Origin of the sequence: Pseudomonas koreensis (assembly GCF_036668835.1) — a bacterium.
GTDB lineage: Bacteria > Pseudomonadota > Gammaproteobacteria > Pseudomonadales > Pseudomonadaceae > Aquipseudomonas > Aquipseudomonas koreensis_I.
This window is the reverse complement of record NZ_JAZEVW010000007.1, coordinates 57,015-172,357: the sequence shown is the minus strand read 5'-3', so window position 1 is coordinate 172,357 and position 115,343 is coordinate 57,015. Positions and strand designations below refer to the sequence as shown.

General features: G+C 60.1%; 101 protein-coding genes and 1 pseudogene (1 of these 102 only partly in view). 30 read left to right on the top strand and 72 right to left on the bottom strand.

The annotated features are described in order from the left end of the window. The first annotated feature begins 383 nt into the window (after nt 1–383). Nucleotides 384–635: an outer membrane lipoprotei OprI gene (oprI, locus tag V6F91_RS20240; protein WP_003183784.1), complete on the top strand. Its 252-nt coding sequence runs from the start codon at nt 384–386 to the stop codon at nt 633–635. 125 nt (nt 636–760) lie between these two features. On the opposite strand, the gene V6F91_RS20235 is transcribed toward oprI, so the two are convergent. From V6F91_RS20235 to V6F91_RS20225, 3 genes are all read right to left on the bottom strand, one after another. Continuing rightward, nucleotides 761–1,732 (bottom strand): L,D-transpeptidase family protein, encoded by a 972-nt coding sequence (locus V6F91_RS20235; RefSeq protein ID WP_332767516.1) that lies wholly within the window; start codon nt 1,730–1,732, stop codon nt 761–763. A 199-nt stretch (nt 1,733–1,931) separates the two neighbouring features. After that, entirely contained in the window at nt 1,932–2,225 is a 294-nt protein-coding gene (locus V6F91_RS20230) for a hypothetical protein (RefSeq protein WP_065257112.1), read from the bottom strand. A 57-nt stretch (nt 2,226–2,282) separates the two neighbouring features. Then, nucleotides 2,283–2,888: an arylesterase gene (locus tag V6F91_RS20225; RefSeq protein ID WP_332767512.1), complete on the bottom strand. Its 606-nt coding sequence runs from the start codon at nt 2,886–2,888 to the stop codon at nt 2,283–2,285. Between the two features lie 10 nt (nt 2,889–2,898). On the opposite strand from V6F91_RS20225, the gene V6F91_RS20220 reads away from it, so the two are divergent. From V6F91_RS20220 to greB, 3 genes are read left to right on the top strand one after another with little or no spacing between them, the layout of a single operon-like run. Next, a complete protein-coding gene (locus V6F91_RS20220) occupies nt 2,899–3,582 on the top strand; it encodes an ABC transporter ATP-binding protein (protein ID WP_332767510.1) in 684 nt (227 codons plus the stop codon). Then, nucleotides 3,582–6,086, top strand: a complete 2,505-nt coding sequence (locus V6F91_RS20215) for an ABC transporter permease (protein ID WP_332767508.1) — start codon at nt 3,582–3,584, stop codon at nt 6,084–6,086. The genes V6F91_RS20220 and V6F91_RS20215 overlap by 1 nt, the downstream gene beginning before the upstream one ends. A 34-nt stretch (nt 6,087–6,120) precedes the next feature. Beyond that, nucleotides 6,121–6,618 (top strand): transcription elongation factor GreB, encoded by a 498-nt coding sequence (gene greB / locus V6F91_RS20210; RefSeq protein WP_332767506.1) that lies wholly within the window; start codon nt 6,121–6,123, stop codon nt 6,616–6,618. A 6-nt stretch (nt 6,619–6,624) separates the two neighbouring features. Here the strand turns inward: greB and V6F91_RS20205 are convergent, their stop codons facing one another. From V6F91_RS20205 to V6F91_RS20195, 3 genes are all read right to left on the bottom strand, one after another. Continuing rightward, nucleotides 6,625–6,933, bottom strand: coding sequence for a class I SAM-dependent methyltransferase (locus V6F91_RS20205; protein ID WP_332767504.1), 309 nt, complete (start codon nt 6,931–6,933; stop codon nt 6,625–6,627). A 247-nt stretch (nt 6,934–7,180) separates the two neighbouring features. Continuing rightward, a complete protein-coding gene (locus V6F91_RS20200) occupies nt 7,181–7,615 on the bottom strand; it encodes a DoxX family protein (protein ID WP_093099599.1) in 435 nt (144 codons plus the stop codon). A 112-nt stretch (nt 7,616–7,727) separates the two neighbouring features. Continuing rightward, complete coding sequence (locus V6F91_RS20195; RefSeq protein ID WP_332767501.1) at nt 7,728–9,149, bottom strand: transglycosylase SLT domain-containing protein; 1,422 nt, start codon at nt 9,147–9,149, stop codon at nt 7,728–7,730. Nucleotides 9,150–9,373: 224 nt separating this feature from the next. Here V6F91_RS20195 and V6F91_RS20190 point away from each other — a divergent pair, with 224 nt between their 5' ends. The 3 genes from V6F91_RS20190 (at nt 9,374) to V6F91_RS20180 (ending at nt 12,372) form a co-directional block, all read left to right on the top strand. Then, nucleotides 9,374–10,180 carry a TatD family hydrolase gene (locus tag V6F91_RS20190; RefSeq protein WP_332767499.1) on the top strand — a complete coding sequence of 269 codons (807 nt, stop codon included), beginning with the start codon at nt 9,374–9,376 and terminating at the stop codon, nt 10,178–10,180. A 132-nt stretch (nt 10,181–10,312) separates the two neighbouring features. Continuing rightward, entirely contained in the window at nt 10,313–11,794 is a 1,482-nt protein-coding gene (locus V6F91_RS20185) for a methyl-accepting chemotaxis protein (protein WP_332767497.1), read from the top strand. A gap of 212 nt (nt 11,795–12,006) precedes the next feature. Beyond that, nucleotides 12,007–12,372 (top strand): Mpo1-like protein, encoded by a 366-nt coding sequence (locus V6F91_RS20180; protein WP_007908547.1) that lies wholly within the window; start codon nt 12,007–12,009, stop codon nt 12,370–12,372. Nucleotide 12,373: 1 nt separating this feature from the next. Here V6F91_RS20180 and V6F91_RS20175 read toward each other — a convergent pair whose 3' ends face one another. The 3 genes from V6F91_RS20175 to V6F91_RS20165 form a co-directional block, all read right to left on the bottom strand. Then, nucleotides 12,374–13,168 (bottom strand): thioesterase family protein, encoded by a 795-nt coding sequence (locus tag V6F91_RS20175; RefSeq protein ID WP_332767493.1) that lies wholly within the window; start codon nt 13,166–13,168, stop codon nt 12,374–12,376. A gap of 233 nt (nt 13,169–13,401) precedes the next feature. Next, nucleotides 13,402–14,163, bottom strand: a complete 762-nt coding sequence (locus V6F91_RS20170; RefSeq protein ID WP_332767491.1) for a CHAD domain-containing protein — start codon at nt 14,161–14,163, stop codon at nt 13,402–13,404. 107 nt (nt 14,164–14,270) lie between these two features. Beyond that, the gene (locus tag V6F91_RS20165) at nt 14,271–14,549 is read right to left on the bottom strand and encodes a hypothetical protein (RefSeq protein WP_090285007.1); all 279 of its coding nucleotides are present in this window, start codon (nt 14,547–14,549) and stop codon (nt 14,271–14,273) included. 213 nt (nt 14,550–14,762) lie between these two features. Here V6F91_RS20165 and V6F91_RS20160 point away from each other — a divergent pair, with 213 nt between their 5' ends. Further along, complete coding sequence (locus V6F91_RS20160) at nt 14,763–15,800, top strand: patatin-like phospholipase family protein (protein ID WP_332767487.1); 1,038 nt, start codon at nt 14,763–14,765, stop codon at nt 15,798–15,800. Between the two features lie 126 nt (nt 15,801–15,926). Here the strand turns inward: V6F91_RS20160 and V6F91_RS20155 are convergent, their stop codons facing one another. The 6 genes from V6F91_RS20155 to kdpF form a co-directional block, all read right to left on the bottom strand. Beyond that, on the bottom strand, nt 15,927–16,625 hold the full coding sequence (locus V6F91_RS20155; RefSeq protein ID WP_332767485.1) for a response regulator: 699 nt from the start codon (nt 16,623–16,625) through the stop codon (nt 15,927–15,929). Between the two features lie 48 nt (nt 16,626–16,673). Then, nucleotides 16,674–19,325: a sensor histidine kinase KdpD gene (locus V6F91_RS20150; RefSeq protein WP_332767483.1), complete on the bottom strand. Its 2,652-nt coding sequence runs from the start codon at nt 19,323–19,325 to the stop codon at nt 16,674–16,676. A 127-nt stretch (nt 19,326–19,452) separates the two neighbouring features. Beyond that, entirely contained in the window at nt 19,453–19,998 is a 546-nt protein-coding gene (gene kdpC / locus V6F91_RS20145; protein WP_332767481.1) for a potassium-transporting ATPase subunit KdpC, read from the bottom strand. 331 nt (nt 19,999–20,329) lie between these two features. After that, a complete protein-coding gene (gene kdpB, locus V6F91_RS20140; RefSeq protein ID WP_332767479.1) occupies nt 20,330–22,387 on the bottom strand; it encodes a potassium-transporting ATPase subunit KdpB in 2,058 nt (685 codons plus the stop codon). Nucleotides 22,388–22,397: 10 nt separating this feature from the next. Then, nucleotides 22,398–24,092 (bottom strand): potassium-transporting ATPase subunit KdpA, encoded by a 1,695-nt coding sequence (gene kdpA, locus V6F91_RS20135; RefSeq protein ID WP_332767477.1) that lies wholly within the window; start codon nt 24,090–24,092, stop codon nt 22,398–22,400. Between the two features lie 8 nt (nt 24,093–24,100). After that, the gene (gene kdpF, locus V6F91_RS20130) at nt 24,101–24,190 is read right to left on the bottom strand and encodes a K(+)-transporting ATPase subunit F (protein WP_007899818.1); all 90 of its coding nucleotides are present in this window, start codon (nt 24,188–24,190) and stop codon (nt 24,101–24,103) included. A 417-nt stretch (nt 24,191–24,607) separates the two neighbouring features. Between kdpF and eat the strand changes: the two genes are divergently transcribed. From eat to V6F91_RS20115, 3 genes are all read left to right on the top strand, one after another. Next, on the top strand, nt 24,608–25,972 hold the full coding sequence (eat, locus tag V6F91_RS20125; RefSeq protein WP_332767474.1) for an ethanolamine permease: 1,365 nt from the start codon (nt 24,608–24,610) through the stop codon (nt 25,970–25,972). A 129-nt stretch (nt 25,973–26,101) separates the two neighbouring features. Further along, nucleotides 26,102–26,269, top strand: coding sequence for a DUF2897 family protein (locus V6F91_RS20120; RefSeq protein ID WP_332767472.1), 168 nt, complete (start codon nt 26,102–26,104; stop codon nt 26,267–26,269). Nucleotides 26,270–26,405: 136 nt separating this feature from the next. Next, the gene (locus V6F91_RS20115) at nt 26,406–26,960 is read left to right on the top strand and encodes a TetR/AcrR family transcriptional regulator (protein WP_332767470.1); all 555 of its coding nucleotides are present in this window, start codon (nt 26,406–26,408) and stop codon (nt 26,958–26,960) included. Here the strand turns inward: V6F91_RS20115 and fabF are convergent. The 25 genes and pseudogenes from fabF to mtnA form a co-directional block, all read right to left on the bottom strand. After that, nucleotides 26,957–28,231, bottom strand: coding sequence for a beta-ketoacyl-ACP synthase II (gene fabF, locus V6F91_RS20110; RefSeq protein ID WP_332767468.1), 1,275 nt, complete (start codon nt 28,229–28,231; stop codon nt 26,957–26,959). The genes V6F91_RS20115 and fabF overlap by 4 nt on opposite strands. 17 nt (nt 28,232–28,248) lie before the next feature. Continuing rightward, nucleotides 28,249–28,416 (bottom strand): annotated as a pseudogene (locus V6F91_RS20105) (SDR family NAD(P)-dependent oxidoreductase); the annotation flags it as partial. 302 nt (nt 28,417–28,718) lie between these two features. After that, nucleotides 28,719–29,054, bottom strand: a complete 336-nt coding sequence (locus V6F91_RS20100; RefSeq protein WP_332767466.1) for a helix-hairpin-helix domain-containing protein — start codon at nt 29,052–29,054, stop codon at nt 28,719–28,721. 110 nt (nt 29,055–29,164) lie between these two features. Further along, on the bottom strand, nt 29,165–31,159 hold the full coding sequence (locus tag V6F91_RS20095) for a nucleoside-diphosphate sugar epimerase/dehydratase (RefSeq protein ID WP_332767706.1): 1,995 nt from the start codon (nt 31,157–31,159) through the stop codon (nt 29,165–29,167). Nucleotides 31,160–31,412: 253 nt separating this feature from the next. Further along, nucleotides 31,413–35,294 (bottom strand): glycosyltransferase, encoded by a 3,882-nt coding sequence (locus tag V6F91_RS20090; RefSeq protein WP_332767464.1) that lies wholly within the window; start codon nt 35,292–35,294, stop codon nt 31,413–31,415. A gap of 3 nt (nt 35,295–35,297) precedes the next feature. After that, nucleotides 35,298–36,557, bottom strand: coding sequence for an ABC transporter ATP-binding protein (locus V6F91_RS20085; RefSeq protein WP_332767462.1), 1,260 nt, complete (start codon nt 36,555–36,557; stop codon nt 35,298–35,300). After that, complete coding sequence (locus V6F91_RS20080) at nt 36,557–37,345, bottom strand: ABC transporter permease (RefSeq protein ID WP_093099561.1); 789 nt, start codon at nt 37,343–37,345, stop codon at nt 36,557–36,559. Before V6F91_RS20080 ends, V6F91_RS20085 begins: the two co-directional genes overlap by 1 nt. A gap of 71 nt (nt 37,346–37,416) precedes the next feature. Continuing rightward, nucleotides 37,417–38,508 (bottom strand): acyltransferase, encoded by a 1,092-nt coding sequence (locus V6F91_RS20075; protein WP_332767457.1) that lies wholly within the window; start codon nt 38,506–38,508, stop codon nt 37,417–37,419. Between the two features lie 220 nt (nt 38,509–38,728). After that, entirely contained in the window at nt 38,729–39,745 is a 1,017-nt protein-coding gene (locus tag V6F91_RS20070) for a glycosyltransferase family 4 protein (protein WP_332767455.1), read from the bottom strand. Continuing rightward, the gene (locus V6F91_RS20065) at nt 39,742–40,701 is read right to left on the bottom strand and encodes an SDR family oxidoreductase (protein WP_332767704.1); all 960 of its coding nucleotides are present in this window, start codon (nt 40,699–40,701) and stop codon (nt 39,742–39,744) included. Before V6F91_RS20065 ends, V6F91_RS20070 begins: the two co-directional genes overlap by 4 nt. Beyond that, nucleotides 40,698–41,621, bottom strand: a complete 924-nt coding sequence (locus V6F91_RS20060; protein ID WP_332767702.1) for a glycosyltransferase — start codon at nt 41,619–41,621, stop codon at nt 40,698–40,700. The genes V6F91_RS20065 and V6F91_RS20060 overlap by 4 nt, the downstream gene beginning before the upstream one ends. Before the next feature lie 49 nt (nt 41,622–41,670). Then, nucleotides 41,671–42,561, bottom strand: a complete 891-nt coding sequence (gene rfbA, locus V6F91_RS20055; RefSeq protein ID WP_332767453.1) for a glucose-1-phosphate thymidylyltransferase RfbA — start codon at nt 42,559–42,561, stop codon at nt 41,671–41,673. Continuing rightward, complete coding sequence (gene rfbD / locus V6F91_RS20050; RefSeq protein ID WP_332767451.1) at nt 42,558–43,451, bottom strand: dTDP-4-dehydrorhamnose reductase; 894 nt, start codon at nt 43,449–43,451, stop codon at nt 42,558–42,560. The genes rfbA and rfbD overlap by 4 nt, the downstream gene beginning before the upstream one ends. After that, on the bottom strand, nt 43,448–44,524 hold the full coding sequence (gene rfbB / locus V6F91_RS20045) for a dTDP-glucose 4,6-dehydratase (RefSeq protein WP_332767700.1): 1,077 nt from the start codon (nt 44,522–44,524) through the stop codon (nt 43,448–43,450). The genes rfbD and rfbB overlap by 4 nt, the downstream gene beginning before the upstream one ends. Nucleotides 44,525–44,748: 224 nt before the next feature. Continuing rightward, the gene (locus tag V6F91_RS20040) at nt 44,749–44,988 is read right to left on the bottom strand and encodes a lipopolysaccharide assembly protein LapA domain-containing protein (RefSeq protein ID WP_332767449.1); all 240 of its coding nucleotides are present in this window, start codon (nt 44,986–44,988) and stop codon (nt 44,749–44,751) included. A gap of 27 nt (nt 44,989–45,015) precedes the next feature. Then, nucleotides 45,016–45,312 (bottom strand): integration host factor subunit beta, encoded by a 297-nt coding sequence (gene ihfB, locus V6F91_RS20035; RefSeq protein ID WP_003189779.1) that lies wholly within the window; start codon nt 45,310–45,312, stop codon nt 45,016–45,018. A 153-nt stretch (nt 45,313–45,465) separates the two neighbouring features. Further along, nucleotides 45,466–45,744, bottom strand: coding sequence for a hypothetical protein (locus V6F91_RS20030; RefSeq protein ID WP_332767447.1), 279 nt, complete (start codon nt 45,742–45,744; stop codon nt 45,466–45,468). Between the two features lie 195 nt (nt 45,745–45,939). Continuing rightward, a complete protein-coding gene (gene rpsA, locus V6F91_RS20025; RefSeq protein WP_258448428.1) occupies nt 45,940–47,625 on the bottom strand; it encodes a 30S ribosomal protein S1 in 1,686 nt (561 codons plus the stop codon). A gap of 119 nt (nt 47,626–47,744) precedes the next feature. After that, nucleotides 47,745–48,434, bottom strand: coding sequence for a (d)CMP kinase (cmk, locus tag V6F91_RS20020; protein ID WP_203418935.1), 690 nt, complete (start codon nt 48,432–48,434; stop codon nt 47,745–47,747). Then, nucleotides 48,431–50,638, bottom strand: a complete 2,208-nt coding sequence (locus tag V6F91_RS20015) for a bifunctional prephenate dehydrogenase/3-phosphoshikimate 1-carboxyvinyltransferase (RefSeq protein ID WP_332767444.1) — start codon at nt 50,636–50,638, stop codon at nt 48,431–48,433. Before V6F91_RS20015 ends, cmk begins: the two co-directional genes overlap by 4 nt. Before the next feature lie 28 nt (nt 50,639–50,666). After that, a complete protein-coding gene (hisC, locus tag V6F91_RS20010; RefSeq protein ID WP_332767442.1) occupies nt 50,667–51,779 on the bottom strand; it encodes a histidinol-phosphate transaminase in 1,113 nt (370 codons plus the stop codon). A gap of 12 nt (nt 51,780–51,791) precedes the next feature. Then, nucleotides 51,792–52,886 carry a prephenate dehydratase gene (gene pheA, locus V6F91_RS20005; RefSeq protein WP_016770924.1) on the bottom strand — a complete coding sequence of 365 codons (1,095 nt, stop codon included), beginning with the start codon at nt 52,884–52,886 and terminating at the stop codon, nt 51,792–51,794. Beyond that, nucleotides 52,886–53,971 carry a 3-phosphoserine/phosphohydroxythreonine transaminase gene (gene serC, locus V6F91_RS20000; protein ID WP_332767439.1) on the bottom strand — a complete coding sequence of 362 codons (1,086 nt, stop codon included), beginning with the start codon at nt 53,969–53,971 and terminating at the stop codon, nt 52,886–52,888. Before serC ends, pheA begins: the two co-directional genes overlap by 1 nt. Before the next feature lie 230 nt (nt 53,972–54,201). Further along, nucleotides 54,202–56,976 (bottom strand): DNA gyrase subunit A, encoded by a 2,775-nt coding sequence (gene gyrA, locus V6F91_RS19995; RefSeq protein ID WP_090285063.1) that lies wholly within the window; start codon nt 56,974–56,976, stop codon nt 54,202–54,204. Nucleotides 56,977–57,399: 423 nt separating this feature from the next. Further along, nucleotides 57,400–58,476 carry an S-methyl-5-thioribose-1-phosphate isomerase gene (gene mtnA, locus V6F91_RS19990; RefSeq protein WP_208940257.1) on the bottom strand — a complete coding sequence of 359 codons (1,077 nt, stop codon included), beginning with the start codon at nt 58,474–58,476 and terminating at the stop codon, nt 57,400–57,402. Between the two features lie 108 nt (nt 58,477–58,584). On the opposite strand from mtnA, the gene V6F91_RS19985 reads away from it, so the two are divergent. From V6F91_RS19985 to V6F91_RS19965, 5 genes are all read left to right on the top strand, one after another. After that, the gene (locus V6F91_RS19985) at nt 58,585–59,919 is read left to right on the top strand and encodes a TRZ/ATZ family hydrolase (protein ID WP_332767436.1); all 1,335 of its coding nucleotides are present in this window, start codon (nt 58,585–58,587) and stop codon (nt 59,917–59,919) included. 58 nt (nt 59,920–59,977) lie between these two features. Next, on the top strand, nt 59,978–60,676 hold the full coding sequence (gene ubiG, locus V6F91_RS19980) for a bifunctional 2-polyprenyl-6-hydroxyphenol methylase/3-demethylubiquinol 3-O-methyltransferase UbiG (protein WP_090285070.1): 699 nt from the start codon (nt 59,978–59,980) through the stop codon (nt 60,674–60,676). Between the two features lie 4 nt (nt 60,677–60,680). Next, complete coding sequence (gene mupP / locus V6F91_RS19975; protein WP_332767433.1) at nt 60,681–61,352, top strand: N-acetylmuramic acid 6-phosphate phosphatase MupP; 672 nt, start codon at nt 60,681–60,683, stop codon at nt 61,350–61,352. Between the two features lie 73 nt (nt 61,353–61,425). Next, nucleotides 61,426–62,166, top strand: a complete 741-nt coding sequence (locus tag V6F91_RS19970) for a YciK family oxidoreductase (RefSeq protein WP_090285074.1) — start codon at nt 61,426–61,428, stop codon at nt 62,164–62,166. A gap of 362 nt (nt 62,167–62,528) precedes the next feature. Next, the gene (locus tag V6F91_RS19965) at nt 62,529–63,455 is read left to right on the top strand and encodes a GGDEF domain-containing protein (protein ID WP_332767430.1); all 927 of its coding nucleotides are present in this window, start codon (nt 62,529–62,531) and stop codon (nt 63,453–63,455) included. Nucleotides 63,456–63,725: 270 nt separating this feature from the next. Here V6F91_RS19965 and V6F91_RS19960 read toward each other — a convergent pair whose 3' ends face one another. The 7 genes from V6F91_RS19960 to V6F91_RS19930 form a co-directional block, all read right to left on the bottom strand. Continuing rightward, on the bottom strand, nt 63,726–64,487 hold the full coding sequence (locus tag V6F91_RS19960; RefSeq protein WP_423815343.1) for a TenA family transcriptional regulator: 762 nt from the start codon (nt 64,485–64,487) through the stop codon (nt 63,726–63,728). Nucleotides 64,488–64,566: 79 nt separating this feature from the next. Continuing rightward, nucleotides 64,567–67,026, bottom strand: coding sequence for an EAL domain-containing protein (locus V6F91_RS19955; RefSeq protein WP_332767428.1), 2,460 nt, complete (start codon nt 67,024–67,026; stop codon nt 64,567–64,569). 201 nt (nt 67,027–67,227) lie between these two features. After that, nucleotides 67,228–69,054, bottom strand: coding sequence for an ABC transporter ATP-binding protein (locus V6F91_RS19950; protein ID WP_332767427.1), 1,827 nt, complete (start codon nt 69,052–69,054; stop codon nt 67,228–67,230). Then, nucleotides 69,047–69,649: a DsbA family protein gene (locus V6F91_RS19945; RefSeq protein ID WP_332767698.1), complete on the bottom strand. Its 603-nt coding sequence runs from the start codon at nt 69,647–69,649 to the stop codon at nt 69,047–69,049. Before V6F91_RS19945 ends, V6F91_RS19950 begins: the two co-directional genes overlap by 8 nt. A 35-nt stretch (nt 69,650–69,684) precedes the next feature. Beyond that, nucleotides 69,685–70,626 (bottom strand): rhodanese-related sulfurtransferase, encoded by a 942-nt coding sequence (locus V6F91_RS19940; RefSeq protein WP_332767425.1) that lies wholly within the window; start codon nt 70,624–70,626, stop codon nt 69,685–69,687. A gap of 170 nt (nt 70,627–70,796) precedes the next feature. Continuing rightward, entirely contained in the window at nt 70,797–71,096 is a 300-nt protein-coding gene (locus V6F91_RS19935) for a BolA family protein (RefSeq protein WP_258448420.1), read from the bottom strand. Between the two features lie 12 nt (nt 71,097–71,108). Then, nucleotides 71,109–71,624, bottom strand: a complete 516-nt coding sequence (locus V6F91_RS19930) for a DUF2059 domain-containing protein (protein ID WP_090285089.1) — start codon at nt 71,622–71,624, stop codon at nt 71,109–71,111. A 192-nt stretch (nt 71,625–71,816) separates the two neighbouring features. Here V6F91_RS19930 and V6F91_RS19925 point away from each other — a divergent pair, with 192 nt between their 5' ends. Continuing rightward, on the top strand, nt 71,817–73,211 hold the full coding sequence (locus V6F91_RS19925) for a class II fumarate hydratase (protein ID WP_332767419.1): 1,395 nt from the start codon (nt 71,817–71,819) through the stop codon (nt 73,209–73,211). Nucleotides 73,212–73,334: 123 nt separating this feature from the next. Here the strand turns inward: V6F91_RS19925 and V6F91_RS19920 are convergent, their stop codons facing one another. After that, on the bottom strand, nt 73,335–74,294 hold the full coding sequence (locus V6F91_RS19920) for a DMT family transporter (RefSeq protein WP_332767417.1): 960 nt from the start codon (nt 74,292–74,294) through the stop codon (nt 73,335–73,337). A gap of 209 nt (nt 74,295–74,503) precedes the next feature. On the opposite strand from V6F91_RS19920, the gene V6F91_RS19915 reads away from it, so the two are divergent. Further along, the gene (locus V6F91_RS19915; protein WP_332767416.1) at nt 74,504–74,698 is read left to right on the top strand and encodes a DUF6316 family protein; all 195 of its coding nucleotides are present in this window, start codon (nt 74,504–74,506) and stop codon (nt 74,696–74,698) included. 129 nt (nt 74,699–74,827) lie between these two features. On the opposite strand, the gene V6F91_RS19910 is transcribed toward V6F91_RS19915, so the two are convergent. Then, nucleotides 74,828–76,012, bottom strand: coding sequence for a thiolase family protein (locus tag V6F91_RS19910; RefSeq protein ID WP_332767414.1), 1,185 nt, complete (start codon nt 76,010–76,012; stop codon nt 74,828–74,830). 103 nt (nt 76,013–76,115) lie between these two features. Then, complete coding sequence (pap, locus tag V6F91_RS19905) at nt 76,116–77,630, bottom strand: polyphosphate:AMP phosphotransferase (RefSeq protein WP_332767412.1); 1,515 nt, start codon at nt 77,628–77,630, stop codon at nt 76,116–76,118. Between the two features lie 173 nt (nt 77,631–77,803). Between pap and mnmC the strand changes: the two genes are divergently transcribed. Continuing rightward, nucleotides 77,804–79,783 (top strand): bifunctional tRNA (5-methylaminomethyl-2-thiouridine)(34)-methyltransferase MnmD/FAD-dependent 5-carboxymethylaminomethyl-2-thiouridine(34) oxidoreductase MnmC, encoded by a 1,980-nt coding sequence (gene mnmC, locus V6F91_RS19900; protein ID WP_332767410.1) that lies wholly within the window; start codon nt 77,804–77,806, stop codon nt 79,781–79,783. A 3-nt stretch (nt 79,784–79,786) separates the two neighbouring features. On the opposite strand, the gene V6F91_RS19895 is transcribed toward mnmC, so the two are convergent. Further along, a complete protein-coding gene (locus tag V6F91_RS19895) occupies nt 79,787–84,616 on the bottom strand; it encodes an NEL-type E3 ubiquitin ligase domain-containing protein (protein WP_332767408.1) in 4,830 nt (1,609 codons plus the stop codon). A 244-nt stretch (nt 84,617–84,860) separates the two neighbouring features. Between V6F91_RS19895 and V6F91_RS19890 the strand changes: the two genes are divergently transcribed. From V6F91_RS19890 to V6F91_RS19875, 4 genes are all read left to right on the top strand, one after another. Beyond that, entirely contained in the window at nt 84,861–86,633 is a 1,773-nt protein-coding gene (locus tag V6F91_RS19890) for an N-acetylglutaminylglutamine amidotransferase (RefSeq protein ID WP_332767406.1), read from the top strand. A 3-nt stretch (nt 86,634–86,636) separates the two neighbouring features. Continuing rightward, the gene (ngg, locus tag V6F91_RS19885; RefSeq protein WP_332767404.1) at nt 86,637–88,382 is read left to right on the top strand and encodes an N-acetylglutaminylglutamine synthetase; all 1,746 of its coding nucleotides are present in this window, start codon (nt 86,637–86,639) and stop codon (nt 88,380–88,382) included. 160 nt (nt 88,383–88,542) lie between these two features. Further along, complete coding sequence (locus V6F91_RS19880; RefSeq protein WP_332767402.1) at nt 88,543–89,733, top strand: osmoprotectant NAGGN system M42 family peptidase; 1,191 nt, start codon at nt 88,543–88,545, stop codon at nt 89,731–89,733. Nucleotides 89,734–89,903: 170 nt separating this feature from the next. After that, nucleotides 89,904–90,131: a YheU family protein gene (locus V6F91_RS19875; protein WP_003172962.1), complete on the top strand. Its 228-nt coding sequence runs from the start codon at nt 89,904–89,906 to the stop codon at nt 90,129–90,131. A gap of 3 nt (nt 90,132–90,134) precedes the next feature. Here V6F91_RS19875 and csrA read toward each other — a convergent pair whose 3' ends face one another. The 3 genes from csrA to V6F91_RS19860 form a co-directional block, all read right to left on the bottom strand. Further along, nucleotides 90,135–90,320 (bottom strand): carbon storage regulator CsrA, encoded by a 186-nt coding sequence (csrA, locus tag V6F91_RS19870; RefSeq protein ID WP_090285114.1) that lies wholly within the window; start codon nt 90,318–90,320, stop codon nt 90,135–90,137. Nucleotides 90,321–90,455: 135 nt separating this feature from the next. Beyond that, nucleotides 90,456–90,788: a YnfA family protein gene (locus V6F91_RS19865; protein ID WP_008088571.1), complete on the bottom strand. Its 333-nt coding sequence runs from the start codon at nt 90,786–90,788 to the stop codon at nt 90,456–90,458. A gap of 63 nt (nt 90,789–90,851) precedes the next feature. Beyond that, entirely contained in the window at nt 90,852–91,667 is an 816-nt protein-coding gene (locus V6F91_RS19860) for an SDR family oxidoreductase (protein ID WP_332767395.1), read from the bottom strand. A 299-nt stretch (nt 91,668–91,966) separates the two neighbouring features. On the opposite strand from V6F91_RS19860, the gene V6F91_RS19855 reads away from it, so the two are divergent. Next, nucleotides 91,967–92,125: a DUF3309 family protein gene (locus V6F91_RS19855; protein ID WP_172833327.1), complete on the top strand. Its 159-nt coding sequence runs from the start codon at nt 91,967–91,969 to the stop codon at nt 92,123–92,125. A 70-nt stretch (nt 92,126–92,195) separates the two neighbouring features. Here V6F91_RS19855 and V6F91_RS19850 read toward each other — a convergent pair whose 3' ends face one another. The 10 genes from V6F91_RS19850 to V6F91_RS19805 all read right to left on the bottom strand — a co-directional run bounded on the left by V6F91_RS19850 (nt 92,196) and on the right by V6F91_RS19805 (nt 102,148). After that, nucleotides 92,196–94,289: an LTA synthase family protein gene (locus tag V6F91_RS19850; RefSeq protein WP_332767393.1), complete on the bottom strand. Its 2,094-nt coding sequence runs from the start codon at nt 94,287–94,289 to the stop codon at nt 92,196–92,198. Between the two features lie 308 nt (nt 94,290–94,597). Continuing rightward, nucleotides 94,598–95,203, bottom strand: coding sequence for an START domain-containing protein (locus V6F91_RS19845; protein WP_332767391.1), 606 nt, complete (start codon nt 95,201–95,203; stop codon nt 94,598–94,600). A gap of 40 nt (nt 95,204–95,243) precedes the next feature. Further along, nucleotides 95,244–95,498, bottom strand: coding sequence for a YkgJ family cysteine cluster protein (locus V6F91_RS19840; RefSeq protein WP_332767389.1), 255 nt, complete (start codon nt 95,496–95,498; stop codon nt 95,244–95,246). Between the two features lie 164 nt (nt 95,499–95,662). Next, the gene (locus tag V6F91_RS19835; protein WP_332767387.1) at nt 95,663–96,136 is read right to left on the bottom strand and encodes a translation initiation factor 2; all 474 of its coding nucleotides are present in this window, start codon (nt 96,134–96,136) and stop codon (nt 95,663–95,665) included. 76 nt (nt 96,137–96,212) lie between these two features. Continuing rightward, nucleotides 96,213–97,652, bottom strand: a complete 1,440-nt coding sequence (locus tag V6F91_RS19830; protein WP_090285127.1) for a PLP-dependent aminotransferase family protein — start codon at nt 97,650–97,652, stop codon at nt 96,213–96,215. A 722-nt stretch (nt 97,653–98,374) separates the two neighbouring features. Beyond that, a complete protein-coding gene (locus V6F91_RS19825; RefSeq protein WP_332767383.1) occupies nt 98,375–99,187 on the bottom strand; it encodes an OmpA family protein in 813 nt (270 codons plus the stop codon). Then, nucleotides 99,184–99,540: a DUF4398 domain-containing protein gene (locus V6F91_RS19820; protein ID WP_090285131.1), complete on the bottom strand. Its 357-nt coding sequence runs from the start codon at nt 99,538–99,540 to the stop codon at nt 99,184–99,186. Before V6F91_RS19820 ends, V6F91_RS19825 begins: the two co-directional genes overlap by 4 nt. A 9-nt stretch (nt 99,541–99,549) precedes the next feature. Beyond that, nucleotides 99,550–100,371, bottom strand: coding sequence for a substrate-binding periplasmic protein (locus tag V6F91_RS19815; protein ID WP_332767382.1), 822 nt, complete (start codon nt 100,369–100,371; stop codon nt 99,550–99,552). A gap of 80 nt (nt 100,372–100,451) precedes the next feature. Further along, nucleotides 100,452–101,396, bottom strand: a complete 945-nt coding sequence (locus V6F91_RS19810) for an electron transfer flavoprotein subunit alpha/FixB family protein (RefSeq protein ID WP_332767380.1) — start codon at nt 101,394–101,396, stop codon at nt 100,452–100,454. 2 nt (nt 101,397–101,398) lie between these two features. Further along, nucleotides 101,399–102,148, bottom strand: coding sequence for an electron transfer flavoprotein subunit beta/FixA family protein (locus V6F91_RS19805; protein ID WP_090285137.1), 750 nt, complete (start codon nt 102,146–102,148; stop codon nt 101,399–101,401). Nucleotides 102,149–102,690: 542 nt separating this feature from the next. Here V6F91_RS19805 and V6F91_RS19800 point away from each other — a divergent pair. Beyond that, nucleotides 102,691–104,355: an electron transfer flavoprotein-ubiquinone oxidoreductase gene (locus V6F91_RS19800; RefSeq protein WP_332767376.1), complete on the top strand. Its 1,665-nt coding sequence runs from the start codon at nt 102,691–102,693 to the stop codon at nt 104,353–104,355. Nucleotides 104,356–104,539: 184 nt separating this feature from the next. Here the strand turns inward: V6F91_RS19800 and V6F91_RS19795 are convergent, their stop codons facing one another. Next, a complete protein-coding gene (locus V6F91_RS19795) occupies nt 104,540–105,430 on the bottom strand; it encodes an AraC family transcriptional regulator (protein WP_332767374.1) in 891 nt (296 codons plus the stop codon). 191 nt (nt 105,431–105,621) lie between these two features. On the opposite strand from V6F91_RS19795, the gene V6F91_RS19790 reads away from it, so the two are divergent. Continuing rightward, nucleotides 105,622–106,674, top strand: coding sequence for an NAD(P)-dependent alcohol dehydrogenase (locus tag V6F91_RS19790; RefSeq protein WP_332767372.1), 1,053 nt, complete (start codon nt 105,622–105,624; stop codon nt 106,672–106,674). Nucleotides 106,675–106,685: 11 nt separating this feature from the next. On the opposite strand, the gene V6F91_RS19785 is transcribed toward V6F91_RS19790, so the two are convergent. From V6F91_RS19785 to V6F91_RS19760, 6 genes are all read right to left on the bottom strand, one after another. After that, nucleotides 106,686–107,489 (bottom strand): IclR family transcriptional regulator, encoded by an 804-nt coding sequence (locus V6F91_RS19785; RefSeq protein WP_090285143.1) that lies wholly within the window; start codon nt 107,487–107,489, stop codon nt 106,686–106,688. 63 nt (nt 107,490–107,552) lie between these two features. Then, entirely contained in the window at nt 107,553–108,863 is a 1,311-nt protein-coding gene (locus tag V6F91_RS19780; protein WP_332767367.1) for an MFS transporter, read from the bottom strand. A 199-nt stretch (nt 108,864–109,062) separates the two neighbouring features. After that, the gene (gene dgoD, locus V6F91_RS19775) at nt 109,063–110,211 is read right to left on the bottom strand and encodes a galactonate dehydratase (protein WP_332767365.1); all 1,149 of its coding nucleotides are present in this window, start codon (nt 110,209–110,211) and stop codon (nt 109,063–109,065) included. Between the two features lie 62 nt (nt 110,212–110,273). After that, nucleotides 110,274–110,894: a 2-dehydro-3-deoxy-6-phosphogalactonate aldolase gene (locus V6F91_RS19770; protein WP_332767363.1), complete on the bottom strand. Its 621-nt coding sequence runs from the start codon at nt 110,892–110,894 to the stop codon at nt 110,274–110,276. A gap of 18 nt (nt 110,895–110,912) precedes the next feature. Next, nucleotides 110,913–111,902, bottom strand: a complete 990-nt coding sequence (locus V6F91_RS19765) for a 2-dehydro-3-deoxygalactonokinase (protein ID WP_332767362.1) — start codon at nt 111,900–111,902, stop codon at nt 110,913–110,915. A 155-nt stretch (nt 111,903–112,057) separates the two neighbouring features. After that, nucleotides 112,058–112,540 (bottom strand): GNAT family N-acetyltransferase, encoded by a 483-nt coding sequence (locus V6F91_RS19760; protein ID WP_332767360.1) that lies wholly within the window; start codon nt 112,538–112,540, stop codon nt 112,058–112,060. A gap of 225 nt (nt 112,541–112,765) precedes the next feature. Between V6F91_RS19760 and V6F91_RS19755 the strand changes: the two genes are divergently transcribed. The 4 genes from V6F91_RS19755 (at nt 112,766) to V6F91_RS19740 (ending at nt 114,617) form a co-directional block, all read left to right on the top strand. Next, on the top strand, nt 112,766–113,425 hold the full coding sequence (locus V6F91_RS19755; RefSeq protein ID WP_332767357.1) for an HD domain-containing protein: 660 nt from the start codon (nt 112,766–112,768) through the stop codon (nt 113,423–113,425). A gap of 101 nt (nt 113,426–113,526) precedes the next feature. Then, complete coding sequence (locus tag V6F91_RS19750; RefSeq protein WP_332767355.1) at nt 113,527–113,868, top strand: hypothetical protein; 342 nt, start codon at nt 113,527–113,529, stop codon at nt 113,866–113,868. A 47-nt stretch (nt 113,869–113,915) separates the two neighbouring features. Continuing rightward, nucleotides 113,916–114,173 carry a hypothetical protein gene (locus V6F91_RS19745; protein WP_332767353.1) on the top strand — a complete coding sequence of 86 codons (258 nt, stop codon included), beginning with the start codon at nt 113,916–113,918 and terminating at the stop codon, nt 114,171–114,173. A 63-nt stretch (nt 114,174–114,236) separates the two neighbouring features. Next, the gene (locus V6F91_RS19740) at nt 114,237–114,617 is read left to right on the top strand and encodes a Rho termination factor N-terminal domain-containing protein (RefSeq protein WP_258448394.1); all 381 of its coding nucleotides are present in this window, start codon (nt 114,237–114,239) and stop codon (nt 114,615–114,617) included. 107 nt (nt 114,618–114,724) lie between these two features. Here V6F91_RS19740 and V6F91_RS19735 read toward each other — a convergent pair whose 3' ends face one another. Beyond that, nucleotides 114,725–115,343, bottom strand: the 3' portion of a protein-coding gene (locus tag V6F91_RS19735) for a PfkB family carbohydrate kinase (RefSeq protein ID WP_332767350.1). The gene runs 311 nt beyond the window's last position; the window shows 619 of its 930 coding nt (coding positions 312–930); its start codon lies beyond the right edge, outside the window; its stop codon occupies nt 114,725–114,727.

The following is a 115,343-nucleotide window of genomic DNA, read 5'->3' as shown; positions in this document are numbered from 1 at the left end:
AACATTGCCGGTTGTTGAGACTTGAGACGTGCAACCTTTTATAAAGTCACCTGAACATCAAAAAGATACGCCAGGCCGCTCACAGAAACGGAACAAAAGTATGGACGAATTCATTTAGACAGACTTTAGCCGAAGACGCGAAAAGAGCATCACGGGCAGGGAACTTTTTCTGATCAAGTCGCTCGGGGCGGGGCTTGCAGCTGGATGTTTTTTATACAGCGCAGTTAAAAGTTGCTCGAAAAAGAATCAACGCCTACAATTTTTTTTGCTTCTTGCGCTACGTCAGTTTACTTACTACAAGTAATGGGTAGTATGTACGCCGGCTATTTCCTCAATCGTGAGGAGACAGCCACTTAATTTGAAAGTCCTTGAAGGGGAACACGATGAACAACGTTCTGAAATTCTCTGCTCTGGCTCTGGCCGCAGTTCTGGCTACCGGTTGCAGCAGCGCATCGAAAGAAACCGAAGCACGTCTGACCGCTACTGAAGACGCAGCTGCTCGCTCCCAGGCTCGTGCAGACGAAGCTTACCGTAAAGCTGATGAAGCTCTGGCTGCTGCTCAAAAAGCACAACAGACTGCTGACGAAGCTAACGAGCGTGCTCTGCGCATGCTGGAAAAAGCTAGCCGCAAGTAATAATCCCTCGGGATTGTTATCGAGCCGACCCATTTTTTGGGTCGGCTTTTTTGTGCGCGGAGCTTTTGTCCGGGCAATAAAAAACCCGCCGACGCGGCACGCATCGGCGGGTTGCTGAGCGGAGCTTATTGCAGGTCGATCGGCGTGCTGGTAACCATCGGCGCCGGGGCGTTGGATGGCGTAGCGATCTCCACCGGCAGGCCATCTTCGGCAGCGACTACGTCGCGCACTACATCCCAGTCCATGCGCAGGTTGCTGGTGATGTCTTCACGCTTGAGCATCGCGTTGATCACCGCGGTGTGCTTGTCGACCACCGACGGGTTGCCCTTGTCGTCCAGCGGCGTGTGCGCCTCCAGATAGACCTTGCCGCCACTGCGACCGAACTTGTACGGGTCGTTGATGATCCGCACCGAGGTGCCGACCGGCACCATGCCAGCCATTTCCAGCACGTTGTTGTTGAACATGCGGAAGCAGCCGTGGCTGGTGCGCATGCCGATACCGAATTTCTTGTTGGAACCGTGAATCAGGTAACCCGGCGTGCCGAGGGTGAACTTGAACGGCCCCAGCGGGTTGTCCGGGCCGGCCGGTACCACGTTGGGCAGCGGATCACCATCAGCGGCGTGTTCGGCCTTGATCGAAGCTGGCGGCGTCCAGGTCGGATTCGGCGTCTTGGCAATGATCGAGGTATGCGCGATCGGCGAGCCCCAGCCTTCCCGGCCGATACCCAGCGGGAACGTGTAAACCACGTTGCGACCTTTCGGGTAGTAATAGAGACGGTATTCGGCGAGATTGATGACGATGCCTTCGCGCGGGCCCGGCGGCAGGATGAAACGCGTTGGCAGAACGATCTCGGTGCCGGCGCCCGGCAGCCAGGCGTCGATGCCCGGGTTGGCCGCGACCATTTCCGAATAGCCCAAATCGTAGGTGGTACCCAGATCGGCAAACGTATCTTCGTACCTGGCCTTGATCACCTGCACCTGGCCGACGATGTCTTCGCCGGGCGGTGGCAGGGGAAGCTCCAATGCAGCAACGGGACCGGCCACACACAGGGCGGCAAGTGACAGGCAGCGGGTGACGGCAGGAAAGCGCGGCAACATCCGGAAAATCCTTCGCATGATCATCAAGGGTATAAGCGCGCGATTGTACACCGCGGCACGGGAATTCGGGGAGGTAGCGCCGCTATAGGCGACAGGGTGCGTTCAGGGTGGGAGCGAACCTGCTCGCGAAAGCCGTGTGTCAGCAACGAAAATGTCAGCTGCCGAGGCCCCTTCGCTCGCACATTTTGATTCTCAGCGTTCAGAGCTCGAAACGCAGCTCCGGCCAGATCGGCGAAGTGCCGCGCTTCTGCGATTCCAGAATGGCCCGGCACAGTGAACACAGGCGCTGATCCTGAAACACCCGGCGATCCACGCTCGACCAGCGTGGTTGCGCCGGCAACAGACTGCCGCACAGGGTGCGATCGACCGAGCCACCGAGTTCGAGCTGACGGGTCACCAGATGCACCCGCACTTCCTGGCAGGCGAACAGATCCAGCTGTTCGTCAGGCTCGATCAGTTGGTAGGCGAACAGGGACCAGGCAGGACGCGGCATCGGGGCCTCCGAATAAGGGGGCGCCACATTAGCCGAAAGCCTGCCGCTAGAAAAGCCTCATAACAGCGGTTTTAGCGTCGGCCAGACATTTTCCAGCAACTTGCCCTGAGCCCCGGCTGCCGGGTGCAGACCGTCGGCCTGCATCAGGTCCGGATGGCCGCCGACACCGTTTAGAAAAAACGGCACCAACGGGACCTTTTTATCCTCAGCGAGCTTGCCGTAAACCTCGGCAAACGCATCGGTGTAACGCTTCCCGTAATTGGGCGGCAATTGCATACCGAGCAACAGCACCTTGGCGCCCACCTGGCGAGCGCTGTCGATCATCGAGGCAAGATTTTGTTGCAATTGCATTGGCGGCATTCCACGCAGGCCGTCATTGCCACCCAGCTCGAGGATGACCAGCGCAGGCTTATGCTCTGCAAGCAGCGCAGGCAGCCGCGCCTGGCCTCCGGCGCTGGTGTCGCCGCTGATGGAGGCATTGACCACTTTGTCGTCGAAACCCTCCTGTTTGAGCCGTTGCTCTAGCAACGATACCCACCCCAGGCGGGTATCCAGCCCGAAACCGGCGCTGATACTATCGCCAACGATCAGGACCGTACCCGCCGCTGCGTTCTGGGCCATGCACATCAAGGCCAGGCCAGCACTCAAAAACCACACTCGCATCGGATTCTCCATGGGCGCAAGCATTCTCACCGCGAAGGACCTCAGCAAAGTGGTAGCCAGCGCGGAAGGTGAACTGACTATCCTGCACGAACTCAGCCTGGAACTGAACAAGGGCGACAGCCTGGCCATCGTCGGCGCCTCCGGTTCGGGCAAATCCACCCTCCTCGGTCTGCTCGCCGGCCTCGATCTGCCGAGCAGCGGCGAAGTAATGCTCGCCGGGCAAGGTCTGAGCAATCTCGACGAAGATCAGCGCGCGCGCATTCGCGCCGAGCACGTGGGTTTCGTCTTCCAGTCGTTTCAATTGCTCGACAGCCTCAATGCGCTGGAAAACGTCATGCTGCCGCTGGAACTCGATGGCCGCAAAGATGCGCGTGAGCGGGCTACGCAATTGCTCGAGCGCGTCGGTCTCGGCCAGCGCCTGACCCACTCGCCGCGCCAGCTCTCCGGCGGTGAACAACAACGCGTGGCCATCGCCCGCGCCTTCGCCGCCGAACCCGACGTGCTGTTCGCCGACGAACCGACCGGCAATCTCGACAGCCACACCGGCGAGCGCATCAGCGATCTGCTGTTCGAGCTGAACAAGGAACGCGGCACGACCCTGGTGCTGGTGACCCACGACGAACGCCTGGCCCATCGTTGCCGGCGCTTGATCCGTCTTGAAGCCGGGCGACTGGTCGCCCCTCTGGAGCCTTGATGGTGCGCCTGCCGCTGTTGCGTCTGTGCAGTCTCGCGATACGCCAGCTGTTGCGCGATGCCCGCGCCGGCGAGTTGCGCGTGTTGTTTTTTGCGTTGGTAGTGGCCGTGGCGGCAAGTACCGCCATCGGCTACTTCGGTGCCCGCCTGAATGGCGCGATGACCCTGCGCGCCACCGAATTTCTCGGCGCCGATCTGGTGCTGGAGGGCAGCTCACCGGCCCGGGAAGAGCAGATCAGGAGCGGCACTGAACTGCGCCTGCAGCATGCGCAGGTGGTGGAATTCTCCAGTGTTGTCGCAACCGATAACGGCATTCAGTTGTCGAGCATCAAGGCCGTCGACCGCGCCTATCCGTTGCGCGGCGAACTGAAAAGCGCTGCCGCACCCTTCGCGCCCGAAGAAGTGGGCGGCGAACCGCAACCCGGCGAAGCCTGGGTCGAGGCACGCCTGCTGACTGCACTGGATCTGAAAATCGGCGACAGCATCGACGTCGGCATGAAATCCCTGAAGCTGGCGCGAGTCCTGACCTACGAGCCGGATCGCGCCGGCAACTTCTACAGCCTGACGCCGCGAGTGATGATCAACCTCGACGACCTCGACGCTACAGGCGTGGTGCAACCCGGCAGCCGGGTCAGTTACCGCGAACTGTGGCGCGGTGAACCGCAGGCGCTGGAAACCTATCGGCAACTGATCAAGCCCGGGCTCGCCGCCAACCAGCGGATTCAGGATGCTCGCGATGGTAACCGGCAGATCGGCGGCGCATTGGGCAAAGCCGAGCGTTATCTGAACATGGCCAGTCTGGTCGCGGTGTTGCTGGCCGGGGTGGCGGTGGCGCTGTCGGCCAATCGTTTCGCCAGTCGCCGTTTCGACGCCAGCGCGCTGCTACGCTGTCTCGGCCTGTCGCGGCGCGAAACGATGCTGTTGTTCAGTATTCAACTGACGGTCCTCGGCCTGCTCGCCGCCCTCAGCGGTGCGCTGCTGGGCTGGCTGGCGCAACTGGGCCTGTTCGCATTGCTGCATGATTTGCTGCCGACCGATGTGCCACCGGGCGGGCTGTTCCCGGCGATTGCAGGGATCGGCACCGGGTTGGTCGCACTGGCCGGGTTTGCCTTGCCGCCGCTGGCCGCATTGGGTCGCGTGCCGCCGCTGCGGGTACTGCGCCGGGACATGCTGCCGATTCCGTCGAGTACCTGGATGGTCTACGGCGCTGCATTGGGCGCATTGGGCCTGATCATGTGGCGGCTGAGCCTGGATCTGTTGCTGACGTTCGCTCTGCTCGGCGGCGGTGTAGTGGCGGCACTGGTCCTGGGCGGCTTGCTGTTATTGCTGCTGCAAAGCCTGCGGCGCATGCTCGCCCGTGCCTCATTGCCGTGGCGCCTGGGCTTGGGACAACTGCTGCGTCATCCGCTGGCGGCGGCGGGTCAGTCACTGGCATTCGGTCTGATTCTGCTGTCGATGGCCTTGATCGCCCTGCTGCGCGGCGAACTGCTCGACACTTGGCAGAACCAGTTGCCGAAAAACGCGCCGAACTATTTCGCGCTGAATATCCTCCCGGGCGACAAACAAGCCTTTACCGATCACCTGATCAAAGTCTCTGCACAAGCCGCGCCACTCTATCCGGTCGTGCCGGGACGCCTGATCAGCATCAACGGTGAGGCGGTGCAGCAGATCGTCAGCAAGGATTCGGCGGGGGATCGCGCGATTCAACGGGATTTGAGCCTGACCTGGGCGGCAGACTTGCCGGCCGGCAACAAGCTCACCGCCGGTGAATGGTGGAAGGATCAGCCCGGCGACGACGTGCCGGGTGTCTCGGTCGAAGGCAAAGTCGCCGAAAGCCTGAAGCTCAAACTCGGCGATCACATGGTGTTCAGCGTTGGCGGGGTTAACCGTGAAGCGCGAGTGACCAGCCTGCGCGAGATCAATTGGGACAACTTCCAGCCAAACTTCTTCATGATCTTCCAGCCTGGCACCTTGAAGGATCTGCCGGCGACGTACCTGACCAGCTTCTATCTGGCGCCGGGTCATGATCAGCAGATCGTCGAACTGTCGCGGACCTTCCCGGCGGTAACGATTCTTCAGGTCGAGGCGTTGCTCGAGCAACTGCGCAGCATCCTCGCCCAGGTCACTCTGGCGGTGGAATACGTGTTGTTGTTCGTTCTGGCGGCGGGAATGGCGGTGTTGTTTTCCGGCTTGCAGGCAACGCTGGATGAACGCATTCGCCAAGGCGCATTGTTGCGGGCGCTGGGGGCCGAGCGGCAATTGTTGATCAAGGCGCGGCGCATCGAATTCGGCCTGCTGGGTGCGGTCAGCGGTTTGCTCGCGGCCATCGGTTCGGAAGTGGTGAGCCTGGTGCTGTATCGCTTTGCCTTCGACCTGCCGTGGCATCCGCATCCGTGGTTGCTGGTGCTGCCACTGATCGGCGCAGTGCTGATCGGCGGTGCGGGTGTGTTCGGCACTCGTCGTGCGCTGAACGCAAGCCCCCTGACAGTGTTGCGCGAGGGTTGATAGACTCCGGCGGTCTCTATCACAAGAAGTTGCCATGAGCCGTTATCGCCCTCCCCGCACTGCCGGCACCGCGCTGATCACCCCAGAAGGTGAAGCGCGGATGCGCGCCGAATTCCATGAGTTGTGGCACGTGCGCCGCCCGCAAGTGACACAAGCGGTCAGTGAGGCAGCAGCGCAAGGCGATCGGTCGGAAAACGCCGAGTACACCTACGGCAAGAAAATGCTCCGCGAGATCGACAGTCGCGTGCGCTTTTTGACCAAGCGCCTGGAAGCACTGAAAGTCGTCAGCGAAAAACCCAGCGATCCGAACAAGGTCTACTTCGGCGCCTGGGTGACCATCGAAGACGACGACGGCAAGCAATCGCGCTACCGCATCGTCGGCCCGGATGAACTGGACCTGAAACTCGGTCTGATCAGCATCGACTCGCCGCTGGCCCGCGCCTTGATCGGCAAGGCGCTGGACGCGGAAGTCCGGGTACAGACGCCGACGGGCGAGCAGTTGGTCTACATCGTCGAGATTGAATATCCGTAAAGCGCTTCAGCGCCGAGTGATCAGACCCTGCCGCGCAACGCGGGTCAGTTGCCTGATCATTTCTGGCGCCTCTTCTGCGCTGGGCGCCTGAATCACCGCCAGATCGAAACTGTCGCTGGCAAACCGCGCCAGCGACTCGCCGTCGTCGACAAACTGAATCAGGAACGCGGCCGGACCGCCGCTGCGACGTGGCCAGCCATCGAGATAACGCAACAGCGTCGGCTGGTGTTTGCCGCCAAGCAGAATTTTTGGATTGCGCTGGGTGATATGCGCCGTGATCGGTGCGGGACGTGCTGGAGGGCGTAGTGCATTCATCGTGTCGTGTCTCTGCCTCAAAAGTCTGCATGGCAGGTGAGAGGCAACACCGAACCAGCGCTTTAGCGGTATTTCGAAGCCCTGTTCCGCTTCTGACGGCAACTGATTGAGTCACCTGGCGCCCCGCAAGTAGCTGTTTAAATCGGCGCATGAGCAACATCCTAGATAACGTGACCGACCAGTGTCAAGAATCGCCCGCAACAAAAAAGGCCCGCACAATGCGGGCCTTTGCCTTGAGTTAGAGCGCTCAACCGGCGATGGCGCGATCCGCCGAGAGTTTGCCGGCGCCTTCGATCAGCACCGCGATGCTGCCGGCCAGCAAGGCCAGGGCGAACTCGTAACCGTTGTTGGCCATGAACAGACCGTTGCCGATGTGCACCGAGAAGATCGCGACCAGCGAAAGGAACGCCAGACCCAGCGCCGCCGGACGGGTCAGCAGGCCGATGATCAGCGCCAGACCGGCGAAGAATTCGGTGCCGCCGGCAAGTGTCGCCATCAGGTAGCCTGGAGTCAGGCCGATGCTTTCCATCCATTGGGCAGTGCCCGCCAGACCGTAACCACCGAACAGGCCGAACAGCTTCTGCGAACCGTGCGCGGCGAAGATCACGCCGACAACGATGCGCAGGACAGTCAGGCCGTAGCCGGCGCGGGTGAACAATACTTTGTTGATCAGAGAGCTCATGGGGCGTTCCTTGTTGTTGCAAGAGGTTGTATGTGTTGGTTGGTCGCTATATTAATCAATAAATTTCATGTTAAAAGCGCAAAAAGTCCGCCATAACAATCGATTTATTAGATCATTTTCGAGTGACGACTTTTTGCGACCCGGGCTCCAACGACTCCCGTTCCCGGTCGTACGCCAAGTAGTACTTGTTCACGCTATTAACATAGCTGACGGCGCCCATCCCCACCTGCTCCATGGCAATGCGCTCGACCTGAAAGAACCATTGATTAGGGTTGAGCCCGCGCCGCCGGGCTTCGGCGCGCATGCCCTGCACACGCTCGGGGCCGATGTTGTACGCCGCGAGTGTGAAGGCCATGCGTTCACGCTCGTTGAGCTTGGGGCTGTTGAAAAACTTGCGGCGGATCATCGCCAGGTACTTGGCCCCGGCCTGCACATTGGCATCGAGATTCTGAATATTGCTCACGCCGACGCGCTGGGCTGCCGACGGGGTGATCTGCATCAACCCGGTCGGACCGCTGCCGCTGCGGGCATTGGGTTGCAGACGCGATTCCTTGAACGCCAGCGCCGCCAGATTAAGCCAGTCCATGTTCTGCGCCTGGGCATGTTTCTGCAGGGTCGGGCGCAGTTTTTCCAGACGCTGACGGTCGGCTTTGGCCAACGGATAGTGGACTTGGTACAGGCGCCGATAGATGCGCAGAAACGCGGCGTCTTCGTTCGACGGCTTCTTGTAGCCGCTCAGAAAGCGATCGATGCTCGCACGCAACATCGAGGCATCGCGGCGCACGAACCAGTGCTCCTCGCCCGGTTCGCTGATAACCAGCTGGCGGTCCAGACGCAGCTTGGGGAGGATCTTGCCCCAGCGCTCGGCAATCGGTTGTTCGACGATGGTCAGGTGAAAGATTCCGCCCTGAACCATTTCCAGCACGTCTTCCACGGCCAGCGTCGGATCGACCCATTCGATGTTGATCGGCGCGAGTTTGTGCAGCGCCAGTTTCTGATTGAGCTGACTCACCGCCTCCCCCGCCGCGCTGCCGGTGGGCAACGCCAAGGTCTTGCCGGACAGTTGTTCAACCTTGGTGTAGCGCCGCAGGCCCTTGATGCCGACCAGCACCAACGGCACGTCACGGGCGATCGGCTCGCTGCTGGAAACCGCATAGCCGCCCGGCAAGTCCATCAATTCGCCGGGCGCGACCATATCGCCTTCGCCACGCTGCAACGCGCCGAGCAACTGGTCCTTGGCCTTGGGAATGATCTTCAGGGTGACTTCCTGACCGTCGCGAGCATGGCCATTGAGGTATTGCTCGAAGGCACGCAGGCGATGGTACTCGACGCCGATGGTCTGGCCTTGAACCTCACCGGAGCTGTTGCGGCTTTGATTGACCAGCACGCGCAGGACGCGGCTGCTGCGGATCTCCGACAAGTCACGGACCTTGGCAGCCGGCACGGCCTGCAGCGGCCCGGGCAGGCGCGCGAGCGCCGTCAGCGGCAGCAGCAGCGATGCGCACAACAGCAGCAAAACCGAGGGACGATGCATCCACTCTCCGAAAAGAATACGGGGCGACTTCAGCTGAAATCACCGACGAAAACAGAGCGCTTGGAGCGCTGGTAAAGTGCGAAAGACTGGCACAGTGATGGCATTGTCGCCACCCTGGAACTCCCGCGGCCTCAACAGACAGCCATAAGTCGTTGTAGTTCTTGGCTTTTATTATGAATCTACAGCTCTGGTATGCTTTCCGGCCTTCGGCCCGAGGTAGCACCATGCAACTCATCGATATCGGCGTCAACCTGACCAATCCCAGTTTCGCCGACAAACACGCGGCGGTGCTTGAGCGCGCCTACGCGGCCGACGTCTGCCAACTGGTGCTGACCGGCACCAGCGTCGAAGGCAGCGAACAGGCGCTGGAGCTGTGTCAGCAACTGGATGCCAGCGGCCAGCGGCTGTTCGCCACCGCCGGCATTCACCCGCATTCGGCCAGCGACTGGAATGCCGACAGCACGCGACGCCTGCACAGTCTGCTCAACGAAGCCAATGTGGTCGCGGTGGGCGAATGCGGGCTGGACTTCAACCGTGATTTCTCGCCGCGCCCGCAGCAGGAAAAAGTCCTCGAAGAGCACTTGGCTCTAGCCGTCGAGTTGCAATTGCCAGTATTTCTGCATGAGCGCGATGCCAGCCAGCGCCTGCTGGAGATCCTCAAGGATTTTCGCGATCAACTGCCCGCCGTCGTGGTGCATTGCTTCACTGGCGAGCGCAAGGCGTTGTTCAGTTACCTCGACCTCGATCTGCACATCGGCATCACCGGCTGGATCTGCGATGAGCGTCGCGGCACGCACTTGCATCCGCTCGTGAAAGAGATCAAACGCGGACGCCTGATGCTGGAAAGTGATGCGCCCTATCTGCTGCCACGCACGTTGCGACCGAAGCCGAAGAATGGACGCAATGAGCCGGCGTATCTGAGTGAAGTACTGCGCGAAGTGGCGTTGCATCGTGGTGAAACAGAAGAGGATCTGGCAGCGCATACCACCGCGTGTGCACGCGCGTTTTTCAACCTTCCCACCCTCACCTGACACACCCGAAGCCCCATGTACATAAAGGCGGGACCGCGTCGTCTGTTGATTCATATCAAGGTCTTCGCGCCTGCATAGCGGCACAATAATGGCACCTTGCCAAAACTGTTTCCGCTATCAGAGAAGACCTCCATGGGTGCCTGGCTTAGCAATATCTCGCTGAAATACAAATTCTGGGCGGTCAATGCGGTCGCCTTTGTCACCACCCTGCTGCTGGTGTTGTACGCCGTGCAGCTCGAACAACAAGCTCGCAATCATGCCGCTCAAGCGTCCGCGCAGGCGCAAGCGCAGTTACTCAAGGCCTGGCCGGCGGGCCAGCCGCTGCCCAAAGTCGAGCAGGTGCTGCTCTTCAAACGCGGCGAAGCACCGCGGATCAACGGTCAGCCGCTGCTGGAGATCACCGGCAGCAACGGCTGGAATGAAATCAACGCCCTGCCCTTGTTCGGCGAAAACCCGTTGCTGGGCGCCGAAGTGTTCAGCCGTGCCGATGGCGAGCAAGTAGCGGTGATCGCCCATGCGCCGAGCCTGAGCCAGGTGTTCAGCGAGCGTTTTACCCATTACGCGGTAGCGGTGTTCATCCTGATGCTGGCAATGCTCGGCGCCTCGCAACTGCTGATCCGCTTTTTGCTCAGCCAGCTCAATACCTTGAAAGACGTCATGCTGCACGTCGAGAAAAGCGGCGATCTCAGCGCACGGGTGCCGCTGGCCGGCAGAGATGAAGTCGGGCAGATGGCCAATGCGTTCAACGCCATGCAGGCCGGTTATCAGCGCGTAGTCAGCACCGTCGCCAATACGGCGCGGCAACTGGATGTCGGCGCCGCGCGACTGGCGTCGAGCATGAACGAGGTCCGTCACGGCATGCTCGGCCAACAGAGCGAGACCGATCAGGCGGCCACCGCGATCAACGAAATGACCGCCACGGTTCACCACATCGCCCAACACGCCGGCGCTACCCGCGACCTGTCGCAGACCGCCGATGGCCTGGCTGGCAGCGGCCAGCAAGTGGTCGCCCGGGTGCAGCATTCGATTGCCGGGTTATCCAGCGGCGTGCAGCAGACCGCGCAAATGATTCAACGCCTGGCCGAAGACAGCCAGAAGATCAACGGCGTGGTCAGCGTGATTCACAGCATCGCCGAACAGACCAATCTGCTCGCCCTCAACGCGGCCATCGAAGCCGCGCGCGCCGGTGAGATGGGCCGCGGTTTTGCGGTGGTCGCCGATGAGGTGCGCAACCTCGCCAAACGGGTGCAGGCCTCAACTGACGAGATCACCACCATGGTTTCCGCATTGCAGGCCGGCACCCGCGATGCGGTGGATTTCATGCAAGAAAGTTCGTACAAGGCCGACGACTGCGTGCAGCAGGCGCAAGAGGCTGGCGAGGCGCTGGCGGAAATCACCGGAGCAGTGGCGCAGATGCGCGAAAGCAATACGCAGATCGCGGTGGCGGCGGAACAGCAGAGCCAGGTCGCCGAGGAAATGAACCGGGCGGTGGTGAGCATTCGCGATGTGACCGAGAACACCGTGCAGCAGACCGTGGATTCAGCGACCACCAGCAATGAACTGGCGACGTTGGCCAGCGAACTCAACAAGGCGATCGGGCAGTTGAAACTCTGAGTCCGTTTTCGCGAGCAGGCTCGCTCCCGCAAGGATTCGCGTGTGCCGCGGATTCAACGTGGGAGCGAGCCTGCTCGCGAAGGCGCCTGATGGATCGATATCGAATCCACCGATGACGCCTATCACTCCAATAGCCAACCTTGATTCGCCGCCCTGCGCGCCCGGGCCTATTCTTCAACCATGAGTTCAAACATGGATCGAGGAGTAGCAACATGGGCAAACGTCACCCCAACCTTCCCGCGTGGCAATGGCGCGCCTACCCGGGCAATCACCAGCACCCGACCAATCTGGTGCTGCATCTGATTGCCGTGCCGCTGTTCATCGTGGCGTTTCTGCTGATCGTGTCCGGGGTGTTCAGCCTGAGTCTGGCGAGCGTGGCCATCGGCGTGATCGGGATTGTCGCGGCGCTGGGTCTGCAGCGCCACGGCCACAGCCTGGAGGCGCAAGCCTCCGAGCCGTTCAGTGATCGCAAAGATGCCGTGTCGCGATTGCTGGTCGAACAGTTTCTGACTTTTCCGCGATTCTTCCTGAGTGGCGGCTGGTGGCGCGCCTGGCGTGAGCGCCACCGTCGGCATTGAGTCAGGCGAAGATCGTCACGGTTTGCCGACTCATGGCGATCAACTCGCCGTTCGCGCTCCACAGCTTGGCCGCAACATGGCCATAGCCGTCGGCGGCGTATTCGATATCGGCCAGGTACTGGCACCAGTCCAGCGTGCTCAAATCATGTAACGGCTGCACGAACTCAATGGTCCAGGTCAGCGTGCTGCCCGGTGCAGGTTTCTTCAGATACGGCAACAGCGCCGGCGGCCAGGCATCGACCAGCGCCAGCAGATGCGCCTCGTTGACCGGCTCTTCCTTGACATCCCCACGCAAGCGCACCCAGCCACCCATCAAGCGCGACGCAATGCCGGTAAACGGCATGCCGCCGACGCTCCAGCGCATCGCCAGGTGCCGCATGAATTCCGGGGTCACGCCTTTGATGTACGGCAACTCCTGGCATTCGTCCCAGTGTTTCATCAACGGCGCCGGATACGCTTCGACCGCTACTTCCGACGCCCGCGAGGCACCGAAGCTGCCTTGCACGATCGTCACCACCTGACCGTTCTGCAACGCCCGGCCCAACACTTGGCTGACGGCTTTGCCTTCACGCAACACTTCGACTTCGAAGCGCACCGGCACGCCCGGCTCGACCGGGCCGACAAAGGTGATCGCCAGCGAACGCACCGGGCGCTCCGCCGGCACCTTGCCGCGCATCGCCTCATATTGCAGCGCAGCCACCAGGCCGCCAAAACTGGCCCGCCCCTGCCCCCATTCGGCAGGAATCGTCACGTCAGGTTGTTGGCGGACAGCATCGAGCAGATCGCAAAAGCGCATGGCAACCTCGGCAAGCGGAAAAGGGATGCGCGGATCTTAACCAGACCCGCCGCGCGCCGCAGCGTCTATTCCGGTCAAATGGGCTGACAGAAAGGCCTTGGCGCAATCGTTGTAACGACAAATGCCCCTGTGGGAGCGAGCCTGCTCGCGAAGCGGTGGATCAATCGACAGTGATGGCGATTGGCACGGCCTCTTCGCGAGCAGGTTCGCTCCCACAAGGGACGGGATCATCTTCAGGAATGTTTGAAGCAGTCGGTATCGAGCTTTTCCAGCACTTGATCAGCCTTCAGCTCTGCCTTGATCAGCCCCGCCTGCCAAGTGGCGACACACGGTTGCAGATCCGCTTCCAGCTCAGCCTTGGCCAGCCACTGCCAGCAATCATGCCAGTCCCCCAGGGCCCCCTGCGCAGACTTCAAGCGCTTGTAGGCCGCAGCGGGCAAACGATCGAGTTCGGGATAGGCTTCGATGCCGTAGCGCACGCGTTTGATCAGCAGTCGCAGGCGATGGCGGTCGTGGGCGGGATCGTGCAGTGCTTCATCGAGCTTCTGCCACTGCTTGCCCAGACGTTTTTCAATGCGCTTGTCCAAGCCCTTGAGCAGTCCGTGACGCTGGGAAGCGCGCAGGAAACGCGGAAAGGCATCGAGGATCATCATCAACGATGCAACTTCATTGCTCGCTGCCAATGCCGGATAGGCCTCAGCCATTTGCGTCATGCGCCGCTCAGCGGCTTGCGGCTGATCATGCTTGAGCAGATACGCCGCCAGTACTTCGCGATCGCGCCACGGCGTGGTCAGCTCACCGACGGCGGACGCGGCGCTTTCAAGCTGCTCGACACCTGGCAAGCCGCGTAGCGGCCGCAACAGACTGCGCAAGCGTCGCACGGTGGTACGCAAATCGTGCAGCGCCTCAGGATCGGTTCTCGCCGTCATGCGCGCCTGACAAGCCAGCAATCGCACTTCCAGACTCAGGATATGAGCCACCAGCCGGTCAATCATGGGGGGTCTACTCCGTAGACAGCTGCAAGCTCCTAGCTACAAGCTGCAAGCTGAGCGCGTACTGGCTTGAGCTTGCAGCTTGCCGCTTGAAACTTGCGGCGGCTGTTTTAACGTCCTGCGCGGGATTCGCGGATGTAGAAGCGCGCTTTCTCGGCTTTCTTGCTGCAGCCTTCGAAGCCTTCGAATTGCTGCTGGGTCTTGGCCGCGGTCAGCAGCGACAAGGCTTTGGAATAACTGACGGTGCCGGCAAAGCCTTCGGCCTTGGCCAGGTCCAATTCGTGCCAGGCGGCGTCGAGCTGGCTGCCACAGCTGTCGCGGTAAGCGGTTTTACCGGCGCAACCGGCCAATGCCAGCGCCAACAACGGCACACAGATCCAGGCTTTCATCAATCACACCTCAACATAGGTCAACAGTCGTGCAGGTAAGACGGTCAGGCGGCGAAAAAGTGCCTTGCCAGCGCATGAAACAAGCGGCTGAAGGATAGCGCTGAAGCGCGACGCGAGGGCAAAAAAACGACGTCACCGCCACGTTCAGCGACCTTGACGATTGAGCCTGCTCGGCGATCGGTGCATTGTGCAGGCTTGCCGGGAGGAAGCTGAATGAAAAAACGTGTCGCACTGGTGCTGGGTTCCGGTGGCGCCCGGGGCTATGCCCATATCGGCGTCATCGAAGAAATCGAGAAGCGTGGTTACGAAATCGCCTGCATCGCCGGCTGCTCGATGGGTGCGGTGGTCGGCGGAATCTACGCCGCGGGCAAGCTTGATGAGTATCGCAACTGGATCGAGCGCCTCGACTACCTCGACGTGCTGCGGCTGGTCGATGTGAGCTTTCGCCTCGGCGCCATTCGCGGCGAAAAGGTCTTCGGGCAGATCCGCAAGATCGTCGGCGAGATCAATATCGAAGACTTGCGCATCCCCTACACCGCCGTCGCCGCCGATCTCACCAACCAACAGGAGATCTGGTTTCAGGAAGGCTGCCTGCATCAGGCAATGCGTGCCTCGGCAGCGATTCCCAGCCTGTTCACGCCGGTGATGCAAGGCAATCGAATGCTGGTCGACGGCGGCATTCTCAACCCGTTGCCGATCGTACCGGTGGTGTCGAGTCATTGCGACCTGATCATTGCGGTCAATCTCAATGCAACCAACCAGCGCCAATACAAGCTGCCGATCATTGAACGCCCGCCAGCGTTTCGCTCGCGTTTCGACAGCCTGATCAACTCGCTAGGGTCGAAGCTGCCGTTCCGCCGCAAACAGGCCGAGCAATTATTGAAGCTCGAACAGGAAGCGCTGCGCGCCGAGGCGGCGGCCATCAATCCCTGGCTCGAAGGCGCCGAACCGGAAAGCCAGCAACCGGCCGCCGCGCCCGAGCGTGAGGGCGCGCCAAAATCCGCGACGGGTTCGTTCATCATCGACAACGTCGGGCCGGCCTCGCTGCTCGACCTGATCAACCAGAGTTTCGAGGTCATGCAGACCTCGCTGGCGCAGTACAAGATCGCCGGATATCCGCCGGATATCCTGATCAACGTACCGAAGCGCGTGTGCCGGTTTTTCGAGTTCTACAAAGCCCCGGAACTGATTGCGCTCGGGCGCGAGATTGCCAGCGATACGCTGGATCGGTATGAGCAGGAGCAGGGTTGATCGAATGAAAAATCTCGATTGAATGCAATGCCCTCATCGCGAGCAGGCTCACTCCTACAAGTGGAATGCATTCCAATGTAGGAGTGAGCCTGCTCGCGATGAGGCCAGAAAAGACAACACAACTACCTACAAGCTGTGCTCATTCAGCAGGCGATAGCCCACCCCGGCCTCGGTGACGATAAACCGCGGCCGCGTCGGATCATCCGCCAGTTTCTGCCGAAGATGCCCGACCACGATCCGCAGATAGTGGCTGTCCTCGGTGTGCGTCGGCCCCCAGATGTCCTTGAGTAATTGCTGCTGGGTGATCACCCGCCCCGGATGCCGCGCCAGTTGCGCGAGCACCGCGTATTCCTTGCGGGTCAGCGCCACTTCGACGTCGTCGAGCAGCACCCGCCGATACGCCAGATCCACGGTCAACGGGCCGAAGCTCAACGCGGCCTGCTGCGCCTCTCCCGCCGGTGCCTGACGCAACAAGGCGCGAACCCGGGCGAGGAATTCCTGAATGCCGAACGGCTTGGTCACGTAGTCATTGGCGCCGCCATCCAGCGCCTCGACCTTCTGCCCTTCACTGGCGCGCACCGACAGCACGAGCACCGGCGCCGTGGCCCATTCGCGAAACTCGCGCAGCACTTGCTGGCCGTCCATGTCCGGCAGGCCGAGGTCGAGCACCAGCAGGTCGGGTTTGTTCAGCGCCGCCTGGGCGAGGCCTTCAGCACCGGTGCCGGCCTCGAGCACTTTGTAGCCTTGGGACGCCAGGCTGATGCGCAGGAATTTGCGGATCTGCGGCTCGTCATCGATGACCAAAATGGTCGCGGTCTGGCTCATGAATTCACATCAACGGAAAAGAGTGGCAAGAGAGTAGCGCAGTCGGATTCAGGCTTCACCGTCCATCCCCGGCTGCGTCTGCAACGGCAGGTGCAGGGTGATGCACGTGCCACGGCCATCGATACCGTCGGCGACGCTTATCCGGCCGCCGTGCGCGCCGACCATGCCCTGACAGATCGCCAGGCCAAGCCCCGTGCCTTGGCCGCCGCGATCACCCCGCGCAGCGGTGTAGAACATGTCGAAAATCTTTGCCCGCTCATCTTCGGGAATGCCCGGCCCCTCGTCGCTGACCGAGAAAAAAATCTCCTGATCATCAGCGCCCGCATGGAGTTGCAAACGACCGTGACTGGGCGAAAAGCGCGCGGCGTTTTCCACTACATTGACCAGCGCCTGTTCGATCAGCGCCGCGTGTACGTACAGCAATGGCAACTCGGCCGGCACCTCGGTGCTGACCTGCAACGGCGCGAGCACCGCGCGCAGACGACTGAGCGAACTGCCGACGATGTCGGCCGGCGACACCCAGTCGCGCGCCAGTTTCAGTGCGCCATGGCCCAGGCGGGTCATGTCGAGCAGGTTCTGGATGTAGCGGTCGAGGCGTTCGGCTTCATCGCAGGTGCCTTCGAGCAGCTCGCGGCGATCCTCCAGCGGGATCGCTTCGCCGAGCGCCAGCAGGCTGTCGATGCTGCCGCGCATGGCCGTGAGCGGCGTGCGCAAATCGTGGGACACCGAGGCCAGCAAGGCACTGCGCAATTGCTCGGTTTCGCCGTGCAGGCGCGCCGCTTCCAGATCGTCGGCCAACTGCGCGCGCGCCAGTGCCTGCGCCAGCGGCTGGCTCAACGCGGTAAGCAGGCGCCGGCGCTGGCCGCTCAGGGTCTGGCCTTCTTTTGCGCACACGCCGAGCAGCGCCAGCGGCCCATCCTCGACCGACAGCGGCCACCACCACCAACGCCCGAACGGCAGCGTGCCGGTGCCCATGCCCGCCGGTTGATCGTGCTGCCACGCCCAATCGGCGGCGGCGCGTTCGGCTTCGGTAAACTGCAGCGGTCCGCCAGTCTCGACGTTCCAGCCGCCCTGACCATCGCGGTTGAGCAGACACAGCTGCAGATCGTTCCAGCCGTTGAGGTGTTGCGCGGCGGCGCTGACCACGGCCTGGCGATCGGTCGCTGCAGTGAGCTTGCGCGACAGGTCGAGCAGTTCGCTGGTTTCTTCCTGGGTATCGCGCAGGGCTTGCAATTGTCGACGCTGGCGCGCCGCGAGATTGCCGGTCAGCGCGGCCATCAACAGGAAAAACAGCAAGGTCAGCACGTCTTCTTCGCGCTGAATGCTGAACGAGAAATTCGGCGGAATGAACAGAAAGTCGTAGGTCAGAAATGACAGCGCCGCACATGCCAGCGCCGGGCCGAGGCTGCTGCGCACCGCCACCAGCAACACGGCGGCGAGGAACACCAGCGAGATGTTCGGCAGCGGCAACACGCTCGACACCGCCCATGCCAGCGCCGTCGCCAATAGCGTCGCAACCAGCGCCAATGCGTAGTCGAACCACACCAGCGTCAGCGCATTGCGGGCACGCGGTTGCGGCGGTTGCTGATCGCTGTCGAGGACGTTGATTTCCAGCCCGTGGGCCTGACGCAACAACCGCGCGGCGAGACCACCGCCGAACAGACGCCGGCGCAAACGCGGCCGCGACTGGCCGACCAGCACCAGACTCGCACGACGCTCGGCCGCGTGCTGGATCAGCGTCTTCGCCACCTCACCTGCGCGCAACAGCACCACTTCGCCGCCGAGGCGTTCAGCCAGTTGCTGGGCACTTTGCAGGCGCAGGCGCGATTGCTCGTCGCGCACGCTGCCGTTGTCGACATGCACCAGGCTCCAGGGCAAATGCCGACGCTGGGCGACACGGCTGGCGTGGCGTACCAGACGCTCCGCCTGGGCATCACCATCGACACCGACCAGCAAGCGCCCGCGCACGGCCGGCGCAGCCTGACCGAGCTGGCGATAACCCTGTGCCAGATCGTTATCGACCTGCGCGGCGGCCGTCTGCATCGCCAGTTCGCGCAGTGCGGTGAGGTTGGTCTGGGTAAAAAACGCATCGATCGCTGCCCGCGCCTGCTCCGGCACATAGACCTTGCCTTCGCGCAGGCGCTCGAGCAGTTCGCGCGGCGGCAGGTCGATCAGCAGCAGCTCGAAGGCTTCCTGCAGCACCCAGTCCGGCAGGGTTTCACGCACCTGCACACCGGTGATGCCGCGCACCTGGTCGTTGAGACTTTCCAGGTGCTGGACGTTGACCGTGGTGAACACGTCGATGCCGGCGGCGAGCAGTTCCTGAATGTCCTGCCAGCGTTTGGCGTGGCGGCTGCCGGGGGCGTTGCTGTGCGCCAGCTCGTCAACCAGCACCAGCTTCGGTCGCGCTGCAAGGATGCCGTCGAGGTCCATTTCTTCGAGCATCACGCCGCGGTATTCCGAGCGCAACAGCGGTTGCTGCGGCAGGCCACCGAGCAACGCTTCGGTTTCAGCGCGGCCGTGGGTTTCGACCACGCCGGCGACGACTTTTACGCCTTGGCGAAGCTGTGTGTGGGCGGCCTGGAGCATGGCGTAGGTCTTGCCGACACCGGGCGCGGCGCCGAGGAATACTTTCAGCCGGCCACGGCCGTCACGGGGCAGGTCTGCTAACAGCGCGTCGGCGCGGCCGGAGTCGCTCATGCTGGGTCTCTTTTCCTGGTATTGGTGCGGTGAATTTCAGGGCGCCTTCGCGAGCAGGCTCGCTCCCACATGGGGAATGCAGAGTCCTGTGGGAGCGAGCCTGCTCGCGAATGGCCGCGCCGCCGATTCAGAGTTTTTGCAGCGCCCTGTTCAGCGCCAGCACATTCACCACCGGCGGCCCCACCAGCGGCTGTTCAGTGTGCGCATCAAGCAGTTGCTGCACCGTCGACACCGGCAGATTGCGCGCTTGCGCGACACGCGCCAGTTGATAGGCAATTGCCGCCGGAGGCAAGTGCGGATCGAGGCCGCTGGCCGAGGTAGTCAATAGCGCCAGCGGCACCGGGCCCTGACCGGGAACCTGCAATTTTTTGGCGTCGTCGATCACTCGTGTGGCGAGCGCCGGGTTGCTCGGGGCGAGGTTGCTGGCGCTGCTGGAAACGGTGGCGAAGGCGCCGGCGGATGGCCGAGGGTGGAACCACGCGTCGCCGGTGAAATCCTGGGCGATCAGTGAGGAGCCGCGGACTTTGCCATCGCTATCACGGACCAGACTGCCATTGGCTTGCTCGGGGAAGGCCACTTGGGCGATGCCGGTGACCGCCAGTGGATAGGCGATGCCGGTGACCAGGGTCATCAGCATCAACAGGCTCAGGGCTGGACGTAGCATTGTGGACATTGGTTGATCCTCGAATTCGTTGGGCAAACGTTGGTGGGGTGTCAGGGAGATCTTTTCCCCCTCACCCCAGCCCTCTCCCCCAAGGGGGCGAGGGGGAAAGGGAGCCGATCTTCATGCTGTTCAAAACTTGGGTTCGGCTCGGAATTTCAAATCGACACACCTCAAAATCACCTCGGCCAGCCCCCTCTCCATTCGCGAGAGAGCTAGGGTGAGGGGCTGTTCCAGCTTCGCATTCACCTCGGTATCTCACGTCGGCGTATCTCCCACGAACACCTCGGTCAGTCCCCTCTCCCCCCGGGAGAGGGCTAGGGTGAGGGGCTTTTTTCCTACCTCACACCAGATGCAACGCCGTGAGCAGCATGTCGATCGCCTTGATCCCTACAAACGGCACCAGAATCCCGCCCAGGCCATAGATCAACAGATTGCGCCGCAGCAACGCCGCCGCACTCGCGGCCTGTACCCGCACGCCGCGCAGTGCCAGCGGAATCAACACCACAATGATCAAGGCGTTGAAGACAATTGCCGACAGAATCGCGCTCTGCGGACTGGTCAGATGCATGATGTTCAGCACGCCCAGCTGCGGATAGATCGCGGCGAACAGCGCTGGCAGGATGGCGAAGTATTTGGCCACGTCGTTGGCGATGGAAAAGGTCGTCAGCGCGCCACGGGTCACCAGCAATTCCTTGCCGATCTGCACCACGTCGAGCAGCTTCGTCGGGTCGCTGTCGAGGTCGACCATGTTCGCCGCTTCGCGCGCTGCCTGCGTGCCGTCATTCATCGCCATGCCGACGTCGGCCTGGGCCAGCGCCGGAGCGTCGTTGGCGCCGTCGCCGCACATCGCGACCAGGCGACCGTCGTTCTGCTCGTGACGAATTCTCGCGAGTTTCTTCTCTGGCGTGGCTTCGGCGAGGACGTCGTCGACGCCTGCTTCCGCCGCGATCGCTGCTGCAGTCAACGGGTTGTCGCCAGTAACCATTACCGTGCGAATTCCCAACTTGCGCAGTTCGGCAAAGCGCTCGCGAATGCCCGGTTTGACCACATCCTTGAGATGGATCGCACCGAGCAGTTTGCCGTCGGCGCAGACCAGCAACGGCGTGCCACCGCTTTGGGCGATCTTGTCGATTTCCCGCGACAACGCCGGGGCCAGATCGGCGCGCTGCAGGCCGATGAACGCCAGCAACGAATCCACCGCACCCCTGCGATAGACACGGCCCTGATAGTCGATCCCAGACAAACGGGTTTCGGCGCTGAACGGCACAACTGTCAGCACTTCGGGCGCCGGCTCAGGCTGCGGATGCAGACCGCGCAGGTACTCGACGATGGATTTGCCTTCGGCGGTTTCATCGCCGAGCGAAGCGAACAACGCGCCCTCGGCCAGATCACGCGCCGTTACACCCGGCGCGGCGTACACCGCACTGCAACGACGGTTGCCGAAGGTGATGGTGCCGGTCTTGTCGAGCAGCAGCACATGCACATCGCCCGCTGCTTCCACCGCGCGACCGGATTTGGCGATTACGTTGAGGCGTACCAGCCGATCCATCCCGGCAATGCCGATGGCCGAGAGCAGGCCGCCGATGGTGGTCGGGATCAGCGTGACCAATAACGCCACCAGAAATACCAGCGGCAGGCTGCCGTTGGCGAAGTGGGCGAACGGTTGCAGGGTGACTACCACCAGCAGAAAGATCAGCGTCAGGCCGATCAGCAGAATATCCAGCGCCACTTCGTTCGGAGTCTTCTGGCGTTTCGCGCCCTCGACCAGTGCGATCATGCGGTCGAGGGTCGACTCGCCGGGGTTGGCGGTAATCCGCACCAGCAGCCAGTCGGACACCAGTCGCGTATTGCCGGTGACCGCCGAGCGATCACCGCCGGATTCGCGGATCACCGGTGCCGATTCACCGGTGATCGCCGCCTCGTTGACCGCCGCGATCCCTTCAATCACTTCGCCGTCGCCGGGGATCATCTCCCCCGCTTCGACGCGCACCACGTCACCCTTGCGCAGGTTAGCTGCGGGCACCACCTGGAAGCTGCCATTGGCCTGCCGGCGCCGGGCGCTGAGACCTTCGCTGCCAGCCTTGAGGCTGTCGGCGCGGGCCTTGCCACGCCCTTCAGCCAAGGCTTCGGCGAAGTTGGCGAACAGCACGGTGAACCACAGCCACAAGGCGATTTGTGCCGCCACGAAAGTCGGCACATCGGCATCGGGAATGAAGCACAGCACGGTGGTGAAAATGGCGGTCAGTTCGACCACCAGCATCACCGGCGAACGCTTCAACTGCCGTGGATCAAGCTTGACGAACGCTTGCAGCAGCGCCGGGCGCCACAGCGCCGAGATCGCGGTTTTCGCTTGTTCCGGCGCTTTGGCAGCGACGGGTTTTATTGCGGGCATATTCATCGTCAGCTCCTCAGAAGCCCAGGCTCAGATGTTCGGCAATCGGGCCCAGCGCCAGGGTCGGCAGAAAGGTCAGGCCGCCCACCAGCAAAATGGTCACGGTCAGCAGGGTCACGAACAGCGGGCCGTGGGTCGGAAAGCTGTTCTGGCCGATCGGTGCGGTTTTCTTCATTGCCAGGCTGCCGGCCAGTGCCAACACCGGGAGGATGTAACCGAAGCGCCCGATCAACATGCCCAGGCCGAGCATCAGGTTGTGGAACGGCGTGTTCGCGCTCAGGCCACCGAATGCCGAGCCGTTATTGGCGCCCGCCGAGGTGTAGGCGTAGAGCAACTGGCTGAAACCGTGCGGGCCGGGGTTGCTGATGGTCGCCGCGGGGCCAGGCAAGGCAGCGGCAATCGCACCGAGAACCAGCACGCTGACCGGCATCACCAGCAGCGTGACCACCAGTAATTGCACTTCACGCGCCTGGAGTTTCTTGCCGAGGTACTCCGGGGTGCGCCCGATCATCAGACCGGCGAGGAACACCGCGATCAGCACGTTGAGCAACATGCCGTAGAGCCCGGCACCGACGCCGCCGAAGATCACTTCGCCGACCATCATGTTGACCAGCGCGACCATGCCGCTGAGCGGGTTGAGGCTGTCGTGCATGCCATTGACCGAACCGTTCGACGCCGCCGTCGTCGTCACCGACCACAACACCGTGGCGGTGGTACCGAAGCGTGCCTCTTTGCCTTCCAGCGGCGCGGTCTGTTCGACGGCGGCATTGTCCAGTGTCGGGTTCGGCTGATATTCGGCCCACAGCGAGGTCGCACCGCCGATCAGGAACAGCGCCAGCATGCAGGCGATGATTGCGCGGCTCTGGCGCAGGTCCTTCACGTAATGGCCGAAGGTGAACACCAGCGCTGCCGGAATCAGAATGATCGACGCGACTTCGAACAGGTTGCTCCAGGCCGTCGGGTTCTCGAATGGATGCGCCGAGTTGACGCCGAAGAAGCCGCCACCGTTGGTACCCAGTTGCTTGATTGCAATCTGGCTGGCGGCCGGGCCCAGCGGAATGACTTGATCGACACCCTGCATGGTCACCGCGTTGACGTACTGCGCAAACGTCTGCGGCACACCCTGCCAGACCAGATACAGCGCCAGCAACAGGCACAGCGGCAGCAGGCCGTAGAGGGTAGCGCGGGTCATGTCGACCCAGAAGTTGCCGAGGGTCTGCGCCGACTTGCGGCCGATGCCACGGCACAGCGCGACCAGCACGGCGAGGCCGGTGGCTGCACTGACGAAGTTCTGCACGGTGAGGCCGACCATCTGGCTCAAGTAGCTGAGAGTCGCCTCACCGCTGTAGGACTGCCAGTTGGTATTGGTCATGAAACTGACCGCGGTGTTGAACGCCTGCGTCCACTCCTGACCCGGCAGGTTCTGCGGGTTCAACGGCAGGTGATCCTGGAATAGCAGAATCGCGAACAGCAACATAAAACCAGCGAGGTTGAACGCGAGCAGCGCCAGCGTATATTTCTGCCAGCTCTGCTCGGCCTGCGGATCGACCCCGGCAATGCGATAGCAACCGCGCTCGACCGGACCGAGAATCGGCGTCAGCCAGGTGCGCTGGCCTTCCATCACCTTGTAGTAAAAGCGTCCCAGGAACGGCGCAGGCAGCAAGACCAGCGCGAAGAAGCCGAGGATCAGCCAATAGTCATAACTGTGCATAGCCGCTCCTAGTTCCGGTCCGCGCGCAACAGCGCAACCAACAGATAAATGAATAGCCCCACTGCCAACAGCAGTGACACCCCGTCCAGAACGCTCATGGAAGATCTCCGTGTAACGGCGTATTGCCGCGTGTGGGGTGATTGTCGAGAAGGAGGCTGTAAAGGAACGAGAGCGAGGGCGCGCGCGGGGCATAAAGAAAGCGTAAAGAGTGGGTTTATGCGGGCGTTAAACCTGGGTTTTGCGGTGTCTGGGCCGGCCTCTTCGCGGGCAAGCTCGCTCCCACATTTTGAAATGCGCGCGTCCAGACACCGCTGAAACCTGTGGGAGCGAGCTTGCTCGCGAAGACGGCATAACGAGCAACAGCGCACTCAACTGGCGCACAAAAAGCAGCTATCCCAACGCGAACATCCCCGATACGACCCCCATTCAACTTATTACGACTTGTTTCACCGCAATGGCACGCCCACTGCACGCGCCCTCCCCCGAGCTTTCCAAACCGTTCAGGGAGCAAGCGCATGAACACACAACTCAAACCCACGCTGGGCACGTTGCACCTGTGGGGCATCGCCGTCGGCCTGGTGATTTCCGGGGAGTATTTCGGCTGGAGTTACGGCTGGGGCGTCGCCGGCACGCTGGGCTTTCTGGTGACTTCGTTCATGGTCGCGACCATGTACACCTGCTTTATCTTCAGCTTCACCGAACTGACTACTGCTATTCCCCACGCTGGCGGGCCGTTTGCCTACAGCCGTCGAGCCTTCGGTGAGAAAGGTGGGCTGATCGCAGGGTTGGCGACGCTGATCGAATTCGTCTTCGCGCCACCGGCGATTGCGCTGGCCATCGGCGCTTATTTGAATGTGCAGTTTCCGGCACTCGACCCAAAACACGCAGCGGTCGGCGCATATATCGTCTTTATGGGCTTGAACATCCTCGGAGTGAAACTGGCGGCGACGTTTGAATTGATCGTCTGCGTGCTGGCCGTCGCCGAGTTGCTGGTGTTCATGGGCGTGGTCGCGCCGGCCTTCAGCTTCAGCAACTTCGCTCTGAATGGCTGGGCCGGTTCCGATGTATTCGGTGCGCCAGCGATTGCCGGCATGTTCGCGGCGATTCCCTTCGCGATCTGGTTTTTCCTCGCCATCGAAGGCGCGGCGATGGCGGCCGAAGAAGCCAAGGACCCGAAACGCACGATTCCCAAGGCGTACATCAGCGGCATCCTGACCCTGGTGTTGCTGGCAATGGGCGTAATGTTCTTCGCTGGCGGCGTCGGTGACTGGCGCACCCTGGCGAACATCAACGACCCGCTGCCGCAAGCGATGAAAAACGTGGTCGGCGACAACTCCGGCTGGCTGCACATGCTGGTGTGGATCGGCCTGTTCGGTCTGGTCGCGAGTTTCCACGGCATCATCCTCGGCTACTCACGACAGTTCTTCGCCCTCGCCCGCGCCGGGTATCTGCCGGCCTCGCTGGCAAAACTGTCGCGCTTCCAGACCCCGCACCGCGCAATCATTGTCGGCGGCCTCATCGGCATCGCGGCGATCTACAGCGATGGCCTGATCAACCTCGGCGGCATGACGCTCACCGCCGCGATGATCACCATGGCCGTGTTCGGTGCGATCGTGATGTACATCATGAGCATGCTCAGCCTGTTCAAACTGCGTAAATCCGAACCGAATCTGGAACGCACCTTCCGTGCGCCGTGCTATCCGTTGGTGCCGATGATCGCGTTGGTACTGGCAGTGGTCTGCCTGGTGGCGATGGCGTGGTTCAACACGCTGATCGGGCTGATTTTTCTGGGTTTCATGGCGGTTGGATTTGGATATTTCATGATGACTGGTCAATTGCGCGCCGATGCACCGGCGGACGCGATGTTGACCGGCAATTGACCCGGGGCCGGGTGTAGCGGGCAGAAGCGGCCTAGAATGGAACCACTGCGAAGTCGCTTCGCTCAAACGTGGTATGCAGCGTCGCACGGCGAATCCTCGCCCGTCGAGCTGCCCTTAAGGAGAGCCGTTATGCCCTGGTATGCCTGGTTGATTCTGATCGTTGCGATCGGCTCGATTGTTGGCGGATTGATGATGTTGCGCGACACCGCCAACAAGGTCGAACTGACCGATGAAGAACGCAAGCGCGTCGCACAGCGCAATGCTGAAGCCGACGCCAAGGACGCACAGGATCGCTGAAATCCACCCCGCCTGATCGGCGGGGTTTGCAGTTATATAGCCATCGGATCTGACCGCACGCTTTTAAGAAGTAGAAGTACAGTCACCATCTAATTTTCCTTGGTTAAGATGCGTGCATTGTTGCGGAGAGTTCCCGATGCGTTATTCGCAGGACCATAAAGCCCAGACCCATCAGCGCATCATCAAGGAAGCCTCGGCACGCTTTCGCAAAGACGGCATCGGCGCCACCGGCCTGCAACCTCTGATGAAAGCGCTGGGGCTGACCCATGGCGGTTTCTATTCACATTTCAAATCCAAAGACGATCTGGTGGAGAAGGCCTTGCAGGAGGCCGGTAATCAGGTCGACGGCTTGTGCGCAGAGATTTTCGCACAGGACAATGCGTTGGATCTGTTCATCGAGACTTACCTGTCCGAGTGGCATCAGACCTCACCCGACGAAGGCTGCCCGCTGCTGACCATCTCCTCCGAACTGGGCCTGCGCGGACAACCGAGCCCCACCAGTGACAACGTGCTCAATGCGAGGCTGACGCAAATCGAGAACAGCCTCGACGGCGAGAATGATCCTGACCGCGCTATTGTCATCATGTCGACCCTGGTTGGCGCGCTGCTGCTTTCACGCAGCGTCGCGGATGCCGGGTTTGCGCAACGCATTCTCGACGTCACCCGCGACCATCTGAAGAATCGCGACTAAGCCTGCCAGCGCTTGAACAACACGCTGGCATTGACCCCGCCAAAGCCGAAGCCATTGGACAACGCATATTCGATCGGCATGGACCGCGCCTGGCCATGGACGATGTCTACCCCGGCACTCGCCGGGTCCGGGTTGTCGAAGTTGAGCGTGGGTGGCACCACCTGGTCACGAATTGCCAATAGCGTGAAAATCGCTTCAAGACCGCCTGCAGCACCAAGCAAGTGGCCGGTGGCGGATTTGGTCGAGGTGACAGCGATTTTGTTTTCGGCACCGAACACAGCCTTGATCGCCGCCAGTTCGCCAAGGTCGCCTACAGGCGTCGACGTCGCATGAGCATTCAAGTGCTGGACCTGACCCGGCTCGATACCGGCCTGCGCCAACGCCAGCTCCATCGCGCGGCGTGCCCCGCTGCCATCTTCCGGCCCGGCTGTCAGGTGGTATGCGTCGGCACTGGTGCCATAGCCGACCAGTTCGGCCAACGGTTGTGCGCCGCGAGCCACGGCATGCTCCAGAGATTCGATGATCAGCAGACCGGCGCCCTCGCCCATCACGAAACCGTCACGCCCGCTGTCGAACGGTCGTGATGCACGCTCAGGGGTGTCGTTGTAACCGCTTGACAACGCCCGTGCTGCCGCGAAGCCAGCAAGACTGACACGGTCGATGCAGGCCTCCGCTCCGCCGCACACCGCAATGTCTGCTTCACCGGAACGAATCAACCGCGCCGCATCGCCGATCGCCTGAACGCCCGCCGCGCATGCTGTGACCGGCGCGCCCAGGGGCCCCTTCAGGCCATGCTGGATCGAGACATGACCGGCGGCAAGATTGACCAGAAAGGACGGGATGGTGAATGGCGACAAACGCCGAGGGCCGCGGCTGTCGGTGGTGCGCACCGCATCCGCAATCGCACCGAAACCACCGACACCGGAGCCGATGATCGTCGCCGTGCGCTCCCGGCCCTTATCGTCTTCGGGATGCCAGTCGGCCTGCTCCAGCGCTTGCCTTGCCGCCTCCATGGCGAACAGGATAAAACGGTCCATCTTCTTCTGTTCCTTCGGCGCAGTGGCGCGATCCGGATCGAAACCGGCCTCGGCGTCCTCCTCCAGGGTTGGCACACTACCGCCGACACGTGCAGGCAAGTCAGCAACCACCGCTTCCGGCAGATTGCGCAGCCCCGAGCGTCCGGTCAGCAAACGCTGCCAGACCACTTCGACACCACTGCCCAACGGCGAAACCAGGCCCATGCCTGTAACCACAATTCGACGCGAATCCATACCCTGCTGACCTCCGATCAATATTTGTAGCGTTGTGCCGCGCAACTGCGCGACAAGTTCGGCACCATGACGTGGCGTGCGGCGACAAATGCCTGCCATTCACCCGCATCAGGCAGCGAAGGGATAGTGATCAACGCGCCCTGATCCAGTCCGGCCAGCGCCGCATCGACCATTTCATCGGCCTCCAGTGCTGCCAGACGTTGGGCGTAGATGGCACCGATACCCGACGATGCGCCGGTCACGAGCGCTGTACCTTGGGACTTTGCGCAATTCATGAGAGTGCTCCAATTGGGCTGGGCGGAAAGGCTGTAGAATCGCGCCGGCTTGAGCGATCGACAGATTATTATAGGCATAATCTTATCGGCATATGATAGCTGTAATTCTAACTCGGCGAATAATTGCCGCCCTGTTGAGCTCTTTAGCTCGTCACCGCACAAAATCAAAAAAGGCCGGTCAATGACCGGCCTCCTGGCGTTGAACATTCAGCTTAGTTGACTTCAAGCTTGTCGCGGTTGCGATCCAGAATCGCCTTGCCAATTCCCTTGACTTCGAGCAACTCATCCACCGAGGAGAACGGCCCGTTTGTTTCGCGATATGCAACAATCGCCTGTGCTTTGGCCTCGCCGACGCCTGCCAGTTCCTTCTGCAGTGTCGCCGCATCGGCATCGTTAAGGTCAATCTTCGCACTTTGCGCAGACTTCGCAGGCTCCACCACCACAGGCGCTGTGGCGCCCTCCGAGGGTGCGACAGGTGCCGCGATTGCAGCAATCGAGGCGCTGGTCAGGATAGCGAAAATCAGAGAATAGAAATAACCGGTACGCATAAGTGACGCTCCATCATCGTTTGAGAAAGCAGCTTTTCCGAAGCTGCTCTTCAAACGTAGGTCATGGCGGGGGGATGTCAAAAATGCGAGCGTTACAGGATGTGAAACAATCAGGTTTCCAGGCGGCGTTGCTGATAAATCCAGTCGACTATTTCGCCATCGGGTGTGTAGCCGCTGACAGTCTCGCGCAGGAGCTGACGAACGCGGGCGTAGTCGTCATTGTCAACGGCGGCGAGCAGCTCGCTCAGGCTGACTTTCAAAACGTCCCACGACAAATGGTCCTCATTGGCCGTCATGATCATCGGATGCGGCGTGGACGCGACGTTATCGCCGATCAGCAGCTCCTCGTACAGCTTTTCGCCAGGGCGCAACCCCGTGAACTCGATGGAAATATCGCCCTGCGGATTTCGTTCGGAGCGAATGCTCAAACCGGACAGATGAATCATTTTCTCCGCCAGTTCAACTATTTTTACCGGCTCACCCATGTCCAGCACGAACACGTCGCCGCCCTGCCCCATCGAACCTGCCTGGATCACCAGCTGAGCAGCTTCTGGAATGGTCATGAAATAGCGTGTGATTTTCGGATGGGTCACCGTCAGTGGGCCGCCAGACTTTATCTGGCTGTGAAACAGCGGAATGACCGATCCGGAGGAGCCCAGCACATTGCCGAAGCGCACCATGGTAAAACGCGTCTTGTTGACCCTGGAAACATTGGACTTGTCGCCAAACAAGACCGGCGCCACCTCCCGACTCAGTGCCTGCAAGGTCAATTCGGCCAACCGCTTGGTACTGCCCATGACATTGGTCGGACGCACCGCCTTATCGGTGGAAATAAGCACGAAGTTCGATACGCCCGACTGCAAAGCCGCCTGTGCAGTGTTGAGCGTGCCGATCACATTGTTGAGCACGCCTTCGGCGATATTGTGTTCTACCATCGGCACGTGCTTATACGCCGCCGCGTGGTAAACCGTATCAACTTTCCAGGTTTTCATCACATCCAGCAGCTTGTCCTGATGACGTATCGAACCGAGGATGGGCAACAACCTGACCTGTACCGATTCACGACACCCGCGCTCTTCCAGTTCACGCAGGATGCTGTACAGATTGAACTCACTGTGCTCGAACAGGATAAGCGTGGTCGGCTGCAGTAAAAAAATCTGCCGGCAGAGCTCCGACCCGATGGAGCCACCCGCTCCAGTCACCATCACCGTTTTGCCGGTGATACAGCGTTCCAGCAGATCGGGCTGTGCAGGCACCGCGTCTCGCCCCAGCAAGTCAGCAATGTCGACTTCCTGAATGTCCTCGACTCTTACCCGGCCGCTGGCCAGGTCCGTGAAGTTGGGCACACTGCGTACATGCAGAGGAAAACCTTCCAGCAGATCGAGTATTTCCCGCCGGCGCGCGCGGGTCGACGAAGGCAGTGCAAGCAGGATTTCCTGAGCGCCGGTCACGTCGATCATTTGCTGGATATGTTTGGGTTTATAAACCTGCAGGCCAGAGATCGATCTATCGGAAATGCCAGGATCATCGTCAATGAAAGCCACGGGGCGCAGGACCCGACCCATGCGCAGTGCCGCGACCAACTGATTGCCCGCCACGCCAGCTCCGTAAACAGCCACTTTGGTCAGACCGTCATCGCGGTTGGTAAAGGGCACATGTTGCGCCGCGGTGAACCAGTCCCCCATGAAATACTGGCGCATGCACAAGCGCAGGCCGCCAATGATGACAAGGCTCAACCACCAGTAATTGAAAATGATCGAGCGTGGCACAACGACCTGGTGATTGCTGTACCAGTAGACGACGAGCGCCAGAACCAGCGAGGACAGACTGACAGCCTTGATGATCGCAATAAGCGCGTCATTGCCGAAATAGCGCATCACGGCGCGATACATTCCGAACCGAACGAACAGAGGAATGGCGACAAGCGGTGCACAGATGAACAACCACAGGTGGACTTTGAACGGATTGACCATTTCGTCGATGCCCAGCCTGACGATGAACGCCATCCACAGCGCTACCCAGACAAGGACGATGTCCGTGACAACTTGCAGCATCCTTTTGTTTCTACGCGGCAGGCCCAGCAGGAACTGCCTCATCTTGTCCATATTGATCTCTGGCACCTGGGAGAACTCCTTTCAGCGGGCAACAGAACCCGAAAATCTACCGCCGCCCGACACTCTAAACCTATGCAGCGCAGATTTGCTGTGGATTTCGAAATGAAGTCCGGGTTCCGACAAAACACCATTCGGTGACGCTGAAGCATCAATGCACGCCATCCCCCGAATCCGGCGCGTCTCGACACTTCGTCAACTGAACAGCGTCATCGCTCGCTGTCCAGTTGACTACTCAGGCAATGCATCAGGCAGACGCGGTGTAACCCTCACAGGATTTCGCTGCCCGTCCCTTGGCTATGTTGTAAGCATCGTGCAACAACTTGTGCCGCTCCAGACGGATATTCGGGTCTGCCGGAGTACGGAACAAGGAAGTGGTTTTGGCGACATAAGTAAACTTGTTGCCAAAACCGTATCTGAGCCACAGGTTCCAGTCTTCAAGATTGCTCATGTCGGTCTCAAATCCGCCACGTTGCAAGTAAAGCTCACGCTTGAAGAGTAGCGACTGAATCGGAATGAAATTGTGGTCCAGCAGGACGTTGTAGTCATATTCCTGTTTGAAGTAGGAAGGTGTTTCATGACTCGTCTCGGTGTAACGCCCATCCGCGCCAGTGATGGTGCCGACTTCCATGGCCAGTGAATAGGCAGCCACCGATTCGTGATCTTTTGCCAGCGCTCCGATCAACACTTCGACGTGATCGGAGAACAGCAGATCATCATCATCCAGGAACATGCAGTAAGTCCCCCTGGCCATTTCGAGGCCATGGTTGCCGGTGACTGACCGACCGACTTTGTCCATCCCGTAGAAGCGGATCGGGTGACCTGGCTGTTGCTGGAACTCAGCCACCAGCTCTTTCATCGTCTCACCGCCGTCTTCAACCACCACCAGCTCTACGTTCGGATAAGTCTGATTGCGTACGGAGATGATCGCCTGACGCAGAAACTCGGTGCGGTTGCGATAAGTTCGGGTGACGATCGTGACAAGCGGCATGTCATCGAGTTGCTCTCCGATTGTCCAGAAGGCTCCGTCCCGAATCATTTCGTAATCGAACCCGCGGAAGGGGAAGTACGTTTCCTTGCTGGAACCCTTGCCTGACAGAAAGTGCGGCACTTTGCGAACGATCTTGCCGATGTTGGCAATCAAATCACGCCGAACGCCAGTGTAAACTTCCGGGCGGAACAACAGAGCACCTTGCAGGACCAGCGCGCCGAACTTGTCGCTCATATCGCCATAACGCAGGCGCAGATAAGCGTTCGCCAACGTACTGCCGGTGAACTGAATCGGCTTGACATGGTTCTCGTGCTCGTAGGTGTAGTGGTAAACCACTGCCGACGGGCAGTATTTCAACTGGTAACCGAAAGACCGGAATCGATAAGACAGTTCGACATCTTCGCCATACATGAAAATTTCATGCTCATAACCGCCCACCTTGAAGTAAGCGGAGCGCCGAACGAGGATGCAGGCATGGGAAGACCAGTTGGTTTCCAGAGTGACCGGGTCATAATATTTCGGATGTTCGTAGGGCGCCTGACGCAACTCCCATGACGCAACGGCTCCAGAGGTATCGCTGCCTGCCGCCGCTACCGCATTGGCAATGGATCGCGGCGCGAACACAATGTCGATGTTGCTGATCAGAATCCATTCGGATTGACCGGTCTTGATCGCCCGATCGTGTCCCAGACCGAATCCGACGTTTTTGCCCTGAACCACTTCAAAACCCGCCACCTGCGCAGCGAGTGTGGTTTTCCAGCGTTGCAACTCGGCCACCGTATTGTCGCTGGAGCCGTTATCGACAAAACACAGGTTGAGTTTTTGCAGCGGGTATTCCTGCGCGGTCAGCGATGCAAAGAATCCATCGACCCACTTGCTGCTGTTATAGGTCACGATCGAGACGTCAATAACGGGCTGCGCGTCGAGCGCCGGCAGCGTCGGGGCGTAGGCAAAACGCCGATCCGCGAGAACCTGCACGGCGGCGAGATTGTTTCGCGAGTTGATCGCGCGCATCATTTTCGCTTGCACGTTTTTGATCAGGTGCCGCAAACGCATGCGCACGCCAATCAGCGCCGGGAATTTCTGGTAGACCGGGCGCAGCACGGCACGCGGATTGCTGACCCCGCGCTGCATTTTCCACCAGCCGCGCAGTGCCAGACGGCTAACCCCGCGCAACGGCCGGGTGATTCGCCACGATTTGGAGATATAAATCTTCCAGAGATCGTACTTGAGCACCTCTATCTGCTCTTCGCGCGCCTGCAATTGCTGAGTCAGTCGTTCCTGCTCAAGGAGCAGTTGATTTTGCATCTGAATGAGTTCGTCGTTGTCATTCATATATCTGTCGCTCAGGACCAGACTGAGCCTGTCATCCGTCGCCGAAAGTCGCTCTTTCGTTTCATGCAATTCGTGGCGAACACCCGACAGCTCGGCCTGCATGTTCAGATACGTTTGATTGATCGCAGCCAGATCCGCCTGCACCTCCAGCGCCTTCTCTTCAAGCCAGGTGATGTAGGACTGCTGACGGTAAACTTCCAGTTCCGCGTCGAACGCATTCCTCGTCTGGCCGCTGACGGACGTCCGGGTCAAGCGCGAAAGGTGCGCCGATGGCTCGATGAATTGCGCCTCGCTCAAAAAGTAGCGGGACTGTGCAAAGTCCAGAAGCAACGCCCGGAATTCCCGGCTGCACGGTGCGATGGCACCGTTCGCCTGCCAGTGGGATGCCAGATCCTGCGGCTGTTTCACATCGATGGTCAAACCGGTGCCGCTGTACGGTGCCTTACCCAACGCGTAGACAGTCTTGCCAGCCAGGGCGGCTTCAAAACCCGCCGAAGAGTTGATCGTGAACACCACATCGGCGCTGGCAATCAATTGCGTAATGCTGTGTTCCCTGTCTGCCACCTCGACATGCTCGGGCAACTCAGGCACCTCATCCAATGGATGCGGTTTGACAATCACCCGGTAATCCTTGGTTCCGATGACAGTCAGCACATGATTGACGTATTCGGCCATGCTGGCGAAAGGCGAGCCCATGATGATGTTCGAGTCATCCTGCACCTGCAGCAGAATCAGAGCCGTCGGCAGCTGTCGATTTCCCTCCAGACGATAACTCTCTTCCATCTGCCCGAGTCGTTCCAGCGCCTCCTCGGTCGGCTGGGCGCCGGTCTGCTGCCGATACTCGGCAAACTCGACGGCAAATCCACTGCGTACATTGACCCCACGGGTGTCCGAGTAATAAGCCATTGGATTGGGCGCGCGCAACATACCCAGCTCATTGAAAAGCAAAGGCACATCATTGGCCGCACAGACGGTTTCGAGGCTACCGTCGTAATTCCAGCAGAACACCAGATCCGGGTCCACGTTGTCGATCAAGGCAGTGACAAAATGATCATGGAACTTCAATGGCTGCTTATTGAGGAGGCGCCGCCAGTCTTCCAGCCAGTCAGCATTACCTGACATCGGGTACTCACACCCGTAAGAAGACGGACTGATCCACGCGTGGCGGAATTCCGGGTATTGAGCCTTGAGCTCATCAGAACCAACGAAGATGCACTCCCAGCCTTCATCGCTGAACTTGTTGGCCAGTGGCAGATAGACGTCAACGATACTGCTGAATAATGTTGCGCGCTCTCTCAACACCAGTGGCAAGGTGTAGAAAACCACGCGTTTGTATTTGCGCGAAGCGACTTTGGCTGCGGGATCACCCGCCGCAATGCTTTCAGGCTCGATATTGAATTTCACCACCGAGTTGGCTGCGATGATGGAGCCGTTGCCGATCACGGCACCGGCCAGTACCGAAGCGCTGGCACCGATCCATACATCATCGCCGATGCTGACTTCAGCCAGTCGCAGGCCCTGATTCTTGATGGGCGCGTGCAAATCATAGCGATGGGCCGACGACGTGATGGAAACGTTGGGCGCAACCAACACATCCCTGCCGATAGTCACCTTGCCGCTGCCGTTGATCCAGGTACCGCAATTGATGACGGTACCCGAACCGATACGCAAGTAGCCTTGCGCCCCGCATTCGATGACGACGTTATCGCGCAACTGCACACCGTCCTCGATGATGCACTCAGCCGTTTCGTCTACATGAAACCTGACTGTGTCAGCGATATCAGCATTACCGATCTTAAGCATGATTCAAGCAACCTTCACTACGTTGACAGTTGACGGGCAATAGGCAACGCCCACGATCTGACGTCCACCGGACACGCTGACTTTGCGCATCGGCCAACGTTGATCAAGCTCAACGCGTTCTCCGTCCAGACTCGCCATACCGATAAACAGAAAATATTCTCCCGGGGCAACATTCAACGGGAAGGTAAAACTGATCTTGTAAGCGCCTGCATCCAGATCGAATTTACACCCGGCCAGCAACGTATTGTCCCCGGCAACATCGACGCCTTTGGCATCGCGCAGGGAATAACCCATGACCACTTCCTTGAGTTGTGCGTACGACTGCACATAGCAATGCATCGTGACATCTTCGGTGGGTTCGAAGTGGCTGGTCTGCGTTCCATCGGCACTGAAAAAGTCGACGGCATTGATCTTTGCCGCGCCGGAACCGAATCGGACTTCCGAGATATCCCCCAACTCAGTGTCGTAGGAAACATCGACATGCTGTTCTTCGACCACCGGGATGGACACCGCACTGCTGTTGCGCACCTTCTTTTCGTAGTTTTTGGTCGCGGTCAGCACATCGGTGCTGTGGTCGATGATCTGTCCGTTCTGCATGACAATGACTGCCTGGCAGAAACGAATGACCGACTGGGTATCGTGCGAAACGAACAGGATGGTCGTGCCACGCTCTTGCATATGCTTCATCTTGAGCATGCATTTGAGCTGAAACCCTGCATCTCCGACGCTCAGCGCTTCGTCAACGATCAGCACATCCGGCTCGACGTTGATCGCCACGGAAAAGGCCAGACGCGCAAACATGCCACTGCTGTACATGCGAACGGGTTGATTGACGAAATCGCCGATATCGGCGAACTCGAGAATCGCCGCGATCCGCGTCTGCATTTCCTCACGGGAGTAACCCATGAGGGAGCCCTGGAAATAGATGTTCTCAACGCCGGTGTAATCGGGATTGAAGCCTGCACCCAACTCCAGCAGGGAAGCTACCCGACCGACAACCGTGACCTCGCCGCTGGAGGGTGTCAGCACGCCGGTGAGGATTTTCAGCAAGGTACTTTTACCTGCGCCGTTCTTTCCCAGAATTCCGACTGTCTGGCCTTTCTCGACGGTAAAAGAGACATCGGTGAGCGCATGAAAATCATGATGCCGATGCTTGCCAAAGAGCGAAAGAGCTTCGACCAGCCTGTCGACCGGCTTGTTGTAAAGCCTGTAGACCTTACTGACATTTCGGACGCTGATTGCGCTCTCGTTCACTGCATTCATCACAAAACATCCGCAAAATGAGGTCTTAACTTTCTGAACGTATGCCAGCCCACGAACATCAGGACAATCATGACGCCCCAGAAAAACAGGGTCTGAGTCGGACGTTGCCAAAACCAGACATCACGTATGAGCGAGTCTCTGAATCCTTCGACAATGTAGGCAAACGGGTTCAACCGCAGATACGACGCTGCCCTGCCCTGAATCGCATCGATATCCCAGAACACCGGCGTCAACCAGAATCCGAACTGCGTAGCCATCGCCACCAACTGGCTCAGGTCGGGGAAGAAAATCACCACCGAACTGGTAATCCAGGCGATTGCCAGAAGCAGCATGAACAGACAGGCGATGTAATACCCGACCTGCAACCAGTAAAGGTTCGGCTCATAGCCGTAGATAACGAAGAGCAGCAACAGGATGAACACGAAGAACACGTGAACCAGCACTGCCGAGCTGAGCTTGACCAATGGCAGCAGCGATACCTTGAAAACGATTTTCTTCACCAGAAAACTGTTTTCCTTGACCGCAGTGCATCCGGAATTCAGTGCTTCGACGGTGAAAAACCACGGAACCAGGCCGCACACCAGCCATAAGACAAAAGGGAAATCTCCGTGGGGAGCCGCCTTGAACCCGAACTGAAACACGAACCACAGAATCAATGTGGTCGCGCAGGGTTGGATGAATACCCACAAGAATCCGAGATAGTTAGTCAGGTAGCGAGCCCGAAGATCATTGGAAATCAGGCTCACCAGAATCCTGCGGTCCGCCAGCATTGCCCTGAGCCAACTCATTGAAAATCTCCGGACGTTACCGTCTCGTTCATCACCGTTTCACAACTACCGCACAACATCATGACTTCCATTTAACGATCCGGGGTCATCGGCTTCAGGCTTTCAACCTCTGGCACAAAAACCGGTTTTGTCTGCGCGCCGACCTCTGCCCTGGACTTGTCCTTGGGCTTGAATTTCAACACACGTTTTTCCACCAGATGCCAGGACGCATAGCCAAGCACCAGCGTGATGGCAATCGTGACAAACAGGTAGAGCGGATAGGAGATCTCGGGAAACTTCAGCAATACAAACTGCTGCACTGGAAAAGCGTAGATGTACACACCGTAGGAGCAGTCACCCACGCGATTGATCCAGCTGCCCAAACGGCTGCTGGACAAGCCATAGGCCAGGACAACGTAAGGCAGGCTGATCCAGAGCAGGATCTTCGAGACCGGGGCATACGGCGCCAACAGAATGGTCGCCATGATCAGTACGCAAACACCCGACAGACTGAACCAGCGCTCGAGCCGCCACTTTGCGTAACAGGCACCAATCATGAAATAGATGCCGGTCAGGAAAATATTACGGACATCAGTGCCATAGACCACGACCATTTCCGCGCCGCGCCAGCACCAGAAAATAACGGTCAGCGCGAACCCTGCAGTTGCTGCTACATATACCCAGCGACGGCTCCTGAAGATCAGCCCGAGCGCAACGACGACCAGGTACATGAAGAATTCTACCGGCAGACTCCACAACGAACCGTTGACGGCATTGGGAACGCGCGCGTGCTCCAGAACACCGGGCAGGTAGAACACCGGACTCAGGACGACATTCCACAGATAACCCCAGAATTGCGGATGCGCAAAATACTCACTGATCGTCAGCGTCGTAAACAGCGGCCCCAGAATGAACATGCTGATCAGCACGACCACGATCAATGCCGGAAAGATGCGCAACGATCGCTTGATCAGGAAATTGCCCACCGAAGGTGTGGAATCCCAACTCTTGACGATCAGATAACCACTGATGATGAAGAAAATTTCGATGCCCAACCCGCCGTAGGAGGCAAGCCCCAGAAAGCCGGCCGGCGGGTTGCCGTAAAAGGCGAAGGAGTGTGCGTAAAGGACCAGTAGCGCAGCAATCAGCCGAAGCAAGTTTAAATTATTATCCTTATGCTGCATTTATTACCGCTCCACTACTGTGAACTGCTCAAATTGACTGACATGTTTTTCAGAGACTTCCCGGCTATGCCTCCCAGGCCAGATCCGTCTGACCGAGACCGGCGACAGCCTCATCCGCTCGACCTGCGCGAGGGGGGGGGGCGATCATACCACTATCCTAATCAAGGTCCACGCCCGCCAAGGCCTCTAGCGAAGCAGCACGCTGGCGCGCACTCATCCGTCAAGCGGTCTCCCGAGTACCCGCCCCGAATTTTGCCGCCAGCCACAGCAAGGGCGCATAGGCGATGATCAACCCGGTAATACCGGAAATCACACCCAACGCCACCAACAGCGCGCACGGCAGCAACCACAACAGGTTTATCGCGACGACAGCAAGGGTAACCGTCTTGTGGCTCTGGAAGTGTCGGGACGCATATTGATACGCATGGCTGCGATGGGCTTGATAAACCTTGTCACCATTGAGCAGGCGCCTGCACAGCGTCCAGGTCGAGTCCACCACAAAAACGCCTAACAGAATGACCCAACTCCAAAGCAAGTCCGGGGCGACGATGGCCGCGCTGAGGGACAATATTCCCAGAGTCATGCCAAGAAATCCGCTACCGGCATCGCCCATGAAGATGCGCGCCGGCGGATAGTTCCAGCAGAGAAATCCGGCCACGGCGCTGCTCAATAAAAGCCCGCCCCAGAGCGATTCCGCATGCCCGGTGATCACGCAGATCAAAGCACTGCCCAGACAAGCACACAGTCCCTCGGCGCTTGCCAGCCCGTCGATGCCATCCATGAAATTGTAGAGATTGAGCATCCACACCAGATACACCGCGGCCAGCAGGTTCCCGATCCATCCGAAATCGACAACCGAACCGAAAACAGCTACCGGAGCCAGTCCGCCAAGCCAGGACAATGCCCAGATGGCTGCGCAAAAATGCCCTAGCAGGCGCCACCTGGCAGCAATATGCCCGTGATCGTCGGCAAATCCGATGATCGCCACCAGCAAGCCGCTGCCCGACAGTGCGCAAAAAGTCGCAAGGTCCAGCAGCTCCAGCCCATACAGCACGGGCAACGCCAGCAGAAATGCGACAACGATTGCGACGCCGCCGCCACGTGGAGTGGCCACCGTATGCGAGCTGCGCTCGTTGGGGATATCCATCAAGCGTTTGGAAAGCGCGTAGCGCCTCAAACCCAGGGTCAATGCCCAGGACAGCAGAAAAACCAGAATGAGCAAGCCGGCAAAAATCATCTCTTTCGAGTTCCCTGAAAATGGTCCGCGGTGCGCCGCAAAGCAGTGTCGACGTCAATCGGCGGCACCCAGCCCAGCAAGGCGGCGTTTTTGCTGATATCGACTTGCAGTGATTCACAGATTCGCTGCGCGACGTTGCGCCGGCCGACGATTGCCGCGAAGAAAAGCAGCCATTTCGCCGGAACGGGGAACAAGCGAACCTTTTTCCCCAACGCCGATGACATTCGTCTGAGCAAATCCGGAGTCGATAAATCATCGCCGTCGCTGACGAGAAAGGTTTTTCCGGCAGCGGCCGGGTGATTTATGCAAGCAGTAATCAAACTCACCAGATTACCGATCGCCACCAGACTGCGCTGATTGCGGATGCCGCCCAAGGGCAAAACCATGCCTTTGTTCAGCACGTTGAGCAGGCTGAGAAAGTTGGCTTTCACACCCGGCCCGTAAACCAGCGGTGGACGGATGATCACGATTTCCATGCCCGTTTGCTGGCCAAACGAACGCAAAGCCTGCTCCGCTTCGTGCTTGCTCAAGCCATAAGGGTCCTCGGGAGCCGGCACATCGTCAGCCATAAAGGGGCGACCGCAAGCGGTACATTCACCGTTGACTTTGATCGAGCTGATGTAAACAAACCGCTTGACCCCGGCCTGCGCCGCCGATCGGGCCAGCTGCAAGGTTGCGTCGACATTGACGCGCCGAAATTCGGCCAGCGCATCATCCGCTGTCTCGTGCATGACATGCACGCGCGCCGCTGCGTGGACAACTACTTCGATACCCGCCATCTGCGCAGCAGAACTTGAGCCAAGCTCAAGCTGTACAAGCGGACACAAGCCTTGCAGACGCGTGGAACCACGCACCGCCGCCACGGGTGCGAACCGGCGATCGAGCAACAGATGGAACATCAGTGCTTCACCGACGAACCCCCTCGCACCGGTAACCAGTACTTTGCAAGGACTCACCTGACAGCCTTCCCTGCAAGCGCTGTGGCCCAGCAAATCAGAAAAAACAGTACGCGATCCCTGATTCGCCGACGGCAGTGCCGCGACGCAAATGAAAGGCGAATCAATTGCCAGCGGCGCAATTGCAGCCATTTGCTGACGAACGGATCGGTCGTGAGGCCTGTCAGTCTTGCGATCAAGGTGACCTGGGAAAACCACCAGCCGTCATGAACCGACTTGTAACGCGCAATCATCGTGCCCAGGCCGGTGTTGGCGCCGACCTGATTGTTTTCATGCTGCCGGTAGTCCATGGAAGGACGTGGATCGATGTACCAGCGATAGCCATGACTGCGAGCGAAGGCGTAGCAATACCAGTCATGCAGGGTGACATTTTGCAGTTCGTCCCAGTGTGTCAGCATCGATTGCTTCATTGCATGAGCCAGCGTCGCGCTCAGTACATAAGTGCACCCGGGGCCGGCCGCTTCGAAAAGGAAATCCCAACGCGTCTGCGGTTGCGCCTTGTGGATCAGACGCCTGCTGCCGTTTTCCCAGAACGCTGTGACGTTGCTGGAACAGGCATCGGCACCCGACTCGCGCAACGAGGCGATAGCCCGCTCCAGCTTGTCGTCGTGCCAGATGTCGTCTTGATCAGCAAAGGAGACGTAGTCGTAGTCGCGCAAATCGACATCACGCAATAGTCGAAAAAAATTGCGTGATGCGCCTCCAAAGCGTTCGCCGCATGGCAGAAGGTTTACGTTTGCGTGCCTGGCCGCGAATTCTTCACACCAGGACTCCGTACCGTCAGTGGACGCGTCGACGCTGATGTAAATACTGACCTGCACCGCAACCTGGCCCAGGATCGAGGCTATCTGCTCTTCGATCCATTGCATTCCATTGTAGGCGGCCAGCAAAACCGCAACCCGGGGAGTTCTTACTGGCATTCCATTCCTGCTTGCACGATTTTGACAACATGGGCGAGATCGCAAAGACTCAGCGATTGCTGGAGTCCAGCAATTTCTGCAAGTACTGGCCGTAGCCGGTTTTCCTCAGGCTATCCGCCTGTTTCGCCAACTGCTGCGCTTCAATCCAGCCGTTGTTGAACGCGATCTCTTCGAGACAGGCGACCTTCAAGCCCTGGCGCTGCTCAATGGTATGCACGAAGTGACTGGCTTCCAGCAAGGAGTCGTGTGTCCCAGTGTCCAGCCAGGCAAATCCACGGCCAAGCATCTCGACCTTCAACGATTTGCGCTCGAGGTAGGCCTGGTTGATATCGGTAATTTCCAGCTCGCCACGCGGCGAAGGCTTGATGCTCTTGGCGATCTCGACAACCTGATTGTCGTAGAAGTACAGACCGGTCACCGCGTAGTTGGATTTTGGCTTGACGGGTTTCTCTTCGATACTCAGCGCACGCCCCGTGGCGTCAAACTCCACCACACCAAAACGCTCGGGATCGGAAACGTGATAACCGAACACCGTCGCGCCGTGTGTCTGATCGGTCGCGGCGCGCAAATTGTCGGAAAAGTGCTGACCATAAAAGATGTTGTCGCCGAGTATCAGGCAGCAAGGATCTTCGCCGATGAACTCCTCGCCAATAATGAACGCCTGGGCCAGGCCGTCCGGACTTGGCTGTTCGGCATAGGTGAGCTTGATACCGTAGGTACTGCCATCGCCGAGCAACTTGCGAAAGCAGGGCAAATCTTCAGGCGTGGAAATAATCAGAATTTCGCGCATGCCCGCGAGCATCAGCACAGACAGCGGATAAAAGATCATCGGCTTGTCGTAAATCGGCAGCATCTGTTTCGAAACGCCGAGAGTCAGCGGATGCAGGCGCGTGCCCGAGCCGCCGGCGAGGATGATGCCTTTACGATTTGTCGTGGTCATTTGTTCAGAACTTCCATAAGCATTCGGGTTACACCACTTTGCCAATCCGGCAAGTGCAGAGAAAAATTGTCGCGCAGCTTCTGAGTATTCAAGCGTGAATTCAAGGGGCGGCGTGCAGGTGTCGGATAGGCTGTGGTTTCGATCGGATCAACGGCCTTCACAGCGAGCTGCTCACCGTTGGCCTGAGCAAATTCGATCACATGCGTGGCGTAACCATGCCAGGACACCTCACCGGCAGCAGCCAGGTGATACAAACCCGACAGATGTTGCTGATCCATGACCTGGCGGAGCGCCGTAGCCGTTACGTCGGCGATCAGATCTGCGCCAGTCGGCGCGCCGACCTGATCGGCGATCACGCTCAAGGTTTCACGATCCTTCGCCAGGCGCAGCATGGTCTTGGCAAAGTTATTCCCGCGGGCTCCGTAGACCCAACTGGTGCGAAACACAAGGTGTTTGCACCCTGAGGCAATGATTGCCTGCTCGCCGGCGAGCTTGCTGGCGCCGTAATGATTGACCGGTGCAACAAGATCCGTCTCCAGCCATGGCGTCACACCCTGTCCATTGAAAACATAATCCGTTGAGTAATGGACCAGCCACGCGCCCAACGCGGCGGCTTCTTCAGCCATGACGCCAGTCGCCAGGCCGTTGATGCGACTGGCCAGTTCGGTCTCTGACTCAGCCTTGTCGACCGCAGTATAGGCAGCGGCATTGACAATGACGTCAGGCGCTATCTGCCGGATTGTCGAGCGCAAGGATTCAAGGCTCGCAAGATCTCCGCTCAACCCACCCAGCGTATGACGATCAAGCGCGACCAACTCACCGAGTGGCGCCAGGGAGCGCTGCAACTCCCAGCCCACCTGGCCATTCTTTCCCAACAGAAGGATTTTCATGCTTTATTCGAACGATCTGCGTAGTTTTGATCGATCCACTGCTGATAGCTGCCGCTCTTCACGTGCTCTACCCATTCGGCATTATTCAGGTACCACTCGACCGTCTTGCGGATACCGGTTTCGAACGTTTCTTCAGGCGCCCAGCCAAGTTCTCGCTGGATCTTGCCCGCATCGATCGCGTAGCGCTGATCGTGACCTGGGCGGTCTTGCACGTAAGTGATCAAACTGGCATGCGGGCGGTGGGCGGAGTCCGGCCGCAGCTCATCAAGCAATGCACACAAGGTATGCACCACTTCGATATTTTGCTTTTCATTATGCCCGCCGATGTTGTAGGTCTCACCGATAACGCCTTCGGTGACTACTTTGTAAAGCGCGCGAGCGTGGTCTTCCACATACAGCCAGTCACGCACCTGGTCGCCTTTGCCGTAGACGGGCAGCGGCTTGCCTTCCAGTGCATTGAGAATGATCAGCGGGATCAACTTCTCCGGGAAGTGGCATGGGCCATAGTTGTTCGAGCAGTTGGTAACCAGCGTCGGCAGGCCATAAGTACGAGCCCAGGCACGTACCAGATGATCGGAACTGGCCTTGCTTGCCGAATAAGGCGAGCTTGGCTGGTAAGGCGTGGTTTCAGTGAAAAGATCTTCGGGCCCCTCAAGGTCTCCGTAAACCTCATCAGTCGAAATATGGTGGAAGCGGAAGTTGGCTTTGCGCGCATCGTCCAGAGCAGCCCAGTATTGGCGAGCAGCTTCAAGCAGCGTGTAGGTGCCGATAATATTGGTCTGAATGAATTCCGAAGGGCCGGAAATCGAGCGATCAACATGAGATTCGGCAGCCAGATGCATGATTGCATCCGGTTGATGCTCACGCAGAACCCGGTCGATCTGATCACGATCACAGATGTCGACACGCTCGAATACATAACGCGAATTCTGGCTGACCTCGGCCAGAGACTCCAGATTGCCAGCGTACGTCAGCTTATCGACATTAACGACGGAATCGGTAGTGTTCGAGATGATGTGACGGATGACTGCCGAGCCGATAAACCCGGCGCCGCCGGTAACTAGAATTTTCACGCGAAACGATACCCTTGAGCTGCAGACAGAGCCCCCGAAAAGAGCGCTGCCTAATCCATGAATGCTGATGCCATAAGCAATTGGCATCCGTCAGAGTCAGTCTGAATCGACAGGCATTGTCGCACTGCCGAACAAGGGCTGCATTTTACAGCTTAATGAGGGTTTTACTAACGGATATAGACAGGTCGTGACGCAATTTGGACAGCCGTCCGGCACCTTCGCTATCAGACAAGCCGCTTACGCGACGCTTTGACCGTACGCCCAAGAAACCACCCAAGAACCGGGCCGATCAGCATGCCAGCCAGCAATGCCAATACGACAATCAACGATACCGGCAACTGCGGACCGGACAAACCCAGAAACAATAACGCCACCGACTGCTGGTTCTCCAGGACGAACGCCAGAATGACCAAAACCAGCAAAAGGATGAAAACGCCAAGAAATATGCGCTTGAGGTTACGCATAAGTAACCCTCCGAAAAAAAGCGACTGTCAAACCCCCTCCTCCTCTTCCTCGTTCACTCGATCACGCAATTCCTTGCCCGGCTTGAAATGCGGAACGAATTTACCGTCCAGACTGACCGACTGGCCGGTCTTCGGATTACGGCCGACGCGCGGCGCTCGGTAGTGGAGGGAGAAGCTGCCAAACCCGCGGATTTCAATGCGATCACCGGTGGCCAGACATTGGGACATTTGTTCAAGCATGGTCTTGATGGCCAGCTCCACATCCTTGGATGAGAGTAGCCCTTGATGGGTGACAATTCGTTCGATCAACTCCGACTTCGTCATATTTTTCCCTTCTTTTTCAAGCAGCTAGATCAGCGCTTGAAAGGTTTTAGCATGCCCGGAAGAATTTGAACAGCCCAGGGATTGACATATCTTTCCCAGCGTAAAAATGCCCGTTTTCAGGGCACTTCATCGACAAGTCGGACTTCAGCGCAATCAACGACAGATCACCAGCATGGTCCGGGTCAGATAGCCTGCAGGATTGAAGCCAAACGGATATTCATCCTCCTCTTTGGCATCATCGGACCTCGTGACGACTTTGTAACCGGCGCCCTTGCACTCCTTCGCCGCGCGCTTCTGACACTTCTCCCAACCAGAACCCAAACCGGAGCAGTCGACCTCAATTCCGCTGACGCCACGCACTGCGTGAGTCTTCGCACTGGTGGTACACCCGGCCAGCATCAGCACTGCTGCCAATACAATAATCTTGTTCATCCACTTCCTTATGCCAGGCCAGTGCCCGACGACTGCACGCTCAAGACCAAGCTTAGTCGCGAATAGGCGATTGATCCGATTAATGAAACAGACCCGCAAGCGAAGCCATTGGTTTCATGCACGGACGTACAAAGACCAAATCGCAGGCACAAAAAAGGGCGACCGAAGTCGCCCTTTTTAATGATCAAGCAGAACTCAGTTCTGTTTGGCCATTGCTTGACGCAGCAGTGCCGCCATAGTGGTATCGGCAGGAGCAGCAGCCTCACCTTCTTTCAGGCTCTGGATAGCTTCTTTCTCTTCAGCATCGTCTTTCGACTTGATCGAGAGCTGAATTACGCGGCTCTTGCGATCAACGCTGATGATCTTGGCTTCAACTTCCTGGCCTTCTTTCAGAACGTTGCGCGCGTCTTCAACGCGGTCACGGCTGATTTCGGAGGCTTTCAGGGTAGCTTCGATGTCGTCGGCCAGAACGATGATGGCGCCTTTGGCGTCAACTTCTTTCACGGTACCGGTCACGATAGCGCCCTTGTCGTTAACCGAGACGTACTCGGAGAACGGATCGCTTTCCAGTTGCTTGATGCCCAGGGAGATGCGCTCACGCTCTGGATCAACCGACAGGATGACGGTGTCCAGCTCGTCGCCCTTCTTGAAACGACGTACGGCTTCTTCGCCCACTTCGTTCCAGGAGATGTCGGACAGGTGAACCAGACCGTCGATGCCGCCGTCCAGACCAATGAAGATACCGAAATCGGTGATCGACTTGATGGTGCCGGAGATCTTGTCGCCCTTGTTGAACTGGCCAGAGAAGTCTTCCCATGGGTTCGACTTGCACTGCTTGATGCCCAGGGAGATACGACGACGCTCTTCGTCGATGTCCAGAACCATGACTTCCACTTCGTCGCCGACTTGTACGACTTTCGAAGGGTGGATGTTCTTGTTGGTCCAGTCCATTTCCGAAACGTGTACCAGACCTTCAACGCCTTCTTCCAGCTCAGCGAAGCAGCCGTAGTCGGTCAGGTTGGTTACACGAGCGGTAACGCGAGTGCCTTCTGGGTAGCGGGCTTTGATAGCAACCCATGGATCTTCGCCCAGTTGCTTCAGGCCCAGGGAAACACGGTTGCGTTCGCGATCGTATTTCAGAACCTTGACGTCGATCTCGTCACCAACGTTGACGATCTCGGAAGGATGCTTGATGCGCTTCCAGGCCATGTCGGTGATGTGCAGCAGGCCGTCCACGCCACCCAGATCGACGAATGCGCCGTAATCGGTGAGGTTTTTGACGATACCTTTGACTTGCTGGCCTTCCTGCAGGGATTCCAGCAGAGCTTCACGCTCGGCGGAGTTCTCGGCTTCGAGGACGCTGCGACGGGAAACGACAACGTTGTTGCGCTTCTGGTCCAGCTTGATGACCTTGAATTCCAGCTCTTTGCCTTCCAGGTGCGTGGTGTCGCGCACTGGACGGACGTCAACCAGGGAACCTGGCAGGAACGCACGGATGCCGTTAACGTCGACAGTGAAGCCGCCTTTAACCTTACCGTTGATAACGCCCTTGACCACTTCCTCGGCTGCGAAGGCTGCTTCCAGAACGATCCAGCATTCAGCGCGCTTGGCTTTTTCACGGGACAGCTTGGTTTCGCCAAAGCCGTCTTCAACCGAATCCAGAGCAACGTGAACTTCATCACCAACGTTGATGTTCAGTTCGCCAGCATCGTTGTAGAACTGCTCAAGCGGGATGAGTGCTTCAGACTTCAGACCAGCGTGAACGGTTACCCAGCGAGCCTGGTAATCGATATCAACGATAACACCGGTGATGATGGAGCCTGCCTGAAGGTTCAGGGTTTTCAGGCTTTCTTCAAAGAGTTCCGCAAAGCTTTCGCTCATTTTAATTCCTGTAGATGAGGGCGAAGTAAACGCCCATCTCCACACCCCAGACGGTGTGGGTTAGTTTCATTTAAAAGAAGCACCGCAGGACTATGACTGGTCCCCTGCGACCTTCTAGGTCACCCGGCGATATCGCGAATGGCGATCTCGCTCATGATGCGTTCAAGCACCTGGTCGATGGAAAGCTCCGTGGAATCCAGCTGAATCGCGTCGGCCGCCGGCTTGAGCGGGGCTACTGCGCGCTGGGTGTCACGCTCATCGCGTGCACGGATCTCATCTAGCAGACTCGACAGACTAACACCCTCGACTTTGCCCTTCAACTGCAAATATCGACGGCGCGCCCGCTCCTCGGCGCTGGCGGTGAGGAAAATCTTCAGCGGTGCATCAGGAAAAACCACTGTGCCCATGTCGCGACCATCAGCCACCAGACCCGGCGCCTCCTGGAATGCACGCTGGCGCTGCAGCAGCGCCTCGCGCACGGCGGGCAGCGCAGCCACTTGCGAAGCGCCGGAGCCGACGCTTTCAGTGCGAATGACATCGCTGACTTCGTCACCTTCCAGAATGATCCGCTGCAACTGGCCTTCGGTCGCCGCGATGAACTGCACATCCAGATGAGCGGCAAGTTGCTTCAGCAGCTCTTCATTGGTCAGGTCGACGCCATGATTGTGCGCAGCGAATGCGAGCAAACGGTAAAGCGCACCGGAATCGAGCAGGTTCCAGCCCAGACGCTTGGCCAGGATCCCGGCGACTGTGCCTTTGCCCGAGCCGCTTGGCCCGTCGATGGTGATGACCGGTGCAATGTTTTTCACGACTGAGCCTCTTGTGCCACACGAATACCGACTTGCCCGCAGAGTGCGAGGAAGTTGGGGAACGACGTCGCGACGTTGGCGCAATCATGGATGCGGATCGGTGCAGTGGCGCGCAGCGATGCCACACTGAAGGCCATGGCGATACGGTGATCACCGTGACCGTGCACTTCACCGCCACCGATCTGGCCGCCCTCGATGATGATGCCGTCCGGGGTTGGCTGGCATTTTACGCCCAGCGCCAACAGGCCGTCAGCCATCACCTGAATCCGGTCCGATTCCTTGACCCGCAGCTCTTCGGCACCGGTCAGCACGGTACGCCCTTCAGCGCACGCAGCCGCCACGAACAGCACCGGGAATTCGTCGATGGCCAACGGCACCAGCTCTTCCGGAATCTCGATGCCTTTAAGCTTCGCCGCACGCACGCGCAGATCAGCCACGGGCTCGCCGCCGACTTCACGCTGGTTCTCCAGAGTGATGTCAGCGCCCATCAGACGCAGGATGTCGATGACGCCGGTGCGGGTCGGGTTGATGCCAACGTGTTCAAGCACCAGCTCGGAACCTTCGGCAATCGACGCCGCCACCAGGAAAAACGCTGACGAAGAGATATCGCCGGGCACTTCGATATGGGTAGCGGTGAGCTTGCCACCAGACTCAACCGACGCCGTCGCGCCATCAACGCTCACCGGGTAACCGAAACCGCGCAACATGCGCTCGGTATGGTCACGGGTTGGCGCCGGCTCGGTCACGGTGGTTTTGCCTTCGGCGTACAGACCGGCGAGCAGCAGGCAGGATTTCACCTGGGCACTGGCCATCGGCATCGTGTAGGTCAGGCCTTTGAGCTTGTGGCCGCCGCGAATGGTCATCGGTGGACGACCTTCTGCTGCGGTTTCAATCACTGCGCCCATTTCCCGCAGCGGATTGGCCACGCGGTTCATCGGGCGCTTGGACAGCGACGCGTCGCCGGTCAGGGTGCTGTCGAAGTTCTGCGCCGCCAACAGGCCGGACAGCAGACGCATAGAGGTACCGGAGTTGCCCAGATAGATCGGCCCCGGCGCAGGTTTCAGACCGTGCAGGCCGACACCGTGAATGGTCACGCGGCCGTGGTGCGGGCCTTCGATGACCACGCCCATGTCGCGGAACGCCTGCAAGGTCGCCAGGGCGTCTTCGCCCTCGAGAAAACCTTCGACTTCGGTGACACCTTCGGCCAGCGAGCCGAGCATGATCGAACGGTGGGAAATCGATTTGTCACCCGGTACGCGAATCCGACCGGACAGGCGGCCACCAGGTTGAGCCAGGAAGATCAGATCGTTGGAATTCATAGCGTCCACATAGGCCCTGCGGGCCAGGATTTTACTGAAATGCTCGCGGGCAACCCGGGCGCGCGTGAAGACGCCCAACAATTGGTGCCCATCCCCTGCATCGACCGCGTCGCGCAAGGCGTCGAGGTCGCTGCGAAATGTATCGAGTGTGCGCAGGACAGCCTCGCGATTGGCGAGAAAGATGTCGTGCCACATCACCGGGTCGCTTCCGGCGATTCTTGTGAAATCGCGGAAACCACCGGCAGCGTAACGGAAGATCTCCAGATTTTCATTGCGCTTGGCCAATGAATCGACCAGACCGAAGGCCAACAGGTGCGGCAGATGGCTGGTCGCCGCCAGCACTTCATCGTGCCGTTCGACCTGCATGTGCTCGACGTCGGCACCCAATTCACGCCACAGACGATCGACCACCGCCAGCGCGGCAGGATCGGTCTGCTCAAGCGGCGTGAGGATCACCTTGTGGCGACGGAACAGCTCGCCATTGGACGCTTCCACCCCGCTCTGCTCGGATCCGGCAATCGGATGCCCCGGCACAAAGCGCGCCGGCATGCCGCCGAACGCTTCGGTCGCCGCACGCACCACATTGCCTTTGGCACTGCCAACATCGGTCAGAATCGCCTGCCCCAGATCCATGCCCGCCAACCGCGCGAGCAGTTTTTCCATGGCCAGGATTGGCACCGCCAGCTGAATCACATCGGCGCCGACGCAAGCCGCCGCCAAATCGTCTTCGCAGCGATCAACCACACCCAACTCGACCGCCAGCCTGCGCGATTGCGGGTCGAGATCGACCCCGACCACTTCGCGGCACACACCGCTTTCACGCAAGCCTTTGGCAAACGAACCACCGATCAACCCCAGGCCGACCACCACAAGGCGCCCGATCATAGGTGCAGCAGATTGCAGTGCAGTGACATCAACCACGAGCCAGAACCTTGCGCAGCGCTTCGAGGAAGCGACTGTTTTCCGCCGGTAGACCGATGGTCACCCGCAGGTGATTCGGCATGCCGTAATTGGCCACCGGGCGCACGATCACGCCTTCGCGCAACAAGCCCTGGAACACCGGGGCCGCAACTTGAGCGAGATCGACGCAGATAAAGTTGCCCTTGGATTCAATCCAGCCGAGCTCCAACTCACGGAAACCGGCTTGCAGCTGCTGCATGCCCGCTTCGTTGAGCTGACGGCTTTGCGCCAGATATTCCTCATCCGTCAAAGCTGCACAGGCAGCGGCCAGGGCGAGGCTGTTGACGTTGAACGGCTGGCGCACACGGTTCAGCACGTCAGCCACCACCGGGGTGGACAGCGCGTAGCCAACGCGCAGCGCCGCCAGACCGTAGGCCTTGGAGAATGTGCGCGACACCAGCAGATTCGGATAAGCCGCGAGGAAGTCGAGGCCGTCCGGCAGATCGCTGCCTTCGGCATATTCGATGTAAGCCTCGTCGAGCACCACCAGCACATGTTCAGGCACGTCCTGCAGAAATTCGTCCAGTGCCTCGGCGCCGAACCAGGTACCGGTCGGGTTGTTCGGGTTGGCGATGAACACCACGCGGGTATTGGCGTCGATGGCCGCGAGCATGGCGGGCAGGTTGTGCCCCCAATCCTTGGCCGGCACCACTTTGGCTTGCGCACCGACGGCCTGGGTAGCAATCGGATACACCGCGAAAGCGTGCTCGCTGAACACGGCGTTCAGGCCCGGCGCCAGATAGGCACGGGCAACCAGTTCGAGAATGTCGTTTGAGCCATTGCCCAGGGTGACCTGATTCAGCTCGACGCGGCATTGCTCGGCGAGCAGGGATTTCAGCGCAAAACCGTTGCCATCCGGGTAACGGGTCAGCTCGGCCAGCTCTTCGCGGATCGCCGCCAGAGCCTTGGGGCTGGCGCCCAGCGGGTTTTCATTGCTCGCCAGTTTGACGATTTTTGCCGGATCCAGATCCAGCTCGCGCGCCAGTTCGTCCACAGGCTTGCCCGGAACGTACGGCGAAAGTTGTTGCACGCCCGGCTGTGCCAGAGCGAGGAAGTTGCCACTCATTTGCTACCGCCCTTAGAGAACTGCTTTCGGGTAGGAACCCAGCACTTTGAGTGCTACCGCTTCCTGACTGATCTTTTCCAGCACACCCTTGATCAACGGATCGCGGTGATGACCGACGAAGTCGATGAAGAACACGTACGTCCATTTGCCGCTGCGCGACGGACGGGTTTCGATGCGGGTCAGGTCGATGCCGTTGTCATGGAACGGCACCAGCAGCTCGTGCAGTGCGCCGGGTTTGTTGCTCATCGACACGATGATCGACGTCTTGTCGTCGCCGGTCGGCGGCACTTCCTGGTTACCGATCATCAGGAAGCGCGTGGAGTTGTCCGGGCGATCTTCGATCTTCTCGGCCAAGCGCGTCAGACCATACAGGCCCGCCGCCATGTCGCCGGCAATCGCCGCCGAATTCCACTCGCCCTTGACCCGCTTGGCCGCTTCGGCGTTGCTCGACACCGCCACGCGCTCGACATTCGGGTAATGCGCGTCCAGCCACTTGCGGCACTGCGCCAATGACTGTGCGTGGGAATAGATGCGGCTGATACTGTCGGTCTTGGTGTTTTCGCCGACCAACAGGTGATGGTGGATGCGCAGCTCGACTTCGCCGCAGATCACCATGTCGTGTTCAAGGAAGCTGTCGAGAGTGTGATTGACCGCGCCTTCGGTGGAGTTTTCCACCGGGACCACGCCAAAATTCACCGCACCGGCCGCCACTTCGCGGAACACTTCATCGATCGCCGCCATCGGCTTGCTGATCACCGCGTGGCCGAAATGCTTCATCGCCGCCGCTTGGGTGAAGGTGCCTTCCGGGCCGAGATATGCCACTTTCAGCGGCTGTTCAAGCGCCAGGCACGAGGACATGATTTCGCGAAACAGCCGCGCCATCTCTTCGTTGCCCAACGGGCCCTGATTGCGCTCCATCACCCGCTTGAGCACCTGAGCTTCGCGCTCGGGACGATAGAACACCGGCACTTCGCCTTCGGCCAGCGAGGCCATCTTCACGCGCGCAACTTCCTGGGCGCAACGCGCACGCTCACTGATCAGCTCCAGGACTTTGGTGTCGAGAGCGTCGATGCGAACGCGCAGTGCCTTGAGTTCTTGCTCGGACATCAGCCGTGTTCCTTCTCGAATTCAGCCATGTAGGCCACCAGCGCGTTGACCGCGTTGAGGTCGACGGCGTTGTAGATGGAGGCACGCATGCCGCCCACTGAGCGGTGGCCCTTGAGATTGAGCAGACCGCGTGCGTCGGCACCGACGAGGAACGGCTTGTCCAGACGATCGTCGGCCAGACGGAACGGCACGTTCATCCACGAGCGATCCGACTTGTTGATCGGGTTGCTGTAGAGGCCACTGGCGTCGATAAAGTCGTACAAGGTGCGCTGCTTGACGTCGTTCAGTTTAGCGATCGCGTCGACGCCGCCCTGCTCCTTCAGCCACTGGAATACCAGACCGGAGAGGTACCAGGCCAGGGTCGGCGGCGTGTTGTACATCGAGCCGTTATCCGCCGCGACCTTGTAGTCGAGCATGGTCGGGCACAGCGCGCGGGCCTTGCCGAGCAGGTCTTCGCGGATGATGTTGACGACAATGCCGCTCGGGCCGATGTTCTTCTGCGCGCCGGCGTAGATCATGCCGAAACGCGAAATGTCGACCGGGCGCGAGAGGATGTCCGAAGACATGTCGGCCACCAGAGGCACGTCGCCGGTTTCCGGGATCCACTGGAATTCCAGACCGCCGATGGTTTCGTTCGGTGCGTAGTGAACGTAAGCGGCGTCTTTCGACAGGCTCCATTCGTTCTGGCCGGGAATGGCAAAATAGTCATAAGGCTTGGCGGTCGCAGCCACATTGACGTGACCGTAGCGCGAAGCTTCTTCGATGGCTTTCTGCGACCAGATACCGGTGTCGATGTAGTCGGCCGAGCCGCCTTCAGGCAGCAGATTCAGCGGAATCTGCGCGAATTGCTGGCTGGCGCCGCCTTGCAGAAACAGCACTTTGTAGTTCGACGGGATATTCAGCAGGTCACGCAGATCCTGCTCGGCCTGGGTCGCGATGGACACGAACTCATCGCTGCGATGGCTCATTTCCATGACCGACAGACCCTTGCCGTGCCAATCAAGGAGTTCACCCTGGGCGCGCTGCAGAACAGCTTCAGGCAACGCCGCAGGACCGGCGCAGAAGTTATAGGCTCGCTTGCTCACATCCAATCTCGCTCTGATCTGGTGGTTTCACGCATAAATCACACTATCAATCATCACAGTCCTGTGGGAGCGAGCCTGCTCGCGAATGCATCACCGCGGTGCTTCAGAGGCACCGCAGCGCCTGCTTTCGCGAGCAGGCTCGCTCCCACAGGGATCTCCATGATGTCGACATTTCATACCGGACAAATAACAAGGGGGCGAATTTTCATCCGCCCCCCTCGTTTGTCCGCTTATTCTTGCGGCTCTTCGTCAGCTGCGGCGTCGAGTTGCTGGTCGTCTGCGGCCTCGTCGATACCGACGGTGCCCTCGAATTCCTCGCCCTCTTCACCCTCAAGCTCTTCACCTTCGATTTCCGAAGGCTCCTGAACCCGCTCCAGACCGACCAGGGTTTCATCCTTGGCCAGTTTGATCAGGGTCACGCCCTGCGTGTTACGGCCCAGGCTCGACACTTCGTCGACACGCGTGCGCACCAGGGTGCCCTGATCGGAGATCAGCATGATTTCTTCACCGTCCTGCACCTGCACCGCGCCGACCAGACGGCCGTTACGCTCGTTGCTGACCATGGCGATAACGCCCTGACCGCCACGCTTGTACTCAGGGAACTCGGTGATCGCCGTGCGCTTGCCATAGCCGCGCTCGGAAGCGGTGAGGATCTGGCTGCCTTCTTCCGGGATCAGCATGGAAATCAGCTTCTGCCCTTCCGGCAGACGCATGCCGCGCACACCGCGAGCGGTACGGCCCATGGCGCGAACTTCGGATTCCTTGAAGCGCGTGACCTTGCCGCCGTCGGAGAACAGCATGATTTCCTGCTCGCCATCGGTAATGGCCGCAGAGATCAGGATGTCGCCTTCGTCCAGTTCCAGCGCGATCAGACCGACGCTGCGCTGACGGCTGAAGGCCACCAGCGGGGTCTTCTTCACGGTACCGTTGGCGGTCGACATGAAGATGAACGGTGCTTTCTTGCGATCGGCAGCCTTGATGCGTGCACGGCGCTCTTCGTCGGTTTCGTTGCTGTTTTCGATCTCTTCTACATCAGCCTCGACGCCTTCGGCTTCTTCTTCATCAGCCTGGCGCTTCATGGCTTCGAGATCGACCGGCAGCATGGTGGTGATGTATTCGCCTTCGCTCAGCGGCAGCAGGTTGACCAGCGGACGACCACGGGCGGCGCGAGACGCTTCCGGGATCTCGTAGGTCTTGAGCCAGTACACCTTGCCCTTGCTGGAGAACAGCAGCAGCGTGGTGTGGCTGTTGGCAACCAGCAGGTGAGCGATGTAGTCCTCATCCTTGACGCCGGTGGCCGATTTGCCTTTACCGCCACGACGCTGCGCCTGATACGCCGCCAATGGCTGGGTCTTGGCGTAGCCACCGTGGGAAATGGTCACCACGCGCTCTTCTTCCGGGATCATGTCGCCCAAGGTCAGGTCGAGACGCGCGTCGAGGATTTCGGTGCGGCGCTGATCGCCGTATTCGGCGCGGATCACTTCCAGCTCTTCGCGGATCACTTCCATCAGGCGCACGGCGCTGTTAAGGATGCGGATCAGCTCGCCGATCTGATTGAGGATCTCTTGATACTCGGCCAGCAGCTTTTCGTGCTCCAGACCGGTCAGACGGTGCAGGCGCAATTCGAGAATGGCTTGCGCCTGTTCCGGCGACAGGAAGTATTTGCCTTCGCGCAGACCGTATTGCGGATCGAGGTTTTCCGGACGGCACGAATCGGCACCGGCACGTTCCACCATCGCCACCACCGCTGAGGATTCCCACGGCGTGCTGACCAGCGCTTCCTTGGCTTCCGACGGCGTCGGCGATGCCTTGATCAGTGCGATGACCGGGTCGATGTTCGACAGGGCTACGGCCTGACCTTCGAGAATGTGACCACGCTCGCGGGCCTTGCGCAGCTCGAACACGGTACGGCGGGTAACGACTTCACGACGGTGGCGAACGAACGCTTCGAGCAGATCCTTGAGGTTAAGGATGCGTGGGCGGCCGTCGATCAGCGCCACGATGTTGATGCCGAATACCGATTGCAGCTGGGTCTGGGCGTAGAGGTTGTTGAGGATCACCTCAGGCACTTCGCCGCGACGCAGCTCGATTACCACGCGCATACCGTCCTTGTCGGACTCGTCGCGCAGTTCGGTGATGCCTTCGAGCTTCTTCTCTTTGACCAGCTCGGCGATCTTCTCGATCAGACGCGCCTTGTTCAGCTGGTAAGGGAGTTCGGTGATGACGATCTGCTGACGGCCACCGACCTTGTCGATGTCTTCGATGATCGAACGGGCGCGCATGTAAATGCGCCCGCGACCGGTACGGTAGGCTTCGATGATGCCGGCGCGACCGTTGATGATCGCCGCGGTCGGGAAATCCGGACCAGGAATGTATTGCATCAGCTCGTCGACGGTCAGCTCGGGGTTGTCGATGAGCGCCAGACAACCGTCGATGACTTCACCGAGGTTGTGCGGCGGGATGTTGGTCGCCATGCCCACGGCGATACCGCTGGAACCGTTGACCAGCAGGTTCGGTACACGGGTCGGCATGACCGCCGGGATCAGTTCGGTGCCGTCGTAGTTCGGCACCCAGTCCACGGTTTCCTTGTGCAGGTCGGCCAGCAGCTCGTGCGCCAGCTTGGTCATGCGCACTTCGGTGTATCGCATGGCCGCGGCGTTGTCACCGTCGACCGAACCGAAGTTGCCCTGGCCGTCGACCAGCAGGTAACGCAGGGAGAACGGCTGGGCCATACGAACGATGGTGTCGTACACGGCAGTGTCACCGTGCGGGTGGTACTTACCGATCACGTCGCCGACGACACGGGCAGATTTCTTGTACGGCTTGTTGAAGTCGTTGCCCAGCTCGCTCATCGCGAACAGCACGCGACGGTGCACGGGCTTGAGGCCATCGCGCGCGTCCGGCAGTGCTCGGCCGACGATTACGCTCATTGCGTAGTCGAGGTAGGACTGTTTCAGCTCGTCTTCGATATTGACCGGGAGGATTTCTTTGGCCAGTTCGCCCATGAGAAGCCTGATTCCTTTTTCTGGTGAAACTTCGTCATATCCATGTGGGAGCAACGAAGCTCGTCGGGGCAGGCCGTGTGCCATGCGCCGACTTACGACAAATCAACATTCGGATCGCGGATTTGCGCAGTGAAGACAGCTCCGTGGAGCGGCCTCGGAAAACGCCGGATGTTATCACAAGAGCCGCCACGCACCTATCCCCCAGATGCGCATGGAGCATAGTTAGTTGACCGGTGACAGGCTTGAGGGGGACTAGAGAGGCTCAGAGCTTCTTTGAATGTGAAATTCGAGGCAGGTTTTGAGTTGTTTATTGACTTTTCTGACCTCATCGCGAGCAGTCTCACTCCTACAGGGTTTGTGTTCGACAAAGATCTGTGGGAGCCAGCCTGCTGGCGATGGCGGCTGAGCAGCCGCCAGGGCCTGTCAATGCAGGCGCTTGCGGCACATCAACTGGGCCATCTTGGCGGTGTCCGGGCGCTCGACGATGCCCTTTTCGGTGACGATCGCGTCGATCAGGTCCGCCGGGGTGACGTCAAACACCGGGTTGAACGCCTCAACATCCGCACCGACGCGCTTGCCGCCGACTTCGAGCAATTCGGCACCGGCGCGTTCTTCGATCGGGATGTCATCACCGCTGGCCAGGCTCATGTCGATAGTCGAACTCGGCGCTACCACCATGAAGCGTACGCCGTGGTGCATGGCGTTGACCGCCAGTTGGTAGGTGCCGATCTTGTTCGCCACATCGCCATTGGCGGTGATGCGGTCGGCGCCGACGATGACCCAGGTCACGCCCTTGGTTTTCATGATGTGCGCGGCGGCGGAGTCAGCGTTGAGGGTCACCGGGATGCCTTCGTTGGCCAGTTCCCACGCGGTCAGGCGCGAACCCTGTAGCCACGGACGGGTCTCATCGGCGTAAACGCGCTCGACCATGCCTTCTATATAAGCGGCGCGAATAACGCCCAGCGCTGTGCCGAAACCGCCGGTTGCCAGGGCACCGGTGTTGCAATGGGTGAGGATCGCCTGGGCATTGCCCTGATGCTTGCGGATCAGGTCGACGCCCAACTGGGCCATGGTCAGGTTGGCTTCGCGATCGCTCTCGTGAATGGCGATGGCTTCCGCCTCCAACGCCACCAGTGGATCGGCGTTGCCTTTGAGGCGGTCGAGGCGATCGTGCATGCGCCCCAGCGCCCAGAACAGGTTGACCGCGGTCGGACGGGAATCGGCCAACAGCGCGAAGTCCTCCTCCAGCGCCGCGTACCAATCGCCACCCTCGGCTATCCGCGCGCGGGCCGCGAGCACGATGCCATAGGCCGCGCTGATGCCGATGGCCGGTGCGCCACGCACGACCATCGAGCGGATCGCCTCGGCCACGCCGGCGGCGCTGGTGTAAGCGATCCAGGTTTCTTCGAACGGCAAAATACGCTGATCCAGCAGGTGCAGCGCGCCGTCTCGCCAATCGATGGCCTTCACTTTCTCCGCAGCCAACAGTCGATCGCGCATCCCACACCCCGCACTCATGAACAAAAGCCGCCGATTATAGCGATCCCCCCGCGAAGACGCTCGGGTATACTTCGCCATCCTTTACAAAAGCACTGGAACCGACTCCCGATGCCCAAACCTGCCATTGCGCTCGACCTCTTATTGCTGCCGACCTGGCTGGTCCCCGTCGAACCCGCTGGCGTTGTGCTCAAGGAACATGGCCTGGGCATCCGCGACGGTTGCATCGTGTTTATCGGCCCGCGCGCCGAAGCGCTGAAGTGTAATGCCACTGAAATCCGCGAATTGCCGGATGTGCTGCTCGCCCCCGGCCTGATCAATGCTCACGGCCACGCCGCGATGACGTTGTTCCGTGGCCTGGCGGACGATCTGCCGCTGATGACGTGGCTGGAAAATCACATCTGGCCGGCCGAGGCCAAATGGGTCGATGAAGATTTCGTCCGTGACGGCACCGATCTGGCCATTGCCGAGCAGATCAAGGGCGGCATCAGCTGTTTTTCCGACATGTATTTTTACCCCAAGGTCGCCAGCGAGCGCGTGCACAACAGCGGCATTCGCGCGCAGATCGCCATTCCGATCCTCGACTTTCCGATTCCCGGCGCCAGCAGCGCCGATGAAGCCATCCGTCAGGGCGTCGAGTTGTTCGGCGATCTGAAGCATCACGAACGCATCAAGATCACTTTTGGCCCACATGCACCCTACACCGTCGGCGACGAGAACCTCGAGAAAATCCGCGTGATTGCCGAGGAACTGGACGCCGCGATCCACATGCACGTCCACGAAACCGCGTTCGAAGTCCAGCAGGCCATCGAGCAGACCGGCGAGCGGCCACTGGCGCGTCTGGGCCGCCTCGGCCTGCTCGGCCCGCGATTTCAGGCTGTGCACATGACCCAGATCAGCGATGACGACCTCGCGCTGCTGGTAGAAAGCAACACCAGCGTAATCCACTGCCCGGAGTCGAACCTCAAACTGGCCAGCGGTTTTTGCCCGGTCGAGCGTTTGTGGCAGGCTGGGGTGAATGTTGCGATCGGCACCGATGGCGCCGCCAGCAACAACGATCTCGACCTGCTCGGCGAAACCCGCACCGCCGCCCTGCTGGCCAAAGCCGTTGCCGGCTCGGCCACCGCGCTGGATGCCCATCGTGCGCTGCGCATGGCCACGCTCAACGGCGCGCGGGCGCTGGGGATCGACGCGCAAGTCGGCTCGCTGGAGATCGGCAAAGCCGCGGACATCGTGGCTTTCGATCTGTCGGGGCTGGCGCAGCAACCGGTGTATGACCCGGTTTCGCAGCTTGTCTACGCCACCGGTCGCGATTGCGTGAAACACCTGTGGGTCGCCGGCAAGCCACTGCTCGACGACCGGCGCCTGACGCGCATGGACGAACAGCAATTGGGCGCGACCGCACGCCATTGGGGCCAGCGCATCAGCGGCCACACCGAATCGTAAACACCGTGGAGCAGACTCCGCGGCTACAGCCTTTTTGAAGTTTTTCGAGGAATTGAACATGAGCAACGTCGACCACGCCGAAATCGCCAAATTCGAGGCTCTGGCCCATCGCTGGTGGGACCGTGAAAGCGAATTCAAACCGCTGCACGACATCAACCCGCTGCGCGTCAACTGGATCGACGAGCGGGTCAATCTGGCCGGCAAGAAAGTCCTCGACGTCGGTTGCGGCGGCGGCATCCTCAGTGAAGCCATGGCCCAGCGCGGCGCGACCGTGATGGGCATCGACATGGGCGAAGCGCCGCTGGCGGTCGCGCAACTGCATCAGCTGGAATCCGGCGTTAGCGTCGAATACCGGCAGATCACCGCCGAAGCGCTGGCCGAAGAAATGCCCGAACAGTTCGATGTGGTCACTTGCCTGGAAATGCTCGAGCACGTGCCGGATCCATCCTCGGTGATCCGCGCCTGTTTCCGTATGGTCAAACCCGGCGGCCAGGTGTTCTTCTCGACGATCAACCGCAACCCGAAGGCGTACCTGTTCGCCATCATCGGCGCCGAATACATCATGAAGCTGCTGCCGCGCGGCACCCACGACTTCAAGAAATTCATTCGTCCATCTGAACTCGGCGCTTGGAGCCGTATGGCCGGCCTGACCGTCAAGGACATCATCGGCCTGACGTACAACCCGCTGACCAAGCACTACAAGCTGTCAAACGACGTTGACGTCAACTACATGATCCAGACCCTGCGCGAGGAATAAGTCGATGGCCATCAGAGCGGTTCTTTTTGACATGGACGGCACCCTGCTCGACACGGCGCCGGACTTCATTGCCATCTGCCAGGCCATGCGCGCCGATCGCGGCTTGCCACCGATCAACGACAAGCACATCCGCGACGAGATTTCCGGTGGCGCCAAAGCCATGGTCGCAGTGACCTTTTCGATGGACCCGGAATCACCGGGCTTCGAGGAGTTGCGCCAGGAGTTTCTAGAGCGGTACCTGGTCGGCTGCGCGGTGCACAGCAAGCTGTTCGACGGCATGGCCGAGCTACTGGTCGACATCGAAAAGGCCAACCTGATCTGGGGCGTGGTCACCAACAAGCCGGTGCGCTTCGCCGAGCCGATCATGCAGCAACTGGGGCTGGCCGAGCGCTCGGCGCTGCTGATCTGCCCGGACCACGTGAAGAACAGCAAGCCCGATCCGGAGCCGCTGACCCTGGCGTGCAACATGCTTGATCTGGATCCTGCGAGCGTTCTGTTTATCGGCGATGATCTGCGCGACATCGAATCCGGCCGCGCCGCCGGGACGAGGACCTGCGCGGTGACCTACGGCTACATTCACCCGGACGATCACCCGCGTCACTGGGGTGCGGACGTCGTGGTGGATCATCCGCTGGAGTTGCGCAAGGTGCTCGATAACGCGCTGTGCAGCTGCTGAATCTGGCGCAAAACGTCATCGGCTGGAGTCCCGTGCGCGGCGCGGGGCGCTCTGACTCTTGAAGAGGTTGTTTATGTTTGATTACACCGCTCGTCCCGAATTGCTCAAGGATCGGGTCATTCTGGTCACCGGTGCCGGTCGCGGCATCGGCGCAGCGGCGGCGAAAACCTACGCCGCCCACGGCGCCACGGTGCTGCTGCTGGGCAAGACCGAAGCCAATCTGACCGAGGTTTACGACGCGATCGAAGCGGCGGGCCATCCGCAACCGGCGGTGATTCCGTTCAACCTCGAAACCGCCCTGCCCCATCAATACGATGAGCTGGCGGCGATGATCGAAACCGAGTTCGGCCACCTCGACGGCCTGCTGCACAATGCCTCGATCATCGGCCCGCGCACGCCGATCGAACAATTGTCCGGCGAGAATTTCATGCGAGTGATGCAGGTCAACGTCAACGCCATGTTCATGCTGACCAGCACCCTGCTGCCGCTGCTCAAGCTGTCGCAGGACGCCTCGGTGGTGTTCACCTCCAGCAGCGTCGGCCGCAAGGGTCGCGCCTATTGGGGCGCGTATGGCGTGTCGAAGTTCGCCACCGAAGGCCTGATGCAGACGCTGGCCGATGAGGTCGACGGTGTCGCACCGGTGCGCTCCAACAGCATCAACCCGGGCGGCACCCGCACCAGCATGCGCGCGCAGGCCTATCCTGGGGAAAACCCGCTGAACAATCCGACGCCGGAAGAAATCATGCCGGTGTACCTGTACCTGATGGGCCCGGACAGTGCCGGCATCAATGGCCAGGCGTTCAACGCGCAGTAACCGCCATACGTCGCTTTTGTTGTCGCGGCAGATTGCTGTCGCGGCAGACCTTTGCCGCATGCAACCGTCACAATTGAGCCAATTTCCCGGCAGCGACTCAGTCCGCCTTTATTCAACGTGTTGATTTCAATCGGTTTAAATTAAAGCGAACTGATTGGCATGAGTTTCGCTCTAACTTTTCTCAAAGCATGCCGTGTGAAGGCAATGGGGCGAGGCCGATTTCGATAGCTGACTTATCGTGATCCGGCAGACTAGACTTACGCCAGATGTCCTACGGGACTGATGGACCAGTATGACGCGCAGCCCATAGCCGCTCTCACCCAGCCTGTAAGACAGACTTACTGCTTAGGGGCTCACGCCATATGAAATCACCTTCCCAGACCAATGCGATTGACTTCGACAGTGCCAAGTTGCAGCGACTGGGCTTTGGTCAGGTGCCTCCCCTTCTGGAGCGTCCGACCAGTCTGGCACAACTGCGCCAGCAACTGAGCCTGCAACTGCAGACCAGCCTCGAACCGCAACGCATCCTCGGTCTGTTTTTCCGTGAAGTTCAGCGCCTCGTGCCGCTGGACGCCTTGGTTTATGCACATCAGGGCAGCGATTTGCGCCTGGAGTTCGGCAGCCGCGGCCATCACTCGATCAGCTACAGCCTGAGCCACGAAGGCGAGCATCTGGGCGAAGTGGTGTTCCGCCGCAACCAGCGTTTCAACGAACTGGAACAAGGCCAACTGGAGTCGCTGCTGTCGTCGTTGCTGTATCCGATGCGCAACGCCTTGCTCTATCGCGAGGCGACGCAGAGCGCACTGCGCGACCCGTTGACCGGTGCGGGGAACCGCATTGCCATGGAGCAGACGCTGCAACGCGAGATCGACATGGCGCGGCGTCATCAACAACCGCTGTCGCTGCTGATGATCGACATCGACCACTTCAAGCGCGTCAATGACAGCCATGGCCACAGCGCTGGCGATAACGTGCTCAAAGCGATCGCAGCGACCCTGAAAGCTCAATTGCGCAACGTCGATATGGTATTTCGCTACGGCGGCGAAGAGTTTTTGGTCCTGCTGTCCAACACCAGCCGCGAGGCTGCGGCGATGGTCGGCGAACGCCTACGTTACGCAACCCAGACCGCCGAGTATTACGCCGATGGCCAGTTGATCGAGCTGACCGTGAGCCTTGGTTGTTCGACATTGCTGCCGGGCGAGTCAGCCGACAGCCTGCTGCGCCGGGCCGACAGCGCGTTGTATGTGGCCAAGCGTGAAGGGCGCAACCGCCTGGCGATGGCAGGCTGAATTTTCCCAGCCACCACAAAACAACTGTTGGAGCGAGCCTGCTCGCGATGCGGTGAATCAGCCAATGCAAGCATTGAATGACACAACGCTATCGCGAGCAAGCTCGCTCCCACAGGGGTTTTGCGTGAGGTACCAAAGCTCGAGAACACCACAAAACAGTGTGGGAGCGAGCTTGCTCGCGAAGGCGTCAGTCCAGCCGAATCAGTAGCGACTGACAGACCGCTATCGCGAGCAAGCTCGCTTCCACCGGGGTTTTGCATTACTTGAAGATCAGTTCTCGACTACCGCCCTGCGCTCGCGGTTGTGCACTACGCGCTCCGACGTTTCCAGCTGCATGCAGCGCTCCAGGAACAGGTACATGTAGTCATAGCTCTTGCAGATCGCCTGGCGCAGTTCGGCCTGCAAGGCCTTGCTCGGGTTCATCCCGGCCAGCGTGCAGATGATTTCCAGGGCCTCCCACGGATGCGCATCGTCGTACTGCGCGTGCATCTTCAGCCACTTCATCGCCCGCTTGCGGTCCTCTTCCGGGAACGCGGCAGCGTATACGCCGGTAGAGCAGACCACCGCCGACCACTCCCCGGTCGCGCCTTCGATGGCGTAGTTGGTCGCGGCGATGGCGACGATCAGCGAATCGGCTGAACTGGTGTGCCAGCACCAGTGACTCAAGGCGTGCAATTCCGGCGGCACCTGCTGGGCCTGGAGGTCTTCCAGGCTGACGCCGTGGGCCCGACTCCAGTGCACCCAATAATCGGCGTGATTGAGCTCGACGCGGATGTTGCGCATCAGCCAGCGTCGCGCCATGTCCTCGCCCGGGTGGCGAGCGAACTTGGTCTTGGTGAGGTTCTGCGCCATATACAACGCAAACTGCTCAACCACCGGCCAGCCCCCGATGAGGTACTGACGCATGGTTCTGGCGCTGAGCTTGTTATCACGCATGCGCAGGTAAAGTTCATGTTCGACAACCCGGCGCTTGCTCTCGCTGCAATCCTGAATCAGCTGTTGTGCCCAGCCAGGATAACTTGCAGCTTCCATGAGGGGTCCGGTTCGGTTGAATGTGTCGATCACTGTTCGGCTCCTTTTGAGTTGTGATTGTACGGATCGGCAGAAGACTTCAACGGAACGTGCCAGGCGCTTTGAATAACAGCGGCTGCGGTCTGGCGGGTCTACTTAGCAAACTGTCACAGGTAAACAATTGCGGGCGTTCAATGACATAACCCTGAGCGTAATCGACACCGATTTCAAGCAATGCCTGCTCGATCTGGGTTGTTTCTACAAACTCGGCAATCGTCTGCTTGCCCATGACATGCCCGATGTGATTGATCACTTCGACCATTGCCCGGTTAATTGGGTCGTCCAGCATGTCCTTAACGAAACTTCCGTCGATCTTCAGGAAGTCTACAGGCAAATGTTTCAAATAAGCGAACGAAGACATTCCGGCACAAAAGTCATCCAGCGAAAAGTAGCAGCCTAAGCCTTTGAGTTCATTAATAAATCGGATCGCACTGCCTAAATTTGCAATAGCACTGGTTTCGGTAATTTCAAAACAAATCATTTCAGGCGGTATGTTGTAGTTAACAAACTGTTCGCGCAGAAAGTGCAAAAACGCGTCATCCCCTATAGTAATGCCTGACAGATTAATCGCACACATTGCTAATGGACCTTGATGTTCCTGAGCAATACATTGGGCAATAACTTTAAATACGTTCTGAACTACCCAACGGTCTAGCTGAGTCATCAAACCATAACGCTCGGCGGCCGGAATGAAACTGTCAGGCAAGATCATTCGCCCGGACTCATCGTGCAGCCGCAACAGAATTTCAATGTGCCCGGCCTCGCCGGCAATCGGCTTGAGCGGGGCGATTTCCTGGGCATACAGACAGAAGCGGTTCTCCTCCAGTGCCATGTGCAAACGTTGCACCCAGGCCATCTCGCCGAAGCGCAGCGACAATTCGGAATCGTCGGCGTGATAGACCTGCACGCGATTGCGCCCCTTCTCCTTGGCCATGTAACAGGCCATATCCGCAGCGCGCAGCGAGGATTCGAGGGTGGTCGGAGTCTGCGCCACATGCACCAGGCCGATACTCACCGTGGTCAGAAAGGGCCGGCCCTTCCAGACAAAATGCAGGTTCTGCACGGTATGACGCAGCGCCTCGGCGATCTTCTCTGCCGCTTCCGGCGCGCAGTTCTCCAACAGAATGCCAAACTCGTCACCGCCCAGCCGCGCCAGCGTGTCGCCCTCGCGCAGCCCGGACTGCAGCAGCGTGCATATGTGCCGCAACAGCTCATCGCCGGCGGCGTGACCGCAGGTGTCGTTGACCAGCTTGAATTGATCAAGGTCGAGGAACATCAACGCATGCCGCCCGGCCTGACGTGTGAGGTTGTGCAGCGCCTGTTCGAGGCGATATTCGAATTCACGGCGGTTGGCCAGCCCGGTCAGCGCATCGTGAGTGGCCTGCCACGACAGGTTGGCAATGTACTGGCGTTCCTGCGTCATGTCGTGCAGCACCAGCACCGTGCCGCTGACCTTGCCGGCATTGCGGATCGGCGCACCGACCAGCGTCACCGACAAGGTACTGCCGTCCAGGCGCTGGATCAGTTTGGAATGCTCGCTGCCGCCACTGAGCTGGCCGCTGAGAATGTGCTCGATCAGCGTCAGGCCTTCGGCCTGGGCGTTGTCATCGAGCAGATTGAACAACGCCGAAAGTGGCAGGCCCGCGGCCTGCTCGGCTTTCCAGTGGGTCATGGCTTCGGCGGCCGGGTTCATGTAATCGATGGCGCCGCTGACGTCGGTGGTGATGACGCCATCGCCGATCGAATGCAGGGTGACGTGCGCGCGATCCTTCTCCAGTTGCAGCGCCTCGGCGAACGCATGGCGTTGTTTGAGCAATTTGTGTGTACGCCACAGCGCCAGCACGATCAGCCCCAGCGCGGTCGCCAGGTTGGTGAACAGCAGCAGGCGCATGATCATCCGCGAGCCTTCGCCCAAGGCATCGCTGAAAGCCCTGGCAGCCGGAGTCACCGCATCGTTGATGGTAAAAATCTGTGCCTTCCAGTGCTGAATGCTGATATCGCTCGCAGAGTTCTGCGAAATCCCGCGATGCATTTCCTGAGCGACGTCATCGAGTTGGTCCAGATAAGCATCACCGACCGTCCAGCGATCGATGGCGGTTTCCAGATAGCTGAAATGGCGAAAATTGAGGTACAGCCAGATCAGGCTGGAGACGTCATCGGGATGGTTGCCGCCCTTGAGAATGCCTTCGCGCGCTGCGGCCAGATCCGGCGGCTGGCGATCCAGTGCCAGGCGTAATTGATGCCCGCCCTGCGGGACGCCGATCGCCTCGCGATACTTGAGAAAGATCGCCTCGTCACGGCTGTCGGCGTACAGGTTGAGGTAATAGATAGCGTCTTTCTGCCCCTTGGACCAGAGACTTTCCCCGGCAACGTAGCCGCGAACGGCCGAGAGCACATACAGACTCACGCCACCCAACAACGCTTGAAACAACACAACGGCAATAAATGGCCAGACGATGCCCAACAACCGTGGCGTTCCGAGAGTCCGCTTTTGCTTCATGAGATCCCTTGCGCAAGCACTGCCAGATGAACACCGGAAAATCCCGCTCCTGACAGCTCAGCCTAGGCTAATTTTCGACATGTCAAAGGGACAGCTCTGCCGTCCTCTACGTCGATCGTGCAAGTGGCCGGTCCGAAATAGCGCCTGGAGTGGTTTTACTCGATGCAATTCAAGCACTAAGCACAGAAACCGCGCTGAATTTCAAGGCCGCTGGATCTGCTGCAGATGACCGTAGAGCTTGGCATACAGGCCGCCGTCGGCGATCAGTTGCTGATGATCACCGTCTTCAGCAATCTGACCGCCGTCGAACACCAACACGCGATCAGCTTGCTTCACCGCCGACAAGCGGTGGGCAATGATCAGCGTGGTGCGGCCGTTGAGGAAGCGCGCCATGGCCTGGTGCAGGTTGTATTCGGTAGCGGCGTCGAGGGCCGAGGTGGCTTCGTCGAGGATCACCACTTTCGGCTCGGCGAGGATCATCCGCGCGATCGCCAGACGCTGGCGCTGACCGCCGGACAGACGCACACCGGAGCGCCCGACGATGCTGTCAAGGCCGTTGGGCAAGGCGCGCACGGTGGCTTCGAGCTGGGCAATTTGCAGCGCCTGCCAACAGGCTTCGTCGCTGCGAGTGCGACCCATGGTCAGATTGGCACGCACGCTGTCGTTGAACAGCGCCGGATGCTGCAACACCACTGCCACGTTCTCCCGCACGGTTTCCAGGCCGATCTCCTGCTGGGTCGAGCCGCCGAAACGGATGGTCCCGGCCAGCGGCGTGTACAGGCCAAGCAGCAGTTGCACCAAGGTACTTTTGCCGCCGCCGCTGGCACCGACGATCGCCACTTTCTCACCCGGCGCAATCGACAGGTTCATCTGGTCCAGCACCAGTTCATCGCCATAGCCGAAGCTCAGGCCTTGCACCTGGATGCCGACGGTGTCGCGGCCCTTGAACGGATCGACGCCGCCGGGGTATTGCGGCTCATCGGCGCGCGCCAGCAGTTCGTTGATCCGCGCCAGCGCCCCGCCCGCCGCGTAATAGGCGTATTGCAGATTGAGCAGTTGCTCGACCGGGCCGATCATGAACCACAGGTAACTGAACACCGCGAGCATCTGCCCGATCGACAGGTCGGAAAACAACACGGTGAGCATTGCCGCCGCACGGAAAATATCGATGCCAAACTGGAACAGCAAACCACTGGCACGGTTCGAGGCGTCGGTTTTCCACTGCGAGTTGACCGCGTAGTTGCGCACTTCCTGGGCGCGCAGGCCGAGGCGCCCGAGGAAAAAGCCCTGGCGGTTGCCGGCGCGCACTTCCTGAATCGCGTCGAGGGTTTCGCTCAGCGCCTGGGTAAAGCGCGCTGTGCTGTCGTTCTCGAGTTTCTTCAGGTGTTTGACGCGTTTGCCCAACTGCACCGTGGCGTAGATCACCAGCGGGTTGAACAGCAGAATCAGCAGCGCCAGTTTCCAGTGCATCCACATCAGGATGCTGGCGGTGCCGACCAGCGTGAGCATCGCCACCAGAAAGCGGCTGAGGGTTTCGCCGACGAATTTATCGAGGGTGTCCAGATCGGTGACCAGATGCGTGGTCACCGTACCGCTGCCCAGACTTTCGTATTCGCCCAGGGAGATGCGTTTGAGCCGTTCGATCAAACGCACGCGAATGCGGTAGACGATGTCCTTGGCCAACCGCGCAAACAGCCGCGACTGCAACACGCCAAAGCACAGCGCACTGCAACGCAACGTCAGGGTGACGACCAGCATCAAGCCGATATAACCCGCCGCTTGCTGCCACATGCTCGGCAGAAAATGGTTCATGACTTTCAGCGCCGCATCGCCATGACCGAGCAATACTTCGTCGACCAGCAACGGCAGCAACAGCGGAATCGGCACGCTGCACAGCGTTGCCAGCACGGCCACGCCGTTGGCGATCCACAGGGATTTTTTGTGCGTAAGTGCCAGACGCCGGACTTCTGCCCAGCTCAGCCGGTCGGCACGCTTGCCGGCTGAGGTGTCATCGCCCAGATCAGGCACGGGCGGCGCGCTCCAGCCATCGACCCAGTAACGGCGACAGTTCACTGAGCGGTTGGTAGCCGTTGGTCAGCAACGCCAGTTGGCCGTTGCGTTCGGCGAGCAGGGTCGGGAACCCGGCAATGCCCAGATCCTGTACCCAGGTGAAATCGGCCTGAGTCGCCTTGTGCTGATCGGCATGATCGAACAACGCGGCGAACTCGATGCGCGGCACACCCGCCTGCTCGGCGAGCTCAACCAGCACGCTGGCCTGGGTCACGTCGCGACCTTCAGCGTAAAACGCCTGCTGGATCAGCCCGACCAGTGTCCACGCGCAATCCGGCGCCAGACTGCGCGCGGTCACAATGGCACGGCAGGCCGGTTCGGTGTCGTAGACAAAACCGTCCGGCAACGCCCCGTCGAGCTTGAACGGCTGGCCGGTGGCCTCGGTGACCGCTTGCCAATGCTCGAGGATGTAGCGCCGCGTGGTCGGTTCCAGCGCCGCGCCGCTGCCGGTGCGCAAACCGCCGACCACCAGATGCAGCTCGACCCCGGCTGCCTGCGCCTGCTCGACCAAGGCCTTGGCCACCGGAGCAAAACCCCAGCACCACGAACACATCGGATCCATCACATAGAGCAGGCGCGCAGACATGGTTAAGCCTCGGTGGATGCTTGCTTGTAGTTGTAGCCGATCGGGTGCGGCTGGTTACGCGCCTTGGCCAGTTCGATCTGCTTTTGCCGGTCGATGGCGCTGCGACGGGTTTTCTCGCTCAGTTTGTCCCAGCAATGCGGGCAACTGATGCCGGGCACGTAATGCTCGGAGGCACGATCTTCAACGCTGACCGGAGTGCGGCAGGCATGACATTGATCGTAGTCGCCTTCGCTGAGGTCGTGGCGCACGGTGACGCGGTTGTCGAACACGAAGCAGTCGCCCTGCCATTTGGTTTCTTCCTGCGGCACCTCTTCGAGGTACTTCAGAATGCCGCCCTTGAGGTGATAAACCTCTTCGAACCCTTCGCCGAGCATGTAGCTCGAAGCTTTTTCACAGCGGATGCCGCCGGTGCAGAACATCGCGACCTTCTTGTGCACGGCCGGATCGAAGTGTTCTTTGATGTACTCGGGGAATTCGCGAAAACTGGTGGTTTTCGGATCGATGGCACCTTCGAAAGTGCCGATCGCCACTTCGTAATCGTTGCGCGTGTCGATCAGCAGGACTTCCGGGTCGCTGATCAGCGCGTTCCAGTCCTGCGGCTCGACGTAGGTGCCGACCTTCTTGTTCGGGTCGACGCCTTCGACACCCAGGGTCACGATCTCTTTCTTCAGCTTGACCTTGGTGCGGTAGAACGGCTGCTCGTCGCAGTACGATTCCTTGTGATCGATGTCGATCATGCGTGGATCGTTTTTCAGCCAGGCGAGCAGGCCGTCGATGCCTTCGCGGGTGCCGGAAACAGTACCGTTGATGCCTTCTTCGGCAATCAGCAGAGTGCCTTTGATGCCATTGTCGACCATCGCTTGCAGCAGCGGCTCGCGCAGGTCAACGTAATCTTCGAGGGTGACGAACTTGTACAGTGCCGCCACGACAATCGGTTGTGTCATGGGTATTTCTCCAGGTGGCTACCCTCGCAAAGGGTGAACCGGATTCAAAAAAAAACGCGCCGGCTAAGCGGCGCGTTGCGGATTCTAGCAAAAAACCAGCGGCAAGCTCCAAGCTTCAAGCGGCAAGCCAAAACTCATTCGCCTTTCACTTGCAGCTTGCCGCTCGAAGCTTATCGCTGATCTCCTCCGGCACAGGTCGGCGACGCCGGGGCGCCATCGATCTCTGCCCATTCCTGCGGGGTGTAGGTGTGCAGCGCCAACGCATGGAACTCGCCCATCAGCTCGCCGAGCGTGCCGTAGACTTTCTGGTGGCGCTTGACCCGATTCAGGCCTTCAAACTGCGCGCTGACTACCACCGCCTTGTAGTGCGTTTGTAACCCGCGACTGTGCATGTGGCTTTCGTCCAGCACTTGCAGATGTTCAGGCTGCAGCAGGCCCAGCGTCGATTCGATGCGTTGTTGCATGGTCATCACGAACTCCGCTTATTTCTTCTTGGCCGGTGCAGCGGCCGGGGTCAGCTCTTTGGTCATGTCGTCGAGCAGCTTGTTGACCACTGGCACAGCGCTTTCCAGCTTGCCCTGGGTCATCTGCGCCGATTGCTGGGTCAGCTGCGGCATTTTTTCCAGGACCTTTTTGCCCAGTGGCGACTGGTAGAACGCGACCAGGTCCTTGAGCTCGGATTCGCTGAAGTTGCTGGTGTAGAGCTTGACCATGTCTGGCTTGAGCTTGTTCCAGCCTATGGCCTGGTCCAGCGCGGCGTTGGCTTTGGCCTGGTAGGTTTCGAGGACGGCTTTCTTGGCCTCGGGGGCTTTGGTCTGCTCAAAACGCTGGGCAAACATTTGCTGCACTTGCATGTACACCGGAGTGCCCAGTTTGTCAGCGTGAGCCAGGGTCAGGAAGGCTTCGGCACTGGCGTTGTGGCTGGCGGTATCGGCAAGCACCTGGCCGCTGGCGCAAACCAGTGCAACCGCGGTACAGATGGCACGAAGACGAGTCATCGAGTTTCCTTTTAAGCAAAGCGAGGTCAAACCCCAAGGGCGACCATTCTGCGCCTAACGATTGCCGCGGCTCAACCCCCAAGCCTTGCCGCGCTTGATTGGCCGGGTCGGCCGGTCAACAATCAGGCGGATGGAACCACCACGGCCGATGCCGGCCTAAACTGCGCAAACAGACCAACAGGAGTGTGCACGATGAGCCGTATCGAAACCGACAGCCTGGGCCAGATCGAAGTCCCGGACGACGCTTACTGGGGTGCTCAGACGCAACGCTCGCTGATCAACTTCGCCATCGGTCAGGAACGCATGCCGTTACCGGTATTGCACGCCCTGGCCCTGATCAAGAAAGCCGCCGCGCGGGTCAATGACCGCAACGGCGACCTGCCTGCCGACATCGCCCGGCTGATCGAACAGGCCGCCGACGAAGTGCTCGACGGCCAGCACGACGACCAGTTCCCGCTGGTGGTCTGGCAGACCGGCAGCGGCACCCAGAGCAACATGAACGTCAACGAAGTGATCGCCGGTCGCGCCAACGAGCTGGCCGGCAACCCGCGCGGCGGCAAGACGCCGGTGCACCCGAACGATCACGTCAACCGCTCGCAAAGCTCCAACGACTGCTTCCCCACCGCCATGAGCATCGCCACTGCACAAGCCGTGCAGGAGCAATTGCTGCCAGCCATCAGCGAGCTGTCCGGTGGCCTCGCCGAACTCGCGGCGCGCCACATGAAACTGGTGAAGACCGGACGCACGCACATGATGGACGCGACGCCGATCACCTTCGGGCAAGAGTTGTCGGGTTTCATTGCGCAGCTGGATTACGCCGAACGGGCGATCCGCGCCGCATTGCCCGCGGTATGTGAACTGGCTCAGGGTGGCACCGCGGTCGGCACCGGGCTGAACTCGCCACACGGTTTTGGTGAGGCGATTGCTGCGGAACTGGCCGCGTTGTCCGGCCTGCCGTTCGTCACCGCACCGAACAAGTTCGCCGCCCTCGCCGGCCACGAACCGCTGGCCAGCCTCTCCGGCGCGCTGAAAACCCTCGCCGTGGCGCTGATGAAGATCGCCAACGACTTGCGTCTGCTCGGTTCCGGTCCGCGTGCAGGCTTTGCCGAAGTGAAGCTGCCGGCCAACGAGCCAGGCAGCTCGATCATGCCGGGCAAGGTCAACCCGACCCAGTGCGAAGCGCTGTCGATGCTCGCTTGTCAGGTACTCGGCAACGACGTGACGATCGGCATTGCCGCCAGTCAAGGTCACTTGCAGTTGAACGTGTACAAACCGGTGATCATTCACAACCTGCTGCAATCGATCCGCCTGCTCGCCGATGGCTGCAGTAACTTCCAGCAGCATTGCATTGCCGGGCTGGAACCGGATGCCGAGGCCATGGCCCGTCATCTGGAGCGTGGGCTGATGCTGGTGACGGCGCTGAACCCGCACATCGGTTATGACAAATCGGCGGAGATCGCCAAGAAGGCCTACAGCGAAGGGCTGACCTTGCGCGAAGCGGCGTTGCAGTTGGGGTATCTGACCGATGAAGAGTTTGATGCCTGGGTGCGGCCGGAGAACATGATCGAGGCTGGGGCCAAGGGCTGAAATCTTCGGCGTCTGGAAGTCAGCCTTCGCGAGCAAGCTCGCTCCCACAGTAGACCGCATTCTCATGCTGGGATTGCGCGAAAATGTGGGAGCGAGCTTGCTCGCGAATGCGGCCGACTCGGTCTAACTGGCTGCCATCTTCATCCGCCGCGCCTTCAATCCGGCCATCAACGACGGCCCCAGCGCCACCAGGGCCGAGCCCAGCACCACCAGCACCGCCCCGCCATAGCCCAGCGCATTGATCTGCTCGGCATGCACATATTCCGGCCAGATCCGCGCCGCCATCGCCACCGCCGCGAACGTCACCAGCGGCGTGATTGCCAACGTCGCACTCACCCGCGACGCTTCCCAATGCGCCAGCGCTTCAGCGAACGCGCCGTAGGCAATCAGGGTGTTCAGGCAGCAGGCCAGCAGCAACCAGCCCTGCAGCGGACTCAGGTCCAGCGCTTCGAGCGGATGCACCCACGGCGTCAGCAACAAGGCGCAGAACAGGTAGATCACCATCATCACCTGCAGCGAATTCCACACCGTGAGCAATTGCTTCTGGCCCAGCGCATAAAAGGTCCACACCGTCGACGCCAGCAGCACCAGCAAGACCCCGGCGGTGTAATCCGACAGCGAGGTCAACAGCTCCGCCAGGCGCTGATTGAAAAACAGCCCGAAGCCGATCAGCAACACCAGCAAACCAATGCCTTGGCCAATGCTGAAGCGTTCCTTGAACACAAACAGACTGGCGATCAGCAACATGATCGGGCCCATCTGCACCACCAGTTGCGCGGTGCCGGGGCTGAGCAGGTTCAGGCCCATCAGGTACAGCACGTAGTTGCCGACCAGCCCGAGCACCGCCATCAACACCAGCCAGCCGCCCTTGGGCCCGAGCGCTTTGCGGCTCGGCAGGCGCTTGACCGAGGCCAGATAAAGGAACAGACAGCCGCCGGACACCAGCAGGCGAAACCAGGTCACGGTGACCGGGTCCATCACCAGCAGCACCTGTTTGAGTTTGATCGGCAGGATGCCCCAGAGCAACGCGGTCAGCAGCGCGAGGAACAATCCATAGACCCAGCGACCGGACGATATGTGCATGCGAACCCCAAAAGCCTGCTGACAAGAATCGCCATTCTAGGCGCGCATCGGGTTGTGACACAGGGACAGTTGCATTCAGGCCGCGAATGCAACTGTGCAGGTCGCAGCATTATGTTGACGCGTTGCCGTTGATCGACTCGCCGCGCAGGCCAAGTGCTTCAGGCATAAGCTCAATGGACCTTCAAGCCCAATCGCCAGGGAGACCGATGATGTTAGCCATGCGCGCCGCCGACAGCGCCCCCACCATTCGTTTTCGCAGCGACCGGGTGTGCCGGATCAATGGCCAACTGTTTTTCAGCACCCGGGAAAATACCCTTGAGGGGCCGTTTGACAGTCATGAGATCGCCGAGCAGCAAATCCGGGCCTATATCGCGCGGATGCAACAGCAAGATTCCAAAAGATAGTCCGCGGCGCTGCATTCACGAGCAGGCTCGCTCCCGCAAAGAATCTCGATGGCCACACCATCCATGTGTGACCGCCGACCTGTGGGAGCGAGCCTGCTCGCGAAGAGGTCCGAACAGGCGACCAATCCCTTAGCGCACCGCCTCAAACAACCCACTCGCCCCCATCCCGCCACCGACACACATGGTCACGATGCCGTAACGCAAGTTACGCCGCTGCAACTCGCGCACCAGATGCCCGACCTGGCGTGAGCCGGTCATGCCGAATGGGTGGCCGATGGAAATCGAGCCGCCGTTGACGTTGTATTTCTCGTTGTCGATCTCCAACCGGTCGCGGCTGTACAGGCACTGCGAAGCAAACGCCTCGTTCAACTCCCACAGATCGATATCCGCCACCTGCAAGCCCTTGGCCTTGAGCAGTTTTGGCACCGAGAATACCGGGCCGATGCCCATCTCGTCCGGCTCGCAACCGGCCACGGTAAAGCCACGGAAGAACGCTTTCGGTTTCAGGCCCAGCGCCAAAGCTTTTTCCAGGCTCATCACCAGCGTCATCGAAGCACCGTCGGACAGTTGCGAGGAGTTGCCAGCCGTCACCGAACCGTCGTCAGCGAACACCGGTTTCAGCCCGGCGAGGCTTTCATAAGTGGTGTCAGGGCGATTGCAATCGTCGTGATCGACCACGCCGTCGAGGATCTGCACCTCACCGCTGTTCTTGTCTTCGACGCGATACTTGACCGACATCGGCACGATTTCATCATCGAACAACCCGGCGGCCTGAGCCTGCGCGGTGCGGATCTGGCTTTGCAATGCGTAGCGATCCTGCGCTTCACGGCTCACGCCATAACGCTGCGCCACCACCTCGGCGGTCTGGCCCATCGTGTAATAGATGCCGGGGGTCTGCTGCTTGAGCAATGGGTTGATCAGGTGATCGGTGTTGACGCTTTTCAGGGTCAGGCTGATCGACTCGACGCCGCCGGCCACGATGATCTCGCTGCAACCGGAAGCGATCTGGTTGGCGGCGATCGCAATGGCCTGCAAGCCCGATGAGCAGAAACGATTGAGGGTCATGCCCGCCGTGCCGGTGCCGAGGCGCGACAGCACCGCCACATTGCGGCCGATGTTATAGCCCTGGGCACCTTCGTTGGAGCCGGCGCCGACAATGCAATCCTCGACGCTGGCCGGGTCGATGTCGTTGCGCGTCAACAGGGCATTGACGCAATGGGCCGCCATGTCATCGGGGCGGGTCTGGTTGAACTTGCCGCGAAAGGATTTGGCCAGGCCGGTCCGCACGCTGTCGACGATCACCACTTCACGCATGGCATACCTCATTGTAGTTGTCGGTTGAGAGTGGCCCTGAGCATAAGTCCACCTTCTTGCCGACCGCGAGGATCATTCACCCGGCGTATGCGCAGCCATCGCTTCAGTCCTTGCGTTTCTTGGCCTGCTTGTCGGATTTTTCGAACGCCTCTTCCAGTGCGCGGTTGATCGTACGCAGCACTTTGACCCGCGCCCAGCGCTTGTCGTTGGCTTCGACCAGGGTCCACGGGGCGATTTCGGTGCTGGTGCGATCGACCATATCGCCGACGGCGGCACGATAGGCATCCCACTTGTCGCGGTTGCGCCAGTCGTCTTCGGTGATCTTGAAGCGCTTGAACGGAATCTCTTCGCGCTCCTGAAACCGCGCCATTTGCGTGTCCTTGTCGATGGCCAGCCAGAACTTGACCACGATCACCCCGGAATCGGCCAGTTGCTCCTCGAAATCGTTGATCTCGCCGTAGGCGCGCAACCAGTCGGCCGGTTTGCAGAAACCCTCGATCCGCTCAACCAGCACGCGGCCGTACCAGGAACGGTCGAATACAGTGAATTTGCCGCGTGCCGGGATGTGCCGCCAGAAGCGCCACAAGTACGGTTGCGCGCGCTCCTCTTCGGTCGGCGCGGCAATCGGCACGATGTTGTACTGGCGCGGATCGAGCGCCGCCGCGACCCGGCGGATCGCTCCGCCCTTGCCGGCGGCGTCGTTGCCTTCGAACACCGCGACCAGCGCGTGACGGCGCATGCGTTTGTCACGCATCAGCCCGGACAGCCGCGCCTGCTCGGTGATCAGTTGTTCTTCGTAGTCTTTCTTGTCCAGTCGATGGCTGAGGTCGAGGCTGTCGAGCAGGTTCAATTGATCGACCGGCGTACCCAACGGCGCAGCGCTGACCTCTTGCGGATTGACCTCGGCGCGTTTGAGCGCGCTCTGCAAACCTTCCAGCAGAATCTTGCCCACCGCCAGGCTGCGGTAGTTGGCATCGGCGCCTTCGATCACATGCCACGGCGCGTAATCGCGGCTGGTGCGGCGCAGCACGCGCTCACCATACTTGACGAACTTGTCGTAGGTTTGCGACTGCTGCCAGTCGAGCGGGCTGATGCGCCAGCTGTGCAGCGGGTCGTCGGCCAGCGCCTTGAGCCGCGCCTTCATCTGTTTCTTCGACAGGTGAAACCAGAATTTGAAGATCAGTGCGCCTTCATCGCAGAGCATTTTTTCCAGACGCTCGGCGCCGGCAATCGCCTGATCCAGGCGCGGGTCCTTGAACAAGCCGTGCACCCGCCCCTGCAACATCTGGCTGTACCAGTTACCGAAAAAAATCCCCATGCGCCCCTTGGCCGGGAGCATCCGCCAGTAGCGCCACGCCGGCGGCCGCGCCAGTTCTTCATCGGTCTGCTGATCGAAGGTGCGCACTTCGATCAGGCGCGGGTCCATCCACTCGTTGAGCAACTTGACCGTCTCGCCCTTGCCCGCACCTTCAATGCCGTTGATCAAAATGATCACCGGGAAACGCTTCTGCTGCTGCAATTCGAACTGGGCTTCGAGCAAGGCTTCGCGCAAGGCCGGGACAGCTGCATCAAAGGTGTCATCGTCGATGGCGTGACCGATTTCAGCGGATTCAAACATGGGGACGGCTCCTTCCAGGATTCAGCAAGACTAGCGGATTGGGCACAACAGCGGCGCAGAAATTCCCACCGGTCGCGGATTGTCAGTGAGCGGCCGACCGCATGCCTTGCCATGGATCAAGCAGCGCCGGCGCGATCGGCTAGAATGGCCGCCTTGCCGTTGCCGAGCCTGCCATGAAACCTGTACTGCCCCACGCCCAGCTCGATTGGGATGACCAGGGACGCCCGCGTTCGCGAGTGTTCGATGACGTGTATTTCTCCGACCAGTCAGGGCTCGACGAAACCCGCTACGTGTTCCTTGAACAGAACCGTCTGGCCGAGCGTTTTGCCGCCCTGTCGGCGAACGGGCGGCTGGTGATCGGCGAAACCGGCTTCGGCACCGGGCTGAATTTTCTCTGCGCCTGGCAGCTGTTCGAGCAACATGCCGTGGCCGGTGCGCGGCTGCATTTTGTCAGCGTGGAAAAATACCCGCTGAGCCCTGCCGATCTGCAGCGCGCCCTGGCGCTGTGGCCGCAACTCAAGCCGTTGGCTGATCAATTATTGCGGCAGTACGTGGCGATTCACGCCGGCTTTCAGCGCATCACCCTGGCCAACGGTCGGGTGACGCTGACGCTGTTGATCGGCGATGCATTGGAGCAATTGCCACAGCTCGATGCACAGATCGACGCGTGGTTTCTCGACGGCTTCGCCCCGGCAAAAAACCCTGACATGTGGACCGCCGAACTGTTCGTCGAACTGGCCCGACTGGCGGCGCCGGGTTCGACCATCAGCACGTTTACCAGCACCGGTTGGGTGCGGCGCCTGCTCAACGCCGCCGGGTTCAAAATGAAGCGCACACCGGGCATCGGCCACAAATGGGAAATCCTGCGCGGCGAATTCCTCGGCTGGCCGGCAGACGTGACGCCCCCATTGCCGTACAAACCCTGGTTCGCCCGCCCTGCCCCGTTGACCGCCGAGCGCCGTGCGCTGGTGATCGGCGCCGGACTGGCCGGTTGCGCCACAGCGGCCAGCCTCGCCGCACGGGGCTGGCAGGTGAGCTTGCTTGAACGCCATGCTGCCGTCGCGCAGGAAGCCTCGGGTAATCCGCAAGGCGTGCTGTATTTGAAATTGTCCGCCCACGGCACGGCGCTGTCGCAACTGATCGTCAGCGGTTTCGGCTACACCCGCCGTCTGCTGGAGAACCTGCAACGCGGCACCGACTGGGACAATTGCGGCGTGCTGCAACTGGCGTTCAATGAAAAGGAAGCCGAGCGCCACGCGCAACTGGCCGAGGCCTTCCCGGAAGATCTGTTGCAGTGGCTGGAGCAACCGGCGGCGCAGGCCCGTGCCGGGGTCGGTGTGGCCCATGGCGGGTTGTTCTACCCCGAGGGCGGCTGGGTGCATCCGCCGGCGCTGTGTCACGCGCAAGCCGCGCAGCCGAACATCGAACTGCTCAGCCATCACGACGTGCTGCAACTGCGCAAGGTCGATGACCAGTGGCAAGCGTGGGACGGCGAGCGCTTGCTCGCCAGTGCTGCGGTGGTGGTGCTGGCCGGCGCCGCCGAGATTAAACGCTTTGCGCAGAGCGCCGAGTTGCCGCTCAAGCGCATTCGCGGGCAGATCACACGTCTGACGCAAACCGCGCAAAGTGCCGCGCTGAAGACGGTGGTGTGCGCCGAAGGCTATGTCGCGCCGGCGCGTCTGGGCGAGCACACCCTCGGCGCCAGTTTCGACTTTCACAGCGATGACCTGACCCCGACCGCTGCCGAACACCAGGGCAATCTGGCCATGCTCGAGGAGATTTCCAGCGATCTGGTCGCCCGTTTGCACATTGATCAACAGCCGCTCGAAAACCTTCAGGGGCGCGCCGCGTTCCGCTGCACCAGCCCTGATTACCTGCCGATTGTCGGCCCGCTCGCCGACCTGCCAGCGTTCAATCAAACCTACGCAGCGCTGAGCAAGGACGCCCGGCAAGTGCCGGACAGCGCCTGCCCGTGGCATGACGGCCTGTACGTCAACAGCGGCCACGGCTCGCGCGGGCTGATTACCGCGCCGCTGTCCGGCGAACTGCTCGCGGCGTGGCTGGACAACGAGCCGCTGCCGCTGCCGCGCAGTGTCGCCGAAGCCTGTCACCCGAACCGGTTCGCCCTGCGCAAACTGATTCGCGGCAAGTGATGTTCAGTCGTCGGGTCCAGCGCACAGGCCCAGTTCTTCGATGCGCAATGCCTCGTTGGTCAGGCGCGTCAACACCGCTTCCAGGGCTTGTTCCCGTTCGGCCTTGATGATCTCTGCCTGGCTCAGGTAGTCGGCGTCGGGCACGCTGCTCGACTTTTCGTCCAGCGCAGTCAGTCGTGGTGCGAATTTATCCTCGACGGGGGCGAACTGGCGGGGAAAAGTGCGCTGCAGGTAGTCTTGCCAGAACGCCTGCTTACTCATGAACTGCAGCCATTTGGGCGAGAGCTCGGCGGTATTGACTCTGTTTTGCGCCACGTCCAGATCAGCCTGGGTGACACCGGCCAGTGAGCCGTAGCGCATATGCTGCGGCTGGCTGGGCAAATCCAGTGTCTTGGCGAGGCCGGTACGATAGGCAAGATTGACCTCCAGCGGATCGAACCTGGGAAATTTTGCGGCATGCTCTCGGGCTATCTCGTTCAATTGTTCGAGCCTGAACAGACCACGTCCCAGCTTGAGCAGCGGTTTGGCGCTGGTGATCTTGCCCCCGGCGACGCTGGTGATCCGCTCGACTTCCACCGCCACTTCCAGATAGCTGAAATTGATGGCAGCGCTGTCTGTGCAATTGATCGGACTGGCCGCCAGATTCAGCAATTGATCACACAACTGCGCGTCGCGCTCTGCCGCTTTGAGCACGTTCCAGACGCGCAGCCGCAGGTCGTCCTTGATCTTCTCTGAATCGGCGGTGTTGCCGAGTTCTGCGAGCAGACGAAACAGCCCTTCGGCCCTTGTATCGTCTTTGAAGGCGTTCCAGATTCGCTCACGTTCGAGCCCTTGCGGTCCGACATCTTCAGGCAACCAGAGCGAGCGTGCCGTCTGCTCGTCGAGGCGAGCGATATCGTCCTGCAGATAGCCCATGCCGACGCCGACATTATCGCGGTAAGTCTCCAGAAAGGTTTTGCTCGGATCGTCCAGGGGATTGAAGCGCAGGTTGAGCGCCTGACTGAAACGTCTCGAAGTTTTGAACAGCCACTGCGGCAGGAGCTTGATGCTGTTTTCGCTCAGGTCCGCCCACTCCAGATACGGCAGACGCGAAAAGCCTTTGGGCAGCTCGGTAATGCCGGTGTCTCGCAGCAACAGCCGACGCAGATTGAGCATCCGAGCGACATCCGGCGTCGCATCCAACGGGTTCTTGTTGAGATTCAAATGCTCCAGTTCGACCAGACCGTTCAGCTTTTTCAGCGTCTGCTCGGTCAACCGGATCTTGTTGCCCGCCAGACTCAGCCGGTTCAGATCGGGCATGTGCGACAGCACTTCAGGCAGACGCGTCATGGCGTTGTCATCGAGTTCCAGCGACTGGAGCTGTTTGAAGGATTTGAGGAAATACGCAACATCATCGTCCAGTGCCATATTGCGCATCGACAGTTGCTGGATGTGGTCAAAGCTGATCCCCGGTGGCAACGTCGGCAGCTTGCCGACGCGCATGCCGTCAAGGTTCAGCACGCCAACCGCTTTGCCATTTTCGTTGTTCGCCTGATAAAAACGCCGAAAGCCGTTTTCAATCAGCTCGGCGACGGTACGGCGACTGTGTCGAACCTCGGCCAGATCACCCCCTACGGTGTTCATCGCATCAATGTCTTCGCTCCAGGTAAACAGCGCGTCACGCAGACTCTCAAGATCCCCGCGCAAGGCTTTGACTCGCAATGCCCGGCTCAGCGCATCGCCGCCCAGGCCGTCGATAAACTCACTGGCCTGCGCCTCGGTCATGCGCGGATAGAGTTTGCGGACTTTGCGCAGCAATGCCGACGGATGCTTGTTCACGGCTGGCTGATCGCCTTGCACGCAGGCCGGCTCGACCTCCGCCGGTGCGGATTCGCCATCGACCAGCGTGCGCGCCGTGGCCTCGCGCTCGCCCAGCGCCTTTTCGAGTAACTGGCTGCGCAAGCCTGCGGCGTCGGTTGGCAGCGTGTCGGCACTGCTGGCGACGGCCTTGGGCTGTTTGGTCGGGACGGCCTTGAGGATGGCGTCAAACAGCGCGTTGGGGCCGGCGGCGACTTTGCCATGGGATTTACCATTGCCATCAAACGCTTCATAGCCCGTGGCAGATTTTACCAGCGAACATTTTTTGCTGACGGTCGCCGACTCCTCGCCTATCGCTTGCAGAATCGGCCCGGTCAGTGTCTTGTCGCGTATTTCCAGACGCACCTGCGAATCCCAGCCACCGAGGCGCGGCAGCAATTGAATCGCCAGTTTGTCGGTGTCGTCGTTAGCCAGACGGGGCCAGTGAAACCCGGCGAGCGCACGATCGAGGCGCACCTGAGCGTTGGCGCTCCTCACGTTTTGCCCGAGCTTCAACGCCACGCGCCCGTTTGTCCGCAGGCGCTGGCGTTGCACACTCGGCGCCTGGTCGATGAGCCTTTTCGCGTAGCGCGCGGGGATGCCGGCAAAGACCTTGCGCATTTTCAGCACCTCATCCGCGTCGCTCTGGTCGTAGCGTTGATACATACGCTCGAATGCCGCGCGATGGTCGGTCTTCAGCGCTGCGCCGAGTTTTTTTGCCAGCGCCGAGTGCTCGAGGTTTTTCTCGACTTTGGTGCCAAGCAAGGCGTCGACCTCGCTTTGATACAACCCGTCGACAATGCTTTGCAGTAACTCGCCTCGGGCCAATCGATCTTCATCGACCACCACAGCGAGGGATTCGTCGAGCACTTTGGTCTTGGGGTAGGTTGCACTTACGTCCCCTTCGGCATCGATCACCTCGATGTAGCGGTCGGTCGGCCAGCCAGCCAGCTTCGGCAACGCCTGCAGTTGTTCCTCGACGGCCTGACCGGAATGGATTTCACCGCGTTGCAGTTCGTTGCTCAAGCTGCGCAACCGTCGCGCCAGGCGAGCGCGTTCCACGGTTTCGCGCAGGCGCACCGGCAAGCTGACGTTGTCGGTAAAGGCCTGGTGCAGTTCTTCCGGCGGGATGCCACAGAGGCGGCGGAGCATGTCCAGATCGCTGTCGGCGAATTCGCTCAACGATGGATCGATGCGTTTGAGCGCGTAGGCAATACTGCCCCACTCTTCAGGTTCTTCGGCGGGAAGCCGCCAGCCGCCTTCGATGTGCCTGGTGATTTGCGGGGCATAGGCCTGCGCACGCCGGGCATGTTGCAGGCGCCAGACTTTGCTGTCGGCGGCATAGTCGCCGGCGAAGATTCGATGGTCGACGCGGCCCATGGTCTTTTCGCCGATCTGATAAAGGTCTTTGGAGTCCGCAGCGATGGTGACCCCCGTCGGCAGGGCATGTTCGTAAGGTGCCAGATCTGGCTTCCACAACCGTGGCTGGCCCGCGCCGTTGGTAATGGCGCGAAATTGCGCGAAAAACTGCGGGTGCGCCTGCAGCAGTTTTTTGCCCAGTGCACCCAGCGCTTTTTGCCCCCCGGCAAAGGCCGCCATGGCAGCGATGTTTTCCGCCACGCTGAGCAGATGCGCCAGCGCTTGCTGATGATCACCACGGCGCCAGTCCTCAACGCCTTCGTAGACTTCAGCGAGCATCTGCCCGACTGCAACGCCCATCATCAATTGCCCGAGCACTGGCACGAACAGCCCGGCGACCGAGAGCACCGTTACGCCCAGCTGAAGGAAATCGAGCAGGCGTTTTTTTCGCACCTCTTCATCGATATCTGCGGTCGGCACTGCCAGCTTGCGTGCGTCGAGCTGTAGCTTGCCGACATGGCTCTGCACCATGAATTCGAAGAGCGGCACAGTCATCGGCCACTGTTTAACAAATCCAGGATCAACGCTGTCGGCGAAAGTCTTGAAGAAATCGGCCTTGTTGTCTTCGTCGAGGCTGTTGGCGAAATACTCCTTGAAGCTTGCCACCTGCAACTGCTGTGTCAGGTGTTGCTTGAACGCGGTGAAGCTCGGGTATTCATACAACGGTCGTTGCGGTTCGCCGGCCATGTACACCAAACACCGTTCACTCGGATACAGCTCTACCGAACGGCTGGAAAACACCACCACGCCCCAGATGCAGCTGTCGAGAATCTGCACGCCTTGCATAGTCATCGGTAATTTGTCGTAGAGGATGATCTCGTTCGATAGCACGCCATCGACGTCGATCAGTTTCTGCAACACCTGCCGGGTGGCCGCGGTGATATGGCCCTTGAGTGCGGCCTGCTGCATGTCCAATTGCAACAGCTGTTTTTTCAGCTTGGCGATATCCCGGGTCATGGCGCTGGTGGCGATGACTGTGCCATCGCTGTCGCGCAGGCCGAAAACCTTCTGGAAATGCTCCTGATAGCGTTTGCCCAGGTCCAGTTCGCGGCACAGTTTGGCGAAAGCCACCGGTGTCAGTCCGCTTACGCCTTGGGCGGCACTGCTGATGCGAATGAAGCTGCCTTCCGGGAACGTATCGGTCGCCTCGCTTTCGGTGAAGTTCTGCATTGCCGCTTGCAGCAGCGTCGGCGTGGCGTGAGGGAAGGTCTGAATGCCGTTTTCATCGATAGAGGTTGCCGGGCAACCGCAGTCGACGCCAGGCAGACTGAGAAAATCTTTCTCGACATCAAACGTCACCGCCGGCCATTTACCGCGCAGGGCCATGTGCAATTCATCAATGCAGAAAGCGGGCAAGGGTTTCAGCGCGAGCAGGTCCTTGTCGACCCGCACTTGCGTGGCGTGCAGGTCGTGCGCTGTCTGATCGAGTGCAGCCAACGCGGCGGGGCTTGCTTTGAGCAGATGCGCTGGGAAGGTTTTCTGCAACGTTTGCGCGGTATCGAGATCGGCGGTGGCATCGAGTAGCGTGCGCAGGATGGCGTCGTCACTCGGCAAGGTTGTGTTCACTGTGGCGGGCATCGGCAATAGTCCTTTATGGCGAGGTCGTGCCGATGAACCTATCGAATGGCCGGGATCGCAGGTGGTATCTGCTTATCGCCGCCATAAAACCCGGAAATTTTACGGCTGATACAGGACCCGAACCGCGGCTTATAACTTATCGTTCTAAAACTCCACCTACCGTGGCGGGTCAGTTTCTGAGTACCCGCCCTTTTGGCGAGGTGCCGTTTGCCCCCTCCCCAACGGAAAAACCGGTAAGGATTTTATGTGTGGATTAGCTGGCGAGTTACGTTTTGATCAACAACCTGCAGACCTTGCAGCCATCGAGCGCATCACCCATCACCTGGCCCCGCGCGGCCCTGACGCGTGGGGCTTCCATGCCCAAGGGCCGATTGCCCTGGGCCATCGGCGCCTGAAAATCATGGACCTGTCGGACGGCTCGGCGCAGCCGATGATCGACAGCCAACTGGGCCTGTCGCTGGCCTTCAACGGCGCCATTTATAACTTTCCGGAACTGCGCGCCGAGCTGGAAGCGCTGGGTTACGCGTTCTATTCCGGCGGCGACACCGAAGTGCTGCTCAAGGGTTATCACGCCTGGGGCGAAGCGCTGCTGCCCAAGCTCAATGGCATGTTCGCCTTCGCCATTTGGGAGCGCGACGCGCAGCGTCTGTTCATCGCCCGTGACCGTCTCGGCGTGAAGCCGCTGTACCTGTCGCGCACCGGTCAACGCCTGCGTTTCGCCTCGGCCCTGCCGGCGCTGCTCAAGGGCGGCGACATCAACCCGATTCTCGATCCGGTGGCGCTCAATCACTACCTGAATTTCCATGCCGTGGTGCCGGCGCCGCGCACGCTGCTGGCCGGGATCGAAAAGCTGCCACCAGCGAGCTGGATGCGCGTCGAAGCCGACGGCAGCACCGAGCAGAAAACCTGGTGGACCCTGCCCTACGGCCCGCACGAAGACGAGAAAAATCTCAACCTGGAAGACTGGGTCGACCGCGTCCTCGACAGCACTCGCGAAGCCGTGGCAATTCGTCAACGCGCCGCAGTCGATGTCGGTGTGTTGCTCTCCGGCGGTGTCGATTCGAGCATGCTCGTCGGCCTGTTGCGTGAAGTCGGCGTGGAGAACCTGTCGACCTTTTCCATCGGTTTTCAGGACGCTGGCGGCGAACGCGGTGACGAGTTCCAGTATTCCGACCTGATCGCCAAACACTACGGCACTCAGCACCACCAACTGCGTATCGACGAAAAAGAGATCATTGAGCAACTGCCCGCCGCGTTCCGCGCGATGAGCGAGCCGATGGTCAGCCACGACTGCATCGCCTTTTACCTGCTGTCGCGGGAAGTGGCCAAGCATTGCAAGGTGGTGCAGAGCGGTCAGGGTGCCGACGAATTGTTTGCCGGTTACCACTGGTATCCGCAAGTCGACGGTGCAGCCGATCCGTACGCAGCTTATCGCGCGGCATTTTTCGACCGCAGCTACGACGACTACGCCGCCACCGTGCAGCCGAAATGGCTGACCGCCAATGACGCCGCCGGTGACTTCGTCAAGGAACACTTCGCCCAGCCCGGCGCTGATGCGGCGGTGGACAAGGCCCTGCGCCTGGACAGCACGGTGATGCTGGTCGACGACCCGGTCAAGCGTGTCGACAATATGACCATGGCCTGGGGCCTGGAGGCGCGCACGCCGTTTCTCGATTATCGGCTGGTCGAACTGTCGGCCCGTGTGCCCGGCCAGTTCAAGCTGCCCGATGGCGGCAAACAGGTGCTCAAGGAAGCTGCGCGCCGGGTCATTCCGAGTGAAGTGATCGACCGCAAGAAAGGCTACTTCCCGGTGCCTGGCCTCAAGCATTTGCAGGGTGACACGCTCAACTGGGTGCGCGAACTGCTGCTCGATCCGAGTCAGGATCGCGGCCTGTTCAACCCGAGCATGCTCGACAAGCTTCTGACTGATCCTCAAGGCCAACTGACCCCCTTGCGCGGTTCGAAACTGTGGCAACTGGCGGCGCTGAACCTGTGGCTCAGTGAACAAGGAATCTGATTGATGAAACCCCATGCCACGTCCATCAACCAACGCCTGCTGCGTGGTCAGGCGCCGTCGTACGAACGTCTGCAAGCGCGTCTGGCCGAAGACGGCAGCACCCTGCCCTGCGCCCCGATTGCCGTGCATTGCGGCTGGGGCCGGTTGCTGATCGGCCATACCTTCCCCGACCCCGCGTCGCTGGCGCAGGAACTGCTCAACGAACAACCCGGCGAGCGCGACATTGCACTGTACGTCGCCGCGCCGCAGCAGATCCTCGGCCTCGAGCCGACGCAGCTGTTTCTTGATCCATCGGACACATTGCGCCTGTGGTTCAGCGATTACCGCCAGTCCACGCGAGTGTTTCGCGGCTTTCGCATTCGACGTGCGCAGAGCGAGGCGGACTGGCAAGGCATCAACCGCTTGTATCAGGCGCGCGGCATGTTGCCGATCGATCCTGAGTTGCTGACCCCTCATTATCAGGGCGGCCCGGTGTACTGGCTGGCCGAGGATGAAGACAGTGGCGCGGTGATCGGCAGCGTCATGGGCCTCAATCATCACAACGCGTTCAACGATCCGGAAAACGGCAGCAGCCTGTGGTGTCTGGCCGTTGACCCGCAATGCTCGCGTCCGGGTGTCGGTGAGGTGCTGGTGCGGCACCTGATCGAGCATTTCATGAGTCGCGGGCTGAGCTACCTCGACCTGTCGGTGCTGCACGATAACCGTCAGGCGAAAAATCTCTACGCCAAGCTCGGTTTCCGCAACCTGCCGACCTTCGCCATCAAGCGCAAGAACGGCATCAACCAGCCGCTGTTTCTTGGCCCGGGGCCAGAGGCACAATTCAATCCATATGCGCGAATCATTGTCGAGGAAGCCCATCGACGCGGTATCGACGTGCAGGTCGATGACGCCGACGCCGGGCTGTTTACCCTCAGCCATGGCGCGCGCCGGGTGCGCTGCCGTGAATCGTTGAGCGACCTGACCAGCGCGATCAGCATGACCCTGTGCCAGGACAAAAGCCTGACCCACAAGGTGCTGAAAGCCGCCGGGCTGAATCTGCCCGCGCAACAACTGGCGGGTAATGCCGATGACAATCTGGCCTTTCTCGACGAGCATCAGCGAGTGGTGGTCAAGCCGCTCGATGGCGAACAGGGCCAGGGCGTGGCGGTCGATCTGCAGACCATCGAAGACGTGCAGCAAGCCATCGAAGCCGCGCGCCAATTCGATAGCCGGGTGCTGCTCGAGAGCTTCCATGAAGGCCTTGATCTGCGCATCGTGGTAATCGGTTTCGAAGTGGTCGCGGCGGCCATCCGCAAGCCTGCCGAAGTGATCGGTGACGGTCAGCATTCGATCGGTGCGCTGATCGAGGCGCAGAGCCGGCGTCGGCAAGCCGCTACCGGTGGCGAAAGCAAAATCCCTGTCGACCACGAAACCGAACGCACCTTGCACGCGGCCGGGTACGACTACGACAGTATTCTGCCGGCCGGCGAACATCTGTTCGTGCGGCGCACCGCCAATCTGCACACCGGCGGCACGCTGGAAGATGTCACGGCGATTTTGCATCCGACCCTTGTCGACGCAGCAGTGCGGGCGGCACGGGCGCTGGATATCCCGATGGTCGGCCTCGACCTGATGGTGCCGGCGGCGGATCAGCCGGACTACGTTTTTATCGAAGCCAACGAACGCGCCGGCCTGGCCAACCACGAGCCGCAACCGACGGCAGAACGCTTTGTCGATCTGTTGTTTCCGCATAGTCAAGCGGCGGTCTGACAGCGATGTGCTGAATGCACCACCGCTATCGCTAGCAGGCTAGCTCCCACAGGGAATGCATTTCAATGTGGGAGCGAGCCTGCTCGCGAAGGGGCAGCATCAGACACCGCATATCCCCCTCATCGAAACCATCGGTGTGCTCAACCCATCAGGAGTTTCCATGACCCTGCAAATCCCCGAACCGGATCTGAACTACCTGCAAAAAGTCTTGCTGGAAATGCTCGCCATTCCCAGCCCCACCGGCTTCACCGACACCATCGTGCGCTACGTCGCCGAGCGTCTGGAAGAACTCGGCATCCCGTTCGAAATGACCCGGCGCGGAACCATTCGCGCCACGCTCAAGGGCAAGAAGAACAGCCCGGACCGCGCCGTCTCGGCGCACCTCGACACCATTGGTGCCGCGGTCCGCGCGGTCAAGGACAACGGCCGCCTGACCCTCGCCCCGGTTGGCTGCTGGTCGAGCCGCTTCGCCGAAGGCAGCCGCGTCAGCCTGTTTACCGACAGCGGCGTGATTCGCGGCAGTGTCTTGCCGCTGATGGCGTCTGGGCATGCGTTCAACACCCAGGTCGATGAAATGCCGATCAGTTGGGATCACGTCGAGCTGCGCCTTGACGCGTACTGCACGACCAAGGCTGATTGCGAGTCGCTGGGTATCAACGTCGGTGACGTAGTCGCGTTCGATCCGCTGCCGGAGTTCACCGAAAGCGGCCATATCAGCGCCCGTCACCTGGATGACAAGGCCGGTGTCGCGGCGCTGCTTGCCGCCCTCAAGTCCATCATCGACAGCGGCCAGGAATTGATGATCGACTGCCATCCGCTATTCACCATTACCGAAGAAACCGGCAGCGGCGCGGCGGCGGCATTGCCGTGGGACGTCAGTGAGTTCGTCGGCATCGACATCGCCCCGGTCGCGCCTGGCCAGCATTCCAGCGAACATACGGTCAGCGTGGCGATGCAGGATTCCGGCGGGCCGTACGACTACCACTTGTCGCGGCACTTGTTGCGCCTGGCCGGCGAACACGAATTGCCGGTGCGCCGCGACATGTTCCGCTATTACTTCAGTGACGCGCATTCGGCAGTAACGGCCGGGCACGACATCCGCACCGCCCTGCTCGCCTTTGGCTGCGATGCGACTCACGGTTATGAACGTACGCACATCGACAGTCTGGCGGCGTTGAGCCGCTTGCTGGGTGCTTACATTCTGAGCCCGCCGGTGTTCGCCAGCGATGCGGCGCCGGCCAATGCCTCGCTGGACCGCTTCAGTCATCAGATCGAACATGACACGCAGATGGAGAGCGAAACGCGGGTGCCGCCGGTGGACAGCCTGGTGGGGCAGCGCTCCGACAGTTGAGCCTTGGGTGAGCAGATAACCGCCTTCGCGAGCAGGCTCGCTCCCACAGGGAATCGCATTTTACATGTGGGAGCGAGCCTGCTCGCGAAGAGGCCTGCCCCGCCAACACAAAACTGGCAGACCAACCCCAATCGCCGTAGCATCGCACCATTGATTTGACCGAGGTGCCCATGCTGATTCCCCACGACGCGCTTGAAGTCGACACTCTCACCCGCCTGATCGAGGATTTCGTCACTCGCGATGGCACCGACAACGGTGATGACACACCGCTGGAAACCCGCGTTCTGCGCGTACGCCAGGCGCTGACCAAGGGTCAGGCCTTGATCGTGTTCGACCCGGAAAGCGAGCAGTGCCAGTTGATGCTCAAGCACGATGTACCCAAGCATTTGTTCGACTGACGCTCAGCGAACCTTTTGCACGCCTTCCTTGCGCTTGATCCGGTCGTAGACTTCGGAGCGATGCACATGCACGTTTTGCGGGGCTTCGACGCCAAAGCGCACGCTGGAGCCATTGACCGACAGAACGCGCAGGGAAATGTCGTCACCGATTGAAATCAACTCACCAACGACACGGCTGAGTACAAGCATGAGATAGGTCCTTCAGGGTTAGCGAACCCTGAAGATGCGCGGCTTGCGGCGTCGGCACAATGCGCAGCAGGCAAATCAGTTTTGCCTTACAGCCTTGCGCGCTCAGAGCCGTCAGACGTTTCCTGCAAAACAACCTCAAGCCGCTGAAAAACGCGGCCCGAACAGGATCACGCTGGCGCCGATCACGCACAGCGCCACACCGATCCAGTCAGAGCCCAATGGGCGCACTCGCTCGACCACCATCAGCCAGCCAATCGAAGCGACGATGTAGATTCCGCCGTAAGCGGCATACGCGCGCCCGGCGTAGTTGGCTTCAACGCGGGTCAGCAGGAGTGCGAACAGCGTCAGACTCAACAGTGCTGGAATCACCCACAGCGCACTTTTGCCCTGGCGCAGCCACATGAAGAAGGCGAAACAACCGGCGATCTCGAACAGCGCCGCGAGGAAGAACCACAAGTAATTGAGCATCGATGCGTCTCGACAGGGTGACCGTTGCGGCCACCCTAACGACGCCGTGTGCTGCGGGCAAGTTCAGCCGTTGTTCTGTTTGGCCTTGGCGCGCATTTTCTCGGCCATACTGGTCATTTCGTTATAGAGCAACTGCGGGTTCTTCTGCTTGATCGCCCAGGCCATGCGCCCTTGTTCGTGGGGCAGGATCATGAATTCACCGGCGACCACTTGCTGATAGATGTAGTCGGCGATATCCGCGGCGCTGATCGGCGAACTTTCCAGCAATTTGCCTACTTGGGCTTTCATGGCTGGAGTCGGCCCGCGGAATGAATCGAGCAGGTTGGTCTGGAAGAACGACGGGCAAACCACGTGCACACCGACTTCCTGTTGCGCCAGTTCGATCAACAGACTTTCCGAAAGCGCCACCACACCGGCCTTGGCCACGTTGTAGTTGCTCATGGCCGGCCCCTGCATCAGCGCCGCCATGGAGGCGATGTTGATGATCTTGCCTTTGCTCTGTTCGAGCAGCGGCAGGAACGCCTTGCAGCCCTTGACTACGCCCATCAGGTTGATCGCGATCTGCCAGTCCCAGTCTTCCAGCGACAACTCGCTGAAGAAACCGCCCGAGGCCACGCCGGCGTTATTGACGATGATGTCGATGCCGCCGAGTTTCTCTTCACACGCTTGGGCGAATGCCGTGAGCTGGCTGTAATCGCGCACATCGCAGCGCTGGATAAAGCCGTCACCGCCGGCCTCGCGGACCAGCTTCAGGGTTTCTTGAAGGCCCGGTTCGCTGACGTCGGACAACGCCAGTTGCCAGCCCTCACGCGCCCAGCGCAGCGCGATTTCGCGACCCAGCCCCGAGCCCGCGCCAGTGATCATCATGCGATTTTGCATAGCAGACAGCCTTGTTGTTCCGGGAAAGATGCGCCGAGTGTAGCGAACGTTCGGCCACCACCCACGCTCCATCAGATTGCTGAATGGTGAGTGCAAACCGGGGCGCGTTGGATTCAAAGAGGCCGAGTAAGTTCTGAACTAGCCGAACGAAAAAAAGAAATAACGCTGCAACCCAAATACATTAAAAAAACATTGAATTTTTTCTCATGGAGGCAAGTCGGAACTTGTAAGCAGCCTGGAATTACTTGGTATCCAGTCGCCCTCGAACATCAAGACTTCTCGACATTACCAACAAGGAAATAGACATGGGCACAATTCTTATCATCATCCTGATCCTGTTGCTGATCGGTGGTCTGCCGGTCTTCCCGCACTCCAGAAGTTGGGGTTATGGTCCGTCGGGCATCATCGGTGTCGTACTGGTCGTGCTGTTGGTGTTGTTGTTACTCGGCAAGATATGACGATTTGAAGCTGTAAAAAAAAGAGGCCCTGTTCAGGGCCTCTTTTTTATTGCGCGTTTTTCAACAGCAATCAGTCCGGCTTGCCGTGAATCACACCGGCGGTGTTATCCAGCAGGCTCTTGGTCGCGGTTTGCAGGAACGCTTCGAGCTTGAGTTTCAGTTCGGCAGTACGCGGTGCATTCGGCACCACTTCGGCGTGCGGATTGGCACCGAGCTGGTATTGCCAGATTTTCGGCCCCATGTCTTTGTCGCGCGGCAACACCAGAATCTGGTCGGCGGTGACAATCGCCGTGGTCTGCTCGCTGCCCGATGGCTTGATCACACCGAAACCGGTATCGCCCTGTGGCAGATTGAGCAGGTCGCGGCCCCAGCACTGGTGCCGCACTTCGCCACCGAGACGGCCCATGATGGTCGGCACGATGTCGATCTGCGTACCGACGGTATGGTCACGCGTGCCGAACTTCTGCTGAATGCCCGGTGCAATCATCAGCATCGGCACGTTGAAGCGGCCCAGGTCCATTTCGGTGATCTGGCGCTCGTTGCCGAAGCCGTGGTCACCAACGACGACAAACAGGGTTTCGTTGAAGTACTTCTCCTTGCGCGCCTTCTCGAAGAACTGGCCCAGCGCCCAGTCGGAGTAGCGCATGGCGGTCAGGTGTTCATTGAGGCTGCCACGGTCAGTCACGCGCTCGACCGGCAATGGCGTCGGCAAGGCGTATGGCGTGTGGTTGGACAGGGTTTGCAGCAGCGCGTAGAACGGCTTGCCGTTTTCCCGCGCCTTCAGTTCCTGCAGACCACGGTCGAACATGTCCTGGTCGGACACGCCCCACGTCGGGTCGGAGAACACCGGGTTGACGAAGTCGTTGCGGCCGACGAAGTTGGTCATGCCCTGGTTGCTGAAGAAGCCCGACTGGTTGTCCCACGCGAAGTCGCCGTTGTAGACATACACATCGTCGTAGTCACGCGCGCTGAGCAACTGCGGCAGGCCGGACAACTTGTGGCTGCCTTCCGGGGTCTGCATCAGGTATTCGAAACCCGGCAGATTGGGGAAGCAGGCCATGGTCGCGAACATGCCCTGGTGGGTGTGCGTGCCGTTGGAGAAGAAGCGGTCGAACAGCAGGCCTTCCTTCGACAGCTTGTCCAGATAAGGCGTGATATTGCCCGGCGCGCCCAGCGCACCGACCGAGTGACCGGCCATGCTTTCCATCAGGATCACAACGACGTTCTTGATCGGCAGGGTCTTGTCGGCCGGCGGCATGTAGTCACGGCGCACCGCCGCGATGTCGGCGTCGACCAGTTTGTCGTCCGGCATCAGCAGCATGTCGCGCACCACTTTTTGCGCCTGTTCCTGCGGCAACGTGGCTTTCCAGATATTGTCGCGGTCCTCGCCCATGCGCGCCTTGGCCGCAGCGATCAGCGACAGCGTGCCATTGAGGCCGAGCTGGTTGGCGAAGTTGGAATCGGTGGTGTACACGTCGCCCCAACGCATGGGCGGGCCCTGACGCAAGGTGCCGCGCGCAGCGACTACGCAGATCAGCAGGCAGACCACGAAGACCGCCAGACGGGTGTACCACGGCGCCACCTGACGCGAGCTGACACTGCCGCCGCTGAACGGCCCGCGCGGGCGGGTGGCGCGGTCGGCGCCTTTGAACGCGAGGGTCAGAATGACCGTACCGATGACCCACGCCAGCAGATAGCGAACCACCGGGAAACCGTACCAGAGCATGCTCATCACGGTTTTCGGGTCTTCCTTCACGTACTGGAACACCAGACCGTTAAGGCGCTGGTGAAACTCGCGGTAGAAGTCCATCTCCATCAGGCCGAGGAACAGCGCAATGCTCGACGCAATAGTCAGCCACAGGCGGAAAAAACCGCGCGCAGCCATGGCCCGGGCACTGAACAGCGCCAGTACCAGCGGAATGCACAGGTAGACCACCAGGCGCAGGTCGAAACGCAGGCCGTTGACGAACGCTTCAAGGAAGGTCGAGACCGGGGTGTCGAGGATCATCTCGCGGTTGTAGACCAGCAGCGCGAGGCGCAGCACGGAAAACATCACCATCATGACCAGCGCACAAAGCAGCGTGTAGGCCAGATGCGATTTGACGGTCGGTTGCAGCAGGCGACTGGAAGATCGCTGCTGATTCAGGGCGTCCGGGTTTGCCATGTCGTTTTAGGACCCATTGGAAGGTTGAAGTTGCAGAGAATGAAGCGGCGCCAAGCCCTCTATTGGTCATTCCAGACCCCGGGGCGTGCGCGGTGGGCAAATGTTGCACGATCACCCGCACCATTGCCATTGATTACTGCCGCGCCGCCAGATGCTTTCATTCAGAGCCCTGACAGCGAGGCAACGGCGCGGGCGAATTGTCGGGAACACTTTGTGAAAATTTCGTCCAACGCATATCTGGAAACACAATAAAGCCGGAAACGAAACGCCCCGAATCAATCGGGGCGTTTATTTCAAAGTTGCGCGGATTATTTCTCGGCGCGTTGTTTCAAGGCTTTCAGGGTATTGAATGGGGCGTCGACAACGAACTTGTTGGCAACCATGGCCGGCACGCTGCCGCCTGGTTCGGTGTGCACTTGATAAGTCACTTCGACCTGATCGCCCTTGGGTACGAACTTCCAGAAACCTTTGACCTGCTGCACCCGCACAAAACCTTTTTCTTCGGGAAGATAAGTCGGCACACCTTCGAGATTGCGGGTCAGGCTGCCATCGGCGCCTTCGACGGTGGTGATGCGCAACACCGAATCACGCGGAGTGACCGGCCACGGCGTATTGAACTGGGTGTAGGTCCAGCTCTGGTCGCCTTCGTGCTTAAGCAGTTTCTGGCTTTTGCATTCGTGAATCCAGGCGCAGGCACCGGCGACGTCTTCCTGCAGCGCGCGCAATTTGGCGATGGTGGTCTTCATCAGCGCGACGCCCTGATAGGACTTGTAGTCCGAGCCGGGTATCTCGCTCAGCGAGACCTTGATGCCGTCCTCGTTCTTGGCGACCTTCCAGTCTTCAGCCTGAGCAACCGAGGTGGCCAGCACAGCGGTCAAACCACACAACACAGCGATACGATGCAGCGAACCCATAGTCTTTTCCTTATTGTTGAAGTTCCGTTGCCTTGACACATCACGCCGCGGTCATCTGCTCCCACCAACCGATCAGCCTGATCGCTTCTTCGGCGCTGCTGCCACAGACCTCGACGTCGGCAGCGAAGCCTGAGCACACGGGCGGACGCTCCGGGCGGCCGAAAATGTTGCACAGGTTATCGACCGACAGCTGCACGCAACGTTCGCCGGCAGGTTTGCCATCGGGCATGCCGGGAATCGGCGAACTGATGGAAGGGGCAATGCAGCAAGCGCCACAGCCTTCACGGCATTTCATGACCAACAGATCCTCGCAACGGGCGATGTGTAAAGAGACGGGAAACAGAGTAACCGCTAAAACGGCTGTTTCAAATTGTCTGCGGCGGGTTTTCAGCGATAAATGAAAGTGACTGAGCAGTCTCCGACAAAGCGTCTGTTCTGTGGGTTACAGGCAGGTGTCATTTACTGTTTGAATTCGAAATCCAGCGCCGCGCCTTCAACTTCGCGGCGTTCGTCATTGCGCAGTTGCAACTGCATTTCGTTGCTGAGCAAGCGACCGTTGAGTTGGAAGCCGCTGTCCTTTTCGCCAAACATCTGCGGCAGAATCGCCTCGCGCTTGGGCAACTCTACGGTGCCCTTGGGCTTCAACTCTTCAACCATGTCCTTGGGCAGGCTTAGATCAAGCTTCGCCTTCGGCAATCGGGTTTTTGCGACTTCGCTGGCAGGTTTCGATTTCGAGGCTACCGGGCGGCGCTTTTTCACAGTGGCGGCTTTTTTCGACTGCGCTTTCTTGACCGGCGCTGCAGTTTTCGCGGTTTTCTTGCTCGCACTGGTTGCAGCCGGTTTTTCCTGGGTGGCAGCCGCCATGACACTCGGCGCCTGACCGATCATCAACAAACCCAGCAAAACCCACGCGGCAGGAACAATCGCTTTCATGGACCCAACGAACTGAGGCAGAGGGCCACATGCTCGCTTTTTGCGCGCGACAAGACAAGCCTGACCTGCCGCTCGTTCAGAATCCGCCAGCGGTTTCCTGGCACAGTTGCGTCGCCAACAGCCCCAGCGTCATCAACGCCCGTTCTGCCTCGCGGTTCCACGGAATGCCGCAGTTCAGGCGGATACAGTGGTTGAATTGCTCGGTATTACTGAAGATCAGCCCCGGCGCAATGCTGATGCCCTGCTGCAACGCGCGAACATGCAATTCCTGCGTATTGACCCGTCCCGGCAAGCTCACCCAAAGAATGAAACCGCCCGTGGGCCGGGTCATTTGTGTGCCTTCGGGGAAGTGCTGCTGCACCGCCAACTGGAAGGCGCTGAGGTTTTTCCGATATTCCTGGCGGATGTACCGTAAATGCCGGTCATAGCCGCCGTTTTCCAGATAAGCGGCAATCGCCATCTGCGTGACACTGCAGGCCGAATGCGTGCTGAAAGTCTGCAAGCGCTGGATTTCCTGCTGATACTTGCCAGCGATCATCCAGCCGATCCGCACACCCGGCGACAGGGTCTTGGAAAAGCTCGAACAGTAGATAACCCGATCCAGGCGGTCATAGGCCTTGAGCGCTTTGGTCTTGCCCTGCTCGAACATCAGCTCGCCGTAGATATCGTCCTCAACGATCTGGATATCGAAATCCGAGGCCAGCCGCAGCAGTTGTTTCTGCCGCTCCTCGGGCATGGTCCCGCCCAGCGGATTGCTCAGGCGCGTAGTCAGCACCAACGCCTTGATCGACCACTGGTTGGCCGCCAGTTGCAGCGCTTCCAGGCTCATACCAGTAGCGGGATCGCTAGGTATTTCGATGACTTTGAGACCGAGCAGATCGGCCAATTGCAGCAGGCCGTAATAGGTCGGAGATTCAGCAGCGATCAGATCCCCCGGCCGGGTCAACACCCGCAATGACATTTGCAGGGCATCGACACAACCGTGAGTAATCACCACTTCAGACGGATCGACCACCACCCCAGCGTCGCGCATGCGAATCGCCACCTGCCGGCGCAACGGTTCAAAACCGGGGCTGAACATGTAACTGAAAGCGCGCGGACTATGGAAACGGGTGACCTTGGCCAATTGCTGGTGCAACGCGCGCACCGGCAAGTAGTCGACACTCGGCACCGCCGCGCCGAGCGGAAACACGCCTTCACGACGCGACTCCACCAAAACCTGCTGAATGATACTGCTGCGCGTCACCAGCCCCGGCCGCTCAACCCGCGCAATGTCCGGAGTCGGCGCCGTCAGCGCTGGCGTCTGGTGCACGTAATAACCCGACTGCGGCCGCGCCCGGATCAAGCCCTGATCCTCAAGATTGGCGTAAGCCTGCAACACCGTCGCATGGCTGACATTGAGCTGCGAACTCATCTTTCGCACCGAAGGCACCCGCTCCCCCGGCTGATAAACGCCACGCCGAATATCCTCGGCCAGCTGCTGAGCAATACGTTGGTAGAGCAAGAGATTGGTCATGACGCAGCACTCGATTTCACGGGCGATTTTATTCTTGTGCGAAACAATACCGGAACAGTTTAGAAGTGTACTGGGACAGTTGTCACTTTAGTCGACGATACAGTGCGGTGTCTGCGAGGACTGTACTGTTTTTTGAGAAGTGGTCGATTTATTTTGGGGCAAGATCAAAAGCGCTCTCACCCTAGCCCTCTCCCGGAGGGAGAGGGGACTGACCGGGGTGGATGAAAGAGATACGCCAACCCGAAATACCGAGTCGTACTCAGATTTTGAACAGCCCACAAATAGGCGCCCTCTCCCTCCGGGAGAGGGCTGGGGTGAGGGCCAGCCCCACCACAATTCCCAAGCCAACCACCCGCTTCTAACCACTCAACAATGAGCGCCAGCTCGAGTGCTTTTGATCTTGCCTGGCCAGCGACATCGGAAGGCTGAGCGCAGGGATTGATCCGGGCGTGGGAGCGCAGCGACCGTCTGGCGCAGCCAGACACAGCGGACGTAGGTGCAGCGCAGCAAACCGTAGCCGCTGCGCCCGGATCGATCCCGGAGCGAAGGGACCCGAGCCTGCGAGGGCCGAACGCAGGAGCAAGCCTTTTCGGTTACCTTTTCGGCGTCTGGAAAAGGTGACTCGCCGTAAGGGCGAAACCTCCATCAGCACCACCCGCATCAACGGATATACACGCCAAACCAACCAGAGCCTGGTCGGCCCAGAGGCCGCCAAGGCCAACCTAGCGAGCCGCCCCGAGCTGCCCCTTTTCATCAGAAAAAACAATCTCAACCCGACGATTCTGCGCACGCCCACGCTCGGAAGCATTGGCGTCCACAGGGTACTCATCCCCATACCCCTCAACCTGAATCCGCTTGTCATCAATGCCCAGGTCAATCAACACATCCGCCACCGACTGCGCACGGTCGCGCGACAGTTTGAGATTCTCCTGCTTGCCCCCGGTACTGTCGGTATAACCCTCGATCCGCACCACCCGCTTGGGATTCAACTGCAGAAACTGCACAATCTTCAGCACCACCCGATTGGCCGAATTCTTCAGCTCCGCCTCACCGGTATCGAACAGCACATCGCCCAAGGTCATCACCAGACCCCGATCAGTCTGCGTAGTCGCCAACGCAACGATCTGCTCCTCAAGCCACTTGCCCTGCTGCTGCACACTCAACAGCTTCGATTCGCGCAAGGCCAGTTGCAGACGCTGACGCTCCAGCTCCAGCTTGGCTGCGCGCTCTTCGTTGAGCACCTGATTGGTATGCTCACGAGCAATTTCGCTGTAACGCTGGCTCAGATAAGCGTAATGCACCACGTCCGAACCGCTGCCCCAATAGGTCGACAAACGATCGGCACGGGCCAAAGACTCACCGGCCCGAATCACGTCTTTGGGCGCGATACGCAACACGTTCGAATCTTCCTTGACCTTCTGGAAGTCGCCGCCAGCCTGCTGCAAAGCCTCTTCGCTGTGCTGCCCGGCGCAGCCTGCAAGGCTGGCGCAGCCGACGAGGATCAGACTGCCGAGGATTTTCGCTGACAGGTTCATTGGGCATTCCCCAGTTGCTTGCGCAGTCGGGTGATGCGGGTGTTCAGTACATTCAATTGCTCTTCACTTTTCTGGGTCAGCACCTTGGCTTCGGCCAGTCGGGCGTCCAGTTCAGCCTGCTCGGCGCGCATCCGCGCGTTGCGGTAAGACTGGTCGGCCATGTTGCCTCTGGCGCGGGTGTACTTGGTTTCTGCCAGTTTCATTTCCGGCACTTCGTCGGCCGTGGCGCCAACGGCCTTGGCCTGAGTGATGGCCTGCTCGGTCAGACGCATTTGTTCGATGGGTGCCGGATCAGTCGCGCAACCGGCCAGAGCCAGAACGGCCACGGCCGCGAAAAGAGGTCGAATACTCACTAAGAATCCCTACTGTTTGGGGGCACTGACGGGTTGTGGCGGCTGTTGCTGCTGCGCCTTCCAGCGCTCGATATTGCGTTGCAGTGCAGCTTCCGTCAGTCCGGACGCGGGCAATTCTGTCATCTTTTTGGCTAGCTGTCCGCGCAACCACGGATCGTTACATGCCGAGTTATGGGAAACCGCGAGAAACAGACCAGGGCGATCGATGGGCTGCTCGAATGCCAGCAGATCATTGGTCATGCCCAGCGCCTGGGCGGCCGCCATGCCTGAATAACGGCCGGCGAGTACATATTCCACTTCCCCCAGAAGCAGTTTCTGCAGGGCCTGGGTGAGGTTGGCTGTCTTGGTCAAGGTCAGATTCTGCTCGGCAAAAATGCCGAATGCCTGGGTCATCCGCGACTTTTCCGACAGCGCGCCGGCATGCCCGTGCAGGTCTTTGGCTTCGCCGTAAATCAGAGTCGAGCCTTTGCGCGTCCAGACCAGATAGTCGTTTTCCAGCAGCGGTGGATGAATGTAATCGAGGCTTTCCAGCTCATTGAGGGTCAGTGGCGCGTCAGCCAGCATGTCCATACGCCCGCTGCGCACCTCGTCGAGGGCTTGCGCACGCTTGCCGGCATAGAGCAGCTCGATTTTGATGCCGAGGTCTTTGCCGACTTGCTGCAACAGGTCGGCACTGGCTCCGATCAAGCGTTTCGGGTTTTGGGGGTCCTGCCACAGGTACGGAGGCGCATCCGGGCTGCCGGTGACGACGAGGCGCTCGCACTTGCCAGCCGCTGACGCCCCCAGAGGCAACAGAGCCAGACCCAACAACCATCCGCAACGCAGATCCATGGCAACACGCTCCCACTTAAATCCGAAACAAAAAAAAACCCGACCAAACGGTCGGGCTCTTTATAAGTGAAGCGGCTGGATTAGACCAGCTTCTCCAGCTCGGGTACGGCTTCGAACAGGTCAGCCACGAGGCCGTAATCGGCCACCTGGAAGATCGGCGCCTCTTCGTCTTTGTTGATCGCAACGATCACTTTGGAGTCTTTCATGCCGGCCAGGTGCTGGATCGCGCCGGAGATACCGACGGCGATGTACAGCTGTGGTGCAACGATCTTGCCGGTCTGACCGACTTGCATGTCGTTCGGTACGAAACCTGCGTCGACCGCGGCGCGCGAAGCACCAACGGCAGCGCCGAGCTTGTCGGCCAGAGCGTACAGGTGTTTGAAGTTGTCGCCGTTCTGCATGCCGCGGCCGCCGGAGACGACGATCTTGGCAGCGGTCAGCTCAGGACGGTCGGACTTGGCCAGCTCTTCGCCAACGAAGCTCGAAGTGCCTGCGTCGTGTGCAGCACCAACGGCTTCAACGGCAGCCGAACCACCTTCAGCGGCAACCGGGTCGAAACCGGTGGCACGCACGGTGATCACTTTGATCGCAGCGGTCGACTGGACGGTAGCGATGGCATTACCGGCGTAGATCGGACGCTTGAAGGTGTCAGCGCTTTCCACCGAGATGATCTCGGAGATCTGGTCAACGTCCAGCTGCGCAGCAACGCGCGGCAGGATGTTTTTGCCGTTGGAAGTGGCGGCGGCCAGGATGTGGCTGTAGCCAGTGCCCCCGCCTTCATGGGCAAGAGCTGCAACCAGCGGAGCAACGTTTTCCGGCAGCTGATGCGCGTAAGCGGCATTGTCAGCATTCAGGACTTTGCTCACACCGGCGATTTTCGCAGCGGCTTCGGCCACCGGGCCTGCGCCCTGACCGGCTACCAGAACGTGGATGTCGCCGCCGATTTTGGCAGCGGCAGCCACGGTGTTCAGCGTGGCCGGAGCCAGCACTTTGTTGTCGTGTTCGGCGATTACCAAGATAGTCATGATTAGATTACCTTCGCTTCGTTTTTCAGTTTCTCGACCAGTTCAGCCACCGACTTGACCTTGATACCCGCGCTGCGTGCAGCCGGCGCTTCGACTTTCAGGGTCTTGTTGGTGGAGGCGGTGGAAACGCCCAAAGCGTCCGGAGTCAGCGTCTCGAGAGGCTTCTTCTTGGCTTTCATGATGTTTGGCAGGGACGCGTAGCGCGGCTCGTTCAAACGCAGGTCGGTGGTGACGATGGCCGGCAGTTTCAGCGAAACAGTCTGCGCGCCGCCGTCGATTTCGCGGGTCACGGCAACCGTGTCGCCGGAGACTTCGACTTTCGAGGCAAACGTGCCCTGACCGTAGCCGCTCAGTGCAGCGAGCATCTGGCCGGTCTGGTTGTTGTCGCTGTCGATCGCCTGCTTGCCGAGGATCACCAGCTGCGGCTGTTCCTTGTCGACCACGGCCTTGAGCAGCTTGGCCACGGCGAGGGAAGTCAGATCTTCAGCGGATTCGACGAGGATGGCACGGTCGGCACCCAGAGCCAGTGCGGTACGCAGCTGTTCCTGAGCGGTGGTCGGGCCGATGGAGACGACGACGATTTCAGTCGCAACACCCTTCTCTTTCAGGCGTACGGCTTCTTCCACTGCGATTTCGCAGAACGGGTTCATCGACATCTTGACGTTGGCGAGATCGACGCCGGAATTGTCCGCCTTGACGCGAACCTTGACGTTGTAATCCACAACGCGTTTGACAGCTACAAGAACCTTCATGGATTCCTCGTTACTCTCCGGTGAAAAGAAAGTCGCCTAGGCGAACCTGGCGGTTGATGTTCATCAGGCTAAAGGGCACCTCTAAAAACGCCGACAAGGGTGCAAGGTGATGTGAATGTCGCTGACCGTTCGTCAGCGGTGACTGACGAGTCGTGGATTTTCACACCGAGCGAACACCGCACGAAAACCGCGCTGCGCTCAACCTTTTACTGCCTGTGCCCTGTCTTTAGAGGTGCTCCTGAAAGCGCCAGTCCGCTTACGACCAGCGCAAAACCGCCCGTATCTTGACCGGAACGCCTATTCCGGTCAATACAGCAAAATGACCACTCATAAGCCGCGCTTCTTTGATTTCTCTGGGCTGGAGGCGATTCAAACAAACGTTTGTATTGGACGCTGAGAGTGGTGTAGATATAATGCGCCGCCTAGAGAGAAAGGTGGGTTTTCCGCTATTCCCCTTGACGTTAACGTAAAGGCTGGCGGGATGCGACATCAAACCTCCAAATCAGAAAAAAAACTGTTGAGCCTTGAGTAGGAGATAGCCTGTGGAACGCGAATACATGGAATTCGACGTGGTCATCGTCGGTGCCGGCCCCGCGGGTCTGTCCGCCGCCTGCCGTCTGAAGCAGAAGGCCGCTGATGCCGGTAAGGAAATCAGCGTCTGCGTGGTCGAAAAAGGCTCCGAAGTCGGCGCACACATCCTCTCCGGTGCGGTGTTCGAGCCCCGCGCGTTGAACGAACTGTTCCCGGACTGGAAAGAACTCGGCGCCCCGCTGAACACGCCGGTGGCCCGCGATGACATTTTCGTGCTGAAAAACGCCGAAAGCGCGCAGAAAATTCCCGACTTCTTTGTGCCCAAGACCATGCACAACGAAGGCAACTACATCATTTCCCTCGGCAACCTGTGCCGCTGGCTGGCCCAGCAGGCTGAAAACCTCGGCGTAGAAATCTACCCCGGCTTCGCCGCTCAGGAAGCGCTGATCGACGAGCAAGGCGTGGTCCGCGGGATCATCACCGGTGATCTGGGCGTCGACCGCGAAGGCCAGCCGAAAGAAGGCCTGTACACCCCGGGCATGGAACTGCGTGGCAAATACACGCTGTTCGCCGAAGGCTGCCGTGGCCACATCGGCAAGCAACTGATCAAACGCTATAACCTCGACAGCGAAGCCGACACGCAGCACTACGGCATCGGCCTGAAGGAAATCTGGGAAATCGACCCGGCCAAACACCAGCCAGGCCTGGTGGTGCACACCGCCGGCTGGCCGCTGGACATCATGGGCACCGAGAACACCGGCGGCTCGTTCCTCTATCACCTGGAAAACAATCAGGTGGTGGTCGGTCTGATTGTCGATCTTTCCTACAGCAACACCTTCCTGTCGCCGTTCGACGAATTCCAGCGCCTCAAGCATCACCCGGTACTGGCGCAGTACCTAGAAGGCGGCAAGCGCATCAGCTACGGCGCCCGCGCCATCGCCAAGGGCGGCCTGAACTCGCTGCCGAAAATGGTCTTCAAGGGCGGCGCGCTGATCGGTTGCGACCTCGGCACCCTGAACTTCGCCAAGATCAAAGGCAGCCACACGGCGATGAAGTCCGGCATGCTCGCCGCCGAAGCGGTGGCTGACGCGCTGTTTGCGGAAAAGGACGGCACTGAAGAGCTGACCACTTATGTCGATGCCTTCAAGAACAGCTGGCTCTACGAAGAATTGTTCGCCAGCCGTAACTTCGGCGCGGCGATTCACAAATACGGCGCGATCATCGGCGGTGGTTTCAACTGGCTGGACCAGAACATCTTCGGCGGCAAACTGCCGTTCACCCTGCGTGACACCAAGCCGGATTACGCCTGCCTCAAGCTCGCGGCCGACTGCAAGAAAATCGATTACCCGAAACCCGACGGCAAACTCAGCTTCGACAAACTAAGCTCGGTGTTCATCTCTGGTACCAACCACGAAGAAGAGCAGCCGTGCCACCTGAAGCTGACCGACCCGAGCATCCCGATCAGCAAGAATCTGCCGCTGTACGACGAACCGGCGCAGCGCTACTGCCCGGCCGGCGTATACGAAGTGGTGACCAAGGAAGACGGCGAGAAGCGCTTCCAGATCAACGCCCAGAACTGCGTGCACTGCAAGACCTGTGACATCAAGGACCCTGCGCAGAACATCACCTGGGTGGCGCCGGAAGGCGCCGGCGGCCCGACTTATCCGAACATGTAAGTCGTAGCGCTGAGCAACAAGGCTCCCTGAACGGGGGCCTTTTTGTTGCGCGCAATTTATTCAATGAAGATGCCCATGTGGGAGCGAGCCTGCTCGCGAAAGCGGTGTGTCATATGACGATGATGTCGATTGATCCAGCGCCTTCGCGAGCAGGCTCGCTCCCACAAAGGCGAATCCAGTCAACTCAGGCAGCCCGCTCATCCCCCGGACTACGCTCGAAGTAACGCTTGTACTCACGACTGAACTGCGACGTGCTCTGATACCCCACCCGATGCGCCACCTGCGCCACGCCCAGCCCTTCGGCCACCAGCAATGTCTGCGCCTTCAACAAGCGTAAACGCTTCAGATACTGCACCGGCGACAACAATGTGCTGCGTTTGAAGTGCTCATGAAAGGTCGACACGCTCATGTTCGCGCAACTGGCCAGGGTCTCGACGTTCAGCGGCTCGGTGTAATGCGCATGCAGATGACTGATCGAGGCCGCCACTCGCGCAAACTGCCCCTGCTGTTCGACCAATGCCCGCAGCACATCCGCCTGCGGCCCACGCAAGGCGACGAACAACAACTCACGCACCCGCGCCGGGCCGAGAATCTGGCATTCCAGCGGATCGTGCAAACAACCGAGCAAGCGCTCGACGCAACCGCGCATGCCATCGTCAAGCACCACCGAGGTCATCGACTCCGGCGTCTGCGCCGGAATGTGCCGCCCTGTCGCCAAGCCCATCGCCAGCACCAGTTCACCGAGCAGCACCCGATCGATCGCCACCGAGACGCCAAGGAGAGGCGCATCCGGCAAGGCAAACGTCTCGCACTCGAACGGCACCGGCAACGCCTGGATCAGGTAATGCCCGGCACCATATTCCATGGTCCGCGGTCCGAGAAACGCCAGTTTGCTGCCTTGGGCGATGATCATCAGGCTCGGCTCATAAATGTGCGGGCCACGGGCGACGTCGCAACTGGCGCGCAATATTTGTACGCCGGGCAAGCCGGTCTGGCTGTAACCATCGCGCAGCGCCAGCGGTTCGATCAGCGAAACCAGCCGCGCGTTGGCATCAAGATGACGGGTCAGTTGCATCGAATCGTTCTTCACAAAAAAACACGCAATAAGGGATGAAAGCATCATCGCAGATCCGTTTGCCAATGCGACCGTCCCAACCCGCATGCCGGAGAATTAGGCATGAGACCCGGAGAATTCGTCATGGCCGCACAAGCATTCGGCGCCCAGAATTCGCCGCCTCACTTGTTCCTGTTTCTGCGAGGTTTGCCATGTATACCGCGATCGGTTATGCCGCCCAATCAGCCACCACTCCCCTCGCCCCGATGAAATTCGAACGCCGCAGCCCACGCGCTGACGACGTTGCCATCGAAATTCTGTATTGCGGCGTCTGCCACTCCGACATCCACCAGGCACGCAACGAATGGGGCATCGCGGTTTACCCGTTGATGCCCGGCCACGAGATCGTCGGAAAAGTCACCGCGATCGGTGCGAATGTCACACGGCACAAAGTCGGCGATCTGGTCGGCGTCGGCTGCATGGTCGACTCGTGCCGTACCTGCGAAGCCTGCCAGTCGAACCTCGAACAATATTGCCTCGAAGGCCCGACCATGACTTACGCCACCCCGGACCGGGTCGATGGCAGCAACACCATGGGCGGTTATTCCGACAGCATCGTGGTCAGCGAGCACTTCGTCGTGCGCATTCCGGAAAAACTGGCCCTGGCCAGCGCCGCGCCGATTCTCTGCGCCGGCATCACCACCTACTCGCCACTCAAGCACTATGGCGTGAAGGCCGGCGACAAGGTCGGGATTCTCGGCATGGGCGGCCTCGGCCACATGGGCATCAAGTTTGCCAAGGCCATGGGCGCTGAAGTGACGCTGTTCACCCGTTCGGCGAGCAAGGCCGAGGAAGGCCGTCGTCAGGGCGCCGATCACGTGATCGTGTCCACCGACGTCGAGCAAATGAAAGCCGCAGCCGGTTACTTCGATTTCCTGCTCGACACCATTCCGGTGCAGCACGACCTCAACCCGTACCTCGACACCCTGCGCTTTGACGGCGTGCACATTCTGGTCGGCCTGATCGAGCCAATCGATCCGCCTGTGCATGCGGCCAAACTGGTGCTGGGGCGTCGGGTATTAGCCGGTTCGTTGATCGGTGGCGTTGCGGAAACCCAGGAAGTGCTGGATTTCTGCGCCGAACACAACATCACCTGCGACATCGAAATGCTCGACATCCGCCAGATCAACGAGGCTTACGCGCGGATGATTGCCGGTGACGTGAAATACCGTTTCGTCATCGACATGGCGACGCTCAAGGCTTAAACCTCAAAGGCTTATACCTTCAAGCCAAGCTCCGCCGACAGCCGGGCTGTGACCCCTTTGATCAGGGGAATCAGCTCGGCCATTTTTTCCAGCGGCATATAGGGCACGGTGCTGGCGATGCTGATCGCCGCAACAATGCCCTTGCTCGCATCGCGAATCGGCGCCGCCACACAGCGGATCGACGGTTCGTTGTCCTCCAGATCGAAAGCGTAGCCACCGGCCACGTATTCGCTCATGCGCTGTTCGAGCTGTTCCCACGACTGCTGGGGATGCTGCGGCCAGAACTGACTTTTCCCTCCCGCCGGCAGACTGATGTCGTAGAGCCGCTGCCAATCCTTCGGTGAATCATCGAGCATCAACGCCTTGCCGATGCCGGTACGCGCCAATGGCATGCGATGGCCAACCCGCGAACGCATTTCCGGGCCATTGCGCCCCGGATTTTTCAGCAGGTAAAGCACCTCATCGCCTTCACGAATTCCCAGGTGCACGGTGTCGCCAGTCAGCGACGACAACTCGTCCAGATACGGCCCGGCCAGGGTCACCAGTGGCAGTTCTTCGCGAGCCTGAAAACCTAATTCGATCAGCTTCGGCCCGAGCAGATAACCGATTTGCGGCACCACGCGCAGGTAGCGCTCGTCGACCAGGCAACTGGCCAGACGATGGGTAGTGCTGCGCGTGGTGCCGATCAGCCGGGCGATCTCCTTGAGATCGCGCGCGCCACTGGCCACCGCCTGCACCACACCGAGGCCGCGCAACAGCGTCTGGGTGCCGGTGGGCGCGGCGTCCTTGGTTTTTTCCGGGGCGTCTTCCTGCATATCCAGCCTTTTTTACCGTTGAGCGAGGGAACGGGCGGCATTATGGTCGCCCGACGCAGACCACTACAACTCGATACGTTCGACCTTGCCCACCAGTAGCACGTAAGACAACGCACCGACCAGCGCGAGCACGGCGATGTAGGTGATCGCCGGGGCAAACGAATCGCCGCTGGCGAGGAAGCCGATGACGATCGGCGTGGCAATCGCCGACAGATTGCCGATGAAATTGAACACCCCGCCCGTCAGCCCGAGCAGGCGTGCCGGGGCCAGCGTCGAGACCAGCGACCAGGTGATCGAGGCCAGGCCGTTGCCGAAAAACGCCAGCGCCAGGAACGCGATTACCAACGGTGTCGATTCAACGAAGTTGGCGCCGATGATCGCCGTGGAGATCAGCAACCCGCTGATGATCGGCAGCTTGCGCGCGAACCCTACGGTGTAACCACGGCGGATCAGCCAGTCGGAAAAGAACCCCGAGCACAGCACGCCGACGAACGCGGCGAGAAACGGCAGCGACGCCAGCAGGCCGGACTTGATGAAGTCCATGCCACGGTACTTCACCAGATAGGTCGGGAACCAGGTGAGGAAGAACCACAGCGTCGAGTTCAGGCAGAACTGGCCGAGGTAGATGCCCCACAATTTGCGTTTGCTCAGGACAATGCCCAGATCGGTCCAGCTGAACTTGGCTTTGACTTTGGCCGTTTCCGCCTGGATATCGACCAGCCCGCCGCCCTCACGGATCAGCTCGATTTCTGCTGCGTTGGTGCCTTTGAAATCCCGCGGCTCGCGATACACCGCGTACCAGATCAGCGCCCAGAGAATGCCGACCGCACCGGTCGCAACGAACACCATGTGCCAGCCGAACGCGTGTTGCAGCCACGCCAGCACCGGCGTCAGGAAGGCCAGCCCGACGAACTGCCCGGACGTGTAGAAACCGATCGCCGTGGCGCGTTCGCGCTCGGGAAACCAGGTCGTGACCACGCGGCTGTTGATCGGATACGCCGGCGCTTCCAGCGCACCAACTGCCATGCGCAGCACGAACAGGGCGATGAAACTGCTGACGAAACCGAGCATCACCGTGGCCACCGACCACAGCAGCAGCGCGACGCTGTAGAGAATGCGCGGCGGTACGCGATCGACCAGCCAGCCGCCGGGGATCTGCATGGCGGCGTAGGTCCAGCCGAACGCGGAAAAGATCAGGCCGACGTGCACCGGATCGATGCCCAGTTCGCTGGTCAGCGCCGGTGCGGCAATCGACAGGTTGCTGCGGTCGAGGTAGTTGATGACCACGGTGATGAACAGCAACACCATGATGAAAAATCGCTTGCGGCTGGGCGTTACTAAAGACGCCTGCCCGGTGAGGGTGTGCGATTGCATGAGAGATGCCTCTTCTTATGTTTATTTGAGGTCATGACGCCGATCTCCTCTCCCTGAAGATCAAAAACTGTGGGAGCGACGGTGCGACGATTCGACCTGCTCGCGAAGGCGTCGGGTCAGTCACATAAATGGCGAATGTGACATTGCATTCGCGAGCAGGCTCGCTCCCACAGGGTGACGGCGGTGTGTCAGTGATGACTCACCACTCGGCAAAGCTGCCATCGGCATGGCGCCAGATCGGGTTGCGCCAGCGGTGGCCGACCGCCGCGCGCTCGATCACATATTCTTCGTTGATCTCGATCCCCAGCCCCGGGCCGTTAGGGATCTTCACGAAGCCTTTGTCGTAGTCGAACACGCGTGGGTCCTTCACATAATCGAGCAAGTCGTTGCTCTCGTTGTAATGGATGCCCAGGCTCTGCTCCTGGATAAACGCGTTGTAACAAGCCGCGTCGAGCTGTAAACACGCCGCCAGCGCAATCGGCCCCAGCGGGCAATGCAGCGCCAGCGCCACGTCGTATGCTTCGGCCATGTTGGCGATCTTGCGGGTTTCGGTGATGCCGCCAGCATGGGAAGCGTCCGGCTGAATAATGTCGACGTAGCCTTCGCTCAACACGTGTTTAAAGTCCCAGCGCGAAAACAGCCGCTCGCCGAGGGCAATCGGCGTGCTGGTCAGCGGCGCCAGCTCTTTCAGCGCTTCGTAGTTTTCGCTGAGCACTGGCTCTTCGATAAACATCAGTTTGTACGGGTCGAGTTCCTTCATCAGGACTTTGGCCATCGGCTTGTGCACGCGGCCATGAAAGTCCACGCCGATGCCGACGTTCGGCCCCACCGCGTCACGCACGGCGGCGACGTTGGCCAGGGCCAGATCGACTTTTTCGAAGGTATCGAGGAACTGCAGCTCTTCGGTGCCGTTCATTTTCACCGCGGTGAAACCACGGCTCACCGCCTCTTTCGCCGCACGCGCGGTGTCGGCCGGACGGTCGCCGCCGATCCACGAATACACGCGAATCTTGTCGCGCACCTGGCCACCGAGCAGATCACTGACCGACACGCCGAGCGCCTTGCCCTTGATGTCCCACAACGCCTGATCGATACCGGCCAGCGCGCTCATGTGGATCGCGCCGCCACGGTAGAAGCCGCCGCGATAGAGCACGGTCCAGATGTCTTCGATATTGCGTGGGTCTTTGCCGATCAGGTAGTCGGACAATTCTTCTACGGCAGCGGCAACGGTGTGCGCCCGGCCTTCGACCACGGGTTCGCCCCAACCGGTCACGCCTTCGTCGGTTTCGACCTTGAGGAAGCACCAGCGCGGCGGGACGATGAAGGTCGTGAGTTTGGTGATTTTCATCTCTGCTCTCTTTTGTAAATGCAGCTTTTATTAGATGCAGCGCACGCGGCGCCGGAAAAGTCTTAACGAAGCGCTTTCCATGCGGCCACATAGGCCTTGGCATTGACTGCCACTTGCTCTGGCGTCATGCCCGGTTTGAACAGCCCGGAACCGAGGCCGAAACCTTTCACGCCGGCATCGATGAACGCCTGCATGTTGTCCGGGGTGATGCCGCCGACCGGCGCCAACACCGTGCCCGCCGGCAACACCGCGAGCCAGGCTTTGACGACTGCCGGGCTCATCTGCTCGGCCGGGAACAGCTTGAGAATGTCCGCGCACTCCTCCAGCGCCGCGAAGGCTTCGGTCGGCGTGGCCACGCCCGGCGACAGGTACAGCCCGGCCGCTTTCGCCGCGCGCAGGACCTTGGCATCGCTGTGCGGCATGACGATCACCTGGCCGCCGGCATCCTTGACCTGTTGCACTTGCTGCGCGGTCAACACCGTGCCGGCACCGATCAGGCAATCAGCGGGCAAGGTCTTGCGCAGGGTGGCGATACTTTCGTACGGCGAAGGGGAATTGAGCGGTACTTCGATGACGCGAAATCCGGCGGCATACAGGACTTCTCCCACAGCCGCGGCGTCATGCGGTTGCAGGCCACGCAGGATTGCGATCAGACCGTTTTGCGCCAGTGCTTGCTTGAGCATGTCAGGCCTCCAGTCAGGTTAACGGGATGAGGAATCGATCAGTCCGGCGGCACGCGCCAGTTGCCACAGGCCACGCTCGGTAGCCTGCTCGGCCAGCGTCACCCGGGCGAACCCGCAGGCGTCGAGCGCACGGCTGTAACGCGCACAGAGCTGGCCGTTGCCGATCAGCACGATCGAAGGAAGATTCGGGTTATTGCGGCGTACGCGCTGCACCGAGGCCAGTGCCGCCAGCTCGTGGCCAATCATCAGCCCGGACAGGTAATCCGCTTGCAGGGTCGGACTTAGTTCACCGGTCAGGCCCAGCGTGCGTGCGCTGAACAACGTCGAAAGCACGCCCAGTTCACCGTCCGCCGACAGTGCGACCTGCACGCCGCGGTCGAACGCCTGCGCCTCAAAGGTGGCGCTGGGTTGTTGGGTGCGGCCGAGAATGCTGTGCTCGCTGAGCACGGCGAACACCTCGCCGGTCATGAACGTGTCGAAATGCGTGATGCAGCCATCGACCACTTCAACCCACTTGGAATGACTGCCCGGCAAGCCGATTAGCAGATCAGCGCCCGCCTCGGCCGGCAGTTGCTGAAGGACTCCCAGCACTTGGGTTTCTTCGCCACGCATCACATTCGGCAGACGCGAACGCTGAATCACTCCCGGCACGATATGCACCGGGGTGCCGCGCAGACTGACCACGGTTTGTAGGGAATTGCCGAGATTGGCGACGTGCGCCGGCGTTTCGCAGTAGGCCGCTTCACGCCAACCCTGTGCGCTGCCAACCATGCCGCAAGCGATCACCGGCAAATCCGGCTGCGCATCGAGCCAGTCGCCGCAGGCCTGATCGAACGCCAATTCAAAACCATCGGCACATTCACGGCCGTGGATGATCCGCGGAGTCTTGGGCAACTGCATGATCCCGGACGACAGCGCACGCTGTTCCAGCACCACACCGTCCGCCGCGAGTTTGTAAGCACGTAATGAGGTCGTCCCCCAATCGAGCGCGATCAATTGCGCCTGCATCGCTTCACCTGTTCTGTTTTTTGGCAGTGAGTGCGACGGACTATAAACCCGGGCGAGGATAAATCTCAATATATAAATATCAATCCCATATAGTGAGACGAAGACAAAAAAAGATCGCAACATCGTTGATCGATGTTGCGATCTTCAGTAACGGGTCAATGCCCCTCGGCAAACTCACGCAGGACTTTGCCATCCATCCGATACCGCACCCACTCTTCCTGCGGCTGGGCACCGAGGGATTTGTAGAATTCAATCGCCGGGGTGTTCCATTCCAGCACGCTCCACTCGAAGCGGCCGCAGTCGTTGGCGCAGGCGATTTTGGCGAGATGACGCAGCAGGGTTTTGCCGGCGCCGCCGCCACGTTGTTCGGGGGTGATGTAGAGGTCTTCGAGGTACAGGCAGTTGCTGCCCAGCCACGTCGAATAGCTGAAGAAGAACACCGCGAAACCGATTGGCAGGCCGTCGCGCAGGCAGATCAGGCCGTGAGCGGTGGCGCCTTCGCCGAACAGGCTGCGTTCGATGTCGGCGACGCTGGCGATGACTTCGTGGCGGGCCTTTTCGAAATCGGCGAGTTCGGTGATGAAGGCGAGGATCTGCGGTGCATCGCTGGGAGTCGCCGGGCGGATTTCGATCGTCATGGACGGGCCTTGTGTGCAAATTAAAGCGCCATACTAAGGCGCGCGGCGGCGCTCGTCACATGGCAAACAAGGATTAATATACAGTCCTCACCGACACCGCAGGACTATGTGGGAGCGAGCTTGCTCGCGAAAGCGCCGGATCAGACGCCGACTGTTTGACCTGACCGGACGCCTTCGCGAGCAAGCTCGCTCCCACAGGTATTGCGACATTCAAAAAGGACACCAATGAGCATCGACGCCTTCAAACCAATGACAGACCTTGCAGCCCGCTTGCTGCCCCACGCGCTGCAGCCCTCAGACGACGGCGCGCACGACCTCGCCCACCTGCAGCGCGTCTGGCACAACGCAAGCACGCTGCATGAAACGGAAGGCGGTGAGCTCGATGTCTTGCTCGCCGCAGTGCTGCTGCACGATTGCGTATCCGTTGAGAAAAACTCGCCGCTGCGCGCTCAGGCTTCGCGACTCGCGGCGGACAAGGCTTCATCGCTCCTTCAAGAAATGAACTGGCCACGCGAAAAGATCTCTCAGATCGCCCACGCCATCGAAGCCCACAGCTTCTCCGCCAGCATCACCCCGCTGACCCTCGAAGCAAAAATCGTCCAGGACGCCGACCGCCTCGACTCGCTGGGCATGCTCGGTGTCGCGCGCACTTTCTATGTCGCCGGGCGTATGGGCGCAGCGCTTTACGACCCGCAAGATCCCGAAGCGAAACACCGCGACTACGACGACACACGCTTTTGCCTCGATCACTTCCAGACCAAACTGTTGCACCTCGCCGAGGGTTTCCAGACCGCGACCGGCCAGCGCCTGGCACAAATTCGCCATCAGCGTTTGAAGAGTTTCATGGAGCAGTTCAAGGACGAGATCGGCATCGACTCGTTGTAAACACACCATGACGAAACAAACCGTTCGTCGATCCTCAGGCACCAATCCCGACGCGCGGCGGACCAATCAAGGGTAAGGATTCCAATCACTGGAGAAGCCCTATGATCCCGTCAAGGTTGACCGCTTTCCTCTTCAGCGCCCTGCTCTGCCCTGCGGTATTCGCCGCCTCGTCCACGGCAGCGGGCACTGGCCCTACCGATCCGACTCCACCTCGCGCCCCCGCCATCAACAGTGCTCCCGGCATGAACACTGATGGTTCCGGCGTGCCTTTGATCAATCAGCCACCGGCTACCGGCACCGACCCGCGCACGCAGGGCAGCGATCCGGGGCGTCAGGGCGGCATGAATACGCCTGATTCCCCCGCTGCACCGGACAACGCCGGCCCCGGCGTCGGCTCGAAAACCACCACCGGTGGTTCGGGTTCCGAAGGTGCCGGTCAGTAGCCGTTCGCCGACGCGAGCGCCCTATTCACTCCCATGAAGAGGTAACCATGAACGTCGACAAAGACCTGGAAAAAGAAGTCCTCACCCGCCTGCTGCATGCGCACCCCAATGGCCTGGGCAAAGAGGTGCTGGACAATTACCGGGGCGAGAAAGTCGTGGCCAGCGCCCTCGCCGCCCTGCAGGAACGCGGCTTGATTCATCACGGTCATGTGACCTGCAGCGAAGCGGGCGAGCATGAGTTGAACCTGCCGATCAAGCTCAGCGCCGCTGGCGTTGAAGCGGCGCAGAAACTCGATCGCCAGTAGTTCTGAAGTCGTTCGCTGCCGATGCGGCGAGCGGCTGAATCCGTACACAAGAGGAGAACTCCCATGCCTCGTGGAAGCAAAGACAAATACACCAGTGAACAGAAGCGCAAGGCTGAGCACATCGAAGACAGCTATGAGAAAAAGGGCGTGTCGAAAGATGAAGCCGAAGCCCGCGCTTGGGCGACCGTGAATAAACAATCGGGCGGCGGTGAAAAGTCCGGCGGCTCGGGGCGCAAAAAACCGGCGAGTGCCAAGTCGGAAGATCGCAAGGAGTCGTCGCGGCGCGCGGTGGCCAGTCGCAAAGGGCATTCGCGTAGCAGCGAAACCTCGAAGGATGCGCAGACCGTCGACAGTCTGATGAAAGAGGCCCGGGCGAAGAATATTCCGGGACGCTCGTCGATGCGCAAGCAAGAGTTGATCGAGGCGTTGCGCAAGGCTGGCTGAATATTGTGGTGAGGCTGCTGGCCCTATCGCTAGCAGGCTAGCTCCCACAGTGGAATTGTGGTGTACACAAAACCTGTGGGTGCCAGCCTGCTGGCGATAGCGGTGGGTCAGCCGCTGCAGGACTCACCCATAAACGCGTCCACTTCAGCCGCCCCCGGCGCGGTCGCCGGCCCCCAGCGCGTGACCGCCAAGGCTGCGGCAGCGTTCGCCCGCCGCCCTGCTTCATGGGCATTCAATCCTTGCGCCAACCCGGCGACAAACACCCCTGCATGCGCATCGCCGGCACCGTTACTGTCCACGGCCTGCACGGCAAACCCCGGCACATGTCGGCGCTCCCCGGCCTGCTGAATCCAGCAACCCTGCGGCCCGTCGCGCACGACCATCAACACCGTCTCCGGCAAATGTTTGACCAAGCGCTCCAACGCTTGGGCTATGTCGTCAGCACCCGTAAAACGCAAGGCCTCGACGCTGTTGCTGGTCCACACATCGATGCGGGGCAACAGCGCCTGCATCAATGGCGAATCCGGCGATTCGACCAGCGGGCCCGGATCGAACACCACGTTGATGCCCTTCGGCAAGGCCAGCGTCCAGTCGAGCAACGCTTGCGCCTTGCCTGGGTGAAGCAGGCTGTAACCGCTGAGGTACACGTAATCGCCCGCCTCGGCGGCAACGCTGTTCAAGTCCTCCGTGGTCACCTCACCTTCGGCACCGATATAGGAAATGAAA

Excerpts from the sequence above, each read along its gene's own strand:
- oprI (WP_003183784.1), top strand. The coding sequence starts at position 384 with ATGAACAACGTTCTGAAATTCTCTGCTCTGGCTCTGGCCGCAGTTCTG.
- V6F91_RS20235 (WP_332767516.1), bottom strand. The coding sequence starts at position 1,732 with ATGTTGCCGCGCTTTCCTGCCGTCACCCGCTGCCTGTCACTTGCCGCC.
- V6F91_RS20230 (WP_065257112.1), bottom strand. The coding sequence starts at position 2,225 with ATGCCGCGTCCTGCCTGGTCCCTGTTCGCCTACCAACTGATCGAGCCT.
- V6F91_RS20225 (WP_332767512.1), bottom strand. The coding sequence starts at position 2,888 with ATGCGAGTGTGGTTTTTGAGTGCTGGCCTGGCCTTGATGTGCATGGCC.
- V6F91_RS20220 (WP_332767510.1), top strand. The coding sequence starts at position 2,899 with ATGGGCGCAAGCATTCTCACCGCGAAGGACCTCAGCAAAGTGGTAGCC.
- V6F91_RS20215 (WP_332767508.1), top strand. The coding sequence starts at position 3,582 with ATGGTGCGCCTGCCGCTGTTGCGTCTGTGCAGTCTCGCGATACGCCAG.
- greB (WP_332767506.1), top strand. The coding sequence starts at position 6,121 with ATGAGCCGTTATCGCCCTCCCCGCACTGCCGGCACCGCGCTGATCACC.
- V6F91_RS20205 (WP_332767504.1), bottom strand. The coding sequence starts at position 6,933 with ATGAATGCACTACGCCCTCCAGCACGTCCCGCACCGATCACGGCGCAT.
- V6F91_RS20200 (WP_093099599.1), bottom strand. The coding sequence starts at position 7,615 with ATGAGCTCTCTGATCAACAAAGTATTGTTCACCCGCGCCGGCTACGGC.
- V6F91_RS20195 (WP_332767501.1), bottom strand. The coding sequence starts at position 9,149 with ATGCATCGTCCCTCGGTTTTGCTGCTGTTGTGCGCATCGCTGCTGCTG.
- V6F91_RS20190 (WP_332767499.1), top strand. The coding sequence starts at position 9,374 with ATGCAACTCATCGATATCGGCGTCAACCTGACCAATCCCAGTTTCGCC.
- V6F91_RS20185 (WP_332767497.1), top strand. The coding sequence starts at position 10,313 with ATGGGTGCCTGGCTTAGCAATATCTCGCTGAAATACAAATTCTGGGCG.
- V6F91_RS20180 (WP_007908547.1), top strand. The coding sequence starts at position 12,007 with ATGGGCAAACGTCACCCCAACCTTCCCGCGTGGCAATGGCGCGCCTAC.
- V6F91_RS20175 (WP_332767493.1), bottom strand. The coding sequence starts at position 13,168 with ATGCGCTTTTGCGATCTGCTCGATGCTGTCCGCCAACAACCTGACGTG.
- V6F91_RS20170 (WP_332767491.1), bottom strand. The coding sequence starts at position 14,163 with ATGATTGACCGGCTGGTGGCTCATATCCTGAGTCTGGAAGTGCGATTG.
- V6F91_RS20165 (WP_090285007.1), bottom strand. The coding sequence starts at position 14,549 with ATGAAAGCCTGGATCTGTGTGCCGTTGTTGGCGCTGGCATTGGCCGGT.
- V6F91_RS20160 (WP_332767487.1), top strand. The coding sequence starts at position 14,763 with ATGAAAAAACGTGTCGCACTGGTGCTGGGTTCCGGTGGCGCCCGGGGC.
- V6F91_RS20155 (WP_332767485.1), bottom strand. The coding sequence starts at position 16,625 with ATGAGCCAGACCGCGACCATTTTGGTCATCGATGACGAGCCGCAGATC.
- V6F91_RS20150 (WP_332767483.1), bottom strand. The coding sequence starts at position 19,325 with ATGAGCGACTCCGGCCGCGCCGACGCGCTGTTAGCAGACCTGCCCCGT.
- kdpC (WP_332767481.1), bottom strand. The coding sequence starts at position 19,998 with ATGTCCACAATGCTACGTCCAGCCCTGAGCCTGTTGATGCTGATGACC.
- kdpB (WP_332767479.1), bottom strand. The coding sequence starts at position 22,387 with ATGAATATGCCCGCAATAAAACCCGTCGCTGCCAAAGCGCCGGAACAA.
- kdpA (WP_332767477.1), bottom strand. The coding sequence starts at position 24,092 with ATGCACAGTTATGACTATTGGCTGATCCTCGGCTTCTTCGCGCTGGTC.
- kdpF (WP_007899818.1), bottom strand. The coding sequence starts at position 24,190 with ATGAGCGTTCTGGACGGGGTGTCACTGCTGTTGGCAGTGGGGCTATTC.
- eat (WP_332767474.1), top strand. The coding sequence starts at position 24,608 with ATGAACACACAACTCAAACCCACGCTGGGCACGTTGCACCTGTGGGGC.
- V6F91_RS20120 (WP_332767472.1), top strand. The coding sequence starts at position 26,102 with ATGCCCTGGTATGCCTGGTTGATTCTGATCGTTGCGATCGGCTCGATT.
- V6F91_RS20115 (WP_332767470.1), top strand. The coding sequence starts at position 26,406 with ATGCGTTATTCGCAGGACCATAAAGCCCAGACCCATCAGCGCATCATC.
- fabF (WP_332767468.1), bottom strand. The coding sequence starts at position 28,231 with ATGGATTCGCGTCGAATTGTGGTTACAGGCATGGGCCTGGTTTCGCCG.
- V6F91_RS20100 (WP_332767466.1), bottom strand. The coding sequence starts at position 29,054 with ATGCGTACCGGTTATTTCTATTCTCTGATTTTCGCTATCCTGACCAGC.
- V6F91_RS20095 (WP_332767706.1), bottom strand. The coding sequence starts at position 31,159 with ATGGACAAGATGAGGCAGTTCCTGCTGGGCCTGCCGCGTAGAAACAAA.
- V6F91_RS20090 (WP_332767464.1), bottom strand. The coding sequence starts at position 35,294 with ATGCTTAAGATCGGTAATGCTGATATCGCTGACACAGTCAGGTTTCAT.
- V6F91_RS20085 (WP_332767462.1), bottom strand. The coding sequence starts at position 36,557 with ATGAATGCAGTGAACGAGAGCGCAATCAGCGTCCGAAATGTCAGTAAG.
- V6F91_RS20080 (WP_093099561.1), bottom strand. The coding sequence starts at position 37,345 with ATGAGTTGGCTCAGGGCAATGCTGGCGGACCGCAGGATTCTGGTGAGC.
- V6F91_RS20075 (WP_332767457.1), bottom strand. The coding sequence starts at position 38,508 with ATGCAGCATAAGGATAATAATTTAAACTTGCTTCGGCTGATTGCTGCG.
- V6F91_RS20070 (WP_332767455.1), bottom strand. The coding sequence starts at position 39,745 with ATGATTTTTGCCGGCTTGCTCATTCTGGTTTTTCTGCTGTCCTGGGCA.
- V6F91_RS20060 (WP_332767702.1), bottom strand. The coding sequence starts at position 41,621 with ATGCCAGTAAGAACTCCCCGGGTTGCGGTTTTGCTGGCCGCCTACAAT.
- rfbA (WP_332767453.1), bottom strand. The coding sequence starts at position 42,561 with ATGACCACGACAAATCGTAAAGGCATCATCCTCGCCGGCGGCTCGGGC.
- rfbD (WP_332767451.1), bottom strand. The coding sequence starts at position 43,451 with ATGAAAATCCTTCTGTTGGGAAAGAATGGCCAGGTGGGCTGGGAGTTG.
- V6F91_RS20040 (WP_332767449.1), bottom strand. The coding sequence starts at position 44,988 with ATGCGTAACCTCAAGCGCATATTTCTTGGCGTTTTCATCCTTTTGCTG.
- ihfB (WP_003189779.1), bottom strand. The coding sequence starts at position 45,312 with ATGACGAAGTCGGAGTTGATCGAACGAATTGTCACCCATCAAGGGCTA.
- V6F91_RS20030 (WP_332767447.1), bottom strand. The coding sequence starts at position 45,744 with ATGAACAAGATTATTGTATTGGCAGCAGTGCTGATGCTGGCCGGGTGT.
- rpsA (WP_258448428.1), bottom strand. The coding sequence starts at position 47,625 with ATGAGCGAAAGCTTTGCGGAACTCTTTGAAGAAAGCCTGAAAACCCTG.
- V6F91_RS20015 (WP_332767444.1), bottom strand. The coding sequence starts at position 50,638 with ATGATCGGGCGCCTTGTGGTGGTCGGCCTGGGGTTGATCGGTGGTTCG.
- hisC (WP_332767442.1), bottom strand. The coding sequence starts at position 51,779 with ATGAGTGGCAACTTCCTCGCTCTGGCACAGCCGGGCGTGCAACAACTT.
- pheA (WP_016770924.1), bottom strand. The coding sequence starts at position 52,886 with ATGTCCGAGCAAGAACTCAAGGCACTGCGCGTTCGCATCGACGCTCTC.
- gyrA (WP_090285063.1), bottom strand. The coding sequence starts at position 56,976 with ATGGGCGAACTGGCCAAAGAAATCCTCCCGGTCAATATCGAAGACGAG.
- mtnA (WP_208940257.1), bottom strand. The coding sequence starts at position 58,476 with ATGCGCGATCGACTGTTGGCTGCGGAGAAAGTGAAGGCCATCGATTGG.
- V6F91_RS19985 (WP_332767436.1), top strand. The coding sequence starts at position 58,585 with ATGCCCAAACCTGCCATTGCGCTCGACCTCTTATTGCTGCCGACCTGG.
- ubiG (WP_090285070.1), top strand. The coding sequence starts at position 59,978 with ATGAGCAACGTCGACCACGCCGAAATCGCCAAATTCGAGGCTCTGGCC.
- mupP (WP_332767433.1), top strand. The coding sequence starts at position 60,681 with ATGGCCATCAGAGCGGTTCTTTTTGACATGGACGGCACCCTGCTCGAC.
- V6F91_RS19970 (WP_090285074.1), top strand. The coding sequence starts at position 61,426 with ATGTTTGATTACACCGCTCGTCCCGAATTGCTCAAGGATCGGGTCATT.
- V6F91_RS19965 (WP_332767430.1), top strand. The coding sequence starts at position 62,529 with ATGAAATCACCTTCCCAGACCAATGCGATTGACTTCGACAGTGCCAAG.
- V6F91_RS19960 (WP_423815343.1), bottom strand. The coding sequence starts at position 64,487 with ATGGAAGCTGCAAGTTATCCTGGCTGGGCACAACAGCTGATTCAGGAT.
- V6F91_RS19955 (WP_332767428.1), bottom strand. The coding sequence starts at position 67,026 with ATGAAGCAAAAGCGGACTCTCGGAACGCCACGGTTGTTGGGCATCGTC.
- V6F91_RS19945 (WP_332767698.1), bottom strand. The coding sequence starts at position 69,649 with ATGTGTTCGTGGTGCTGGGGTTTTGCTCCGGTGGCCAAGGCCTTGGTC.
- V6F91_RS19940 (WP_332767425.1), bottom strand. The coding sequence starts at position 70,626 with ATGACACAACCGATTGTCGTGGCGGCACTGTACAAGTTCGTCACCCTC.
- V6F91_RS19935 (WP_258448420.1), bottom strand. The coding sequence starts at position 71,096 with ATGACCATGCAACAACGCATCGAATCGACGCTGGGCCTGCTGCAGCCT.
- V6F91_RS19930 (WP_090285089.1), bottom strand. The coding sequence starts at position 71,624 with ATGACTCGTCTTCGTGCCATCTGTACCGCGGTTGCACTGGTTTGCGCC.
- V6F91_RS19925 (WP_332767419.1), top strand. The coding sequence starts at position 71,817 with ATGAGCCGTATCGAAACCGACAGCCTGGGCCAGATCGAAGTCCCGGAC.
- V6F91_RS19920 (WP_332767417.1), bottom strand. The coding sequence starts at position 74,294 with ATGCACATATCGTCCGGTCGCTGGGTCTATGGATTGTTCCTCGCGCTG.
- V6F91_RS19915 (WP_332767416.1), top strand. The coding sequence starts at position 74,504 with ATGTTAGCCATGCGCGCCGCCGACAGCGCCCCCACCATTCGTTTTCGC.
- V6F91_RS19910 (WP_332767414.1), bottom strand. The coding sequence starts at position 76,012 with ATGCGTGAAGTGGTGATCGTCGACAGCGTGCGGACCGGCCTGGCCAAA.
- pap (WP_332767412.1), bottom strand. The coding sequence starts at position 77,630 with ATGTTTGAATCCGCTGAAATCGGTCACGCCATCGACGATGACACCTTT.
- mnmC (WP_332767410.1), top strand. The coding sequence starts at position 77,804 with ATGAAACCTGTACTGCCCCACGCCCAGCTCGATTGGGATGACCAGGGA.
- V6F91_RS19895 (WP_332767408.1), bottom strand. The coding sequence starts at position 84,616 with ATGCCCGCCACAGTGAACACAACCTTGCCGAGTGACGACGCCATCCTG.
- V6F91_RS19890 (WP_332767406.1), top strand. The coding sequence starts at position 84,861 with ATGTGTGGATTAGCTGGCGAGTTACGTTTTGATCAACAACCTGCAGAC.
- ngg (WP_332767404.1), top strand. The coding sequence starts at position 86,637 with ATGAAACCCCATGCCACGTCCATCAACCAACGCCTGCTGCGTGGTCAG.
- V6F91_RS19880 (WP_332767402.1), top strand. The coding sequence starts at position 88,543 with ATGACCCTGCAAATCCCCGAACCGGATCTGAACTACCTGCAAAAAGTC.
- V6F91_RS19875 (WP_003172962.1), top strand. The coding sequence starts at position 89,904 with ATGCTGATTCCCCACGACGCGCTTGAAGTCGACACTCTCACCCGCCTG.
- csrA (WP_090285114.1), bottom strand. The coding sequence starts at position 90,320 with ATGCTTGTACTCAGCCGTGTCGTTGGTGAGTTGATTTCAATCGGTGAC.
- V6F91_RS19865 (WP_008088571.1), bottom strand. The coding sequence starts at position 90,788 with ATGCTCAATTACTTGTGGTTCTTCCTCGCGGCGCTGTTCGAGATCGCC.
- V6F91_RS19860 (WP_332767395.1), bottom strand. The coding sequence starts at position 91,667 with ATGCAAAATCGCATGATGATCACTGGCGCGGGCTCGGGGCTGGGTCGC.
- V6F91_RS19850 (WP_332767393.1), bottom strand. The coding sequence starts at position 94,289 with ATGGCAAACCCGGACGCCCTGAATCAGCAGCGATCTTCCAGTCGCCTG.
- V6F91_RS19845 (WP_332767391.1), bottom strand. The coding sequence starts at position 95,203 with ATGGGTTCGCTGCATCGTATCGCTGTGTTGTGTGGTTTGACCGCTGTG.
- V6F91_RS19840 (WP_332767389.1), bottom strand. The coding sequence starts at position 95,498 with ATGAAATGCCGTGAAGGCTGTGGCGCTTGCTGCATTGCCCCTTCCATC.
- V6F91_RS19835 (WP_332767387.1), bottom strand. The coding sequence starts at position 96,136 with ATGAAAGCGATTGTTCCTGCCGCGTGGGTTTTGCTGGGTTTGTTGATG.
- V6F91_RS19830 (WP_090285127.1), bottom strand. The coding sequence starts at position 97,652 with ATGACCAATCTCTTGCTCTACCAACGTATTGCTCAGCAGCTGGCCGAG.
- V6F91_RS19825 (WP_332767383.1), bottom strand. The coding sequence starts at position 99,187 with ATGAACCTGTCAGCGAAAATCCTCGGCAGTCTGATCCTCGTCGGCTGC.
- V6F91_RS19815 (WP_332767382.1), bottom strand. The coding sequence starts at position 100,371 with ATGGATCTGCGTTGCGGATGGTTGTTGGGTCTGGCTCTGTTGCCTCTG.
- V6F91_RS19810 (WP_332767380.1), bottom strand. The coding sequence starts at position 101,396 with ATGACTATCTTGGTAATCGCCGAACACGACAACAAAGTGCTGGCTCCG.
- V6F91_RS19805 (WP_090285137.1), bottom strand. The coding sequence starts at position 102,148 with ATGAAGGTTCTTGTAGCTGTCAAACGCGTTGTGGATTACAACGTCAAG.
- V6F91_RS19795 (WP_332767374.1), bottom strand. The coding sequence starts at position 105,430 with ATGCAACTGACCCGTCATCTTGATGCCAACGCGCGGCTGGTTTCGCTG.
- V6F91_RS19790 (WP_332767372.1), top strand. The coding sequence starts at position 105,622 with ATGTATACCGCGATCGGTTATGCCGCCCAATCAGCCACCACTCCCCTC.
- V6F91_RS19785 (WP_090285143.1), bottom strand. The coding sequence starts at position 107,489 with ATGCAGGAAGACGCCCCGGAAAAAACCAAGGACGCCGCGCCCACCGGC.
- V6F91_RS19780 (WP_332767367.1), bottom strand. The coding sequence starts at position 108,863 with ATGCAATCGCACACCCTCACCGGGCAGGCGTCTTTAGTAACGCCCAGC.
- dgoD (WP_332767365.1), bottom strand. The coding sequence starts at position 110,211 with ATGAAAATCACCAAACTCACGACCTTCATCGTCCCGCCGCGCTGGTGC.
- V6F91_RS19770 (WP_332767363.1), bottom strand. The coding sequence starts at position 110,894 with ATGCTCAAGCAAGCACTGGCGCAAAACGGTCTGATCGCAATCCTGCGT.
- V6F91_RS19765 (WP_332767362.1), bottom strand. The coding sequence starts at position 111,902 with ATGCAGGCGCAATTGATCGCGCTCGATTGGGGGACGACCTCATTACGT.
- V6F91_RS19760 (WP_332767360.1), bottom strand. The coding sequence starts at position 112,540 with ATGACGATCGAAATCCGCCCGGCGACTCCCAGCGATGCACCGCAGATC.
- V6F91_RS19755 (WP_332767357.1), top strand. The coding sequence starts at position 112,766 with ATGAGCATCGACGCCTTCAAACCAATGACAGACCTTGCAGCCCGCTTG.
- V6F91_RS19750 (WP_332767355.1), top strand. The coding sequence starts at position 113,527 with ATGATCCCGTCAAGGTTGACCGCTTTCCTCTTCAGCGCCCTGCTCTGC.
- V6F91_RS19745 (WP_332767353.1), top strand. The coding sequence starts at position 113,916 with ATGAACGTCGACAAAGACCTGGAAAAAGAAGTCCTCACCCGCCTGCTG.
- V6F91_RS19740 (WP_258448394.1), top strand. The coding sequence starts at position 114,237 with ATGCCTCGTGGAAGCAAAGACAAATACACCAGTGAACAGAAGCGCAAG.